80 protein-coding genes, 2 tRNA genes and 2 pseudogenes are annotated in these 82153 nt (G+C 37.3%); 26 read left to right on the plus strand and 58 right to left on the minus strand.

Annotated elements, in window-relative coordinates; all coding sequences use genetic code 11:
• Nucleotides 1–248 (plus strand): hypothetical protein (locus BZK16_RS14635; RefSeq protein WP_233145285.1); only part of this gene is annotated, 248 nt, incomplete at its 5' end.
• 13 nt (nt 249–261) lie between these two features.
• Here the strand turns inward: BZK16_RS14635 and brnQ are convergent.
• The 4 genes from brnQ to creB are packed head-to-tail and all read right to left on the minus strand — an operon-like array spanning nt 262 to nt 4172.
• Nucleotides 262–1608, minus strand: a complete 1347-nt coding sequence (brnQ, locus tag BZK16_RS11070) for a branched-chain amino acid transport system II carrier protein (RefSeq protein WP_077928961.1) — start codon at nt 1606–1608, stop codon at nt 262–264.
• Nucleotides 1609–1668: 60 nt separating this feature from the next.
• On the minus strand, nt 1669–2031 hold the full coding sequence (locus BZK16_RS11075) for a DMT family protein (protein ID WP_077929032.1): 363 nt from the start codon (nt 2029–2031) through the stop codon (nt 1669–1671).
• Between the two features lie 6 nt (nt 2032–2037).
• Nucleotides 2038–3477, minus strand: a complete 1440-nt coding sequence (gene creC / locus BZK16_RS11080; RefSeq protein ID WP_077928962.1) for a two-component system sensor histidine kinase CreC — start codon at nt 3475–3477, stop codon at nt 2038–2040.
• Nucleotides 3478–3479: 2 nt separating this feature from the next.
• Nucleotides 3480–4172 carry a two-component system response regulator CreB gene (gene creB / locus BZK16_RS11085; protein ID WP_077928963.1) on the minus strand — a complete coding sequence of 231 codons (693 nt, stop codon included), beginning with the start codon at nt 4170–4172 and terminating at the stop codon, nt 3480–3482.
• A 69-nt stretch (nt 4173–4241) separates the two neighbouring features.
• Here creB and BZK16_RS11090 point away from each other — a divergent pair, with 69 nt between their 5' ends.
• The 5 genes from BZK16_RS11090 (at nt 4242) to BZK16_RS11110 (ending at nt 10673) form a co-directional block, all read left to right on the plus strand.
• A complete protein-coding gene (locus BZK16_RS11090; protein ID WP_077928964.1) occupies nt 4242–4712 on the plus strand; it encodes a peroxiredoxin in 471 nt (156 codons plus the stop codon).
• Between the two features lie 237 nt (nt 4713–4949).
• Complete coding sequence (locus BZK16_RS11095) at nt 4950–5417, plus strand: CopY/TcrY family copper transport repressor (RefSeq protein WP_077928965.1); 468 nt, start codon at nt 4950–4952, stop codon at nt 5415–5417.
• Nucleotides 5414–5623 (plus strand): heavy-metal-associated domain-containing protein, encoded by a 210-nt coding sequence (locus BZK16_RS11100; protein ID WP_077928966.1) that lies wholly within the window; start codon nt 5414–5416, stop codon nt 5621–5623. The genes BZK16_RS11095 and BZK16_RS11100 overlap by 4 nt, the downstream gene beginning before the upstream one ends.
• Before the next feature lies 1 nt (nt 5624).
• Nucleotides 5625–7832 carry a heavy metal translocating P-type ATPase gene (locus tag BZK16_RS11105; protein WP_077928967.1) on the plus strand — a complete coding sequence of 736 codons (2208 nt, stop codon included), beginning with the start codon at nt 5625–5627 and terminating at the stop codon, nt 7830–7832.
• Between the two features lie 141 nt (nt 7833–7973).
• A complete protein-coding gene (locus BZK16_RS11110; protein ID WP_077928968.1) occupies nt 7974–10673 on the plus strand; it encodes a DUF2339 domain-containing protein in 2700 nt (899 codons plus the stop codon).
• A gap of 45 nt (nt 10674–10718) precedes the next feature.
• Here the strand turns inward: BZK16_RS11110 and BZK16_RS11115 are convergent, their stop codons facing one another.
• Together BZK16_RS11115 and BZK16_RS14155 are read right to left on the minus strand one after the other, a co-directional pair.
• The gene (locus tag BZK16_RS11115) at nt 10719–11273 is read right to left on the minus strand and encodes a hypothetical protein (RefSeq protein ID WP_143691170.1); all 555 of its coding nucleotides are present in this window, start codon (nt 11271–11273) and stop codon (nt 10719–10721) included.
• Nucleotides 11266–11454, minus strand: a complete 189-nt coding sequence (locus BZK16_RS14155) for a hypothetical protein (RefSeq protein ID WP_143691171.1) — start codon at nt 11452–11454, stop codon at nt 11266–11268. The genes BZK16_RS11115 and BZK16_RS14155 overlap by 8 nt, the downstream gene beginning before the upstream one ends.
• Before the next feature lie 243 nt (nt 11455–11697).
• Between BZK16_RS14155 and BZK16_RS14160 the strand changes: the two genes are divergently transcribed.
• From BZK16_RS14160 to BZK16_RS14715, 4 genes and pseudogenes are all read left to right on the plus strand, one after another.
• The gene (locus BZK16_RS14160) at nt 11698–11814 is read left to right on the plus strand and encodes a helix-turn-helix domain-containing protein (RefSeq protein WP_143691172.1); all 117 of its coding nucleotides are present in this window, start codon (nt 11698–11700) and stop codon (nt 11812–11814) included.
• An 87-nt stretch (nt 11815–11901) separates the two neighbouring features.
• A complete protein-coding gene (locus tag BZK16_RS11120; RefSeq protein WP_332881409.1) occupies nt 11902–12231 on the plus strand; it encodes a helix-turn-helix domain-containing protein in 330 nt (109 codons plus the stop codon).
• Entirely contained in the window at nt 12210–12710 is a 501-nt protein-coding gene (locus BZK16_RS14710; protein WP_269845027.1) for an IS3 family transposase, read from the plus strand. Before BZK16_RS11120 ends, BZK16_RS14710 begins: the two co-directional genes overlap by 22 nt.
• Nucleotides 12707–13189, plus strand: a pseudogene (locus BZK16_RS14715) (IS3 family transposase); the annotation flags it as partial. The gene BZK16_RS14710 and the pseudogene BZK16_RS14715, both read left to right, overlap by 4 nt.
• A gap of 73 nt (nt 13190–13262) precedes the next feature.
• On the opposite strand, the gene BZK16_RS11135 reads toward BZK16_RS14715, so the two are convergent.
• From BZK16_RS11135 to BZK16_RS11205, 13 genes are all read right to left on the minus strand, one after another.
• Complete coding sequence (locus tag BZK16_RS11135) at nt 13263–13712, minus strand: META domain-containing protein (protein ID WP_077928973.1); 450 nt, start codon at nt 13710–13712, stop codon at nt 13263–13265.
• A gap of 18 nt (nt 13713–13730) precedes the next feature.
• Entirely contained in the window at nt 13731–15896 is a 2166-nt protein-coding gene (locus BZK16_RS11140) for a RelA/SpoT family protein (protein WP_077928974.1), read from the minus strand.
• Between the two features lie 18 nt (nt 15897–15914).
• Nucleotides 15915–16805: a prephenate dehydrogenase gene (locus BZK16_RS11145; protein WP_077928975.1), complete on the minus strand. Its 891-nt coding sequence runs from the start codon at nt 16803–16805 to the stop codon at nt 15915–15917.
• A gap of 6 nt (nt 16806–16811) precedes the next feature.
• A complete protein-coding gene (fabV, locus tag BZK16_RS11150) occupies nt 16812–18011 on the minus strand; it encodes an enoyl-ACP reductase FabV (RefSeq protein ID WP_077928976.1) in 1200 nt (399 codons plus the stop codon).
• Nucleotides 18012–18026: 15 nt separating this feature from the next.
• Entirely contained in the window at nt 18027–19115 is a 1089-nt protein-coding gene (tal, locus tag BZK16_RS11155) for a transaldolase (protein ID WP_077928977.1), read from the minus strand.
• A gap of 30 nt (nt 19116–19145) precedes the next feature.
• Entirely contained in the window at nt 19146–20279 is a 1134-nt protein-coding gene (locus BZK16_RS11160) for a lytic transglycosylase domain-containing protein (protein WP_077928978.1), read from the minus strand.
• 28 nt (nt 20280–20307) lie between these two features.
• The gene (gene ftsY, locus BZK16_RS11165) at nt 20308–21930 is read right to left on the minus strand and encodes a signal recognition particle-docking protein FtsY (protein WP_077928979.1); all 1623 of its coding nucleotides are present in this window, start codon (nt 21928–21930) and stop codon (nt 20308–20310) included.
• A 164-nt stretch (nt 21931–22094) separates the two neighbouring features.
• Nucleotides 22095–22763: a DUF805 domain-containing protein gene (locus tag BZK16_RS11170; protein ID WP_077928980.1), complete on the minus strand. Its 669-nt coding sequence runs from the start codon at nt 22761–22763 to the stop codon at nt 22095–22097.
• An 869-nt stretch (nt 22764–23632) separates the two neighbouring features.
• Nucleotides 23633–23896 (minus strand): hypothetical protein, encoded by a 264-nt coding sequence (locus BZK16_RS11185; protein ID WP_077928983.1) that lies wholly within the window; start codon nt 23894–23896, stop codon nt 23633–23635.
• Nucleotides 23897–23962: 66 nt separating this feature from the next.
• On the minus strand, nt 23963–25939 hold the full coding sequence (locus BZK16_RS11190; RefSeq protein WP_143691173.1) for a hypothetical protein: 1977 nt from the start codon (nt 25937–25939) through the stop codon (nt 23963–23965).
• A complete protein-coding gene (mnmH, locus tag BZK16_RS11195; RefSeq protein WP_233145286.1) occupies nt 25912–26991 on the minus strand; it encodes a tRNA 2-selenouridine(34) synthase MnmH in 1080 nt (359 codons plus the stop codon). Before mnmH ends, BZK16_RS11190 begins: the two co-directional genes overlap by 28 nt.
• Entirely contained in the window at nt 26988–27647 is a 660-nt protein-coding gene (locus BZK16_RS11200; RefSeq protein WP_077928985.1) for a DUF4377 domain-containing protein, read from the minus strand. Before BZK16_RS11200 ends, mnmH begins: the two co-directional genes overlap by 4 nt.
• Nucleotides 27648–27706: 59 nt before the next feature.
• The gene (locus BZK16_RS11205) at nt 27707–28603 is read right to left on the minus strand and encodes an NAD-dependent epimerase/dehydratase family protein (protein ID WP_077928986.1); all 897 of its coding nucleotides are present in this window, start codon (nt 28601–28603) and stop codon (nt 27707–27709) included.
• Nucleotides 28604–28805: 202 nt separating this feature from the next.
• Here BZK16_RS11205 and BZK16_RS11210 point away from each other — a divergent pair.
• The 4 genes from BZK16_RS11210 to BZK16_RS11220 all read left to right on the plus strand — a co-directional run bounded on the left by BZK16_RS11210 (nt 28806) and on the right by BZK16_RS11220 (nt 30090).
• Nucleotides 28806–28882, plus strand: a tRNA-Asp gene (locus tag BZK16_RS11210).
• Nucleotides 28883–28907: 25 nt separating this feature from the next.
• Nucleotides 28908–28984: transfer RNA gene (locus tag BZK16_RS11215), tRNA-Asp, on the plus strand.
• Between the two features lie 109 nt (nt 28985–29093).
• Complete coding sequence (locus BZK16_RS14305) at nt 29094–29246, plus strand: hypothetical protein (protein ID WP_158076852.1); 153 nt, start codon at nt 29094–29096, stop codon at nt 29244–29246.
• Between the two features lie 82 nt (nt 29247–29328).
• Nucleotides 29329–30090, plus strand: coding sequence for a YaeF family permuted papain-like enzyme (locus tag BZK16_RS11220; RefSeq protein WP_077928987.1), 762 nt, complete (start codon nt 29329–29331; stop codon nt 30088–30090).
• A 73-nt stretch (nt 30091–30163) separates the two neighbouring features.
• Here the strand turns inward: BZK16_RS11220 and BZK16_RS11225 are convergent, their stop codons facing one another.
• The 4 genes from BZK16_RS11225 to fdrA form a co-directional block, all read right to left on the minus strand.
• Nucleotides 30164–31093 carry an HAD-IIA family hydrolase gene (locus tag BZK16_RS11225; RefSeq protein ID WP_077928988.1) on the minus strand — a complete coding sequence of 310 codons (930 nt, stop codon included), beginning with the start codon at nt 31091–31093 and terminating at the stop codon, nt 30164–30166.
• 9 nt (nt 31094–31102) lie between these two features.
• Nucleotides 31103–32038 carry an HTH-type transcriptional activator AllS gene (allS, locus tag BZK16_RS11230; protein ID WP_077928989.1) on the minus strand — a complete coding sequence of 312 codons (936 nt, stop codon included), beginning with the start codon at nt 32036–32038 and terminating at the stop codon, nt 31103–31105.
• Nucleotides 32039–32188: 150 nt separating this feature from the next.
• The gene (locus tag BZK16_RS11235; RefSeq protein ID WP_077928990.1) at nt 32189–33454 is read right to left on the minus strand and encodes a YlbE family protein; all 1266 of its coding nucleotides are present in this window, start codon (nt 33452–33454) and stop codon (nt 32189–32191) included.
• A gap of 12 nt (nt 33455–33466) precedes the next feature.
• Nucleotides 33467–35131, minus strand: a complete 1665-nt coding sequence (fdrA, locus tag BZK16_RS11240; protein ID WP_077929034.1) for an acyl-CoA synthetase FdrA — start codon at nt 35129–35131, stop codon at nt 33467–33469.
• A gap of 341 nt (nt 35132–35472) precedes the next feature.
• Here fdrA and BZK16_RS11245 point away from each other — a divergent pair, with 341 nt between their 5' ends.
• Nucleotides 35473–36771, plus strand: a complete 1299-nt coding sequence (locus tag BZK16_RS11245; protein ID WP_077928991.1) for an MFS transporter — start codon at nt 35473–35475, stop codon at nt 36769–36771.
• Between the two features lie 57 nt (nt 36772–36828).
• On the opposite strand, the gene BZK16_RS11250 is transcribed toward BZK16_RS11245, so the two are convergent.
• From BZK16_RS11250 to BZK16_RS11260, 3 genes are all read right to left on the minus strand, one after another.
• Nucleotides 36829–37218, minus strand: a complete 390-nt coding sequence (locus tag BZK16_RS11250; RefSeq protein WP_077928992.1) for a hypothetical protein — start codon at nt 37216–37218, stop codon at nt 36829–36831.
• 14 nt (nt 37219–37232) lie between these two features.
• Complete coding sequence (locus tag BZK16_RS11255; RefSeq protein WP_077928993.1) at nt 37233–38069, minus strand: hypothetical protein; 837 nt, start codon at nt 38067–38069, stop codon at nt 37233–37235.
• Between the two features lie 104 nt (nt 38070–38173).
• Entirely contained in the window at nt 38174–38638 is a 465-nt protein-coding gene (locus BZK16_RS11260) for a YbaK/EbsC family protein (RefSeq protein ID WP_077928994.1), read from the minus strand.
• A gap of 120 nt (nt 38639–38758) precedes the next feature.
• On the opposite strand from BZK16_RS11260, the gene BZK16_RS11265 reads away from it, so the two are divergent.
• Nucleotides 38759–40348: a peptide chain release factor 3 gene (locus BZK16_RS11265; RefSeq protein ID WP_077928995.1), complete on the plus strand. Its 1590-nt coding sequence runs from the start codon at nt 38759–38761 to the stop codon at nt 40346–40348.
• Between the two features lie 73 nt (nt 40349–40421).
• On the opposite strand, the pseudogene BZK16_RS11270 reads toward BZK16_RS11265, so the two are convergent.
• The 4 genes and pseudogenes from BZK16_RS11270 to BZK16_RS11285 form a co-directional block, all read right to left on the minus strand.
• Nucleotides 40422–40791: pseudogene (locus BZK16_RS11270) on the minus strand (cupin domain-containing protein).
• 153 nt (nt 40792–40944) lie between these two features.
• Nucleotides 40945–42882, minus strand: coding sequence for a DUF2207 domain-containing protein (locus BZK16_RS11275; protein ID WP_158076853.1), 1938 nt, complete (start codon nt 42880–42882; stop codon nt 40945–40947).
• A gap of 13 nt (nt 42883–42895) precedes the next feature.
• Complete coding sequence (locus BZK16_RS11280) at nt 42896–43462, minus strand: LemA family protein (protein WP_077928997.1); 567 nt, start codon at nt 43460–43462, stop codon at nt 42896–42898.
• 67 nt (nt 43463–43529) lie between these two features.
• Complete coding sequence (locus BZK16_RS11285) at nt 43530–44075, minus strand: cysteine hydrolase family protein (RefSeq protein WP_077928998.1); 546 nt, start codon at nt 44073–44075, stop codon at nt 43530–43532.
• Nucleotides 44076–44246: 171 nt separating this feature from the next.
• Between BZK16_RS11285 and BZK16_RS11290 the strand changes: the two genes are divergently transcribed.
• The gene (locus BZK16_RS11290; RefSeq protein WP_077928999.1) at nt 44247–44786 is read left to right on the plus strand and encodes a VUT family protein; all 540 of its coding nucleotides are present in this window, start codon (nt 44247–44249) and stop codon (nt 44784–44786) included.
• A gap of 28 nt (nt 44787–44814) precedes the next feature.
• The gene (locus BZK16_RS11295) at nt 44815–45204 is read left to right on the plus strand and encodes a hypothetical protein (protein ID WP_077929000.1); all 390 of its coding nucleotides are present in this window, start codon (nt 44815–44817) and stop codon (nt 45202–45204) included.
• A 67-nt stretch (nt 45205–45271) separates the two neighbouring features.
• Here the strand turns inward: BZK16_RS11295 and BZK16_RS11300 are convergent, their stop codons facing one another.
• The 17 genes from BZK16_RS11300 to BZK16_RS11380 all read right to left on the minus strand — a co-directional run bounded on the left by BZK16_RS11300 (nt 45272) and on the right by BZK16_RS11380 (nt 64628).
• A complete protein-coding gene (locus BZK16_RS11300) occupies nt 45272–47107 on the minus strand; it encodes a 3'-5' exonuclease (protein ID WP_077929001.1) in 1836 nt (611 codons plus the stop codon).
• Nucleotides 47108–47170: 63 nt separating this feature from the next.
• Nucleotides 47171–47449 carry a nuclease-related domain-containing protein gene (locus BZK16_RS11305; RefSeq protein WP_077929002.1) on the minus strand — a complete coding sequence of 93 codons (279 nt, stop codon included), beginning with the start codon at nt 47447–47449 and terminating at the stop codon, nt 47171–47173.
• Between the two features lie 133 nt (nt 47450–47582).
• Nucleotides 47583–48950, minus strand: a complete 1368-nt coding sequence (locus BZK16_RS11310; protein ID WP_077929003.1) for an L-serine ammonia-lyase — start codon at nt 48948–48950, stop codon at nt 47583–47585.
• Between the two features lie 88 nt (nt 48951–49038).
• Nucleotides 49039–50364, minus strand: a complete 1326-nt coding sequence (locus tag BZK16_RS11315; protein WP_077929004.1) for an SLC5/6 family protein — start codon at nt 50362–50364, stop codon at nt 49039–49041.
• A 67-nt stretch (nt 50365–50431) separates the two neighbouring features.
• Entirely contained in the window at nt 50432–51262 is an 831-nt protein-coding gene (locus BZK16_RS11320; protein WP_077929005.1) for a helix-turn-helix transcriptional regulator, read from the minus strand.
• Between the two features lie 254 nt (nt 51263–51516).
• A complete protein-coding gene (locus BZK16_RS11325; protein WP_077929006.1) occupies nt 51517–52122 on the minus strand; it encodes a NapC/NirT family cytochrome c in 606 nt (201 codons plus the stop codon).
• Nucleotides 52123–52137: 15 nt separating this feature from the next.
• Nucleotides 52138–52566, minus strand: a complete 429-nt coding sequence (locus tag BZK16_RS11330; RefSeq protein WP_077929007.1) for a nitrate reductase cytochrome c-type subunit — start codon at nt 52564–52566, stop codon at nt 52138–52140.
• A 2-nt stretch (nt 52567–52568) separates the two neighbouring features.
• Complete coding sequence (gene napH / locus BZK16_RS11335; RefSeq protein WP_077929008.1) at nt 52569–53606, minus strand: quinol dehydrogenase ferredoxin subunit NapH; 1038 nt, start codon at nt 53604–53606, stop codon at nt 52569–52571.
• Complete coding sequence (napG, locus tag BZK16_RS11340; protein WP_077929009.1) at nt 53603–54349, minus strand: ferredoxin-type protein NapG; 747 nt, start codon at nt 54347–54349, stop codon at nt 53603–53605. Before napG ends, napH begins: the two co-directional genes overlap by 4 nt.
• A 5-nt stretch (nt 54350–54354) precedes the next feature.
• A complete protein-coding gene (napA, locus tag BZK16_RS11345; protein WP_077929010.1) occupies nt 54355–56844 on the minus strand; it encodes a nitrate reductase catalytic subunit NapA in 2490 nt (829 codons plus the stop codon).
• A 149-nt stretch (nt 56845–56993) separates the two neighbouring features.
• A complete protein-coding gene (locus tag BZK16_RS11350) occupies nt 56994–57242 on the minus strand; it encodes a chaperone NapD (protein WP_077929011.1) in 249 nt (82 codons plus the stop codon).
• 168 nt (nt 57243–57410) lie between these two features.
• Nucleotides 57411–58340 (minus strand): c-type cytochrome, encoded by a 930-nt coding sequence (locus BZK16_RS11355; protein ID WP_077929012.1) that lies wholly within the window; start codon nt 58338–58340, stop codon nt 57411–57413.
• Nucleotides 58341–58342: 2 nt separating this feature from the next.
• Entirely contained in the window at nt 58343–58987 is a 645-nt protein-coding gene (locus tag BZK16_RS11360) for a c-type cytochrome (protein WP_077929013.1), read from the minus strand.
• 144 nt (nt 58988–59131) lie between these two features.
• Complete coding sequence (locus BZK16_RS11365; RefSeq protein WP_077929014.1) at nt 59132–60721, minus strand: phospholipase D family protein; 1590 nt, start codon at nt 60719–60721, stop codon at nt 59132–59134.
• A 91-nt stretch (nt 60722–60812) separates the two neighbouring features.
• Nucleotides 60813–63311: an ABC transporter permease gene (locus BZK16_RS11370; RefSeq protein WP_077929015.1), complete on the minus strand. Its 2499-nt coding sequence runs from the start codon at nt 63309–63311 to the stop codon at nt 60813–60815.
• The gene (locus tag BZK16_RS11375) at nt 63304–63990 is read right to left on the minus strand and encodes an ABC transporter ATP-binding protein (protein ID WP_077929016.1); all 687 of its coding nucleotides are present in this window, start codon (nt 63988–63990) and stop codon (nt 63304–63306) included. The genes BZK16_RS11370 and BZK16_RS11375 overlap by 8 nt, the downstream gene beginning before the upstream one ends.
• A 131-nt stretch (nt 63991–64121) precedes the next feature.
• On the minus strand, nt 64122–64628 hold the full coding sequence (locus BZK16_RS11380; protein WP_077929017.1) for a hypothetical protein: 507 nt from the start codon (nt 64626–64628) through the stop codon (nt 64122–64124).
• Between the two features lie 116 nt (nt 64629–64744).
• Here BZK16_RS11380 and BZK16_RS11385 point away from each other — a divergent pair, with 116 nt between their 5' ends.
• Complete coding sequence (locus BZK16_RS11385; protein WP_077929018.1) at nt 64745–65356, plus strand: arylesterase; 612 nt, start codon at nt 64745–64747, stop codon at nt 65354–65356.
• 42 nt (nt 65357–65398) lie between these two features.
• Here BZK16_RS11385 and BZK16_RS11390 read toward each other — a convergent pair whose 3' ends face one another.
• The 3 genes from BZK16_RS11390 to BZK16_RS11400 form a co-directional block, all read right to left on the minus strand.
• Nucleotides 65399–65890 carry a hypothetical protein gene (locus BZK16_RS11390; protein ID WP_077929019.1) on the minus strand — a complete coding sequence of 164 codons (492 nt, stop codon included), beginning with the start codon at nt 65888–65890 and terminating at the stop codon, nt 65399–65401.
• 101 nt (nt 65891–65991) lie between these two features.
• On the minus strand, nt 65992–67614 hold the full coding sequence (locus BZK16_RS11395; RefSeq protein WP_233145287.1) for an NAD(P)-binding protein: 1623 nt from the start codon (nt 67612–67614) through the stop codon (nt 65992–65994).
• A gap of 1 nt (nt 67615) precedes the next feature.
• Nucleotides 67616–69130, minus strand: a complete 1515-nt coding sequence (locus BZK16_RS11400) for a polyamine aminopropyltransferase (protein WP_077929020.1) — start codon at nt 69128–69130, stop codon at nt 67616–67618.
• Nucleotides 69131–69260: 130 nt separating this feature from the next.
• On the opposite strand from BZK16_RS11400, the gene BZK16_RS11405 reads away from it, so the two are divergent.
• From BZK16_RS11405 to speD, 5 genes are read left to right on the plus strand one after another with little or no spacing between them, the layout of a single operon-like run.
• Nucleotides 69261–69659: a DUF350 domain-containing protein gene (locus BZK16_RS11405; RefSeq protein ID WP_077929021.1), complete on the plus strand. Its 399-nt coding sequence runs from the start codon at nt 69261–69263 to the stop codon at nt 69657–69659.
• Nucleotides 69660–69686: 27 nt separating this feature from the next.
• Nucleotides 69687–70694, plus strand: a complete 1008-nt coding sequence (locus BZK16_RS11410) for an SPFH domain-containing protein (RefSeq protein ID WP_077929022.1) — start codon at nt 69687–69689, stop codon at nt 70692–70694.
• A gap of 9 nt (nt 70695–70703) precedes the next feature.
• Complete coding sequence (locus BZK16_RS11415) at nt 70704–72290, plus strand: DUF4178 domain-containing protein (RefSeq protein WP_077929023.1); 1587 nt, start codon at nt 70704–70706, stop codon at nt 72288–72290.
• A gap of 15 nt (nt 72291–72305) precedes the next feature.
• Nucleotides 72306–72446 (plus strand): hypothetical protein, encoded by a 141-nt coding sequence (locus tag BZK16_RS14475; protein ID WP_198932458.1) that lies wholly within the window; start codon nt 72306–72308, stop codon nt 72444–72446.
• Complete coding sequence (gene speD / locus BZK16_RS11420; RefSeq protein WP_077929024.1) at nt 72447–72806, plus strand: adenosylmethionine decarboxylase; 360 nt, start codon at nt 72447–72449, stop codon at nt 72804–72806. It abuts the gene before it with no gap.
• Between the two features lie 2 nt (nt 72807–72808).
• Here the strand turns inward: speD and pcnB are convergent, their stop codons facing one another.
• From pcnB to BZK16_RS11455, 7 genes are all read right to left on the minus strand, one after another.
• A complete protein-coding gene (gene pcnB / locus BZK16_RS11425; protein ID WP_077929025.1) occupies nt 72809–74047 on the minus strand; it encodes a polynucleotide adenylyltransferase PcnB in 1239 nt (412 codons plus the stop codon).
• 74 nt (nt 74048–74121) lie between these two features.
• The gene (gene rpsI, locus BZK16_RS11430) at nt 74122–74514 is read right to left on the minus strand and encodes a 30S ribosomal protein S9 (RefSeq protein ID WP_077926667.1); all 393 of its coding nucleotides are present in this window, start codon (nt 74512–74514) and stop codon (nt 74122–74124) included.
• Between the two features lie 17 nt (nt 74515–74531).
• Nucleotides 74532–74960: a 50S ribosomal protein L13 gene (gene rplM, locus BZK16_RS11435; protein ID WP_077929026.1), complete on the minus strand. Its 429-nt coding sequence runs from the start codon at nt 74958–74960 to the stop codon at nt 74532–74534.
• 180 nt (nt 74961–75140) lie between these two features.
• The gene (locus BZK16_RS11440; protein WP_077929027.1) at nt 75141–76811 is read right to left on the minus strand and encodes a glycerol-3-phosphate dehydrogenase/oxidase; all 1671 of its coding nucleotides are present in this window, start codon (nt 76809–76811) and stop codon (nt 75141–75143) included.
• Nucleotides 76812–76848: 37 nt separating this feature from the next.
• Nucleotides 76849–78348 carry a glycerol kinase GlpK gene (glpK, locus tag BZK16_RS11445; protein WP_077929028.1) on the minus strand — a complete coding sequence of 500 codons (1500 nt, stop codon included), beginning with the start codon at nt 78346–78348 and terminating at the stop codon, nt 76849–76851.
• 9 nt (nt 78349–78357) lie between these two features.
• On the minus strand, nt 78358–78960 hold the full coding sequence (locus BZK16_RS11450; RefSeq protein ID WP_233145288.1) for an MIP/aquaporin family protein: 603 nt from the start codon (nt 78958–78960) through the stop codon (nt 78358–78360).
• Nucleotides 78869–79702 carry an MIP/aquaporin family protein gene (locus BZK16_RS11455; protein ID WP_077929030.1) on the minus strand — a complete coding sequence of 278 codons (834 nt, stop codon included), beginning with the start codon at nt 79700–79702 and terminating at the stop codon, nt 78869–78871. Before BZK16_RS11455 ends, BZK16_RS11450 begins: the two co-directional genes overlap by 92 nt.
• Before the next feature lie 198 nt (nt 79703–79900).
• On the opposite strand from BZK16_RS11455, the gene BZK16_RS11460 reads away from it, so the two are divergent.
• Both BZK16_RS11460 and BZK16_RS11465 read left to right on the plus strand, forming a co-directional pair.
• Nucleotides 79901–80746 (plus strand): alpha/beta hydrolase, encoded by an 846-nt coding sequence (locus BZK16_RS11460; RefSeq protein WP_233145289.1) that lies wholly within the window; start codon nt 79901–79903, stop codon nt 80744–80746.
• Between the two features lie 2 nt (nt 80747–80748).
• The gene (locus tag BZK16_RS11465; protein WP_233145290.1) at nt 80749–81138 is read left to right on the plus strand and encodes a YchJ family protein; all 390 of its coding nucleotides are present in this window, start codon (nt 80749–80751) and stop codon (nt 81136–81138) included.
• Between the two features lie 7 nt (nt 81139–81145).
• Here the strand turns inward: BZK16_RS11465 and BZK16_RS11470 are convergent, their stop codons facing one another.
• Nucleotides 81146–81982 carry a DNA ligase gene (locus BZK16_RS11470; protein ID WP_077929031.1) on the minus strand — a complete coding sequence of 279 codons (837 nt, stop codon included), beginning with the start codon at nt 81980–81982 and terminating at the stop codon, nt 81146–81148.
• Nucleotides 81983–82153 lie beyond the last annotated feature (171 nt).

Below are 82153 nucleotides of genomic sequence, written 5' to 3' on the forward strand. Positions count from 1 at the left end.
TCATTTTTTTAGTTAAATCTTTGCATTTAATATTTAGTAATAAACATAAAGTACTGACTATTGCCAAAACACTAGGTAATACTAATAGATCAAATGCCCATATAGCGGTCACAATCATCCATATGCAAAGTATTATTGTAGGAATAACTTTGGGTTGCAGATTCACAAGAAATTCTCCTTTTATTTATTCAGAACATCTTACAACAAGAAAACAAAAAAGCTGGCTTAATCAAGCCTGCTTTTGGTAGTCTCTGTTAATATTTAATTTGGGGCTTGGTGCTTAAAACTCAAAGCCCAGCCAATCACAAGACCAATCAATGCTGGTGTAATCCAGCCCATATTGATATCTGAAAAAGGCAAAATGCCATCCACGTATGAGGTGATGTTCAATACGATTGGATTTTTACTAATCACATCTGTCGTTGCTTTTAATCCTTCAATGATCGCCGCAAGTAACGTAAAAATAGTCGTGCATTGATACACAATTCTTTTATGCTGAAACAATGGCGATAACAATGCCAATAGAATTAATGTAATCGCTAAAGGATATAAGAACATCAATACAGGCACAGAGATTTGAATGATAGAAGTTAAACCAACATTCGCAACTAACAATCCTGCGATACTAAATCCATGCACAAAATTACGATAAGAAATAGATGGAAACAATTCATGGAACATATCAGAACAAGCCGTGATTAAGCCTATCGCTGTTTTTAAGCAGGCAATCGTTACAATGATCGCCAATAAAATTGAACCTAAGAAACCAAAATAGTGCTGAGAAACTTGCGCCAATGCAATGCCGCCATTTGCGGATAATGAGAATACATTTAAGCTTGTTGCGCCAATATATGCCAAGCAACCATAAATCAATGCCATTAGAACAACGCTGATAAAGCCTGACTTCATCACATCTTTGGCAATATCTGTTGGATTGGTTACGCCAAAGCGTTTAATAGCACTCACAACAATGATACCGAAAGCCAAAGAAGCCAACGCATCCATTGTGTTATAGCCTTCTGTGAATCCTTTGAAGAAAGCATTTTGCTGATAACTTGGATGAACAGGCAATGTTTCAATTGCACCCATTGGCTTCACAAAAGCACTCACAATCAAAAATGCTAAAAACACTAGGAATAATGGATTCAATACTTTGCCAACCCAAACCATGATATTCGTTGGATTCAAAGATAATAACCAGCTCAATAAAAAGAAAACCAAGGAGAATGCTAATAATCCATAGCCCAACATATCCGCACTTAAAAATGGCGTAAAACCAATTTCAAAGGACACTGTTGCTGTTCTTGGTAATGCAAAAAATGGTCCGATCGTTAAATACAGCGCCATCGTGAAGAACAAACCATATTTCTGTGAAACGCGGCTTGATAAATCATACAAACCATTACTTTTAGAAAAGCCAATGGCAAGCACGCCTAAAAATGGCAAACCAACACCCGTTAAAATGAAGCCTAATGTTGCGATATAAGTGGAAGCACCTGCTTCTTGTCCCATATGAATTGGGAAAATGAGATTGCCTGCACCAAAAAAAAGCCCAAATAACATCGAGCCAATGGTTAAATATGCGGAGAAAGAAAGTTTACTGTTCATTTGAGTTGGATCTACGGTTGAATGCTATTCATAAAATAATGGGCAGAAATCCTACCATAATTACATCCATCCACTCATGATTTCTTTACGGAACATGAAAAATACGGCGCCCAATAAACATAATCCCGCCCAGATATAATCTAATCTAAAAGGTTCTTTCAATATGAATAGTGAAAATGGGATGAATACAGACAAGCTTAAAACTTCCTGAATGATTTTAAGCTGCCCTGCTGTTGCGACTTCATAACCAATTCGATTAGCTGGCACTTGCAACAAATATTCAAAGAGCGCAATTCCCCAACTCACTAAAGCCGCAATCACCCAAGCGCGAGAGTGCATATATTTCAAATGCCCATACCAAGCAAATGTCATAAATACATTGCTCAAGGTTAATAAACCAATGGTGATGAATAGAGGATGGATATTCATTTAGCGATGCCCTTCTGGAATATGGATGCAAACATTCACACCATTATCTTTGTTTTCGATGGAAATTTCACCTTTGTGTAAAGCAATAATCTCCTTCACAAAGTTTAAGCCTAAGCCTGTGCTTTTCTCGCCTGAATCTGGGCGCGGCAAAGAATAGAATCGTTCATATAAGCGTGACAATGCATAATCCGGAATGTGCACGCCTTCATTGTGAATGTTAATCTCAATGTGATGATTATGAGATTTGCCATCAATACTCAGTCGCCCTTGATTTGGCATAAAATCAATCGCATTACTGATGATATTGGATAATGCTTGTGTCATTAAAAAGTGATCACCAATGAATGTTAGATTCGGCTGTAGATTGCATTGCACATTAATCCCCTTTTGCTGAAGCAATGGTGCAAAGCCATCTAGAACTTCATTCATCAATATAGATAAATTTAAACTTTGGCTGGATTCCAGTGATTGCTTTTTCTCAACCATGCTGAGCTTTAATACGCGATCAATTAAATTCTGTAAACGAGCACTTTCTCGCTCAATGTTTCCTAAAAACTTACGCTGAGTTTCTTTATCCATGTCATTTTGCAATAACTCACTTGCGCCACGAATCGCCGCCAATGGGCTTTTTAGTTCATGAGTTAATGTATTCACATAATGCTCAACGTACTCTTTGCCATCCAACTCTTCACGTAGATTGGATAAAGTTGAAGCCAATACATTGAGGTCTTTACCATAAAATTGTGGCTGAACTTCCCGCTCGCCTTTCCCAAGCTTCTTCGCGTAATCAATCAATTTTCTGAATGAAAAACCTAGCCACCACGATAAAATCGCCCCAACCACAATACTTGTGCCAAATAGAATCAAAGCAAAAAATGTGAGCTCTGATTTTGCACTCGCAATATAAGCATCCGTTGTGCTATTCGGCTTAGAAACTGTTAATACACCAATGATTTCACCTTGATGATAAATCGGCGCACCCACATACATAATGGAAGAAACGCCTTTAATATCATATTTGGAAATCCCTTTAGAACTTCTCGCGCCATATTGCCCATGTAAAGTGAGATAAACATCGCGCCACTCAGAATAATCCTGCCCAACTGCACGATTTTCTGAATCAAACAGCACAATGCCATTTTTATCTGTGATGTAAACATTCAAGCTCACATCACTTTTCTCCACATCCCAAATCTTAGCTTTAGGATCACGCTGTTGATACGCGAGCATTCTTTGCTGTAAATATTCTGGCGTGATTTTTTCATCTTGTAGATCAAACGCCACAATTTCTGCTAAAAGATTTGCTGTATCTACTAATGTTTCTTCTGTCGTTTGGCGAACACTTGGATAAACTTGACGCGAAAATAGATGCACCATGAAATAACCACAGAGCGCCACAAAGAGAAAATAGAAGATAAATATTCGCTTGGAAATCGCCATATTTAATTATCCAGCTCAAAACTATAACCAAAACCACGATGTGTTTTAATGACATCCAATTCAGGATTAATCTCTCTCAATTTGGCACGAATAGCTTTAATGTGCGTATCAATCGTGCGCTCATAACTCGCATCAGCAGAAACACCCACAGCATTCAATAATTGATCTCGACTTAAAATTTGCTTAGGGTGATTCAATAAATGGGACAAAATCTGATATTCATGGCGCGTTAAAGATAATCGCTCGTTATCATAAGTAATCGCAAAGCATGTTTCATCTATTGAAAAACCTGTGCTTAAAATTGGTTCTTCCAATATCATTTTATTGTCAATTGGTTGAACACGTTTCAGTATCACTTTAACGCGGGCAACCAATTCCCTTGGGCTAAAAGGCTTACCAATGTAATCATCTGCACCAATTTCTAAACCCACAATGCGATCAATTTCATTATCACGCGCTGTTAAGAAAACCACTGGGATTTCTGAAAATTTACGCAGTTGCTTGCACACTTCAAAACCATTTAAATCAGGCAAACCTACATCTAGAACCCAGAAATCATAAGCATTGCTTTGCTGTTGTTCGAGCGCTTTTGTCCCCAAAGTCACCCAATCACATTCAAAACCTTCCTGCTGTAATGCGAACAATATTGTATCCGCAATGCTTTTTTCATCTTCAACGACTAAAATCTTGGTCATGCTTATTGGTCATCCATCAGTTATTTTCTGCTATTATCTCATAATATTTTACTCACTTAGGAGAGCATTATGTCAGAGTCTATTACGATCCAATCCCTTTGGAATGTCAAATTCCCAACGCAATCAGAAGAAAAATCTTTAAGTGATATTGTTGGCACTGCAAAGTATTTGGTTGTTTATTTTTATCCTAAAGATAATACGCCAGGATGCACCAATGAAGCAAAAGCATTCCAAGAACATTTGGCAACCTTGCAATCATTGGATACAGCAATTGTAGGTATTTCTCGTGATTCTGTAGGATCACATCAGAAATTTGTGGATAAATATAACCTTGAATTCCCACTGATTTCAGATAAAGAAAGCCAAGTTTGTAATGCTTTTAAAGTCATTAAAGAAAAAAGCATGTTTGGTAAATTGGGCTTTGGTATCGAGCGCAGCACTTTCTTATTGGATAATGAAGGCAATCTCTTGAAAGAATGGCGCAAAGTAAAAGTTGCAGAACATGCAGAAGCTGTAATTGAAGCGATTAAAGCACTTTGATTTCTAATTACAAAAAGAAAAGCCTAGCCTTCGCTAGGTTTTTTTATATCTAAAATATCTTTCCTCTTTATTAATAAAATTATCTACAATTGTAGATGACAATTTAATGAAAAATCATCATCTTAGTAAATTATATCACTCATAGACATCAAAAATGTTTGCATTATTCACAATCAAAGATTATTATCTCTACCAATAACGACTACAATTGTAGTCATTTAATTTTAGGATAGATGAATGTCACACATTAAAATTACGAAAACAGAATGGGAAGTGATGCGTATCCTTTGGACGCAAGGTGAATGCTATAGCAATGATGTCACCACATTACTGTCTGAAAAATTTGAATGGAAACCTTCAACCGTTAAAACCTTAATCGCACGTTTAGTGAATAAAGGTTATGTCGGTAAACATGCTGAAGGTAATCGCTATCGTTACTTCCCTACCATTTCAGAAAAAGAGTCGCTCCAACAAACTCGCGCTGAATTGGCTCACCATATTTGTTCCACGAAAATGGGTAAATATATTGCTGCATTACTAGAGGAAAACCCTCTTTCCCACAGCGATATTGCTTTAATTGCTCAAGCATTAGAGAAAAAATCATTGGTTGCACTCGATAAAGTTCCGTGTAACTGCATTAAAGGTCAATGTACATGCATTGATGATTGTTGTTCTGAGAGTATTAAAAAAGGAAAAATCGCATGAAAAAAGTAACATTTTCTGTACCAGAAATGAGTTGTGGCCATTGTACTTCTTCCATTGAAAAAGGATTAAGTGCTGTTGCTGGTGTTCATTCAGTAACATCTGATTTAGCAACAAAAACAACAACCATTGAGTTTGACGATGCAGTAACAACTGCTCAGTTAATCGAAACATTTGATGATATCGGTTTTGATGTAAAGGAAGCATAATATGAGTTCAAATGAAACAATTCGCCAAGAGACATTTGCCATCACAGGAATGACATGCACCAACTGTTCTGCACGTATTGAAAAAGCCTTAAATAAAAAGGAAGGCATTACAAATGCGTATGTGAATTTCGCGACAGAAAAAGCGGTTGTTTCATTTGATACAAATGTTATGACAACAGAAACAATCGAAGACATCGTTACTAAAGCTGGTTATGGTGCGATCCTAGATTTAGCAGAAAACCAAGAATCCTTGGAAAAAGCTCAAATTAAAGAGCTTAAAAAACTAAAAATAGAACTCATCATAAGTAGCTTATTATCTCTCCCAATGGTGATTGGTATGTTCGCCATGATGCTGAAAAGTGAAGCTGCATGGGTTCATTTTGTGCATACACCTTGGGTGCAATTACTATTAACAACACCTGTTCAATTTTATATTGGTGCACGTTTTTATAAAGGCACGTATCTATCTTTAAAAAATGGCTCAGCAACGATGGATGTTCTCGTTGCACTCGGCACAACAAGCGCATATTTATTAAGTATTTATAATGGTTTCTTTAGCAATCCTCAAGGGCACTTATACTTTGAAGCTAGTGCTGTAATCATCACATTAATTCTCTTAGGTAAATATCTAGAACATTTAGCAAAATCTCGTACAAACAGTGCGTTAAAACAATTATTAGATCTTCAACCTAAAACAGCACTAGTTTTAGATGAAAACAATCAACCCAAAGAAATTCCTGTAGAAGCAGTTAAAGTGGGCGATTTGATTTTAATCCAACCAGGGCGTTCTATCCCTGTGGATGCTGAAGTAGTTTCAGGCTATACATCCATTGATGAAAGCATGCTCACAGGCGAAAGCTTGCCTGTAGAAAAGAACATCGGCGATGTGATTTACAGTGGCACAATGAATAGCACAGGTACATTGACTGCAAAAGTATTGAAAGCAAGCAATGACAGCACATTATCTAAAATCATAAAAATGGTGGAAGATGCACAAGGTAGCCGTGCACCGATTCAAAAATTAGCCGACACAATTTCTGCAATCTTTGTGCCAACAGTGATTGCTATCGCAATTCTAACTTGGTTAATCACTTGGTACATCACGAAAGATTCAACCACAGCTATTATTCATGCCGTTTCAGTATTAGTAATCGCTTGCCCATGTGCTTTAGGTTTAGCAACGCCAACTGCAATTATGGTGGGTACAGGATTAGGTGCTCGCCATGGCATTTTAATCAAGAACGGTGAAGCACTAGAAACAGCTTCCATCATCAATGCTGTGATCGTAGATAAAACTGGCACATTAACAGAAGGCAAACCAGTTGTAACTGATTTCCAAGCTTTTTCTAATGATGATCAAACAATTCTAACGGTATTATCATCCCTCGAAACATTCTCGGAGCATCCTTTAGCGAAAGCCATTGTGAACTATGCCAATGATCAAGCAATCAAACCACAAACTGTTGATAATTTTACATCACACACAGGTTTTGGTATTTCGGGCGATTTGAATGGCAAAACATATTATGTGGGCGCAAAGCGTTTTATGGATCAACAAAACATCAATGTTGATGCACATATTGATGTGATCCAGCAATTAGAAAGTACTGGTAAAACTGTGATGTTATTGGGTTCGGATCAGCAGCTCGTTGGATTAATCGCCGTAGCGGATCAAGTGAAACCAACGACAGCAGAAGCAATTCAACGCTTACAAGCGAAAGGTATCGATGTTTATATGATGACAGGCGATAACAAGCGCACAGCCCTTCATATCGGCTCACAAGTTCATTTGGATGAATCACATATTTTTGCAGAAGTATTGCCACAAGATAAAGCAAACTATGTGAAAGAACTACAAAGCAAAGGTTTAAAAGTTGCCATGATTGGTGATGGCATGAATGATGCACCAGCATTGGCACAAGCGGATATTGGCATTGCAATGGGTACAGGCACAGATATCGCAATGGAAAGTGCAGACATCACAATCATGAATGGTGACTTAATTAATGTAGATCGTACTTTGCAGTTATCCAAAGAAACCATGAAAAAGATTCGCCAAAATCTCTTCTGGGCATTCTTATACAACACAGTTGGCATTCCATTCGCAGCCTTTGGTTTATTGAGCCCAATCATCGCAGGTGGCGCAATGGCATTCAGCTCTGTGAGCGTATTAACGAACTCATTATTGTTGAATAAGAAGAAACTGTGATTTCAATCGCTACTTTTTAAACTCAATCAAAGCAGATCTCATGATCTGCTTTTTTATTATTTATAAACTTGTAATTACATTTACCAAACAATAAAACAATGTATAATTATAAAAATAATAGTCCCTTAAAGGAAATCTACAATGGGTGAAATACTAATCTTCATCATCGGCGCGATAGGCTTATGGCTGATATTCATTCGCCAACCTAATCGAGAAAATAAAAATCGCATTGAAGAACTCACAAAAATTCTAGATCTCTTGCAGTATAAAGTGGATAGATTAGAAAAAGAGCTCAAAGAAAAACAACTTACTCAGCCTACAACTAAAAATTGTTATGATCAGCAAAGAAAATTGTTCTTACAACAATTATCTCCACCGACTGAAAACGTTGCTATACCTGATATTGAACAACCTATTACATCTCAAGAAGCCACTTTAGAGAGCTTCTTAGATCAGGAGACATTACAAGAAATTCAAATGCAGGTTGCTCAGGAATTAACGCCTCGACCAGCTGTGAAACAAATCGCCCCAACCGTTGATTTAAAACCTCAATCTAAAAGCTGGATTCAAAAAGGCATTGATTGGCTAAGTGATGGCAATGTGCCAGTCAAAGTAGGTATGTTGATTCTATTATTTGGCGTTGGAGCGTTATTAAAATACGCATTGGATCAATCATGGTTCACAATGACACACGCATTATTGCTCACAAGTGTTGCTGCATCTGGTGCTTTTGTTTTTGCTTATTACAAACGAGAATCTCACCGATTATTTTCCTTAACGGTACAAGGTGGCTCGATTGGTGTTCTTTTATTAACGTTATTCACCGCAGGAAAAATCGAGGAACTCATTTCCTTAAATACTGCATTTGCAGGATCATGTGCCTTAATTGTTTCAACGGCTGTTTTATCCGTGAGGCAAAATGCAATCGCCCTTGCCATCTTTGCAATATTTTCAGGATTCATGGCGCCTATTTGGTTATCATCAGGCAGCAATAACTACATTGCCCTATTCTCATATTACACATTATTGAATCTTGGAATCATTGCCATTGCATGGTTTAAGCCTTGGCAAAAACTTAATCTGCTTGGCTTTATTTTTACTTTTGGTGTTGGGATTACTTGGGGCGTTTTAAAATATACACCACAAAATTTCAGCACAACCGAGCCGTTTTTAATTCTATTCTTTGTGTTGTATCTCATCATTCCAATTTTCTATGCAAACCGAATGAAAGATCACAAAGAGAAAATTGTCGATGCATTTTTAGTCTTTGGAAATCCTTTAATTGCATTGTCTATTCAAGCGTATTTATTAGAGTATTCAAGATCTTCATTAACACTCAATGCTTTCGGACTTGCGCTAATTTATTGTGCCTTAGCTTATTCTATTCGTCGAATTACAGATTATCGTTTACTCAAAATTGCTTATACAGCTTTATTCTGGCTCTTTGTAATTTTGGCAATACCATTGGCATTTGCAGCGAAACAAACAGGCATCATCTACACATTATTTGGCACAATGCTCTTTTGGTGGGCTGAAAAATCTAATGATGCTTACACTAGAGCAATTGCGATTCTCTTCCATATCTTATCTGTATTCACTGTCATTTATGGCGTGATGGCTAGTTTTTCATTAATAGCTTATACAGCTAATTTCATTGCATTAGCTTTCTCTGCATTCTTCATCACATATCAATGTATCCGACATCAACGTCATGATTTAGAAAAAGCCATGTTGGCAAATGGTTTATTCTTTTGGCTATTGGCAGGGATTTTGCAAATTTTAGATAGCAATATTACTCATACAACAACTGCAATAAGTTTCTTCTTTGCTGGTACCGCTCTCATTATCGCGATGGTATATACACAATTTATCCAAAAATTAGCGCAGAGCATATTATATCCAGACCTTACATTCGGCATATTTATCGTAGGTACTGTGGTTTACATGTCACCATTATTAAGCCATTTGCCTTTAACATTAGATACTGCTCGATGGCTCAATGGTAGCTTCTTATTAGGATATCTATTCATCGGTTTATTCTGGCTAGCTTTCTGGGTTCTGCGCGAAGAACAATCGCCCATTATTCAATCTTCACAACTCTGTTTTTGGTGCATTAGCCTATTCATGCTTTGCTATGATTTCAATGGCTTTGCTCATGTGTTGGTCGATAATGCTAGCCAGATTCAATTATCGTGGGTATTTGTCGCATTACCTTTAATAGGTTTTTATTATATCTTAACATGCAAACCACAGTGGCTCATTGCCCCATTTGAAGATAATAGATTAATCCAAGGTCGAAGCTTTATCCTCTCACTCATCGCTATTATTTTCTTTATATGGATTGGGCTATTCCACACAGCAGGCAAAATGTTCTTATTGCCAATATGGTTACCAATTTTCAATGCTTATGACTTGGCACAAATCTTATTGATTGCTTGTGTTGTACATTTTTTCATTACTGCACGAATCAAACATTATATCTATTGGTCAGCAAGCCTTAGCTTAATCATGATCACACTCATGATTGTGCGTACATGTTATTTCTATCTTGGCTTAACTCATTGGTCAATCAGCTTATTGTTCGATAAAAATATCCAAATCGCTTTCACAATTATTTGGACATTATTGGGCTTTACCTTCTGGGTTTATGGCTCTAAAAAACGTTCTCATTTGATTTGGAATATTGGTGCTGCATTGATGGGCTTAGTTTTATTGAAACTATTACTCATTGACCGAAGCAATCTTGGCAATGTTACAGGTATTATTTCATTCATTGGCTATGGTTTATTCTGCTTAGTGATCGGTTATTTAGCACCACAACCACCGAAAGAGCAATCATAATTCACCAATAAAACAAAAGGCGCTTAAAGCGTCTTTTTATTATCCTCAAATTCTATACAAGATTTTACGAATCCATAATTGTGTTAAGAATGCCATCATTAATCCATTGATAAAAATCTGAATGATTAAATTAGCAATATATTTACCGCTATAAATTTGCACCAAGTAATTAGCAAATAAAATACTCACAAATAGTGATATCACTAATAGTATTACCACTATCACTAAACGCAATTTTATAAATTTATTTACCTCATAAATATCAGCATATTGAACGCGATCATATATTAAGCAAACTATTAATACAGCTAACGATATCTGTATTTTGAAAATAGAAAATTGCGCTAAAGATAATTGAAAAATTACAACCATCCAGTAAAACAAAAAGGCAACTGTACAAAATACTAGAAACAATTGCATACCATGACTCAATGGCATTACATCTTTGGCACGTTTAACAGGAAAACCTAAAGCAATTACTAACCATAAAAGTAATGGTGCAAATAAAGGTTCAATCAACATACCCAAAAAAGGTAGAAAATAAAATGATAGCCATCGTAAAATTTCGTACGATATTTTTCCTTCTAAGCCTTTAATCATGCCCAAAGATAGTCCCATCATCAATAAAGATAAAATTAATGACAGTGCACAGCTCAAAATAATTAATGTAACTAAGTTTTTCAGTGTGATTACTAATGGTTAATGCTGAAATATCAGCATTGCCATGACTAATGTTGGCAAGATAACTAACAACAATGTATAAAGATTTAATTGTTGCCACAGAAAACCACTTACCAATACTGTTTGTTCCGAATATATACCAAAACCAATGTACAAAATAATACGGGCAAAAAAGATGCCTAGTATTACAGAACTTGGCAAAATTAAAGGCTGTAACTTATTTATATATTTCATAGTATTTTTATTATGAATGATTCATAGAAATATCATACTACATAAGAAAAAAGCTCACTGTTTTTGAACTGCACCCCAAAAGTTGGACACAACTTTGGGGTGTTTTTATATGGCGAAGTATTCTTTTGACTTCAAATTGAAAGTCGTTAAGTTCTATCAAAAAGGTAATGGTTATCGCTCTACAGCTGATCATTTTAATATCGATCAATCCACTGTTAGAAAGTAGATTAAAGCCTATGGATATCATGGTAAAGCAGGGATTCAACCAAGAACAACAAAACGATCATATTCTGCTGCATTTAAACACCATGTATTGAGGTTTATGTCAGATCATTATTATTCTGTTCGTGAAGCTGCTGCATATTTCAATATTCCTGCGTTTACATCTGTATTAGAATGGCAATCTCTGTTTGAACAAGGTGGTTTAACAGCCCTTGAGCCACGTAAGAAAGGAATATCTCAAAAGATGAAGCGACCAAAGAAACCTGATAATCGTACAGAACAAGAAAAACTGATTGATAAGCTTCAAGCTGAATTAGCTTATCTTCGTGCGGAGTATGATGTCTTAAAAAAGTTTCAGGAGCTAGATGCGAAGGAAGAAGCGCTAAGGCGCAAACAATCATCGCAGAAGAACTTAAAGTAAAACATTCATTACCATCTTTGTTTAAAATCATGAAGCTTGCTAGAAGTACTTATTACTACCATAAACTAGCCCTTGCTCAGCCTGATTCTGATGAAAGTCTCAAAGAGCGAATTGCAGCTATTTTCCATGAGCATAAAGGCCGATATGGTTATCGTCGAATTACAGCAATCTTGCAAAAAGAGTTTGTGATTAATCATAAAAAGGTTCAACGAATCATGCAATTATTGAACCTTAAATCATTAGTTAGGATTAAAAAATATCGATCTTATAAAGGTCAAATTGGGAAAATAACAAGAAACATTTTAAAACGTAATTTCAAAGCCACAAAGCCGAATCAAAAATGGGTAACGGATGTAACAGAGTTTAAGGTAAATGGTGAAAAGCTGTATTTATCGCCTATTTTAGATCTATACAATCAGGAGATTATTAGCTATGAAGTTGCTAGGAATTCCAAATATGAATTAGTGGGCAAAANGTAACGGATGTAACAGAGTTTAAGGTAAATGGTGAAAAGCTGTATTTATCGCCTATTTTAGATCTATACAATCAGGAGATTATTAGCTATGAAGTTGCTAGGAATTCCAAATATGAATTAGTGGGCAAAATGTTGCGTAAAGCATTGAAACATTTAAAGCTGCAGAAGAAAAGTCGCAAGAAGCTGATTCTAAATTCTGATCAAGGTTGGCAATATCAAATGAAACCCTATCAACAATCCTTAAAAGATCATCAAATCAGACAAAGTATGCCTCGTAAAGGCAACTGCTATGACAATGCTGTGATTGAAAACTTCTTTGGTATTTTGAAGTCTGAGTGTTTTCATGTGAAAAAATTTGAATCAGTCGATCAACTAGAGAAAGAAATTCATGAGTACATCGATTATTACAATAATGATCGAATTAAACTCAAACTAAGAGGACTGAGTCCGATAGAATATCGAAATCAGTCCTTATCTTTATAATTTATAAACTGTCCAAGTTTATGGGGTCAGTTCATTTTGTGAGCTTTTTATCATTCATATTGAAAATATCTGATTACATATAATCTTTTAACCAGAATTTTAACGTTGTTTTATCATTGGATAAAATTAAGTTCTTACCATCATCTTCCAATGAAACTTTCGCACCATTTTCTAACAACTGGTTAATTTTTTGATCGAGTTGATTTAATGTTGCATCACTACAGAATTTACGAGTCATGCCAACGCCTTTAGCCATTAATACACCATTTTTCAACTCGCCTTGACCAAAATAGTTATTACACATTTCGCCAGAGATATTCATCTTTTCGCCAAACGCAATATTTGGGGACATTGCATTCTTGGCTGTACGATAAGCTTTGCCATCAATTTCCGTCAAAACATAATTATGATGCTGAAGATCTTTAGCTGTGACAACATGTGAGCCTTGATTCATTTCACTACCTTCACTTGCACATGCTGTTACTAATAGTAATGTTGCTGCTGACATTAAAATTTTCTTCATAATGACCTCTTTTGAGATTTATCGTCTGTGAGCTTCTATCACAAATGGTAACTGAATTAAGCGATCAATCAAACGACTTAATTGATTTAAATGATTCAATTCAACCGTAGCAAAGATTGTCGCAATGCCTGATTCATCATTTTTAATCGTAATATCAATGATTCGTAATTGTTCATTCGTGATTAAGTTATTCACTTCTTTCAATAAGTCATGATGCGGATGTGCTTTAATAATTAAATCAGATGTTGCTTTTTGATCAGCATCATAGCCCCAATCCACATCAATCTCACGCGCTGGCGATTGCTCCACCATATTGATGAAGTTTGAACAAGTTTTACGATGAATCACAACACCACGATTAATTGTTACAAATCCACCAATCACTTCAGGTGGCGCTGGTTTACAACATGGCGCCATTTGCACCAATAAATTACCAACACCTTGAACACGAACGCCGCCATCATTGCTCTTCGATTGCGTTTGTGGGCGAATCAAGGAATCTGGCGTAATGGCAGGTTCTGCCACATGCATATTCGGTACACGTGTTAAGAATTGGTTAATAGTGACTTCACCAGAACCTAATTGAGCATGTAATTCATTAACTGAATTACAGTTCAGTTTCTTCGCAATTTTTAATAATGCATCTGGCGATAAGTTTAAATTCAAACGTGAGAACTCACGATCCAATAACTGTTTACCTGCTGCAATATTTTTCTCTTGTGCCTGTTGCTTGAACCAACCACGAATTTTCGCACGGGTTCTGTTAGATTTAACATAAGCCAAATGTGGTGATAACCAATCTCGGCTTGGAGAGGCATTTTTCCCTGTTAAAATCTCAACTTCATCACCGTTATTCAACACATAAGTTAATGGCACAATTCGACCATTCACTTTTGCACCACGACAACGATGACCTAAATTTGTATGAATTTGATAAGCAAAATCCAACGGCGTTGCACCTGCCACTAATTCGATTGCTTCTCTATTCGGTGTTAATACATAAACATTTTCACCAAAAAGATCTTTGTCCAACAGCTCTTTAGTCGATTCGCTATTAGCTTCTTGGTCCAACAATTGGCGAACGCGATTCAATTTAGCTTGCTGACTTAAAGATGCATCACTCTCTTTATAATGCCAATGGGCAGCAACGCCCAACTCTGCATGTTCATGCATTTTTCGTGTACGAATTTGTACTTCAATCGCTTTATTATTCGGCCCTAAAACAGCGGTATGCAAAGATTGATAACCATTAGGTTTAGGGTTAGCGATATAGTCATCAAACTCTTTTGGCAAAGGTGGCCATTTTTCATGAACCATGCCTAAAACACGATAGCAATCTGATAAGTTTTTCACAATTACGCGTACAGCACGCACATCCAATAACTCTTCAAAAGATTTACCTTTTGTGGTCATCTTTTTCCAAATACTGTAAATGTGTTTCACTCGGCCTGAAATTTCAGCTTCAATATGCTCCGCAGCCACCATCATTTCTAATTCTTCAATGATTTGATGGATATAAACTTCACGATCCAATCGTTTCTCATTCAAGTTTTTAGAAATCATTTTGTAATCTTGCGGTCTTAAATAGTGAAGAACTTCATCTTCCAATTCCCATTTAANCTCATTCAAGTTTTTAGAAATCATTTTGTAATCTTGCGGTCTTAAATAGTGAAGAACTTCATCTTCCAATTCCCATTTAAAACGACTCAATCCCAAACGATTCGCTAATGGTGCAAAAACATCGCGCGTTTGCTCTGCCACTGCAATTTTAACTTCATCACTTTCAAATTTTAAGTGGCGCATTTTCACCACTTGATTTGCCAAAATGATCACCAATGTTTGAACGTCTTCAACAATGGCCAATAACATTTTTCGTAAAATTTCTTTCGTTTTTTCCTGCGCACCTGACAAATCACTCGTTTCTTTCAACAAGTTCAATTGGCGCAAGAAACTACGATAAGATTCTGGCACTTGATCGATTGGAATTTCCAACACAAAGAACATCGCCGTGACGCGCAGAGGAATACCAGAGACTTGACCCAATAAATAAGCAGTTTCCAATGCTCGTTTAAAGCGTTCATCATCTTGGTATTTCATTAAAAATTGATATTCTTCATCGGGCCAACAACCGTGGCACTCGGTGAACCAATCCCGCAATTTTTTCTCGTCAACGACTCTAGACATCCGTTCCTTCTTTATCAGTTAAGGTTCGTGATAAAAGTTATCTCTTGCGTGTTTTGCTCGACTAAAGACTTCTAATATTGTTTCGCGATCTTCTTTATCCAACGCTTCTTCCACCAATGCAATTTTCTTCAAATATGCACGGAGAACTTCAAGCACTGCTTCTCTATTCTCTAAGCAGATATCCGTCCACATTTCAGGATTAGATGTTGAGATTCGCGTAAAATCTCTGAATCCACCTGCTGCAAAACGGAAAATTTCAGCACGATCATCCAAGTTTGCCAATGTATCCACTGTGCTATAAGCCAATAGATGTGGAATGTGCGATGTTGCCGCCAAAACTTGGTCATGATGCACAACGCCCATCTCTTCCACAATTGATCCCACTGCTTCCCACATTTTTGTCAATGTCGTAACGGCTGTGTGATTATTATTAATGTGTGGAATGATCAATGTTCTGCGTTTTTCAAATAGCTCAGCAAAGGAGTTTTCTACACCGTGTTTTTCTGTCCCTGCAATCGGATGCGCTGGCACAAAACGTTTCGGTAAAAAACCCACTGCTTCAGTAATTGTACGAATGACGGAGCCTTTTGTAGAACCCACATCACTCACAATTGCATCTTCTTTCAGAAACGGCATCATCTCTTTCATGAGCTTGCCCATCACAGTGATCGGCGTTGCCATGATGATGATGTCCGAATCCTTCACAGCCGTTTCAAGATCAGTTGTTACAATGTCAGCAACGCCCAAATCTTTAGCTTTTGCCAAAGCATCTTCGTTGCTGTCATACGCGATGATTTGAGACACGGCATTGTTTTTCTTCAATGCACGCGCCAAAGAACCACCGATCAAACCAATCCCGATGATTGTGACTGTATTCACAAAAAACGGCTTACTTAATTCTATTTTCATAGGTGATTACACCATTTCGATCACATCAAACTCAACTTCTGGTGATACATCTGCTTCATAATCCACAGCTGCCAAACCAAAACCAAACAAGCGAGAGAAGTTTTCTTTATAGCCTTTGTAGTCTGTCAAATTGTCAACTGTTTCAGTTGTGACTTCTTTCAAGATTAATTCACAAGCAGTTTGTACTTCTGGCTTCAATTCCCAATCATCTAAACGGAAACGACCTTGTTCATCCACTTCGCCTGTATTGCCATACATGCAAGTTTCAAATAAACGTTGAATTTGTTCGATACAATCTTCGTGTAAGCCAGTTTCTTTCATAACACGGAATGCTGCTGAAATGTATAAAGGCATAACAGGAATCGCTGAAGAAGCTTGCGTTACAACTGATTTCAATACAGCAACAGCAGCTTTACCTTGGTATTTAGCATCTAACATTGCATTGATTTCACGTGAAGCACGCTCAACGTCTTCTTTTGCTTTACCCAAAGTGCCGTGCCAGTACATTGGCCATGTGATTGCTGTACCAATGTATGAATAAGCAACTGTTTGAACATTAGGTGCTAAAACGCCAGCTTCATCCAAAGCTTTCATCCATAATTCCCAATCTTGTCCGCCCATTACAGTGATTGTGTCTGCAATTTCTTGCTCTGTTGCTGGCTCTACTGTTGCTTCAATGATTTCATTTTTGTTGGTATCTAATGAAGGTGCACGATATGTATCACCGATTGTTTTCAACGCAGAACGCACAACTTCACCTGTTGCTGGCAATTTACGAACTGGCGAAGCCAATGAGTAAACTACACAATCTACAGTGCCTAAGTCAGCTTTGATCAACTCAATCACTTTTGCACGTACTTCATCAGAGAAAGCATCGCCATTGATGCTCTTAGAATATAAACCTGCTTCTTTTGCATATTTATCAAAAGCTGCTGAGTTATACCAACCTGCTGTACCTGTTTTCTTTTCTGTCCCTGGTTTCTCAAAAAATACACCGATTGTTGCAGCATCGCTACCGAATGCTGCTTCAATACGAGAAGCCAAACCATAACCTGTGGATGCGCCGATCACCAATACACGTTTTGGGCCATTCTCTAATTTACCCTTTGAACGAATATATTCAATCTGCGCTTTAACGTTTTCATCACAACCTGTCGGGTGTGCCGTTGTACAAATGAATCCACGAATTTTTGGTTGAATAATCATAATGTTCCACGCTTTCTATAAAGTTAATAATTTTTCGTTAATGGTGTTCATCATAGCATTAAACGCTGTTTGGAATTGCTCAATGCCTTCTCTTTCTAATTTTTTAGTCACATCTTCCAATGAAACACCCAATGAATCTAATTGCTCTAAAATTCCATCAACATCCGCTATATTATCCATGATGGTCAACTTAGCGGTACCATGATCACGGAAAGCATCATACGTTGCTGGTGGTACTGTATTCACAGTTTCAGTGCCAATTAATGAATCCATATATAAGACATCAGAATACGCAGGATTTTTTGTGCCTGTTGATGCCCATAATAAACGTTGTGGCTTTGCGCCTTTTGCTTGAAGGTCTTTGAATCTTCTTGCAGCATAATGCTCTAAAAAGTGTTGATACGCTTTCTGTGCATTCGCAATTGCAATTTTACCTTGCAATGCTTTGCCATTTTCAGCGAGTAAAGGATCAATTGCTGCATCAATGCGCGAAATAAAGAAACTCGCCACAGATGCAATATGATCCACAGATTTTCCTGCTGCTGCACGTTTTTCTAAACCTGCAATATAACCTTCAATCACACGCAAATAACGCTTCACAGAAAAGATCAAAGTCACGTTGATATTAATCCCTTCCGAGATCAAATGAGACATTGCTTCAACACCTTCAATCGTTGCAGGTACTTTGATCATCGCATTTTTACGATTGATCTTATTCCACAACAATTTAGCCTCTTGAATCGTGCCCACAACATCATGCGCAAGATCAGGTGAAACTTCTAAACTCACATAACCATCTAAGCCATCAGTTGCTTGATACACTGGCATGAATAAATCACATGCCATTTGAATATCTTTCACTGCTAATTCAAAAAAGATACTATTAGGTGAATTGAAGCTTTTTTGTAGTGCTTTAATATCCGTATCATAAGCTGAAGAACTGCGAATCGCTTTATCATAAATCGCGGGATTTGACGTAACACCACGCAAATCATCTTCTTTGATCAAGCGAATCAATTCACCATTTTCACTCAACATGCCACGTTCAATATTGTCATACCAAACACTTTGACCTAATTTGTTTAATTGTTGCAATGGATTCATACAAACCTCTTTCTTAATTTCTATATTATCCTAACGCTTCTCAATTCTTCTGCCAATATCAGATGGCAACTTTTTAGCACTACCTTTTGGCAACCAAACAGGAATATTTGCAGGGATTGCAACTTTGTTCAAACGCACATTCTGCAACCATGCAGGATTTAGCTCAATCAATGTCATTTCTGATACCATCAATGCATTTGCTAAATCTCTCACTTTGATTGGCTGAACCAATGTTACGCCATCCACTTTTCTGCGTGCTTTATGAACTAAATCAGGAAAGTAGCTACTACCATTTTCTGCAATTTTCTTAGCAGCTAAGAATTCTGCATAGAAGTTACGTGATGCAAAGCCAAATCGTGGACCTTGATATTCCCACACAATGCGACCGATATCAGGGCTGATTTCATTTTTAGCACGAACCATTCCGCCCACGCCATGATTATAGCCAGTCAATGCTAATGGCCATTCTCCAACACGATCATGCGCTTCACGTAAATAAACTGCCGCACCTTGTGCTGCCATGAATGGATCTAAACGACCATCAATCACATTACGCTGCATTGGTAAATAACCACGTGCTGTCGCTGGCATAAATTGCCACATGCCTGATGCGCCCACAGAAGAATAAGCATGGCCTTGGAACGATGATTCCACATGTGGCAAATATGCAATTTCTGTTGGCACATTATTCTTCTTCATGATTTTCTTGAATTCAGGCATGTAATAGCCACTGATCTCTAAACCACGACGAAAATTATTTTTTAGGCCTGTTTGATAACGTAATCTCTCTGGCGCTTCATAGATTGCTTTTTCGCCCCCTGCTTTTTTCAGCATTGCGACCCATTTTTTCTGCTCAGATGTTAGTGCTTTCTTTGTTTGATAACTATCAACCATCGTCGTTAAACGTTCGCGCAATACCGATTCATGGCTATTTAAAACACTTCTGCGATTCGCACTTGGAACATCTTTAATCTCATAAATAACATCTAAATAACGATTATCATGATAAACCGCTTGGTTTTCACTCCATTCGCTATAAACACGTTCCCAGAATGTTACCATCGATTTCATAGCCTTAGGTTCAGGAAACTGCTTGGATTCTGATGCACAACCAGCCAAAACAATGACGCTTAAAATCGTTAAACGTTGGATAATTTTCTTCATGGGGAGTTCTCTACAGTTGAGCTGTCATTTACTTTTGATTACTTGCTTGGTCAACAATTGCGGATACGAAACTTTCAGCTTCAAAAGGGCGTAAATCTTCAATTGCCTCACCAACACCAATAAAGCGTACTGGTACTTTTAATTTGTCAGCAATTGCAAAAATAATCCCACCTTTTGCTGTACCATCTAGCTTTGTAAATGTGATGCCAGATAATGGCACAATTTCATTGAATTGTGTGGCTTGATTTAATGCATTTTGTCCAGTCGATGCATCTACAACTAACATCACTTCATGTGGCGCGGTTTCATCCACACGTTTCATTACACGATGAATCTTAGCTAACTCTTGCATTAAACCTGCTTGAGTATGTAAACGCCCTGCTGTATCTGCAATCAACACATCCACTTTACGTGCTTTTGCTGATTCCATTGCATCAAAAATTACAGAGGCAGGATCGGATCCTTCTTTTTGTGCAACCACAGGCACATTATTGCGCTCTCCCCAAACTTTCAATTGATCTACAGCTGCCGCACGGAATGTATCACCAGCTGCCAACATCACGCTTTTACCTTCCATTTGGAATTTCTTAGCCAGCTTACCAATTGTGGTTGTTTTACCAACACCATTCACACCCACCATTAAGATCACATAAGTTTTATGTTCATCATTATTTGCAACTAATGGTTGTTCAACTGGCTTTAAAATTTCAACCATTTCACGATTCAACAATGCCAACAATTCATCAACATTGGATAGGTTCTTACGTGAAACTTCTTCTGTAATATTTTTGATTAACTTTTGCGTCACTTCAACGCCAACATCTGCCATCAATAAGCGCGTTTCTAATTCTTCTAGGATGTCATCATCAATTTGTTTTTTACCCACAAACAAATCAGCCAAACCTGATGTAATACCATCACGAGTTTTGCCTAAGCGCTCTTTTAATCGTGTAAAAAATCCCGTTTTAGGTTTTTCTTGATGAACTTCTGTAAATGCATGCTCTTCGATAATTGCTTCAATATTTTCTTCAACCGTTTTAACTTCGTCAATGGCTTCTGGTACTGAATCAACAATAGTTTCTTGTTGTTCTACTTTCTCTTCCACGACTGATTCAGCAACTGCTTCTAGAATTTCTTCTTTTTCAATCTCTGCAATTGTTTCTTTATGATCTTCTTGTAATTCAATTACAGGCTCTACAACAGCTTCTTCTAATGCAGCTGGTTGTTCTACGATTTCTTCTTTAAGCTCTACTGCTTTAGTTACTTCTTGTACTTCTTCAACTTCTACAGTTGGCGTTTTAACCAATAATTCTTCAATATCATCTTCAGTTTGCTTAACCTCAGCAATCGCTTCAGGCACAGATTCAACAACAGCTTCATGTTGTTCAACTTTCTCTTCCACAACAGATTCAGCAACTGCTTCTAGAATTTCTTCTTTTTCAATCTCAGCAATTGTTTCTTTATGATGTTCATGTTGCTCAATGACAGGTTTAACTGTCTCAGCCAATGCAGCTGAATCCACAGCAATGTCATCAGCAACCGCAGGCTCTTCAACAACGTTTTCTACAACTTCTTCAACTTTAGGTGTTTCTTCTACTTTTTTATCTGATTTAAAAAGACGAGAAAACCATGAGCCTTTCTTTTCTGACATGCCAATAACCTTCAACCAAAATTAGGGTAAATTAAATGACTGGCATTTTATCAAAAATTTAGTATTGGTGCTCAAGTACGATTTTTTTAAAAAAGCACATTGAATTAGTTTGATTATTTTTTGAAAAACTCTATAAATGGTTAATCTGCTACAAAGCAAGTTCATTACCTATTGTAAACAAGATTTCTAATTGCAACTGTAAGTATTGCAACTATTATATAAAGCACAATTACTATAACCATATTAAGTAATGATGGTTGCTTTGTTTGGGAACCATATCGATTAATCGATTTATCACCATCCGCAAACAATAAATAAAGCATAAAACATATATTTATAAATGGTACAAAAAATAATAATACAAATGAGCCTGGCCGATTCAGATCATGCAATCGTAATATTGCAGCACGCNTTATATAAAGCACAATTACTATAACCATATTAAGTAATGATGGTTGCTTTGTTTGGGAACCATATCGATTAATCGATTTATCACCATCCGCAAACAATAAATAAAGCATAAAACATATATTTATAAATGGTACAAAAAATAATAATACAAATGAGCCTGGCCGATTCAGATCATGCAATCGTAATATTGCAGCACGCAGATTCAAATATATATAAATGATAATTATTAGCGGAAACAACACCTGAAGTAAAACCCACATGTTTGTCATTCCGACAAGAAAAGTCAAAGCCAAGAAAACTAAAAAGGCTAAGATATTTAATAACAAAATAGATCTAAAATAACTTAGTCTTCCAAATCTTCCCTGCAAGCTTAGTCCTACAACTGAAATTGAATTTATAGTATCTTTGATTATATTTTCCATTTATTTTTATATCTTAAATTAGTCAACACTTAGTCTTTAGCAAACTACCCAAAAATCTACATAGAGTCAATATATCTAAATTTATCATGAAGAATTGCATTATCAACATAAGTGCCTATACTATTCACAGTAAAACTCTAATACGAGCATAATAAAGGGAAAAATGGTGATAGCAAAAATAGCAAAGCCTTTACTTATTTAGGTGCTATTTTTGCGAGATAATAAATATAATACATTCCTGTTGCACCTAACATAATGTATACCCATAAAAAAAAGCTACTATATTTTTTTACTATAGATAAATTAATAAGAATTCTAACTACGTTTAAAACTATCACAATCCCGCACCACAAAGCTAAAGAAAGAATATAAAAATCAATAGTAAAAGTTTTTTGTTCGTAATGAGTAATGAATATTCCATGGTCAAAAAAGTTTAAGATAAACCAATAAGACAAAGTAGTGGCTATAGAAGCCAAGAACATTATTATGATGCTAAATATAATCCAATACTGATAGACAGCTTTTCTAGGTATCCTTCTTTTCTTACTCATCATTAGGACTTAGACAAATATATTAAATAAAAGCCTACACTAAAGCAGCCGATAATAAATAACCATCCTAATAATTCACTAAGTTTTTTAAACTTTTCTGAGTTAGGAAGTATTACAGAGATCAAATATATAGAAGTAGCTAATAATGTAAATAAAAAAACATACAAACATATCTTTAAATTTATGAAATTTGTACTATAAAGTTTTATAGATAAACCATGTGCATGAATATTAACTCCTAGCCAAATAAAAGAAATTAAAACCATTGTTTCAATTAAAGAAATAACAAATGTCAATATTACCAAATTAAATAAATTTTTATTTTTCAATCTCTTTGCCCTTAGAAATAAACTGATTAATCGATTCTGTTGTTACATTACCTATTGCGTCGGCTCTTATCATAGCTTTAGCAAGAATTTTAGAATTGCTAAAAGTTGTATAATTGTGGACATAATTATATCCTCCATTACTATATAAATTATTTCGGTAACTCTGAGATAAATTATTCATAACGTATTGATTATTTATAGCTGAATAAGAAATGCCATATCCAAATGTACTAGCTGCCACATTTAATCCCACGGCGTATCCTNCATTGTTTCAATTAAAGAAATAACAAATGTCAATATTACCAAATTAAATAAATTTTTATTTTTCAATCTCTTTGCCCTTAGAAATAAACTGATTAATCGATTCTGTTGTTACATTACCTATTGCGTCGGCTCTTATCATAGCTTTAGCAAGAATTTTAGAATTGCTAAAAGTTGTATAATTGTGGACATAATTATATCCTCCATTACTATATAAATTATTTCGGTAACTCTGAGATAAATTATTCATAACGTATTGATTATTTATAGCTGAATAAGAAATGCCATATCCAAATGTACTAGCTGCCACATTTAATCCCACGGCGTATCCTGTATCAACTAAAGATTTATCATGAGTAATAGCATTATCGACATAGGTGCCTATGCTACTTACACCAATCAATCCCTTATATCCATATGCTGGTAACATAAATCCTGCTGTAGTTGCCACTATGGCAGACGCCATATCAATATCTCCATTGATAGCATATTGAATACCTGCATTAGTCACAAAGCCAACACCTGCACCAACCATATGAACTTTTAACGACACATCAGATACTGTCGCTAATGCTTTAGAATATGCACCTGCGCCCGCAGTCAATGTGAATGCAGCAGCAATACCTCCATTCAAATATTGAGCATTTTTCATCTCACTTTCTGAAATTTCTCCATCAGCGTGACGAACGGCAAGCATATCGTTTTCCTTAAGCGCTCCCCACGTTGCAAAGTTCCAAGCATTATAAAGCGCATTGTTGGCTGCAAGTTTTAATCCTATCCATTCAGCACTTTGCCCTTCTGCAAATTTTTCCTGAACATATTGATCTATTTGCCGCTCAGTTAAACCCAATGCACTGTAATTGCTATTCGCATTATCACCAATTCCAATTCTATTATCTACGGTAGTAAATGAATCATAAATACCATCTTTTGCTTGAACAAATGTATCTCCTATAGATTCCGTTACACTATCCCACACACCAACTTTATAATTATCTGGATTATCATCGAGCTTAATTGCCTTTGGCATATTTTCAGATAAATCATCCAATGTAGTTTGAACTTTCTCATAATCTCTTTCATTCAATACTAAATCAAATTCAGGATGATTATCTAAATAGGCTTGTTGTTCATCAGGCGTACGATCTAATATGTCATAAAGGCTTAATCTTTGTGAAAGTAATGAGTCGGCTCGATCATTATCTGCTTGGATGATCTCTTGAGATTGTTCCCAATAACCTTCCACTTGTCGTACTGTATTAATATCAGATAATTCTTGATTAACCTCATGAATGCGATTGACATAAATCTCTCTGATTTTATCAATCTTCTCTTGGCTGATTTCTAATTTTTCTTGTCGAGTGAGTTCACGATCATCTAAAGCCAATGTTGGATTTAAGTCTTCTTGTCTAGCATCTTGCTGTCTTTCATCAACGATTGGATGTTCTTCTATTGATTTTTCGAGTTGTGGTTCAATCTCCGGTTGTTTTGCAGTGCGTTCTAATTCATGTCCTGCAACCATTGTTGCTGTTTCAAGTTTAACTGTTTCTAGATGTTCTCTACTTTGTTCAACCACTCTGTCCAACTGTTCATTAATCTGCTGAGGATAGCGTTGCATTTCAGGTAACTGATTTTCTAGTAGCTGCTGAAAATGATCAGTTCTAACATCCGCAATCAATAAACTACGGGCTAAATCATCATGAGTTAACGGCTGCTCATACAAAGATGGATAAGGTTCAGGGATTTGCCCTGTAAGCTTATTCCATACACCCATTAAGCCTTGGCTTGCTTGTTCTATTTTAATTTCTCGCATTAGGATATCTCTATCCCTCTGATCAGTGGCAATGCGTACCATATCCTCTAAATGGCCTGTATCTTTCACTAAAACTTCATGTTTTTGTTCAAAATTTTGTAATTCACTCAATTTTTCACGAACTTCTATGGGCTTTTCAAAGCCTTCTTTATCTAACTCTATCTGTAAGGAACGCCCATTACAACGAGCCAAGACTAAATTACGATCAGGGTCATACTCCAACTCTTGAATATTTGCGGGGTTACCTGTTTTGATAANNNNTACTGATACATAGGATCATAATACTCAGTGAGTAAAATTGATAGCCAATCTATATGCAATCCGATTTTGCCTGTTGATAGTTGCATAGCTAATGCATCATCCAAAATTTGCTGTAAAACAGCATATCTACCTAATCCTAATCGTTTACGTAGAGCAAACAAGCCTTGTTTTAAATAATCACAATATTTTTTCCAACCCAACTCTTCGCCATAAGCATTACGATATTTTTCCACCATTTCTGCAAAATAGAGTTGAGAAATGCGCTGTAAGCGATTATCTAAAGGTTCTTCCACCACCACAACTGGCGCTAAAGCCATTGCAGCATGCAAAGTTTCAGGCACATGCACTTTGCCAATGTTACGACTTTCATCTTCCAACAGCCAAACAGGTAGATGTTTTTTTTGCACACAATTCACTGCCAAAGCATTTTCAAACGTTGCTTGAGCAGGCTGTGCTGTAATATTTTTTCCAAAAGCAGAGCCATGATGATTCGCTAAACCTTCCAAATCAATCATTGCATCAAAGTTTTGAAGAAGTTCTGTTTTGCCTGTGCCAGTATCACCACTCACAATTAACATGGGATGACTCCCAACACTTTCCAAAACAGACAATAAATAGTTTCTTAACCCTTTGTAACCCAAATGCACACGCGGTAATTCTATGCCAATTTCTTTGAGCCAACTTTGCGATAACTTTGAACGCATGCCGCCACGCGCACAATAAATCACAGCATCTGGATGATCCACATAAAACTGTTGCCATGCAGCAATCTTATGATCACGATTATCACCAGAAACTAATTGATAGCCCAATTCAATAGCTTTGTCACGACCTTTTTGTTTATAGCATGTTCCAACAGCAACTCGCTCTTCATCGGATAATATGGGGAAATTTTGAGATGTGGGCAAATGCCCAGTTGAAAACTCAATGGGCGCTCTAACATCTATTAGAGGCGCACCATTGAGTATGAGAGAATGATAATCCTCTAAGTCTTGTTTGGACGTTGTCATCATTGAACGATTTCTTGTTCCACTGCCATGTCATAAACCCAACGCTGATTTTCAGCACCTTTATTGTACTCTTTCAAGCGTAAGCGATATGCAATGCCATCTTCTGGTGAAAATCCTTCAATAGAACCTTCAAATGGTTGCCAAGCCTCGTTTTTGTCTGCGCGAATCTGCAAGCATTTAGCTTCAGGATTTGATGGGCAAGGTACTTTTTCATTGGATACATAAATGAAAATACGCTCATAAACTTCTGCTTTCACATCTTTATATTGACCTTGATCTAATACTACAGGCATATAAACACTTGCAGCTTCTTCGGCAATTGTACCTACTAAATATAAAGCATTGTCTTGACGAACCATTTTTGGTTGGCTCTCTAAAAATCCATTAATGCGAGCACTCATTTTCTCTAGTGGTTCGCTACATGCCATCAATGTACTTGCTAAATTACGAGAAGCCATAAACTCATCAAATTGATCAATTTCAAAGCCACCCATGATCGTATTACATCCACCTGTTACAGCAAAACGTTTCTCATCCATATTCAACGTTAATGACACTGAATTATCTTCAGCAATATTAGCGATGTTCAACTCTGCATATGTCGTAGTCATAGATGATGCAATCAACATTGTGCCAACCGCAAGAGATCTAATTTTCATGATGACTTCCTCTAGTTTTTCTTATCAATCGTGATTGCAGATTTTATCAGAAAACAAAGCTACTTTGACAAATTTACAACATAACTATCCGAAGGCTGCCATTTCAATAGTTTTTGAGCATATTGAGAAGAGACTTGATAATCGCCCCAGAAAGTATCAAAGAAAGCAGTTTTCCCTGTAAATTTCATCGCAGTTTTAGCCAATAACTTTGGCGCATAAAACAATTTAATAGGTACGACAGCCGCTACAGCAATCCCTTTCATCATTTCTGTAGTGGATAAACTGATATTATCAGAAATGATCATGGTTTCATTTCTAATCTCTGGCTGATGCAAAACCGCATTCAATGCTGATTCAAAATTACACAACGCCAATAGTGTGCGTTGATTATTGATTCGATCCAATGGCAATGGTCGATTCTCCTTCACCATTTGAACATATTGCCCAAATTCATTGACTGCATCAATATGATAAATCAAAGGCAAACGTAGAATAATTAAATTCATCTCACTATCTTTGCACAGTATTCTCAAAGCTTCTTCTGCTGCCAGCTTCGATTGAGCATAAGCACCTTTAGGCTTCAGTGGGCTTGCTTCAGTTAAAGGCAATTGGCTTTCTGTACCATGTACATCAGTTGTACTGATAAAAATGAAACGCTTCACATTTGATTCAATGGCAGCTTTAGCAACATTGATGGTATTCATTACATTAGCTTCATGAAATTCATCCTCACTACCCTTTTTATGCGAAGCCAATCCTGCGAAGTGAATCACAGTATCAACATTCGCAGTTAATTCTGCTGTTGCTTCTGATAAATCACGCACTAAATGATTAGGAAAGCTCTCTTGCTGACGACTTGTGGTCAATAAATAAGCATCGCTCGTTCTTTGCAAGAAACGCACAATGCGTTTACCTAAAAAACCTGATGCACCTGTGATTAAAATCGTTTCTGTCATGCCACAATGCCCAAAATACAAAAATAGTTAAATAAATAAAACAGTTAGAAAGATATTACCATGCTAAAATGGTCGGTTCAATGATAAACGCATAATGAATGAAACATATTTTTTGTACGATTATTGATCTATTGATAAAAAAGATGTGACAAGCAAATTTTATTATGTATAATGCAAATCCTTCTGAAGTTGAAGACACAACGGAGCGGTAGTTCAGCTGGTTAGAATACCTGCCTGTCACGCAGGGGGTCGCGGGTTCGAGTCCCGTCCGCTCCGCCACTTCTTCAATACTTCAAGATCTCTTGGAGCGGTAGTTCAGCTGGTTAGAATACCTGCCTGTCACGCAGGGGGTCGCGGGTTCGAGTCCCGTCCGCTCCGCCAGTTAATAAAAAAGCTTGTTATTGCAAAATAACAAGCTTTTTTATTGCCTAGAATATATCATCCAATCCTATATAATTAATTCTTTCGATGACCGAAATAGGATATTTACATGAATATTAAATTCCCCATTTTATTTTTAGCAATCATGACTCTATCTGCCTGCGCATCTGATATCCATGAAGCCAAGCGCTTAAAAACATGCATCATTGATGGCAATATTAACAATAACTGTGAACTCAAAACGTTAGAAAATGGTCAATAAACTCGCTGCACCAATAGAAAGCTAATCATTAAACTTAGCTTTCACCTATGATAAAAATAATAATTCAAGGCTAAATATAAAAATGAAGCTGCACTACTTGATCACTGTTTGTTTGAGCCTAATGCTCTTAATTGGCTGTTCGACACAGCTCAAAACCAATGAAGATACACAAAACTTAGAATTCACTGTGCAGAAATCTAGCACTGCCCCTATGAATCAATCATCTAAAGTCATCACCATTTCTGATCTTCTACCAGGGGATATTATTCTATCTTCCACAACAGGCATAACATCATGGAGCATTCGATTGGCAAGTTTAAGCAATGTCAGTCATGTTTCCATCTATTTAGGCGATAAAGAAGTCGCTGAATCCATAGGCAGTGGCACAAGAATCATTCCTATACAACAAGCCATTGATGAATCAAATAATATGGTTGTGTTGAGATTATTTGGATTAAATTCTGATCACGCAAAAAAACTACGTGAATTCTCTGAGCGCAATAACAATAGTGACTATAACTACAAAGGCATCATCATGCTCACGCCATGGATGGTCACTAAACGCATTTGTGAAATCCCTTTAGCACCTGAAACCATTCGCAACACTTGCTTAAAAACATTAGCCAAAGTGCAATTGGGCAAAAGTCAAACCAATGGCTTTTTCTGTTCGCAATTTGTTTTAGATGCATACAATTATGCTGGCATTCCATTATTTGATGGTGACTCATCTTGGATAACACCTGCTGATATTCTTCATATGCGCACCAATGATGTACCAACTTTTAAGGCAACACAGAGATTAAAATACATCGGGTACTTGAAGTTCTGGCGCCCTGCCAATTAAACATAATGCTTATAAATACAAAAAAGCTCATCCTAAACATAGGATGAGCTTTTTATTTCAATCTATATACATTTTAAAATGTACGATGACTCACAACAAAATCAGGTGCAATGCCAGATTCTTCAATGAACTCATAAGGATTGCGACCACGCAGGAAGCCATAATCAGCCATCAACGCTGTTTTCATACCAAAAGTATTGCCACCCAAAATATCTGTGTGCAATGTATCTCCCACCATCAATACGCGATCTGGCGTGATATTGCCCACAACTTCTAAAATCTTATTAAAACTCAATGCGTAGCACAATTGAAATGGCTTACCAAAGAAATGCACATCCACACCATCAATGGCTTTAATATCTAAAACATACGTGCCAGGCTCCACAGTAAATGCACTCATCAAGGGCGCACATACATCAGGGTTACCAATCAATACTGGACGCGGTCTTTTAGATAATGATTCTAATAACCAAGCCTGCTTTTCACTTGTCCATTCCATTGTGCCCAAGAAAATAATGCCATCGACAACATCTACATTTTCTTCTGTTAAGTGAATAGATTTCACTTTAAGTGTTGAAGCATCATAATCAGGTGATCCAATCACGCCCCAAGTTTTACCACGAGTACTTAAAGGATGAGATGGCACCGCATGCTCAACAGCACTGCGTGAAGAGATTACATTATCAGGTGAAATGCTGTAGCCCCATTTAGGATAACGCGCAGCATTCTTTGCCACAGGAAAAGTTGCACCATTCGTTAACACAAATGCTGATTTACCCTGCTCAACCAAACCATTAATAATTTCTGGCATGCCTTCAATAGTTTCAGCACCCACATTCAATACACCAAAACCATCCAATAACAACACATCAAATTCATCTGCAATATCTAATAATGATGAGACAAGTTGACTCGCTTTTTGAGGTTGCTTAACTTCTGGAAACAGAACATCGGGACGATAATGATTCAAATAAATATCCCAATTACGTTCAAAATCTGACATTACTTTTCCTTAATTTGTATGTCCAGCTGGCAAATCAATATTCTTCAATAAACCTTGTGCGATTGGGTGATTTTGCTCGAATAAATCAATCACTGCTTGCACTGTTTTACCACTGATCTCTGTATTCCAAGCCAACATCATTTTAGAAGGTACACGATGTGTTGCAATTTGCAGCTCAACCAAATCGCCTTTCTCAAGGTATGGCAAACAAATTGTACGTGGCAAAAAGCCAATACCCAAACCATTTAAATGGCACTTCAACTTTGTGGACATATTAGGCACTTTGATTTCTTTCTGCCCTTTCAATAACCACGCTGTACGTTTTTGTAAGTTACGCGCGGTATCTTCCACATTGATCGCTGGATATTTACGTAACATTGCATCCGTAATTGGGCCTTTATGTTGAGCCAACGGATGATTTTTAGAAACAATGAACGCCCAAGAAATAGAACCTAAATCTTTAGACTCAATGATATTTGTTAATGACTCAGATCCCGGCGCACCAATCGCAAGATGGTGATTGTCATACATTAAGCGATCCCAAACACCCATAAAAATTTGGCGTGAAATCGTAATTTGCGTTTGTGGGAACAGCCCATTTAAATAAACCAAAAGCTCAGTCACAGCATCCACATCATACAATAGGTTATTGATCGTAATATTCACGCTTGGCTCAATACCATCATTGATCTGCTGGAGCTCTTTTGGCATGTTTTCAAGCCACATAATCCACTCACGACACTGCTCTAACAAATGCTCGCCCGCAGCCGTTAATTCAACCGTACGTGTTGTTCGATTAAATAACTGCGCACCAACACTTTCCTCTAGCATTTTAATTCTGTAGCTAATAGTCGCAGAAGTTTTGTGCAAGTTGCTAGCAGCTTTGGAGAAACTCTTCATCTCCGCCACTTGAATGAATGAACGCATCATTTCTAAATCAAGCATGGATCTTCCTTCATAATTCATCAGTAATAACTAGCTAAAATACAATCTGCTACGTTTGTATGCAAGCCTCTCCATCAAACTTCATGTAAATAAAATTAAAAAAGCCAACTAGAATCACTAGCTGGCTCTTAAATGACCATTCAAAATCAGTTATTGGATACCATCTTTCTCGCCAAATGCTACCAATGCTTTTTCAAAGCAAGCCAATGGTGCACGAACTGTACCAGCACCCACTTGACCAACACCAGGATCTTTATGCGCGATACCTGTGTTGATTAGCGGTGTAATACCAGTTTCAACCACTAAGCGAAGATCCAAACCAACCAATGCACCTTGGAAATCCCATGTTGGAATTTGCAATGCCATATTGTGATCCACGTAGATTTCACTCATTTCTTCAGATGTTTCAACTGCTGAATCAAAGCCACCTGCACCAACAAAGCGAGTTACACCAGGCGCTGCAATCATTGCACAACCACCAACACCATAAGTTTCAGTAATTGCACTGTCACCGATATCTGGGTTTGCATCATCTTGCGTATAGCCTGTGAAGAATAGACCTTGCGGTGTATTTACTGGCGCTTCAAACCACTGATCACCTAAACCACTCACTTTGATACCAAAGTTACGACCATTACGGCTCATTACAGTAACAATAGTACCTGCTTTGATTTGTGCACCAGCATCCATTGCTGCTTTACAGTAAGCCATTGCTACGTTCAAGAAGAACTGATCTGTAATACTCATGAAGTTAATCACTTCAGTGATTTGTTCTTTTGGATAATCCAACGTAGAAATGATTGGTGATAATGTACGTGCTAATAATGCTGATGTTGCAATGTTACGTTGATGGAATTCATCACCCATTGTCACACCTTGTGCCATATGAGCTGTGATATCTAAACCATCTTCCATTTTTGCCAATGCATCACGTAAGATTGGGCGCAAAGTATCACGCATCCAACGATGACGAGCTTGAACTTCTTCACCAAATGCACCAAAGCGCATAACTTTACCGATGCCTTCGTTGATATTACAGTAAGCATAGTTATCATGTACTGCGTTATAAACAACGATCATTGGCATGTTTGCTGATGTAATACCGCCCATTGGACCAACTGCATTCACTGAATGACATGGAATGAATTCTACTTCGCCTGCATCCAATAATTTGCGTGCACTTGCTTCATCTGTAGCCCAACCTTCAAAGATTGCAGCACCAACGCAAGCACCTTGTGCAGGACCTGTCATTTCTTCCCATTTAATAGGAGGACCTGCGTGCAATAACTTCTTGCCTTCTGCCAATGTTGGTACAGCTTCCTGAGCCGGAATAACACTTACCCAACGTGGACGCGCCTCTTTGATGCGCTCAACGACTGCTTGGTTCGCTTCATCAATTGTTGCAAAAGTTGTCATAATTAGGTCCTCTTATTTCAAATGTTTAAGAATATTTGCTAATTTCTTATTACCGCCCGCAACAGGCGCCCATTGATACTGTACAACTGCTGTTTTTGCTGCTTGAAGATCTTCAGCAAAACCACGTAAACCTGCGTTGATTACTTTAACGCCATCTAATAATGGATAAGGTTTCAACTCACCCGTTTCTGCTCTTGGTGTAATCAATGCAAATGCCAACATTGCAGCTTCTGGTAAATTGTTCACAACTGTAATGCCTGCTTCTTTCAAAATCGCAATTTCGTTATCACGACCTTGTGGATCTTGATTTGTACCTGTCACTGTTGCAATGAAGTTAATTGGCTCTTGGCGTTTTTCCTTCAATTTTGTTACTGCTGTTGCTACGGATTCTGCTGGATTCTTCATAGAACCATAACCCAATACAACATCCAATAACACAACACCAATTTCAGGGCGCTTCGCAAGCTTCATGATCTCTTCTTGGCGAGATGATGGATCAATCATTGGATGAGGGCGACCAACTGTATAGAAGTCATCACCTAAATCCACAACCTTATGACCATCTACATCAAGCATCGTGCCTTTTTCATGCTTAGCATCAATCTCTGCATTCATGCCTTCAGCCAAGATCAATGCTGTTTCAGCTGCCAATGTACCACCTGTGTATAAACCTAAAATTTTGCTATTAGGCACAGGATTCATTGTTTCATAATCTTTTTCAACTTCTGATAATTCAGCTGCCAAACGCGCTGCTTTATCAATTGTATTGATCAAATAAACATTACCATCTTTTGGCTGATCAATTTTGCTGCCTAAGAACAATGCCACAACTGGCTTGTTAATAGATTTCATACGCTGAATAATTTTCTGGCGAACTTCTTCAGCAGGTGGCTTAGAAACAAATGCAATCACTTTAGTATTTGCATCATTGGCTAGCATATCCAATGCTGTCATTGCACTGATACCACCAACATCAACAGATAGATCACGACCGCCTAAACCAATTGCATGTGTAATGCCTTGACCTTCTAGTGCGATTTGTGAGCATAACTCTTGAATACCTGTACCTGATGCACCAACAACGCCGATATTGCCTTCAGGAATGATGTTAGCAAAAGCCAATGGTGAGCCTGCGATCATGGTTGTACCGCAATCTGGACCCATAACAATTAAGCCTTTATCTGCTGCTTTTTGCTTTAAACGAATCTCATCTTCTAATGTTACGTTGTCAGAGAAGATCATCACGTTCAAATCACGATCCAATGCTGAATCTGTTAAGTCTGCTGCATATTCACCTGCAATTGAGATTAACACTGTATTGGCATCTGGCATTCTCTGTACTGCTGAAGCTAAACGTCTTGCCTTTGGAATTCGCTTACCGCTACCGCCTTGGTTCTTAGCTAAATTCGCTAACTCTTCTTCCAATGCTGCAACAATCACATCCACAATGCTTGAATCTACTGTTTCTGCTTTAATTGCTATACAAATGTCATTTGGGGTTGCTTCATCAAAATCTGGGCTCCAAAAACCTGTTGCTTGTAACAAGTCTTTATTCGCGGGCGTTCCCATCATGACGGAAATTTCTTCGACATCAGGATGTTCACTTAGCTTACGTGAAATCAACATCAAGCTAACTGAGTCCTGAAAACTGCCTTTCTTCACAAAAGAATGGATCATAGTTTGAGTACCTCGTTTAAATGTACCTAAATTTAAGTGTGCCATATCACAATTAGGATGTGGCATTGCACAATCAAAAAGTAACATGCTTCTCGAATATAATAGTGATAAATGTCATGAAATTCAGGCTGTTTTAAAATTTCTGTCAATGCCAAAAGATTGGTTTAATTTTTTTGATGAGAATCGTTGGGAAGATAGATTTATTCTATCAATTGAGGGATATTAGCAACATTTTTAGTGCAATCCAAAAAAGGCAACATATGTCAAGATTTCTGATGCTATTTGCACTAAATTAGAGGGCAGTTATTCCACTTATAACTTTCTTCTAAGGAGAGCTTTCTATGAGTTCAACAACACAATCCCCAAACGTCAATAGTAAATACTGGATGGTGGCTGTCGCCGTCTTCTTCCTCGGCTGGGTCTTCATCTATGCAGGCCGTTCTCTACTCAGCCCAGTTATGGCTGAAATTGGTGCAACCTATGGCATTACTTTAGCTTCAGTCGGTGGTGTCGTCAGCCTATTCTTCCTTGCTTATACTGGTTTACAAGTTCCATCTGGCATTATCGGAGATAAAATTGGTCGTAAACGTGTATTAGTTATCGGCTTCATGATTTATGCACTCTTTGTTGGTTTAGTTTACTTTGCTAATACTTATGCGTTATTCGTCATCATTTGGATGATCGCAGGTGCTGCACAAGGTAGCTATTACGGTCCACAATATGCGTTGTCATCTGAAGCGATTCCGCCTAAACATTTGGCTGTGGGTAGTGCGATCATTGGTGCTGGTATGTCTTTTGGTATTGCATTAGGTTATGAAGTATCTAGTAGCTCTTTCAAAGCTGGTAATGATTGGCGTATGGCATTCGTTTATATGGCGATTCCTATTTTCATTACAGCATTATTGATTTTATTCTTCATTAAAGAAAAAGTGAATAATGGTAATGCAGTACAAGCAACAACTGAGCCAAAGAAAAGCGTCACAATGGCAGATTTCTTATCTCTCTTCAAACGTCGCAACCTTTTAATGGCTTATATCGCAATCTTCTGTTCAATTTATGGCTTCTTCGTAATCATCACATGGTTACCAACTTATCTTGAAACAGAGCGCGGTATGGATAAAGCAGTTGCAAGCCGTGTAGCTTCTATCGTTCCTTGGTTATCCATCATTGGTACAATCTTCTTTAGCTGGGTTTCTGACCGCTTAGGCAAGCGTAAAGCAGTTGCATTGTTCATGTTACCTTTATCTTTATTATCAATTTTCGGTATCGTTTACTCTGGTAACTTGGATAACAGCACAACTACATCAACAATCTTAGGCTTAGCAACTAACCCACAAAATATCTTATTGTTATGTGTATTAGTGCTTTATGGCTTCATTGGTAAAATCAGCTTGAACCCAGTTTTATTGGCATTAACAGCAGAAAATGTTCCTAAGTCATTGTTAAGTACAGCTTTCGGTTTATATAACTTCTTAGGTATGTGTGGTTCAATCTTAGCGCCCTGGATGACTGGCTTCATTGCAACTAAAACAGGCAACTTAAACGCGAGTTTCTATGTTGCAGCAGCAGTTACAGTGATTGGTATCATCGCTCTACTTTTTGTAGATGAATCTAAAAACTTAAATAAACGCGAAGCATAATTCAATAGTTAATTAGCTTAGCAAAAAAGCCATTTTGAATTTCAAAATGGCTTTTGTTTATTTGTTTTCCGAATATTTAGCCCTACAGTGTGACAAGATAAGCACAAGTAATTCGACAGAATTGCGATTTTCTTCATTCACATCTAATCCAAAAGATTCAATTGAATTAATTAGCAATTGTTTCAGCGCATCCAGATTTTGATGTTTATTTTTATATTCTTCAAGATGAACGGGCGCACTACTCACGCCAGATATTCCAAACAAACCTTTAGATACAATCTTAGATATATCTACCGTTGTTAAACAATATAAGTAGCCTTCCATATCATAAATAACATCATAGTCGCCATTAGCGACATCAATTACCTCTGCATATTGCTCTAGCTCTTCTTGTGAAGAATAAACTTGTGCGTAGCCATTGTCGTCTAATATTAATGGTAATTTCATAATCTCTTAAAAATCTATGATTGCTGTGCAATATAGTGATCAATCCTAGAACGAAATTCTTTACGATCTTTCTTATTCATCACAAAGCGATTTAAAGCATGATCCACAATTGTAAAATATCCAGTATTCAGATCTTTCACAACTAATACATAATCATCATCTGATGTTGTAATAAACAATGGTAAAACAGCTTCTTTCTTCTTCACGATTGCATACTTCAGCTCTTCTTTTTTACCATCAATATCCAATTGATAACGAATACACTTTTTCTTTTCCCATTCAGCTGCATCATATCGATATAAAGCCAACTGCATGCCACCATTATTATTTAATGCATTAATCACTTTGTTCATTCTTGGTGAATTTCTAAATAAAGCAACACATCCCAACCAGATCAATCCTATGCCTAATACAACAAAAATAGATGCAACAAAAATTCTTGAAGGAATCTTCTCAATCGCTAAATCAAGTGTAATTTTTGATAGATTTAAACGGCTTTGCAATGCAATAACCTCATAGTCTTTCGTGCCGAGATCTATAAAGCCAAATTGTTTCTCATATTTTTGCCCACCATAGCTAATCTTCACTTTGCAATCTGTGAAAATCACCACTTTAGATTTACATGTACCATCAATATTGGCATTAATTTCTGCGTAACTTCCCTTCCATTTGTAGTCATCATAAATGCTTTGCCCAACAAAATAGCTGAACACAAGAAATCCGAATGCTAGTAAGATTACACCAATCCCTGCCCAAGCACTTGAGCCATCGCTCAGCACTTTTTTAACTTTTAGTGAATCTGAGGGTAAAACTGTATTTAATAATGGATCTTGAATCGTTTGGCTGCTCATATTTTGCCTTGTTTGTGTTTAATAATATTTATTATTTTATGTATATGAAGCTAGATATTCTATAGAAAAATATAAATACTTCACAGTGGCATAATCAACTTAAATCAACAAACATCCACCCAAGTCAAAGCATTAGAATATTTTTCTAATTCATCCAAAGATAATTCAATGGCACTATTCGCACTGCCACAAGCAGGAAATACAGTTTCAAAAGCTTTCAAACTTATATCTAAATAAATCTCTACATCAGAATTCACAGCAAATGGACAAACACCGCCCGCAGCATGCCCAATAATTACTTCAACTTGATCAAATGCGATCATCTTGGCACGATCATCAAAATGCGCTTTAAACTTTTTATTATCCACTCGTGCATTGCCTGATGCCACAATGATGATATTTTTATCCTGCTTTTTCAGTGTAAATGATAACGATTTTGCGATTCTATTTGGCTCACAATTCAAAGCTTGCGCTGCTAATTCAACCGTTGCACTCGAAACTTCAAATTCCTGAATACGATTATCTATACCCTCTTTTGCAAAAAATGCTTTAACTTCTGCAATCCCCATAAAACTCACTCCTAATTTAAATATCTCACCACAAATTTTTATTTATTAATTTGTAACACTAAATCATGTAAAATGGTTGGTTTATCGAATTTTTATTTATATAAGTAGGCAACATATTTTATGGCAGGAATGATTCAAGAGATGGAACGCAGACGCACGTTTGCGATTATCGCTCACCCTGATGCTGGTAAAACCACAATGACCGAAAAGCTTTTGCTATTCGGAGGTGCGATCAGCTTAGCAGGCACAGTTAAAGGTCGTAAGGCAGCACGTCACGCAACATCTGACTGGATGGAAATGGAAAAACAACGTGGTATTTCTATCACATCTTCTGTCATGCAGTTCCCTTACAAAGAGAAAATGATCAATCTCTTAGATACACCAGGCCATGAAGACTTCTCGGAAGATACTTATCGTACATTAACAGCTGTTGACTCAGCTTTGATGCTGATTGACTGCGCGAAAGGTGTTGAAGAACGAACCATTAAATTGATGGAAGTTTGTCGCTTACGTGATACACCGATTATGACGTTCATCAACAAGTTAGATCGTGAAGGTAAAGACCCAATTGATCTACTCGATGAAGTTGAAGATGTATTGAAAATCCAATGTGCGCCTGTTACTTGGCCGATCGGCATGGGTAAAGAGCTTAAAGGTGTTTACCATTTGATCGATGATTATGTTGCCTTATATGAAGTACATAAAGATGGCAAAAAGCATGACAGCAAAATCATTCAAGGTTTAGATAACCCTGAATTGGATGAAATATTAGGTGCAAAAGCAGCTGAATTCCGCGAAGAATTAGAATTGGTTCGTGGGGCAAGTAATGAATTCAACTTAGAAGATTACTTAGCAGGCAAATTAACGCCTGTTTACTTTGGTTCTGCTGTTACAAACTTTGGTGTGCAAGAAATGTTGGATGGCTTTGTGAAAATTGCCCCACCACCCAAAGGTCACGCAACAACAACCCGTGAAGTTTCAGCAACTGAAGATAAATTCACAGGCTTTGTATTTAAAATCCAAGCTAACATGGATCCAAAGCACCGTGACAGAATCGCATTTATGCGTGTTTGTTCTGGTAAATATTCTCCTGGTATGTCTGCGCGTCATGTTCGCATCAATAAGAACATCAAAATTCCTGATGCATTGACATTCATGGCATCTGAACGTGAACACTTAACGGAGGCTTATGCTGGCGATATCATTGGTATTCATAACCACGGCACAATCCGCATTGGTGATACTTTCTCAGAAGGTGAAAATTTAGTATTCACAGGGATTCCTGACTTCGCACCTGAATTATTCCGCCGTGCACGTTTGCGTGATCCATTGAAAATGAAGCAATTGCAAAAAGGTTTAGAAGAATTGTGTGAAGAAGGCGCAACACAGCTGTTCAAACCATTAAACAGTAATGATTTAATCATTGGTGCAATTGGTATCCTTCAATTTGACGTTGTTCTCAATCGATTACAAACTGACTATAACGTTGATTGTATTTTTGAAGCTGTGAATGTAACAACGGCGCGTTGGGTTTCTTGCTCTGACTCTAAGAAATTCGAAACATTCATCAACAAATGTTACGACAATATGGCAATGGATCACTCAGGTGAATATGTTTATATCGCACCAACTCGCGTGAACTTAACATTGGCACAAGAGCGTTATCCTGAAGTGAAATTCACAGCAACTCGTGAACATGGCGTTGGCTAATTAGCACAATTACATAAATCAAAAAAGCGCTTCAGTCGGTTAGATTGAAGCGTTTTTTTAATGTGTGAAATATTTATTGCTCTGCAATGATATCCAAGAATATTAAAGGTTCTGTGCCTGTATTTTTCAAAGCATGTGAATCACCTTTTCTAGCAATTGTAATATCGCCAGCTTTTACAGCTTTTTCTTTCCCATCACTATCTGTAAATATACCCTCACCAGAAACAATAATATATGTATCCTCATTGGTAATATGTTGATGATAACCAATTGAATCACCTGGCTGCAATGTCATCCAACCTAATTTCTTTAATTGCATGATCTTTCGGCGCTTGATCTCGAGTAAATGCGAATTGACCATACAATGTTCCCTCACCACCTGCTGGTTTAACTTTATCTAGTGAGATTAACTCTTCCTTCGTATATACGTCTGCAATTGCCATACATATTAGATACAACAATAGAAATCACCATAATAGTGCTTGTAATTATTTTTCTCATCGCTAACATAAATCCTCCATGATTATTTATGCTTATTATTATCATATTTTTCACAAAACACACACAATACATTTAGTTAGCGATCTATAGGGATATTATCTTCCTCCACCTCCGCCGCCACCAGAACCTACGCCTGATGATCCGCCTCCACCAGAACCTGAACCACCTGAACCAAATCCACTACTACCATATCCACCTGATGTTGTAGATGAGCTTGCTGTAGAACTACTGCTGATAGAATTACCAAGAGAATTATGAGAAGTTTGCGCCATAGCAACCATCATACTTTGTTGAAATTCAGCAGGATAATATTTTTGATAACGTTTAATCCATGTGTTTTCAATGCCTAAAATAATTGAATATGGTAAATATTGTTCAAACAAATCTGGTGTAATAATCTTGTATTCTTCATATTTTGTGTATTGCAAGAAATGCTTAAACTCCAATGACTCTTGGTACATTGCACCATATTTTTTATTCAAAATATTAATCATGGCGTAAATCTTCATCAACACTTTTCTAATGGCTAAAACCGTTATGACAACTAAACAATAAATGATGAGCAAATCACGTGCACCGATGCTTTCTTGAGTTGCTAACATCATAAAAGTAAATGGCACTGTTACAAAAATCGAACCAAATAAGAAAAATGGTATGCTTCCCAATAATGCAGGGATATTTCTAATTAAGCCATTTTGCTGTTGTTTTTGATAAAGGCTATGAATATTAGGAATCAACAATAACTGCAAAGCAATGCCCATAAAAATCAATGAGAAAAATAGCTCAAAAGGAATAAAAAAGAAAACTATAGACAAAATAATCATGCCAATAATCAAGGGAAATACCGCATACCAATATCGATGCATTTTCGTGCTATAACAGCGTTGATTTAAACTGGATAATTCACGGCGAAGTAATGCTACTAACTCTATCCAAGGCTTACTTTCCTTCTCGAAAGATAAGGCTGATCTCTGTTTTTTAATAGCATTCACAATCTTCTGTTCAATTGAGCTTAATTTTTCTGAACGATTATTTCCTAATTGAATTGCTTTGGCTTCATGATTAATTTTAATAATATCTTTGGTATGTAGATCCAATAAAATTGCCAAAATAGCTCTATCTACATCATCATTATCTGGCTTTAAGATTGCAAACATCTCTGCCAATGAACCTGTTGGCGGATCAAAACGCACAGTAAATGCTCTCTTTGTTTGCGGTGATAAAGCATTGTGAACCTTTTTAACAATCCAATAATATCCTAACAGGACAAATAAAATCGCCCACAATGCTAAATTAAACGGATGAATATAACTCGGCAAACTGCCATATAAACGATCCACAACAATATCTAATTGATTAGCTTTAATACTCGGAACAATCCCTTGAGTGAACCCTGTTGCAACTGTAAAGCCTTTGCCATTGCCTAATATTTCAGGCGCTTTAAATTGAATTTTTTGTGGTGATTGTTGAATGGCGTTAATCTGATCTGTTCTGCCTTCAGCACCATAATAAGCAGTAGATTGAATAGCTTCCACTGATTTTGGCAAATTCAAAGTAACGATTGCATTATGAATGGGTAAACGCCAATTATGCCCAATCACATTGATGTATAACTCATCATAATTTTCAAAACTACGAATGTGATTTTTACTCTGCCAATGGATGATAAAAGTGTGTGGACCTTTATCCAAATAGTTATCCACAACGTTATCAACGAAACCTGTGAATATCTCAACATATCCATCATTATTTTGAGTCCAAAAGTTTTCTGGCTTGCCATCACGAGTAACACTAAAAACATTCACTGACGTTTTCACTTCTTTATTCATGAAATAATAATGAGTGGGAATATCTCGCGTAATGCCTAATTTAATCTCTTCATGATTAGTGGATATTTGAATAGTTTCCACGACATCAATTGTGCCATCTTCTAATACTGTGATATTAGAATCATAACGATCTATTTGATCCGCCCATATAATACGTACCGAGCAAATCAATAATAGAAATACGTGCTGTAAAACTGTTTTCATCATTATTTCCAATTTACAAAGAAACAGTCGGTGCATTACGCTCTGCCGATTCATTCACAGCAAAATATTCAATCATTGGGAACTTAAATATAGAAGCAACAAAAACATTTGGAAATTGTTGCTTATAAGTTAAATAATGACGAACCGTCGCATTGTAATAGCGCCTTGCTTTACTGATATCATCTTCGATTTGTACTAATGATTGATGCAATTGCTGAAAACTTTGATTCGCTTTAATGTCAGGATAGTTTTCTACCAATACCAATAACTGATTAATTCGATCACTGAGCTTTAATTCATTTTTCCCCAAATCACCCACAGATAAATTACCATTTAAGCCTTGCGAGCGCAGTTCCACAATCTCTTTTAATACATTGGCTTCATAATCCCGTGCACCTTTAGTGACAGAAACCAACATAGGAATTAAGTCATAACGCTTTTTTAAGAAAACATCCATACTCGCAAATGCTTCATTGGACATTTGGCGATGCTTAATGAGTTGATTATATGTAGAGATAATACCGATAATAATCAGTAATAAAATGACTGAAATAATGATGAAAATTGTTGTCATTGTCATAGTTAATCCATAGTTTTATTTTAAGTAATTATACATGATTAATTTTCATCACTATGTCATGGATTTTCTATACGATTTTTGCACCCAAAACATTTTTAAAATGTTTCATCGCCCATTCATGACCAACAGGATCAAAGCTTGCAACACCCTTTTCATGAATCACAATGTCGTAACATAAATTATAAGCATCAATCGCTGTGTGCAACACACAGATATCGGTACAAACGCCCACTAAGTGAATCTCTGTAATACCACGCTCACGTAAACGAATATCTAAATCTGTGCCACTGAATGCTGAATAATGGCGCTTATTCAACCAATAAACTTTTGGATCATGACGATTTTCTGTCACATATTCTGCAAGATCACCATACAATTCACGCCCTACAGTTCCCACGACATTATGCTCTGGAAATAATCTATTCTCAGGATGATATTGATCATAAGGTTCATGCCAATCAATGGCAAATACTACAAAATCCCCTGAATCTACAAAATGTCGTGTGAGCGCTAAAATATCATCATGTAATTTCTGCCCTGCTTCTGCCGTTGTTAACTTGCCTTCTGTTGCCACAAAATCAAATGTGTAATCAATATTAATTAATGCTTTCATTATTCCCCTCCACGGTTTTATAGTTGCGTACATAGTAACTGATCTCCGAGAGTTTAGTAAATCAAACAAATGCTTTTCCATCTAAGCCTTTTAATATAAATGAATTCGTGTAGAATTTACCGCTTGAATCACTTGGGTTCCCTCACCCCAATCTAAATAAAAAGGTTAGTTATGAAATATATCTATCTCATTGCCTATGTGGCAAGTGTGCTCGTTGCCAATTTATTATTGGATCATTTTATTGAGTTGCCCTTCTTTGGTATGCTCAGTTACGGCACAGTCTTCTTCGCTTTTGTTTTCACATTACGCGATCATCTTCATCGTTATAGTTTGAACTTTGCGCTATTTGGCATTGTACTTGCTTTGGTTGTGAATACCATCTGTGCATTCTATTTTGATATTCCATGGCGATTTTTATTGGCATCATTCCTAGCCATCTTGTTCAGTGAATTAATGAATACTGGTGTATTTGAGAAGCTTAAACAACATTCTTGGCATGTTCGTGTATTAGCAAGCAACGCGGCAAGCGTTCCTATTGATAGTACACTATTCACATTCATTGCATTTTATGGAATTTTTGAATTACCCATGATGGCTGAAATTATCTTTGCAGATATCATCGCAAAGTTCTTAATTGCTTCCACCATCATTAGCAAAGTATTCATCATTAAATCCAAAAATAACGATTCTACGACCTTATCCACTCATTAAATAACATTAACTGATTATGAAAAAACCTATGATTGATACTGTAGTTTTACAGTATGCTTCCACACACCATGATTTCCCCATTGATTTAATTCGCAACCAATATCCTGAATTAAAAACAGCAGTGAAACATGTGATTCAACTGCCAATTTTATGCCATGCAAGCCAAAATCCTAAAGCTGGCTCAACCATCAGCATTCACTATATTGCAGATCAAGTTTTGTTAGAGTTATTCTCTTTAGAGAAATACATCAAAGCATTCATTGGGCATAAAACTGTGCGAGATCTAGAATATTTCACACAAGCCATTGCCATTGAATGCCAAAATGCATTGAAAGTTGAAGTGACAGTTCAAGCAGATATTATTCTAGAAGGATTGAATCAATCTCAAGCAATTACAGTCACCGTGCCACAAATGTGATGTTTCACATGAATCCAAAAAAATACCGCATGAATTTTGATGCGGTATTTTATATTCAACCATTCAGTTATTGATCCATTGATGTGGTGTAATTCACCGCTGTGATTGCATCAGATAATTGAGGTGCAAATAATGATGAAGAGTGACAAGTCATGACTAAATTTTTTGTTGCTCTTGTCATAGCCACATATAAGAGCTGGGCTTCTTTATCAATATCCTCATAACAAACATTGCGATTACCTACTTCTGCAATACACACTAAAGCAAACTCCAAACCTTTACTTTTATGCATCGTCATCACATGAACACCAATGCCTTCGACCTCTTCGCCATGAACAGGAATACCATTAGCTTGCACTGCTTCTTGTACAACATTGATGGTTTTATTGTTACGACATAAAACAGCCATGTTATGCCAATCCATGCCATTACGCTGATGTTCATATAAAATTTCTATAATTTTACGAACCTCATGATGCATGCTAGGTAACTTAATCAATACTGGTACATCACCATTCAACCCTGCACCCACAGGTTCTAATAGTGGTATTGCATCTTCATCATTTTCTTTTCTTTCCACCAATAGTTGCTCAGCAAAGAACTTAGCAACTGTAAGAATTTCTTTAGTATTACGATAATTGAGCTTGAGAATAATTGTTCGCCCACGAGCATTGATGCCTACTTTAGAAAATACTAATTTACGCTTATCCTTACTATAAATAGATTGCGCATCATCATATAAAACTAGTAAACATGGATTATCAGGGTTCACCATTTGCACAATGAGTTTATACCATTCATCTGCAAAATCATGCCCTTCATCAATTAAAATTGCATCATATTGCCCTTTTGGAATAATGCCTGTTTCAGCGTGATCAATCACTTTTTGTACATTCTCTTCAAACATTGTATTGAGATCAGAATTACGAGAACGTGGAATGTTATAAGCTGATAATTGCTGGTTGCACCATTGATGAAATGTTCTCACATGCACTTTATGATTTAAATTATTTTGTACCATTTTATACTTTAACATATCGGCTAAAGGTCGATTAAAACACAGTACTAAAATAGGTTTTTGCATAAACTTAGCTAAGTGTTCTGCGCGATACCCTAAAATCATTGTTTTACCTGAACCTGCAACACCATGAATAATTCGATGACCATCACCTAAGCTTCTAGCCAATTGTTCTTGCTGAATATCCATGATCTTTAAAATATCTGGTAATTCTACTTTTGTTTCAGCAGGATCAAACATATCTCGCTGTTCGCCAATTCTTAGCTCAGGAAATATATGCCAACGTATTCTATCAATTTGCGGTACTGTCAATGGTCTAGCAGGCACATAAGGAAACATTCCCCATAAACGTTCTTGGAACATTTCTAATGCAGCAACGCCTGATAATTCATCTTTACAGATTACACAATGATCTGGAATCACATTACCCAATTCACCTTTATTGAATTCAGCGCGTGTGATATTGCTTAATACGACACCATAACCATAACTCAATAGAGGCTTAGTTTTTGAATCTTTCAGATGTAAATTTAACTGCGGATCTCGACTCAACATATTAATCAAAGCAATAATATAACCTCGAGATTGGCCAAATGGATTTGCAACTTCCTTTGCTTTACCTGAATCTTTATCTAAAATCGTCGCTTTATCTTTGTTAATGGATAATAACGTTGAAGCTTTCCAATCTTTCACTTCTAGAACAAGCAATCCTCGATAAGGATGCAGAATAATAAAATCGGGATGCAATGATTTTCCACCAATCGGAACATCGTACCAACAGTAGTAATCATCCTCTAATTGTGATTCCAAAATCTTCGCAAGATGCTTCTCTCCAGCTGTCATTCTTGGCAAACAAGCATTATATATTGGAATTAATGTAGCCATATTAATTAACCATTTATATTATAAAATATGGTAATTATACGTTTTATTAATTATTTATTCAGTTTAAACATAAAAAGCCCCATNTTTATCTAAAATCGTCGCTTTATCTTTGTTAATGGATAATAACGTTGAAGCTTTCCAATCTTTCACTTCTAGAACAAGCAATCCTCGATAAGGATGCAGAATAATAAAATCGGGATGCAATGATTTTCCACCAATCGGAACATCGTACCAACAGTAGTAATCATCCTCTAATTGTGATTCCAAAATCTTCGCAAGATGCTTCTCTCCAGCTGTCATTCTTGGCAAACAAGCATTATATATTGGAATTAATGTAGCCATATTAATTAACCATTTATATTATAAAATATGGTAATTATACGTTTTATTAATTATTTATTCAGTTTAAACATAAAAAGCCCCATCTTATGATGCGGCTTGCTGTTTCATGATTAATATTATCGGGGGAATGATATTAACCACATCTTGTGATCACAGAGGCTAAGCCACCCTGTGATGTTTCACGGTATTTACAATGCATGTCTTTACCTGTTTCATACATTGTTTGAATCACTTTATCCAAAGAAATGGTTGGTGTACTATTGCGGCGTAAAGCCATACGTGCTGCGTTGATTGCTTTGATTGCACCAATCGCATTGCGTTCGATACAAGGCACTTGCACTTGCCCACCGATTGGATCGCACGTTAAGCCTAAATTATGCTCCATGCCGATTTCTGCTGCCATACAAACTTGAGTTGAACTTGCGCCCATTAACTCCGCTAATCCTGCTGCTGCCATTGAGCAAGCAACGCCCACTTCGCCTTGGCAACCCACTTCCGCACCTGAAATAGAAGCATTGAGTTTATACAACATCGCAACGGCTGAGCTTGCGAGATAGAATTTTAAATAAGCATCAAATGTTAATGGCTCAATGAATTTATCGTAATAAGCCAATACCGCAGGAATGATCCCGCATGCGCCATTGGTTGGTGCTGTGACAACTCGGCCACCCGCTGCATTTTCTTCATTCACTGCAAAGGCAAACATATTCACCCAATCCATAGTTGCCATTGGATCATTGGATAATTTATCTTGTGCTTTAATTGCTCTATATAAATCTGGTGCTCTGCGTGGCACTTTAAAAGCACCTGGCAATAAACCTTCTGTTTTCATGCCACGAATGATGCCTTCGCGCATGACTTTCATTACATTTTCAAAATGCTCTTTAATCTCTTCCATTGAATGGATACACAATTCATTTTTAAGCATTAAAGCTGAAATGGACAATGCATTATCGATGCTGTGTTTTGTTAAGTCATCTGCACTTGTGAACGGATAAGGCACTTCAACTGTTGACGTTGCTTTTTGACCAAAGCTTTCTTCATCAACGATCGTACCACCGCCAATTGAATAATATGTTTTGCTTAGAATTAATTCTTCACCGCGATAAGCTCTGATTCGCATGCCATTTTCATGCAGTGGTAAAAATTCTGTATGGAAATTCATGCTCGTTTCTAATGAAAAATCTACACAGTATTGATTATCCATCATCGGTAATCTGCTAGTTCTTTCTAATCTCGCCATGAATTCAGGAATCTTTTCAATGTCTACTGTTGCAGGATTGTTACCTGCTAAACCTAAAATAATGGCTGTATCTGTTAAATGGCCTTTCCCCGTTAATGATAATGCACCATATAAATCCACAACAATGCTAGTCGTACTTTCAATGAGTGATTGATCAATCAATTCTGTTGTGAAGGATTTAGCTGCTTTCATTGGGCCAACTGTGTGTGAACTGGATGGGCCAATGCCGACTTTGTAGATTTCGAAGGTGCTGATCATAGGGGAATCTCCTATCTTTTTATTTGAGAGGCTAGTTTTATGGCCAGCCTCATTTTATTGATTTTACAGAAGTATCTTGAGTATCCGATTAACCTGCAATTGCCATGCTCACTAAGCTGAATACGATTGCTGAGATTGCAATTAAACCTAATACTGTTACGAAGATATTGCTGACTTGACCTTTATATTTCGCTAATGCTGGCACTCGGCTAATTGCATACATTGGTAATAAGAACAAGATAGATGCAATGATTGGGCCAACTAATGTTTCGATTAAATCTAATACGTTTGGAGAAAGGATCGCGATAACCCAACAAGTGATGAAAATGAATACAAATGTGATCTTGTTAACAGTTTTTACAGAAGGTGCTTTACCCATTGCTTTTGCGCCTCTTGTCACTAAGCCATCAAAGCCTTCTTTTGCACCTAAATAGTGACCAAAGAATGATTTAGACATTGCCACAAATGCTACGATTGGCGCTAAGATTGAGAAGAATGGTGTACCGAAATGGTTTGCAACGTAAGACAAAATCGGTAAGTTTTCTGACGCAGCTTGTGATAATTGTTCTGGTGATAATGCTAATGCACAGCTCACTACGAAGAACATTACTGTAACAACCATTAAGATGTTTGCATATTTGATAATGCGAGAACATTTTTGTTCAGCCATGCCTGCATCTTCTTTTTTCTTCGCAACTGCTAATGATGAGATGATTGGTGAATGGTTGAAGGCAAATACCATCACAGGAATAATCAACCAAATATTACCCAAAGTGCCCATCACTGTTTCTTCTGTTGACCAAGTTGAGAAAATTGATGTTGACCAATATTGAGACATCCAAAGAGCAATGAACATCAATACACAAATGAATGGATAAACTAAGTAAGACATCACTTTAAGCGTCATTTCTTGACCAAAATTGATAATCGCCATTAAGCCACTCACAATCACTAACGACACAATTGTTTTCAATGCTAGAGAGTTTGCAGCCGTTGCGCTGATTAAATGTAATTGGTTTTCCATAAAGCTCAGCGTGGTATTTGTTAAGCCTACGCTGTAGATTAATAAGATTGGGAAGATGATTAAGAAGTATAAGAACGTAATCACATTACCAGCCACCGGGCCAAAAAATTCTTCTGTTGTGACTGTAATATCACCATCTGCACTGCTACCTGCTAAAATGAATCGGCATAAACCACGATGTGCTAAATATGCCATTGGGAAAGAGAATAGCAATACAAATAATAATGGAATGAGACCGCCAGAACCTGCTTTGATTGGTAAGAATAAAACACCAGCACCAATTGCTGTGCCATAAAGGCTGAGCATCCAAGTTGTATCAGAATTTGTCCAGCTGGATCGAGATGTCGTTGTAGACTCTACTACTGCGGTTGGATTTAATGTGTCGCTCATAATGACTCCTTATTATTAAGGTTTATTTTTGATCGCTTATAAAGGATCTTTTTTCAAAAGTGTTGCTTCATTTTTGGAATTGTCGAATATTCTTATAAACCGCATGGCGCGTGATTTTTAATGCTTCTGCAACAATGATGGTTGCTTCTTTCAATTCAAAAATTCCGTTCTCATGGAGCACTCTAATAATATTTTTATTTCTATTTTTTAAACCAACTTGCATCGCATCCACTTCTTGCGCTGCATGGTCAATGGCTTTTTCAATCACTTCTTTTGCATTGGTACCAAAATTCTCTGCCTGATTTGTCGCAATTGCAGTGAGATCTTCCATTGGCATCAAAGTTTGGATCAATTCAGGAAATGGCACGGATAAATTAATGTTGATACAAAACATGCCAATCGCTTTATCTGAAGCATTCTTTAAAATGCACGTTGTGGATTTCATCAGCCCGCCACTTTTAGCATTTGTAAAGTAACTCTTAGAAACACATTTCCCTGTTTGCTCATAAAGGCGTAACATTTTCAGTCCCAAATCTGTAACTGGAGAATTCAATGTTCGACCTGTATGATGACCATTAATGATTTTAACAACGGATNCACTTTTAGCATTTGTAAAGTAACTCTTAGAAACACATTTCCCTGTTTGCTCATAAAGGCGTAACATTTTCAGTCCCAAATCTGTAACTGGAGAATTCAATGTTCGACCTGTATGATGACCATTAATGATTTTAACAACGGATTGATCAATATTTTCAAAGGAGTGAATTACCACTTCACAATGAGGACCAATCAAGTCTGCAACTGTTTCTGCTAAATTAAAATATGATTGCAAGCACTCGTGATCTTGTTTTGAGAACTTTGTTCTAAAGATGGCTGTTTTATCTTTTTGTGCTTTCATATTAAGTTCATCTCAGTATAAAAAATTTAACTTTATGAAGCGTATTTTATTTAACAAATCTTTACATGTAAATATAAAATTACATATATATAACTGTATATAGCTATTTTTATGAGCTATGTCATATTTAGGATATTTTAGTTAACTAAAAACACCCTGTTTACATCAAAAAACTGTAACTTTATCACCACAAATAAAAAAATCCCCAAATAATATTTGGGGATTTTCTTTAATTAAAACAGCTAACTTATGGATTATTTTGCAAAATTTAAATTCAACTGTTTTTCTAGTTCCATCCAATTAGCAGGCAGTTCATGAGCAATACCTTTATGGCAATCAATGCATGTTTTATTCTCATTTTTAGCTAATGTATGACCTGTTCTTGCTCGCAAGTTTTGATTCGATAAATCCATATTCATTTCTGTATGGCAGCTACGGCAACCTGCGGAATCGCTCTTCTTCATTCTTGTCCATTCTCGCATTGCAAGCAATCCACGACGCTCTTCTAGTTTTTCTCTAGTATCAATTGTTTTACCGATGAAATGCTGATAAACATCGTTCGCAGCTTGTGCTTTACGAATCATCAAATCCAGCCCTTGCTCTGGCACATGGCATTGTGAACATGTAGCTCGCACGCCTGTTTTACTAACATCATGCACCGTGCCTGTATATTCAGCTTGGTTAAACTGCATTGTGTGACAGCTGGTGCAGAATCCTTCACTGTTTGTCCATTCTAATGTTTTATGGGATGCAAAAACTGTAATCACACCGATGATGAAACCTGCTAATAACAAAGCACCTAGCGCCCATCTTTTAGATGGTGACCAAAACCATTGCCATACTCTTTTGATGAATTTCATATCAACCTCCTATTGCTATTGGCCCGAAGGTGAAAATGTATTATCAATTAATTCAGGAGCATTCGACTGTGGCACATGGCATTGTGTACAGAACCAACGACCTGCTGCAATATGATCTGTTCTTGTGCCAGATTGAGCATCAATAAAATGGCTCTCTGGTGCTGCGACTGTTTTAAAATCGCTATTGTATGGCCATGAATGACAACGTAAGCATTGATTAGCTTTTAAATTGATTTGATATTTTTCAATCTTATGTGGAATCAAAGGCGGCTGTTGGCGATAGTTTTTATACAATGTAATGCCCTCTTGCATTTGATAAGGCTCTACTTCGATATTTTCCTCATCCACAGGAACATCGCCACGTAATCCTTGCAACACTTCAGATTGCCCCAATCCGAATAGCGCCCCTATTAATACAATAGACATCAAGAATTTTATTTTCATAATCAGCTCACTTTTGCTTTTGGTTTACTTTGTTTGATCGGAGAATGTTGAGTGGAAATATCATAACTAAACACTCTTTCAGGGCAGACATCTATACATCTACCGCACCGTGTACAATCGCTGAATCCAACGCTTGGTATGATGGATTCTTCAATATATATTTTTTTATTTTGGATCAGGGGCTTCAATACATGAGATTCAGGACAAACTTTATAACAATCCATACAATCATCACATGCTGAGATTTTAGGTGCACTGATGTATAAAACTGTTTTCTTACCCAATAAGCTATAAAAAGCGCCGACTGGACACAAATGCCCACACCATAAATTTGCAGCGCCAATAATATCTGCAATGAAAATTACCAATGTCAGTGATACTGCAATATTCGTAATGGTAAAACCACCAAAAACCAACTCTCGGAAAATGCCTGTAATCGGGTTAATCAGTTCCCACGCAATCACTTGAAAGATCATAGAAACAAGTATCGCAATGCCCAAAATATAAAAGCGCGCACGTTTAGATAGTGATAATTGATTGGTTATTTTGAGCTGTCGTCTGACCCAAGCTGCTGCATCTGTGACAATATTGATGGGGCAAACAAAAGAACAATATGTTCTTCCGCCCACAATCATATAAAGTAAAACCACTAATCCAACACCTAATATGCCTGACAATGTATACAAATTGCCTGCAACTAATGATTGTACAAATACAAAGGGATCTCCCATTGGAACCGTAGAGAGTATTTCACTATTGGCCAATGTTCCTTTCATGATCCATAACTGATCATTACGTACATCATCTTCATTTTTTAAGTTATCTAAAAAAATGGCGGTTAAATCTGGTGATGCTTCTTCTTGATTAGAAACTAATACGCTATTCACACCACTAATTGGCAAGGCGAACAGTAAAATAATCGTAATCTGACACAATCTTCTTAAGATTAAAAATCGATGAGATTGCCACCAGCCTTTCTTTTCAACTGCTTCTTCGAAGTACAATGTGCTGTTATATTTCTTAGGATTCACCTGATTCATGGCTCAAATCCTTTCAAATTTTTAATATCATGGAATGGCAAAGTGAGATTCTCTTCAACCAAAGGTTTACCATCATTTTTTTCTTGCTCTTCCCAACCTTTTCGATAATGATCTGGCAGTTTTGAACGTGCAACATCTGTGGGCAATACTTTAATCGCAGAGGCATGTTCTAAAACGCATTTCTTTTCACACAATCCACAACCAGTACAATATTCAGCATGTACCACGGGAATAAAGTTTGCATGTGCACCTGTTCGAGTATTTTCTTGTAACTCTAATGTGATCGCTTGATCAATCACAGGACAAACTCGATAGCAAACTTCGCAGCGTAAACCCAAAAATGCCAAGCAGTTTTCTTCATCCACTAAAACTGCTGTACCCATTCTTATGTCTTCAGCTTCTGTGATTGTTTGATCCAATGCATTAGTTGGGCATGCTGCGATACAAGGTAAATCCTCACACATTTCACATGGAATCTCTCTTGGCACATAGTATGGCGTGCCAAATGTCGGCTGACTTAATTCAGATAGTTTCAATGTATCGTAAGGACAAGCTCGCACACATAATCCACAACGAGTGCAAGCACTCAGAAAATCTTGTTCATTGATTGCACCTGGCGGTCTTAACACATTCTGATTACTTGCTTTACTCTGTTTTGCCAACATAGCCAAAGGTAGAGTACCCAAACAGACTGCCCCTCCTACCTTAGTCATTGTTGCCAAAAACTGCCTACGATTTTTCATGCTAATCAAGCTCGTTCAATCTTAACTGCACATTTTTTATAGTCGGTCTCTTTAGATAGAGGACATGTCGCATCCAATGTGATCTTATTCACCAATCTAGCTTCATCAAAGAATGGCATAAATACCAAACCATCTGGTGGTGTATTACGTCCTTTAGTTTCAACAATTGTAATCACAGAGCCTCGGCGAGAACTTACTTTTGCTTTATCACCACGACGTAGTCCTAATTTTTTCGCATCATTAGCACTGATGAATAGTTGGGCATTCGGAACAGCTTTATGTAATTCAGGGACTCTACGTGTCATACTTCCTGTATGCCAATGCTCTAATACTCTGCCTGTACAGAACCAGAATGGATATTCTTGATCAGGACTCTCCGCAGGTGGTTCATATGGTAATGCGAAAATAACAGCACGACCATCTTTATGACCGTAAAAACTCACTTCTTCACCCGCTTTTACATAAGGGTCATAACCCTCACGATAACGCCATAAAGTTTCCTTGCCTTCTACAACAGGCCAACGTAAACCACGCGCTTTATGATACATTTCAAACGGCGCAAGATCATGCCCATGACCACGGCCAAACGTCGCATACTCTTCAAATAATCCCTTTTGAATATAGAAGCCAAATGTTTCCGCTTCTGTATTATCAAAACCTGCTTGTCGCTCTGATAATGGGAATTGGTCCACATTACCATTGCGATATAAAACATCGTATAAAGTTTTACCACGAACTTCAGGCTGCTTCGCAATCAAATCTTCCGGCCAAAAATCCTCAACTTTTAAGCGCTGAGATAATTCAACCAATTGGCGCATATCAGATCTTGCATCACCTAAAGGCTTTACTTGTTGGCGCCAAAACTGTGTTCTACGTTCTGCGTTACCATAAGCCCCTTCTTTTTCTACCCACATGGCTGTTGGCAAAATCAAATCAGCAGATAATGCAGAAACAGTTGGATAAGGATCAGAAACGATCACAAATGCCTCAGGATTACGCCATCCTGGATAGGTTTCTTCATTTAAATTTGGGCCAGCTTGCATGTTATTGTTACACATGGACCAATACACTTTGAGCTTACCATCTTTCAATGCACGACTTTGCGCCACCGCGTGTAAGCCCACTTTAGGATTCACCGTTCCTTCTGGCAACTTCCAAATTTTTTCAGCAGTTTGACGATGTTCAGGATTATTCACCACCATATCAGCAGGTAATCGATGAGCAAATGTTCCCACTTCCCTTGCTGTACCACAAGCCGAAGGTTGACCCGTTAATGAAAATGGTCCACAACCTGGTTTAGAGATTTTACCTGTCAATAAGTGAATATTATAAATGAGGTTATTTGCCCATGTACCGCGTGTATGCTGATTGAAACCCATCGTCCAAAATGACACAACTTTCTTATCAGGATCTGCATACATTTGTGCCATTCTTTCTAATTTATGTTTCGGCACATTCGATAATTCATGTGCTTTATCTAATGTATATTCCGAAACAAATTCAGCAAACTCATCAAAGCTGATCGGTGTTGCATCACCTGAATCAGGATTTTTAGCTTGTTGTTGCAAAGGATGCTCAGGGCGCAAGCCATAACCTATATCTGCTACACCTTTTTTGAAATTAGTGTGTTGATTAATAAAAGCTTGATCGTAAGCTTTATTCTGAATGATGTAATTAGCAATATAATTCAAAATCGCCAAATCAGTTTGCGGTGTAAATACCATGCCATTATCTGCCAACTCAAAAGAGCGATGCGTATAAGTAGATAATACATGCACTTCGCAATTAGGATGCGTTAAGCGTTGATTCGTAATACGTGACCATAAAATGGGGTGCATTTCTGCCATATTTGAACCCCATAATACAAACGCATCTGCATTTTCAATATCGTTATAGCAGCCCATTGGCTCATCCATACCAAATGTACGCATGAAACCAACAACCGCTGACGCCATGCAATGGCGAGCATTAGGATCTAAGTTATTACTTCTTAAGCCTGCTTTATGGAATTTAGATGCTGTATAGCCTTCAAAGATTGTCCACTGCCCTGAGCCAAACATGGCAACTTTATCTGGACCTGTAAGCTTATCTTGATAAGCTTCTTTATATTTTTGAGCCATTAACTCATAAGCTTGATCCCAAGTGATCTCTGTGAAATCACCATTTTTGTCATATTCACCATTAGTCATTCTTAACAATGGATTGGTTAAACGATCTTTACCGTACATAATTTTGGATAAGAAATATCCTTTAATACAGTTTAACCCTTTATTAACTGGTGCATCTGGATCGCCTTGAGTCGCAACAACCCGATTATTTTTTGTGCCGATCAATACTCCGCAACCAGTGCCACAGAATCGACAAGTACCTTTATCCCATCGAATACCATCACCGCCTGTTTGCTGTGCGACAGCTGGCGAATAAACTCCGTTTAAAGCACCAACAGCACCTGCTGCGGCTGCTAGCTTCATGAAATGACGACGGGATAAAGTCATGATTTTCTCCAGATGAATACTTATGATTCATTATTTATAGATATATATAAAATACATCTATTGGAGAAATTTACTTTGACTTACATCAACCAAGAAAATAATAAAATATTATTAATTATCAATACGTTATATCCAAACAGATACAGCGTCTATTCAAAAAAATGATTAATTAAAGTAATGGCTAAAACATGCTGATGGTTTTTAATTTCCTCCATAATGTCATACGCACTTTTATCCACTTGATCTTCGATGACTAAAGCAATTTTATTTTGATGATCATGATCCATGACGTCACAACCTTCTATCGCAATAAGATCTGCCAACAATGATTGAAAGTTTTCTGTATTAACATTCACTAGAACGCCACATACATTATATTTTTGCTTATCTGTGCTCATAATTACTCTCTTTTATTATTATCAAATCATAAGAAATGTAGCATATCCTAATTTTGTCTGAGTAAAACTATCAAGCTTATTGATGTGACTCACATATTTATATTGCCCAATAAAAAATTCCCAAATAATATTTGGGAATTCCTAAAACTCAACCGTATAAATTAAGGGTTATTTTACGCCTTGGCCTAAAATTTTACCGTTAACTTCTTTACCGTAAAGGTTAACACCATCGTTTGCATGGTATTTTTCATAAGTTTTCTCTACTGAACCATCCACTAAACGAGGATCTTGTGGGCGTTCATGGCTATTCATGAATGCCGCAACATCCCAAGCTTCTTGATCAGTCAAAGAGCCACCTTTACCCAAAGGCATGTTTGCCTTGATAAAGTCAGCTGCTGTATTGATACGGTGCATACCTGCGCCCCAGTTGAATGAGTCTTTACCCCATAATGGTGGGAATACATAGTTTTCTGCAACTTTCTGACCTAAACCATCTTGACCATGGCAATATGAACAGTTTTCAGCATAAACTTTTGCACCACGTTCGATACTGTAACCACCTTCAGGTTGTTTCACGGAAGGATAAGCACGACCTGGTAAAGAAACACCTGTTGGTGCATTTGTTGCTAACCAATAAGAATATGTCACTAATGCTGTCATTGTTTCACTGTCCGCTGGTGGCGGTGTACCATCCATACTGAATTGGAAACAACCTTGAATACGTTCAGCATAAGTATTCACTTTGTTATTCTTGCTACGGTAAGCAGGATACATTGGATATGCACCCCACAATGGTGCAGCATTCGCTAAACGACCTTGATCCATGTGACAGTTCACACAGTTCATACCATTACCAACATATTCTGGTGCTTGGTTTTTCGTATCAACGAAAATCGCATGGCCTTTACGCACCATTTCACCATAAGCATTGTCTGGTAGATCTTTTTCCAACGGTGGTTGATGATATTCTGATACTTCAGTCGTTTTTTCTGCAAGATCAGATAATTGTGATTGATCATCCATTTTAATTGGATTCTCAGCAACTGCTACAGAAGTGTAAAGAGCAGCCACAAGAGATGTCACTAAAATCTTTTTCATGATTATTCTCCCTGCTGGCCAATAGATTCAAAATACGCAGCCACTGCTTTTGCTTCTTCATCTGTTAAAGATTTTGCAATGTGCCCCATTAAATCAGCGTGGTCATTTTTACGTGTACCAGTTTTCCATGCTGTGATTTGGTTGATGATGTACATAGAGCTTTGACCCGCTAATTTCGGGAAAGACTCACCAACACCAATACCACCAGGACCATGACAAGCCACACATTCTGGAATATTACGGCTCCAATCACCACGTAAAGCTAACTGACTGCCAACATCTGTTGGTGTCGCTGCTCTTGTGATATGTGGTACTTCTTTAGGTTGCAATTCAGACATATAAAATGTCACTGCTTCAATTTCATCATCATTCAAATTACCTGCAATGCCATCCATAATTGGATGAGATCTCAAACCATCTTGGAAATCGTGCAATTGTTTAGCTAAATATTCAGGTGACATACCTGTAATATCAGGATAACCCGCTGCTGCTAAACCATGACCTTCTGCACCATGACATGTTACACATGCGAGTGCTTGTGGCTTTTCACCACCTTTTAGGTAAATCTTTTCCCCTTCATCAGCATAACTGACGAACGGCAACATCCCCAAAAGAGACAAATATCCAATCTTCTTGATATGTCTCATGTTCCCCTCCTCTGTAAAAATACTTTCTCTCGAACCGTTCATGCTATCACAAATAAAACAAAAAAAAACACCCCGATGAAAAATGGAGTATTTTTATTATTTATCAAATAGTTAAATTAGCACTAATGCACTACTATTTAACTACTATAATTGCGATTCTACAGGTAACCAAGAGACGATTTTAACGATTGCACGCTTAATCCAGCCTGTTTCAGGATCCTTATCCCACTCCTTAGATTCACCATTACTATCATCTAGCCAGATCATTTTTTGATCACGCAAAATTACTTCATAGCTCACATCTTTCGTGATCACGCTTTGATAACTTTTCATCAGTTCTTCAGTAATTTCAGGGCTTTCAAAAAATACACCCATTTCTGTATTTAAGCGCGCTGAACGGGGATCTAAATTGAACGAACCAATGAAGCCTTTTGATTCATCAATGATGAAAGCTTTAGTATGTAAACTTGCGCCACTTGCACCAATTTTCCAATCTTTCGATAATTTATAATTCACGTTGAATGGCATGAGTTCATATAATTTCACACCACTTTTTAATAAAGCTTCACGATAAGGTGCATAACCTGCATGAACCATTGGCACATCATTGGCTGCCAATGAATTTGTGAGAATCACCACATCCTTCCCTGCTTCACTCAATTGAGATAATCCCTTTGTGCCTTCTTCACCTGGGACAAAATAAGGGGAAATCAGATATAGAGATTGCTGTGCCATTTCCCATGTTTTTGGCAAAATATCCGTGATGAGCCACTTGTGCTCTTTCTCACCAAAGACTTTTTCAGGTGGATCAGATAATACATGCACATTATCGCTCCATACAAAACGCCCCTTTTTATTCATCACATCGTCAATCGTTAAATGTGTCAGCAGTGATTTTTTATAATCACTCAGCAATTGATGTTCTGTTTCATTCATTGATAATGGCGTTTCTCGCAATGTGGTTAAAGCATCTTTATGCCCGAACTTCACTTGTTTTGCGGGAATCGAAGCTTGGCTATCCCAAAAGGATTCAAAAATATCTTCAGCTTCTTTCACAGCTTTGCCCACTAAGAGTAAATCCACATCTAAGAAATTCGTATTGGGATCAGCATCAAAATATTCATTGCCAATGTTTCGCCCACCAATGATCGCCATCTGGCTATCTGCAACCATGGATTTATTGTGCATTCTGCGATTCAAACTCAAGCCACGGAATAACATTTCCACAGTTCTTGTCACAAAATTGCGGCGACTATAAATAGGGTTAAATAGACGGATTTCTACATAAGGATGTTGCGCTAAGCCTGACAATACAATGTCTTTTTCCACCGTATTCATATCATCTAATAAAATGCGAATGAACACACCACGATCCGCTGCTGCCAATAATTCTCGCCCAAGCATATTGTCTGTTAAATCATCGTGCCAAATATAATATTGTAAATCCAAGGTTCGCTCTGCACTGCGTGCTAGCAAAATCCGATCGGCATAAGCTTCGAGATTATCATCCAATAAATATAAACCTGTACCATTGGGATGCTCTAATAAATAAGGCTCAACCACTTCATCTAAATGGGTTTTCACATCACGATTAATCGGCGGGCGCTTTTTCCCCATATACATTTCATTGGGTTTGAAATCATTGAAAACCAATGTGATGATCGTTGTAATCACAGAGATTAAGATGAATAGCAAAAATAGCCACTTCAGCATTTGGATTATTTTAATTAACATTATTCCTCCCGCGGTCAATTGTCATAGAGTAACACAGACAAAAATAAACCCTCAACGTAGAGGGTTCATGATTTTACTTTGTAATATTGAGTTATCCACGCAGTACCAATAGCGGGCTAACTAAGACAACTTTTTTCGTGCCCAATATTCCCATGATCGCGATCAAAATTGCACCAATGATTGGCAATAACAACAACCAAGGATGCCATTGCCATTCCAAATTCAATACAGAGCGATAGAGCAAGAAACTAATGAATTCACTGCCGATCATAGCCAATAATCCTGCCAAACCGCCCATTAAAGCAAATTCGATCAATTGGCTTTTGAATAGCATTTTTCGATGTGCACCCAACACTCGCAAAATCGCCCCTTGGCGCAATCGATCACTCAATGTTGCTTGTAATCCTGCGATCAATACAATTAAACCTGCAATCAGAACTAGCGCTAAAATATATTCCACCGCTAAAGTCACTTGCTGCAAAATCTCATTCAATTGATTCACGATCGCCATTAAATCCAATAATGTAATCGTTGGGAATTCTCGCGCCAATGTGATCAGCTCTTTTTGCATATTTTCTGGCAAATAGAAGCTTGTTAAATAAGTCACAGGTGCATCTTGAATCGAATTAGGGTTAAAGATCACAAAGAAATTCGGTTGGACTGTATCCCAATTCACAGTACGAATGCTCGTAATTTTAGCTTTATAACTTTCGCCCGCGATTACAAATGTTACATCATCACCCAATTTAGCATTCAAGCCTTTGGCTAAATCATCCTCCATCGAAACACTAATGCCTGCATGATTTTCCTGCCACCATTGTCCTTCAATGAGTTTATTTTCATTCGGTAAATCTGCGCTCCAAGTTAAATTCAAATCACGATTAATAGAGTTTTTTGCGCGCTCATTATCCAACTTCATTTTACGGACAGAAACGCCATTCACTTCCGTCAATCGCCCCGCAACCATCGGATAGAATGGTGAAATATTTGGCGATAACGCTGCAACTTTATTTTTAAAGACATCCTTTTCATCTTCCGTGATGTTCATTGCGAAATAGTTCGGTGCATCCTGTGGCAATTGATCTCGCCATGTTTGCAACAATTCACCACGCAACATTAACACCAATGCCATCGTCATTAAGATGATACCAAAAGCTACAATTTGCCCCATAGATTTTACTGGGTAACGCAAAGTTTGCCCCAAAGCCATGCGCCATACAAAGGATGAACGCGATAATGCTCTACGTAAAAATTTCACAGAAACATAGAGCACAAAGCTGAGCACAGCCACCATTGCAATTGCGCCACCGAGCAATGCTAAGGTTAAGCTGATGTTTAAACTCAATTGCCACATGATTAAAAATAGCGCCACAATCGCAATGCCATAAACCACAAAGTTTTTGAGTGGCGTTGGTAATAGATCTTCACGTAATACACGCAATGGCGGTGTTCTACCTAACGCTGCCAATGGCGGCAATGCAAAACCGATCAATACTGTAAAGCCTGTTGCAATCCCTGCCAATGCTGGCATGATTCCGCCCGATGGTAGTTCAGCACTGATTAAATCCTGTAACAGTGCAAATAATCCCAACTGCGCCAACCAACCTAATAATGCACCAATGATTGCACCGATCGCGCTCACATATAGCAATTCAAAGCCATATAACCAAAGCACCTGCTTTTGTTGCATGCCTAAAGAGCGTAATAACGCACTCGCATCATAACGATTATTAGCAAACTGATTCGCAGATAATGCAATCGCAACGCTTGCGAGTAAAATCCCAACCAAGCTCGCAAGATTTAAGTAATTCTGTGCACGGTTCAATGCACCACTTACTTCTTTACTGCCATCTGAGATCGTTAATATCTTTTGATTCGGTTCTAGCGTTTTCTTTAATGCAGGTTGCAACTGTTTAATTGCATCCATTTCGCCTGACCATAAATTACGATAAGTCACGCGGCTGCCTTTTTGCACTGCGCCTGTTGCTTCTAAATCCGCTCGATTCATCAATGCGAAGGGATTAAAACTATAGAAATTTGCGGAGCGATCTGGCGCGTATGTAATGATTTTAGTGATCTTTAATGGCAATTTGCCAACATCCACAGAATCACCCACTTTCAGATTCAAGCTATACAATAAACGTGATTCCACCCAAACTTCGCCTTGCTTTGGCCCTTCGTTGGTTGCGTATTCAGGTGTTTCTAAATCATCCTGAATTTTCAGTTGCCCACGCAAAGGATAGTTGCTATCAGCTGCTTTCACTGCAACCAATTGCAGATCATCGCTATTTAAAATGACTGTGGAAAAATTCACAGTTTTGGCATGATTCAAACCTAGATCTTTTGCTAATTTTAGCTGTGCATCAGTTGCATCTTCATTGCTTCTGAGCACTAAATCCGCAGCTAAAAACTCGCCAGCTCGCGCTTCCATGGAAGCATGTAATCGTGTACTGAAATAACCTATTGCTGTGCTGATCATCACTGTGATCAACAGAGCCACGAGCAAAATTCGAAGTTCGCCTGCTCGTATTTCTCTGATCAATTGTTTAAAAGCTAATCCCGCTAATTGAATTGTGGATAACTTATTCATGATTGAAATCCTGCAATACTAATCGCCCTGCTTCAATCTGAATACGATGCTGGCAGCGCTCAGCCAATCGTGCTTCGTGCGTCACTAAAACTAATGTTGTTTTTTCCTCTACATTCAATTGGAAGAGTAATTCAATGATGGATTCGCCTGTTTTGGTATCTAAGTTGCCCGTTGGCTCATCCGCAAATAAGATTGTAGGATTCGATGCAAAGGCACGCGCAATTGCTACACGTTGCTGTTCACCGCCTGACAATTGCTTAGGATAATGATGTGTTCGCTCGCCTAAGCCAACGCGCTGTAACAGTTCCATTGCGCGTTCTCTTGCATTCTTTTTGCCTTCTAATTCCAAAGGCAACATGACGTTTTCAACAGCTGTTAAGGATTCTAATAATTGGAATGATTGGAATACAAAGCCAACATGCTCGGCTCTTAATGATGCACGTTGATCTTCACTCATTTGGCTTAATGGCTTACCTGCCAATAAAATCTCGCCTTCGGTTGGCACATCTAATCCTGCCAATAATCCCAATAATGTGGATTTACCTGAACCAGAACTACCAATAATGGCAAGGCTATCGCCTTCGTTTAATTGAAATGAAATATCCTGCAAGATTGTTAATTTTTCTGTTGTTTCTACAGCTTTTCCAACATGTTGGGCATCCAAAATTATAGTCGTCATGTATTGTCCAAATGAGTTAAAATTTCAAGGATCAATCATAACATTTTTTGATGCCCACAAAATGGCTGAGGCGAGTTCTATTATTTAAAGTATTATGGTTGATTATTTAGCAATTAAATTGTGTATAGAAGTTATAAATCTATCTTTTTTCGTTGTATCAATATCGAATACAAAGGGTTTCCAATAGCTAGAATGCATAAGCTAATAAACATAGATACAAATATATAATCAACAGAAAGCAAGTAAGATTTTGCTAAAATAATATTATTATCTCTAACAGAATATGTTGATCGTAATGTGTAATCTTCTGTTTTAAATTCTGTTTCTATTCGTAACTTATTATCTGTTCTAGATAAAATTTTATAACTATAACTTTGTTCTTCAATTTGGGTTTCTTGATTATTTTTAGTTGGTTCTAAAATGAAATTAGAGATATTAATATCATTGTTATAAATATTATAAAGTTCCCAATCTTTATTCGATGCATTAGTTAGCACTATATAAAACTCATTTTTGAAAGCTTTCTCTCCTGACATCAAATCTCTAGTACTCATTAAGGCAATAAAATGCATGCTTCCTATAGTAATGAGGAAAAAAACAACAATACGTAAAAGGATTGATAATAGTTTTCTCAACATTTTTTATATCCTACACATGATTCATTTTCTCGTAATTATTAGCCTGATGATTTGTTCTTATCTTAAGATGTCTGTATATTTTAGCGATAATCCACAACAATATAAGATGTAATTGTATGCTGATCAAACAACTCAAACTCATTCTTGTTTTATTCATCACTATTGGCTTTGCACAAGCACAATCCATTTTAGTTGTGGGCGATAGCATTGGCGCAGGCTTTGGTATTAATCCCAAAGATAGTTGGGTGAATTTATTGAATGAAAAATTGAAAGCCGAAGGTTATCAATATGAAATGGTCAATCGCTCTATTTCTGGTGATACAACAACCAATGGATTAAACCGTTTGCCAAGATTATTGGAACAAGTGAAACCTGAAATCACAATTATTGAATTAGGTGGCAATGATGGATTGCGTGCAACACCTGCAACAAGAATCGCCGAAAACTTATCTGCCATGATCGAATTAGTTAAAGCATCAAACAGCAAAGTTTTATTAGTGGGCATTCAATTGCCACCGAATTATGGTGATGCTTATTTAGAACGCTTTCTAGCAATTTATCCTGAATTGGGTGAAAAACACCAAATCGCAGTTTTGCCATCCATTGTAGAAAAAGTTGGTGGTAATAATGATCTCATGCAAGGCGATGGCATCCATCCTAATAAAGATGGACAACCATTAATGATGGAATCTGTTTGGGAAAAACTTAAGCCTTTGTTACTCAAATAATTAGTGCTGTGAGTTTATAAAGAAAAGTACCAGAATACCCATTTATTTGGCTTCACTCGCTGTTACTAAAGCTGACATTAAAGCTCCAAAATCAGCGGGTGTTACATCACTTATTTTAAAGTAAAATTTTCCCCCTTCTGGCCGCTGTATTTCATAATTTATTTTTATTTTTGATTGCCCTAAACCATCATGCACTATCATTACTAAATCTGCTGAACAAAAAGTCTGAATCCCATTTCTTCCTTCTTCTTTTATGTTAGCAATATTATATTTGGCAGTATTATATCCTCCCACTATCGGAGTAAATTTTACTTTTTCACCTGAAGATTCTGCCATTTTAGATGCCATGTCTGAAGAATATTTAGTAACTACATCAGCCCCACCAAACCTATCTACAATTTTGTTAATTGTCTTTACGTATTCATTTTTAACTATATTTACAGCATTTTTGTTTGCACAAATTTCTTCTTGTGCTTGCGCACAAGATGCTGAAAAAAATGAAACTAATAAAATTAATATTGTTTTTTTAATCATATTACAGAAAACCTATTTATATATTAATCAAATACTTATTTTTTTATCACTATAGAAAATTACATAATATTCAGATCCGATACGTTGCAAAACCTATCACATTAAACCTTTATTATCCCATTAGCCGCCTGAATTCCCCACCAGCTTGCTTCTTCAAAGATTGAATAGCCCGATAAATCACTGTGGGCAAATAGCAATCGTGAACGGTGATTACGTAAATTCAGCAGACCTTGATTGTGTAAAAAGCCTGGCATTGGGCTTGCCATTGCATGCCCGCGCACTGTTAAATCTGCATGCACAATACGATTCACAAATTCACGACCATAGAGCTTTTCTAAGTCTTCCGTTGCAAGCATCATCAATTCATCTTTTGTGACTTGATATTGCAACCAATCTCGCATTTCATTCGGCGTTTTCTTTTCCAATACTCGATAACTTGTGAATACTGTTTTCTCTGGCATTGCTACAGAAATATGTTGATGTGTGCTATTGATATAACCCAACGTTGGCCCTTGATAAACCACATTATCCCATGCCAATGGATAAGAAACATCTTCCGTAGGAAAGCCATTCAACACAAAATTACCAATCAACCACGGCGCATAATTAGGTAAATCTCGCTTCGCATCAAATCCATAACGCTCGAAATTTTTCACAATGTATTGCGTGATATAAATCGGTGCAGCACAGATCACATGTTTAGCTTTAATGCGATAACGCTGTTGATTTAGCAATACATCCACAATTACATGATCATCTTGTTCATCAATCGAAAGTGCACTGCCATCCATTTCATAGCGATAAGATTCTGCTAATTGATCAGGGAAACTTGTGAGTTTTTCAAAGCCAATCCAATCCCGTAATTTTTCAACTAACGTGCCTAAACCACCATCCCAAGTTAATAATTGATTACTATCTTGTGCGTGGGTTCGCGCCGCAAAATATTGAATGCCTGCCCAAGCAGAAACCTCTTCAATGCCTTGCCCATAATCATCCAAGCAACAGTAATTCAAATACCACAATAAAGATTCTGATTGATAACCTTGCTCTTTTAACCAAGTGGCAAAAGTGACTTGATCCAATTGTGTGAATGCTTCATCTTGCGATGATAATGCAATGGGGATTACAAAAGCACGTTTGCCATCCTTGCCATAGCTGTCTTGAAACACTTGGATTTGTGCGAAGAAGCGTTCGCCATCTTTATCCAATTCAGGTAATAGTTCTGGTTGCCATTTGTTATTTCTGAATAAACGCTCACTCGGTGCATGAACAATCGCCATTTCATCATATTGCCCATCTTTCAATAAATCTAAATCCTGCAACATTTCATGAATGTGTGTGGATTCTTTCGTTGGCTCTGCCAAGTAATGAGCACCTGTAGGATAATTTAAAAATTCATAATGACCACTTCTACTATTGCCGCTTCTTTCAGGGCCATTCAACAATAAGAATCGTGAATGCCCTTGCTTTTTCAATTGCCAAGCCGCAGAAATCGCCGCAACGCCACTGCCCACAATTAATGTATCTATCTCAATGGGTACGATATTTGGCTCATCTTTTGAAAAAGCATGTTCACGAATTGCATGCCCTAATTCCATTCCTGCAAAATTTACATTAATCGTAGGCTTTGCAGGTGTTCGTGAAAAATAAGTATAACTACCTAAACTAATCGTCGCGGTTAAGCCAATGCCATTAATGATGAATTGTCGTCGATTCCAGCTCATATTATGGTGTTGCCTTGCGCCAATCTTGCTCAAAGTATTTTACAAGGATTTGTGTATTCAAGTGATTTGCTTCTAGATCTGTTCTAACTGACATATCGAGTGGAAACTTAAACATTTGTGCTGTAGTTTCTTTATCCAAATAGCGCGTATTTACCTGATAACTTTCTGGGATCATAAAATTCCCATCACGATTGGCAAGAATATAACCCCATTCACCAAATGAAGGTACATAAGCATGATATGGCAATGTTTGCAGATCCGCTGCCTGTAACGTTTTATTGATGCTACCAAAAGCATGAGGCGCAAAATATGGTGAAGTGGATTGCACAACCATCACGCCATTCGGGGTTAAATGCTGTTTCACTAAACGATACATCGGCACAGAATAGAGTTTACCCAATGAGAAGTTGGAAGGGTCAGGTAGATCAATGATGATCACATCATATTGTTCTGTTTGCCTTTCCAACCACTTCGCGGCATCTTCATTCACAATTGTGACTTTATCGTTATTCAAAGCATTATCATTGAGAATAGTTAATTGAGCAGATGTTTTAAATAACTCCGTCATTTTGGGATCTAAATCCACTAATACGATAGATTTCACATCAGGATATTTCAATACTTCGCGCGTTGCTAAACCATCGCCACCGCCAAGAATCAATACTTTTTCTGCTTTGGGAACATTTTCCATTGCAGGTAAAACTAAAGCTTCATGATAACGAGCTTCATCCATCGAGGAGAATTGCAAATTTCCATTGATGAATAAACGCGTATCATCTTTATATTTTGTCAATACTAAGCGCTGATATGGCGAATTGTATTGGTACACAATCGGATCACCAAAGTAATGCTGTTCCGCTTTTTCTGTTAAATCATTCGCAAAGAAAAATGCTGTTAACAGTGCCACTAATACGATATTACCTTTGATCATCAGCATTTTATACTTTGGTAATTGCTCACGGAAAACATGGCAGGTAAAAATTGCCACCAATGTATTTAAAATACCGAATAACAGCGCACTTCTTGCCATGCCTAATTTGGGTGCCAATACTAATGGAAACAATAATGAAACTGCTAAAGCACCCATATAATCGAAGGTTAATACTTTACTCACCAACTCTTTAAAGTCTGTTTTGTATTGATTCATCACTCGCATTACAAGCGGAATTTCCATGCCCACAATCGTGCCAATGATGAAAACCAATGAATAAACAATCACACGAAATGGTGCAGAAGATAATCCAAATAGAATAAACAGCAGTAACGCACAAACGCCACCAATTAATCCCACAAGCAATTCAATATCAATGAATCGTGTTAATGCATCTTCATCTTTGATGTAGCGCGTTAAATGTGCACCAATCCCCATTGCAAAGAGATAACCACCAATGATCGTGGAAAATTGCAAAATAGAATCACCCAATAAATAACTGGCCAGAGCAGCAATGATGAGTTCATAAGCAAGCCCGCAGCTTGCCACCACAAAAACTGAGATGATGAGAGTACGATTAAACATTATTTAGAGCTGTATAATTATGATCATTAAAGGCTGAGATATTAGCATGTTCTCATGTTTTCAAGTGGGATAAAGTCAGAAAATATAGTAAAATCCAGTGATTACAATACCAAACTTCAAAGGCAACCTCATGAACGAATTAGTATCACAATATATTTTATACCTACAATACATTGCGCTTGCCGTCGTTATGACTGGTTGCTTCGCATTCATTTACCTCATCATTACGCCGTTGAAAGAGATCAAACTCATCAAAGAAGGTAACATTGCTTGTGCCATTTCATTTGGTGGCGCATTGATTGGTTTCTGTATCACAATCACATCCAGCATGAGCACATCATTATCATTACTTGGCTTCTTGATTTGGTCATTGTTAGCAACGATTATCCAATTATTAGTGTATTTCGTTGCCACTCGCATTGTGAAAAATGCCAGTGTGGAATTAGCTAACAACAACATCGCTGTGGGTTGTTTATTCGCGGCGTTTTCTATCGCTATCGGTTTAATCAACGGTGCAGCATTAAGTTAATCACTGCCAATCATTAAGGAGTAATGTATGGGCTTAGGTCGTTTTATTAAAAAGCAATTCATAGATGTTATTCAATGGCCAGATCCAAATCCTGAGCTATTGATGTGGCGCTTCCCGATTGCAGATGAAGAGATTCAAAATGGCGCAGCATTGATTGTGCGTGAATCGCAAGTGGCTTTGTTTGTGAATGAAGGCAAATTAGCAGATGAATTCACAGCGGGTTCTTATAAATTAACAACCAATAACTTGCCAGTTTTAACGAACTTAAAAAACTGGGACAAGCTATTTGAATCACCTTTTAAATCTGATGTTTATTTCTTCAACACGCGCCAACAATTAGCTTCTGGCTGGGGAACAGCACAACCGATCACAATTCGTGACAATGAATTTGGTTTAATCTCTGTGCGCGGTTTTGGTAACTATAGTTATCGTGTGATTGATTCTCGTAAATTCTTCACTGAAGTTGCGGGCATTACAGAAGAGTTTTATAAATCTCAATTGGATGATCAATTGCGTAATTTATGTGTGACAACATTGTCCACAATTTTAGGTAATAAAAATATCCCATTCATTGATATGGCTGCGAACTTAACGGAATTATCTAAATTAGTTCAGCAATCATTGCAAGAGCATTTTGGCAACTTAGGTTTGCAGTTGGAAAGCTTCTTAATCGAAAGCATCACATTGCCACCTGCATTGCAAAAGACATTGGATGATCGCATTTCTATGGGCATCATTGGTGATCTCTCTGCTTATACACAATACCAAATGGCGAACAGCATTCCATTAGCAGCGCAAAATGAAGGCGGTGCAGCAGGTGTTGGCATGAGCATGGGCGCAGGTTTAACGATGGGGCAAATGATGGCTGAAGCAATGCAGCAAAAGCCAGCCGCAGCTCAAGCAACAGCACCTACTAATGCCAATGATCACACTGCAAAATTATCTCAACTTAATGAGCTGCTACAAAAAGGCTTAATTACAGCAGAAGATTACGATACAGCTAAAGCTGAAGTTTTGCGTCAACTCATAGGATAATCATTCAATATGGCAACATTTTTCTCAGCATCATGCCCAAGTTGTGGGGCGAAAATTGACATTCAATCACAGACAACTTTGATGGTTGCCTGCCCGAAATGTCAATCTAACCTATTATTCAACAACAATAGCTTGGCATTATCTGGGGAACATTCTGCCATTTTGGAAGACTTCAGCGCCATTCAAATTGGTTCATCAGGCACGATTAAAAAAGAAATTTTCCAAGTAATTGGGCGATTACAAGTTCAATATCATGATAAAGATGACAAGCAAAAAGTCGGTGGCACTTGGAATGAATGGTACATCCAATTCAATTCAGGCAAAACTGGCTGGTTATCTGATAGCAATGGTAATTACGTTTATCTCGATCAATTAACATTAGAAGAAGATAAACCTCTGCCATTGCCTGCATTTCATGACATTACTGTCGGCAAAGAGCTTAAATTATCTCGCACTGGCTATTCATTTTATGCTTGTGATATTCGCAATGCAGTATTGTTACAAAATGCTGTGCAAGGTGAATTGCCTTTCATTCCTAAAAAAGATTTAGATATCCGTGTGGTGGATGCACGCGCTGAAGAGCGTTTCATCACTTTGGATTACACAGATCCCAAAAACTTAGAAGTTTTTATGGGATTTGCAGTTAATTTCCATCAGCTTTCTTGGCAAAACTTACGATCTGAACGAGATATCCAAGAAACTGCAGGTGAATTAAAAGGTGCAACACAAGAGAGTAAATGCCCAAATTGTGGCGGTAATATCCAATGGATCACAGGCGTTACTGAAAATGTGAACTGCCGTTATTGTGGTTCTGAAATTGCCATTAATTATAATGTTGCTGAATTAATTAAAGCTCATAATTTACGTGCTATTCAACGTGAAGCCATGGCTTTAGAGATTGGGCAAAAAGCTAAAATTGATGGCAAAGAATGGATTGTATTGGGCATGATGTGCCAATCTGAATTGGAAGGTGATCAAACACAACTCGCAATACAAAATAAAATGAAAAAAGATTTTGTGACATTCAGTGGCGATCAATGGCATGAATATCTGCTCTTCTCTTTTCCTGATCAATTCATGTGGCTTGTACAAAGCGGGCCAAATGATTGGGCTGTTTCTAATACACAAAATATTTGGCCGAAAATCGGACATAATCTTCGCCCGATTCATCCATCAGGACAACAATTGCCACGATTATATGATTATGGTGGCCGAGTAAAATTTGCTATTGGCTCATTCTATTATCAAGTGAGCCCAGGTGATATGACTTATTACATTGATTATGGCCGTGAAGATCAAAAGCTATCATTGGAAATGACAGACAATGAAATGAGCTGGAGCCGAGCAACGAGCGTTTCAATGAAGCGTTTGAATGAATGGTTTAAAGATTCTGGTGGATTGAAACAGATTTCCCCAAAGGCACAATCATCCTTGCTCACACATTCCAGTGATTATCATCCTAGATCCAACTCAGCAGCACTATTTCTTATTATATTTTTAGTGATCAACATTCCTATTTTTTTGATGGATTTTAGTCAGTTTATCATTTCAGCAATCATTGTCGGTGTATTACTGAATTCTATTTCAAATAACTAATCGGACATCATAACAATGAGAACTTTTTATACTTGGTATGCAATTATTATCATCACAATCGCAACAATTGTTAACTATACAACTGTAGATAATAACCGAAGTTATTCTTCAGGTAGAACTAGCAGTTATGGATCATCAAGTGGATGGCATAAATAAATGAATACACAATTCCATGCTCATGGACAACATGTCATCTTAGATTTATATGGCATCAATCACGCTCGATTAACCAATCCTAAGTTAATTGAATCAATAATGCAGAACGTCGCAACAGAACTTAAAGCAACGGTTCTACAATCGCATTTGCATCATTTTGGTGAGGATTTGGGCGTGACTGGCGTTTTGCTACTAGCAGAATCTCACATGAGTATTCATACATGGCCAGAAGCAGGCTTTGCTGCCATTGATATATTTATGTGCGGCAATAAAGATATGAATCAAGCCATTCAATTATTCATTCAAGCGTTTGCCCCAACTCAGCATGATGTCAAAATCATCCAGCGAGGCAAACCTTAACATTACTGTCTCTCTTGAGAATCAGCGTTTCTTTCCCAAGTCTTTTTCCAGAAATTTGCAGCATCTATAATCTCTTCAGATTCATAAGCATCTTTGCGTAATAATAAAAAATCATACGCAGCTTTGAATCTTGGATGATGCAGAATTTTACCAATGCCACCTTTCTGCTTTCTTGCCTTCACATTCGTTAAACGGAACTGATATTTCCATAAATCCGTAATTTGTGAAGAAATGCGCTTAGGAATCATTGTGTAATCTTGTTGTTTACGCAAGATTTTATCCGCAGCAATCGTACTCGCTTCATTCGACGCAACATTGTCTGAAATCAACACATGATATTCATCGAAGAATGGTTCCCATAATAATGCTGCATACAAGAAGTATGACGAAGCACCAAAACCATCATTGATACGATTATCAGAGTTATTCAACGCTGCGATCAATAAGTGTTCTTTAGGGTTATCCAATTCAATCAAAGCACGCTCTGTTTGCGGGAAAATTTGCCCAAACAAATGATAATGACGCAAACGATGATAAATCGCATTGCCCTGCCCATTCAATAAAAGTTTAATCACTTCATCAAACATTCTCGCTGGGGAAACCGTTTGCAACAAATAGCTCATTTGATGGATCGCTTCCACCAAATCTTTTGGCAATGCAAAACCCAATTTCACTTCAAAGCGCACGGCACGTAACATACGAACAGGATCTTCACGGAAACGCACATCAGGTTTACCTATCAACTTCAAAGAGCCTGATTTGAGATCCTCAAAGCCATTGGTATAATCAATGATGATATTATGAATTGGATCATAATAGAGCGCATTGAGCGTAAAGTCGCGGCGCACAGCATCATCTTCGATCGAGCCATACACATTATCACGCACCAAGAAACCATCATCATCCACTTTACGATCTTGCTTCGCATTATCGTCATTGGACTCTGCTCTAAATGTTGCAACTTCGATCACATCTCTGCCAAATAAAATGTGCGCTAAACGAAATCGTCTGCCCACTAAACGGCAGTTTCTGAATAAACGCTTGATCTGTTCTGGATGTGCATTCGTTGCAATATCAAAATCTTTCGGGGATTTATTCAATAATAAATCACGCACAGCACCACCCACAATGTAGGCTTCATAACCTGCATTGGTCAATGTAGTGATCACTTGTAACGCATTTTTGGAGATCTGTCTTGAGATTAAGCCATGATCTTCTGAGGTATATATTTTCTTATTCACACTGAATACTAAATAATAAAAAGAAAGCCTTTCTGCAATAGAAAGGCTTGTATTGTTGTAGAACTGTAAAACGATTAACGTTTTGAGAACTGAGTTGCACGACGAGCTTTACGTAAGCCAACTTTCTTACGTTCAACTTCACGAGCATCACGAGTTACATAACCAGCTTTACGTAATGGTGAGCGATTCACTTCATCATATTCGATCAACGCACGAGTTAAACCGTGACGAATTGCACCAGCTTGGCCAGATTGACCACCGCCAGAAACAGTTACGTATACGTCGAATTGCTCTGTTGCTTCCAACAACTCTAATGGTTGACGAACAACCATACATGCTGTTTTACGGCCGAAGTATTCGTCTAATGGTTTACCATTGATAACGATGCTTCCTGTACCTTTACGCAAGAAAACGCGAGCTGCTGAGGTCTTTCTACGACCTGTACCATAATTTTGGTTCACTGCCATGATTTATCTTCCTTAAATTAAAAGTCTAAAACTTTAGGTTGCTGTGCAGCATGAGTATGTTCAGGACCTACAACGATCTTCAATTTACGGAACATATCTCTACCCAAAACGTTCTTCGGCAACATACCTTTAACAGCGAGTTCTAAAACACGCGCAGGCTGGCTTTCTAACATTTTTTCTAAAGAAGTTTGTCTTAAGTGACCAACGTAACCTGTATGCTTGTAATAAATTTTTTGCTTCATTTTATTACCAGTTACACGTACTTTTTCAGCATTCACAATAATAATATAATCGCCTGTATCCACATGCGGTGTATATTCTGCTTTATGTTTGCCACGTAAACGTTTTGCAACTTCTGTTGCTAAACGACCAAGTGTTTTGCCTTCTGCATCAATCACATACCATTCGCGAACAACGTCAGCAGGTTTTGCACTAAATGTTTTCATTGAAAACTCCAAAAAATAAATAATCTCTAACTAAAAGCTATCTTATTGTTGCCCCAAGATGAAAGAGCCGAAGCTCTCATCCCGTTCACCTCAAAGCTTTTCTAAAAGACAACCACCGTTAGGGGTCGCTGGTAAACGATCGCACTATTCTACTTAAATTGAGGGATATTTCAAGCCTTATTACTGTTTTTCATCAGGAAAATCTGTCGCAAACTTAAAGGCTTGCTCTACATCGGCTCTCATGCGAGCGATTGTCTCTTCATCCCAATTAAAATATTTTGCCATATAACTAATCACACCTTCTTTTTCTTGCATTGCTTCTGCAATATTGAAAAATAAATGCCCAGTACGGCGAATCAAAAAGTCACATGGTGTCATCACACATTCGTGATTCAGTGCATACCATAATCTCAGTTGTGTTAAACGGCTCAAAGCTTCTGTATTTTCAATGGGATTGGCTTTAAATTCATCAAAGATGACATTAGAATTTGTGCCATAAAACTGAGCTAAAAATGCACTACCTGATTGAGATAAGCCTAATGATTCACCCAATTTTGCTTGCGCTTGAATGAACACAAAAAATTTAGATGAACCACCTATATCGCCCCCTGAAATCGGCTGATTTTTTGTCATGCAAGGCTTAAATTCTAAACTGAAATCACGCTGTAAAATACCTGCCAATTTATCCACAATCTCTTCTGCCATATGGCGATAACCTGTTAATTTACCACCTGCAATTGTCAATAACCCTGTTTCTGATTCCCAAATTTCATCTTTACGAGAAATTTCAGAAGGACTTTTACCTTCTTCCCAAATGAGCGGGCGAATTCCTGCCCAAGAAGATTCCACTTTATCTGCAGTTAATTGCACAGTTGGGAACATATAGTTCACTGCTGCAATGATATAATCACGATCAGTTTTTGTGGCAACTGGATTTTCTTTATTTGCTTCATACACAGTATCTGTTGTGCCAATATATGTTTTGCCATTGCGTGGCACAGCAAAGATCATGCGTTTATCTTTTTCAGTATCAAAATACACAGCTTGCTTCAATGGAAAATGCGTTTGATCCACTACTAAATGAATGCCTTTCGTTAAACGTAGATGCTTATTATTCGGTGTTGCTTTATCTTTTTTACGATTATCATCCACCCAAGGACCCGTCGCATTGATAACCTTTTTAGCTTGAATTGCAAATTCTGAATGACCAAACAGATCTTTCACATTCATGCCTGTAATCTGGTTTTGACCGTTATAGATGAAAGTTTCACCTTTCACATAATTTAGAACAGTTGCACCAAATTCCACTGCTTTTTTCATCACTTCGATGGTTAAACGCGCATCATCAGTGCGATATTCCACATAATAGCCTGCCCCCACCAATCCATCTTGACGAACCAATGGTGCTTTTTGGATGGTTTGCTGACGACTGAGCATACTTTTTTGTTCATCACGTTTCACGCCTGCCAATAAATCATAAACACGCAAGCCAATGGATGTGGATAATGGTCCAAAAGTACCGCCACGATGCATAGGTAAAAGCATCCATTCTGGTGTTGTGACATGTGGTCCATTTTCATATACAACAGCACGTTCACGTCCTGAATGCATTACAACACCAACTTGTAGCTGCTTCAAATATCGTAAGCCACCATGAATTAATTTGGTGGAACGGCTACTTGTACCCGCTGCAAAATCTTGCATTTCCACCAAGGCAACTTTCATGCCACGCTTAGAAGCATCCAGAGCAATTCCTGCACCAGTAATACCGCCACCAATGACCAAAACATCATAAGTTTCGTTCTGAAGTTTTTGAATAGTATTTTGACGATTCATACCTGAAAATGCCATGAATTGCTCCTTATCTTAAAATAACCAATACGATCTATTATATATTCGGTTTAAATGCCTGTGTTGCTTTAATTGCACATTCCCAACCATGATATAGCTTAGCACGTTCATCTTCTGCCATTTTTGGCATATATTTTTGATCCAACGACCAGTTTTGCTGGATTTCTTCTTGAGATGACCAATAGCCTGTCGCTAATCCTGCTAAATAGGCAGCGCCCAATGCTGTGGTTTCATTGATCTTAGGTCGATCCACTTCCACGCCTAAAATGTCTGATTGGAATTGCATTAAGAAATTATTCATAGCAGCGCCACCATCGACTCTCAATGCAGTCAATGTTAAGCCTGAATCCTTTTCCATCGCTTGCAATACATCTCGTGATTGATAAGCAATCGCTTCCAAAGTTGCACGGACAAAATGTTCCTTTTGTGTGCCACGCGTTAAGCCCAAAATTGCTCCACGCGCTTCAGAATCCCAATATGGCGTACCTAATCCAACAAAAGCAGGCACAACATAAACACCTTCAGCCGATGCAACTCGGCTTGCATAGTCTTCAGATAATTTTGCATGTTGGAACATACGTAAACCATCGCGCAACCATTGGATCGCAGAACCTGCCACAAAAATAGAACCTTCCAATGCGTATTCTACTTTGCCGTTGATACCCCAAGCCAAAGTCGTTAATAAGCCACTTTTTGACTTTACTTGCTTCTCACCAGTATTCATCAGCATGAAGCAACCAGTACCATAAGTATTTTTTGCCATGCCTTCTTTAAAGCAAGCCTGCCCAAATAATGCTGCTTGTTGATCACCTGCTGCACCTGAAATGGTAATTTCTTGCCCCAAAAAATTTTGCGCCAATGTTTTGCCATAGACTTCGGAAGATGAACAAACCTTCGGTAACATTGCAGCAGGGATTTTTAAAATATTTAAGAGTTCTTCATCCCATTTCAAATCATAGATGTTGTACATCAACGTGCGGCTAGCATTGGAATAATCGGTAACATGGGCAGCACCGCCTGTTAATTTCCAAATGAGCCAAGTGTCAATCGTGCCAAATAATAGCTCGCCTTTTTCAGCACGACTGCGTGCACCTTCCACATGATCCAAAATCCAAGCAACTTTTGTGCCAGAGAAATATGGATCTAACAATAAGCCTGTTTTTTCTTTAAATAATGGTTCATGGCCTGCTGATTTCAATTCATTACAAATTTTATCTGTTTGTCTGGATTGCCAAACTAACGCATTATAAATTGGCAAACCTGTTTCTTTATCCCAAATGACAGTAGTTTCACGCTGATTAGTAATACCAATTGTTGCAATTTGTTCAGGACTTAAATTATTTTCTGTGAGAACTTCGGTCACGACAGACAATACTGATGACCAAATTTCTGTAGGATCATGCTCAACCCAACCTGGATGCGGAAATATCTGACGGAATTCTTTTTGGGCAATGCCTTTAATATTGCCTGCTTTATCAAAAATAATTGCTCGTGTACTCGTTGTACCTTGATCAATGGCCATTACAAACTTTTGCATAATCACTCCTTATATCTCAGAACTTAATTCTACAATATGTTTTTCTGCTTGTTTTCGTTTTCCATATCGCAATAAATAAAAACACAGTACACTGCCAATCACCAACCAAACTAAGCTACCAAAGAAACTCATCGTATTAGAAGCACCTGTTCGGTAAAAAATCCCATAGAGCGCAGTCCCAATAATTGTACCAACAATTGGTCCTAAAACTGGCACAAATGCATAACACCAATTTGAATCTGTTTTACCTGCAATCGGCATTAATGCATGCATCAATCTTGGCCCAAAGTCACGGGCAGGGTTTATTGCATAACCTGTTGTACCACCTAAACTTAAACCAATAGCCATGATTAAGAACCCCACAACAACAGGTTGTAATCCACCTGTGAATTCATTGATCCCAATGAATAAGATCGCAAAAATCAAAATGGCTGTACCGATAATTTCAGAAACTAGATTAGATGGATAATCCTCAATTGCTGGTGTTGTGCAAAAAATATCACGCTTTGCAATTGCATTTTCAGTCACTGCAAAATGAGGTTTGAAATGCATCCAAACCAAAAAAGCTCCCAACATTGCACCTAAAACTTGCGCAATAATGTAACCTAGCACATGAACCCATGGAAATTNTCGTATTAGAAGCACCTGTTCGGTAAAAAATCCCATAGAGCGCAGTCCCAATAATTGTACCAACAATTGGTCCTAAAACTGGCACAAATGCATAACACCAATTTGAATCTGTTTTACCTGCAATCGGCATTAATGCATGCATCAATCTTGGCCCAAAGTCACGGGCAGGGTTTATTGCATAACCTGTTGTACCACCTAAACTTAAACCAATAGCCATGATTAAGAACCCCACAACAACAGGTTGTAATCCACCTGTGAATTCATTGATCCCAATGAATAAGATCGCAAAAATCAAAATGGCTGTACCGATAATTTCAGAAACTAGATTAGATGGATAATCCTCAATTGCTGGTGTTGTGCAAAAAATATCACGCTTTGCAATTGCATTTTCAGTCACTGCAAAATGAGGTTTGAAATGCATCCAAACCAAAAAAGCTCCCAACATTGCACCTAAAACTTGCGCAATAATGTAACCTAGCACATGAACCCATGGAAATTTATTCGCAATAGCTAATCCTACCGTAACTGCTGGATTAAAATGCCCACCACTATATTTCCCAACAGCATAGATGGCCAACATCACAGCAAACCCCCATCCCATGATAATTACAATCCAACCGCCACCAGCGGCTTTAGATTTATTCAACACGACATTTGCAACAACACCGCCACCAAAAAGAATCATAATGGCTGTGCCGATCAGTTCAGCAATATAACTTGGCATACATCCTCCATTGATTTAGAGTAAATATTATTTTTATGAATAAATTATGTTTATAGCATGTTAAAAACAAACTCATAATATCTGTTAGATGAAATATTTAAATGAAATTTGATCATTAACAAAGAATGATAGATAGCCTTTATTATTGAAAGCATCTTAATTATTATTGAAATCTTTAGATATGATGGATCCAACAAAGTGAGTGCTATTTATACTTATGCTGTTATTGAAGACATTGAGCTCAAAGCAGAATTCAAGCCAGCCAAAAACCCTTCTGATAAGCCAACCTTAATCTATATTCATGGTGGCGGATTTATCTTAGGTGAACGTGCTGACCTGCCAGAGCTATACATCAATATGCTCAATGACGCGGGCTATAATCTATTATTATTAGATTATCCTTTAGCGCCTGAAGCTGATCTTGCAATAATTCATCATTATTTAGCACAGGCTTTAGAATGGTTTCATGTGAATCATCAAGCTATTTTGGGGTTAAATTCCCCAAATTATTATTTATTTGGCAGATCCGCAGGCGCATATTTAGCATTGTTATTATCTGTTAAAAATCCATCCAAATATCAAAAAGGCATCATTGCATTTTATGGCTACTATTCAATGCTATCTGATGCATTCATAAAACCTAGTGATTATTACTTGCAGTTCCCTAAACATAGTTTTATGGATTTATATGACTTGACTGATCAAGGTATTTTAACTGAAGCCTCTGTTAAATCTCGCTATGTTTTATACATCGATTATAGACAGACAGGCGAATGGTTATCTAAGATTTTACCTGATCGTTCACAATGGGAATATTACAGTTTATCGGATCAAGAGCTATCCAAATTACCACGAACATTTTTAACTGCGAGCAATACAGATAAAGATGTCCCTTATGATTCCTCTGTACATTTATCTAACACAATCCCAAATAATGAGTTCCATCCCGTTGAAAACCAGTATCATGATTTTGATCGTGATTTTAATAATCCAATTTCTATTAATATCTATCAATCATTATTGAAATGGTTAAATGAAGCCTAATTATGAAAAAAACACCTTGCCCATGTAATCCTACAGCTGAGTATCACAACTGCTGCGAGCCTTATCATTTAGGTAAAACATATCCTACGCGACAAGAAACATTAATGCGCAGCAGGTATAGTGCTTATGTATTACATAATATCGATTATTTAAAATTAACTTGGCATAGCACAACATGCCCTAATGATTTTGATGATATGGATGCCACTAAATGGCTAGGCTTAAAAATCAATAAAATTCATGAAAATTCAGATAATCAAGAGTATTTTGTAGAATTTATCGCAAGATATAAAGATAGTAATCAAAATGGCAAAGCAGATAAGATCCATGAATTAAGCCGATTCATTTATGAAAATGAGCGACTTGTTTATATTGATGGAGAGTTTTTGTAATTACCCATTACTCCATTGCAGATAACCTCATTCGCTTATAGCGAGCGAATCGAGGCTTGCCATGTTTAGTTAGACCATTATAGATAAAGGCAACCATTTCACCTTTTTTGGGTGGATTTTTTCTCATTTCATCTGATAATCCTGAGCCAATATTCACAATCATACCATCTTCTAGCTTAAGAACTAACGCACCAACCATTCCTTTATACTTGCCTTTACCTGGTTTATAAGCAATGACTTGACCTTTGCTTTCATCATATTTCTTCACTTTCAATAAGTGATTCACTCGACCAGATCCGTAGAAAGCATCTTCATGATGCAACATCAATCCTTCACCCTTTTGTACGACTACATTATCTAATACTTTCTTTAATTCATTGATACTAGCTACACGATTTTGTGGGATCATTTGAACATAAGGCAACTTCAATGAAGGAATATACTCCTCCATATACTTAACGCGCTCTTTAAAAATCATATCTTCAGCTGGCATATCAAAAATCATATAATTCACTTTATGCCAGTCTTCTACATTGTTTGTGCCATTTAAAATTGGAATAATCTCTTCAAATTTATCTCTGCCTATCCACAGTTCACCATCTAAAGGTTTATCGCCTAACTTTTCAGTGAACCATTTAGGTGGGTTATAAGGATAACCTGTTTTACTATGTAGCTCTTTCCCATTCCAATAACCACGAAAGCCATCCAATTTTTCACTTACATAGTATTTAGTGAGATCAATATCCATATCTTCATGGAAGTATTTACCATGTTGTAAAGAATCTGCAAAAACAGGATATAAAAACATCAAACATAAAAGCATTTTTTGTAGAAAATATCTCATAAGTATCAAGCTTATATAGTAATAAATGAGATTTTATCTTACATAACTATACATTTAAGTTTGATTTATATTTTATATCCAGTGACTTTATAAGTATCTTATTCTAGGTCTCTAAGACTATTAGAATCAGTTTCTATTATTATAATATTCCAAACAACAAAAAGCCCACTC

This window comes from Wohlfahrtiimonas populi (assembly GCF_002006795.1).
GTDB classification, from domain to species: Bacteria; Pseudomonadota; Gammaproteobacteria; order Cardiobacteriales; family Wohlfahrtiimonadaceae; genus Wohlfahrtiimonas; species Wohlfahrtiimonas populi.

Coding starts and splice junctions, on each gene's coding strand:
- brnQ (WP_077928961.1), bottom strand. CDS start 1,608: ATGAACAGTAAACTTTCTTTCTCCGCATATTTAACCATTGGCTCGATG.
- creC (WP_077928962.1), bottom strand. CDS start 3,477: ATGGCGATTTCCAAGCGAATATTTATCTTCTATTTTCTCTTTGTGGCG.
- creB (WP_077928963.1), bottom strand. CDS start 4,172: ATGACCAAGATTTTAGTCGTTGAAGATGAAAAAAGCATTGCGGATACA.
- BZK16_RS11090 (WP_077928964.1), top strand. CDS start 4,242: ATGTCAGAGTCTATTACGATCCAATCCCTTTGGAATGTCAAATTCCCA.
- BZK16_RS11095 (WP_077928965.1), top strand. CDS start 4,950: ATGTCACACATTAAAATTACGAAAACAGAATGGGAAGTGATGCGTATC.
- BZK16_RS11100 (WP_077928966.1), top strand. CDS start 5,414: ATGAAAAAAGTAACATTTTCTGTACCAGAAATGAGTTGTGGCCATTGT.
- BZK16_RS11105 (WP_077928967.1), top strand. CDS start 5,625: ATGAGTTCAAATGAAACAATTCGCCAAGAGACATTTGCCATCACAGGA.
- BZK16_RS11110 (WP_077928968.1), top strand. CDS start 7,974: ATGGGTGAAATACTAATCTTCATCATCGGCGCGATAGGCTTATGGCTG.
- BZK16_RS11115 (WP_143691170.1), bottom strand. CDS start 11,273: ATGATTAAAGGCTTAGAAGGAAAAATATCGTACGAAATTTTACGATGG.
- BZK16_RS14160 (WP_143691172.1), top strand. CDS start 11,698: ATGGCGAAGTATTCTTTTGACTTCAAATTGAAAGTCGTTAAGTTCTAT.
- BZK16_RS11135 (WP_077928973.1), bottom strand. CDS start 13,712: ATGAAGAAAATTTTAATGTCAGCAGCAACATTACTATTAGTAACAGCA.
- BZK16_RS11145 (WP_077928975.1), bottom strand. CDS start 16,805: ATGAAAATAGAATTAAGTAAGCCGTTTTTTGTGAATACAGTCACAATC.
- fabV (WP_077928976.1), bottom strand. CDS start 18,011: ATGATTATTCAACCAAAAATTCGTGGATTCATTTGTACAACGGCACAC.
- tal (WP_077928977.1), bottom strand. CDS start 19,115: ATGAATCCATTGCAACAATTAAACAAATTAGGTCAAAGTGTTTGGTAT.
- BZK16_RS11160 (WP_077928978.1), bottom strand. CDS start 20,279: ATGAAGAAAATTATCCAACGTTTAACGATTTTAAGCGTCATTGTTTTG.
- ftsY (WP_077928979.1), bottom strand. CDS start 21,930: ATGTCAGAAAAGAAAGGCTCATGGTTTTCTCGTCTTTTTAAATCAGAT.
- BZK16_RS11200 (WP_077928985.1), bottom strand. CDS start 27,647: ATGAAAATTAGATCTCTTGCGGTTGGCACAATGTTGATTGCATCATCT.
- BZK16_RS11205 (WP_077928986.1), bottom strand. CDS start 28,603: ATGACAGAAACGATTTTAATCACAGGTGCATCAGGTTTTTTAGGTAAA.
- BZK16_RS14305 (WP_158076852.1), top strand. CDS start 29,094: ATGAATATTAAATTCCCCATTTTATTTTTAGCAATCATGACTCTATCT.
- BZK16_RS11220 (WP_077928987.1), top strand. CDS start 29,329: ATGAAGCTGCACTACTTGATCACTGTTTGTTTGAGCCTAATGCTCTTA.
- BZK16_RS11225 (WP_077928988.1), bottom strand. CDS start 31,093: ATGTCAGATTTTGAACGTAATTGGGATATTTATTTGAATCATTATCGT.
- allS (WP_077928989.1), bottom strand. CDS start 32,038: ATGCTTGATTTAGAAATGATGCGTTCATTCATTCAAGTGGCGGAGATG.
- BZK16_RS11235 (WP_077928990.1), bottom strand. CDS start 33,454: ATGACAACTTTTGCAACAATTGATGAAGCGAACCAAGCAGTCGTTGAG.
- fdrA (WP_077929034.1), bottom strand. CDS start 35,131: ATGATCCATTCTTTTGTGAAGAAAGGCAGTTTTCAGGACTCAGTTAGC.
- BZK16_RS11245 (WP_077928991.1), top strand. CDS start 35,473: ATGAGTTCAACAACACAATCCCCAAACGTCAATAGTAAATACTGGATG.
- BZK16_RS11250 (WP_077928992.1), bottom strand. CDS start 37,218: ATGAAATTACCATTAATATTAGACGACAATGGCTACGCACAAGTTTAT.
- BZK16_RS11255 (WP_077928993.1), bottom strand. CDS start 38,069: ATGAGCAGCCAAACGATTCAAGATCCATTATTAAATACAGTTTTACCC.
- BZK16_RS11260 (WP_077928994.1), bottom strand. CDS start 38,638: ATGGGGATTGCAGAAGTTAAAGCATTTTTTGCAAAAGAGGGTATAGAT.
- BZK16_RS11265 (WP_077928995.1), top strand. CDS start 38,759: ATGGCAGGAATGATTCAAGAGATGGAACGCAGACGCACGTTTGCGATT.
- BZK16_RS11275 (WP_158076853.1), bottom strand. CDS start 42,882: ATGAAAACAGTTTTACAGCACGTATTTCTATTATTGATTTGCTCGGTA.
- BZK16_RS11280 (WP_077928997.1), bottom strand. CDS start 43,462: ATGACAATGACAACAATTTTCATCATTATTTCAGTCATTTTATTACTG.
- BZK16_RS11285 (WP_077928998.1), bottom strand. CDS start 44,075: ATGAAAGCATTAATTAATATTGATTACACATTTGATTTTGTGGCAACA.
- BZK16_RS11290 (WP_077928999.1), top strand. CDS start 44,247: ATGAAATATATCTATCTCATTGCCTATGTGGCAAGTGTGCTCGTTGCC.
- BZK16_RS11295 (WP_077929000.1), top strand. CDS start 44,815: ATGATTGATACTGTAGTTTTACAGTATGCTTCCACACACCATGATTTC.
- BZK16_RS11300 (WP_077929001.1), bottom strand. CDS start 47,107: ATGGCTACATTAATTCCAATATATAATGCTTGTTTGCCAAGAATGACA.
- BZK16_RS11310 (WP_077929003.1), bottom strand. CDS start 48,950: ATGATCAGCACCTTCGAAATCTACAAAGTCGGCATTGGCCCATCCAGT.
- BZK16_RS11315 (WP_077929004.1), bottom strand. CDS start 50,364: ATGAGCGACACATTAAATCCAACCGCAGTAGTAGAGTCTACAACGACA.
- BZK16_RS11325 (WP_077929006.1), bottom strand. CDS start 52,122: ATGAAATTCATCAAAAGAGTATGGCAATGGTTTTGGTCACCATCTAAA.
- BZK16_RS11330 (WP_077929007.1), bottom strand. CDS start 52,566: ATGAAAATAAAATTCTTGATGTCTATTGTATTAATAGGGGCGCTATTC.
- napH (WP_077929008.1), bottom strand. CDS start 53,606: ATGAATCAGGTGAATCCTAAGAAATATAACAGCACATTGTACTTCGAA.
- napG (WP_077929009.1), bottom strand. CDS start 54,349: ATGAAAAATCGTAGGCAGTTTTTGGCAACAATGACTAAGGTAGGAGGG.
- napA (WP_077929010.1), bottom strand. CDS start 56,844: ATGACTTTATCCCGTCGTCATTTCATGAAGCTAGCAGCCGCAGCAGGT.
- BZK16_RS11350 (WP_077929011.1), bottom strand. CDS start 57,242: ATGAGCACAGATAAGCAAAAATATAATGTATGTGGCGTTCTAGTGAAT.
- BZK16_RS11355 (WP_077929012.1), bottom strand. CDS start 58,340: ATGAAAAAGATTTTAGTGACATCTCTTGTGGCTGCTCTTTACACTTCT.
- BZK16_RS11360 (WP_077929013.1), bottom strand. CDS start 58,987: ATGAGACATATCAAGAAGATTGGATATTTGTCTCTTTTGGGGATGTTG.
- BZK16_RS11365 (WP_077929014.1), bottom strand. CDS start 60,721: ATGTTAATTAAAATAATCCAAATGCTGAAGTGGCTATTTTTGCTATTC.
- BZK16_RS11370 (WP_077929015.1), bottom strand. CDS start 63,311: ATGAATAAGTTATCCACAATTCAATTAGCGGGATTAGCTTTTAAACAA.
- BZK16_RS11375 (WP_077929016.1), bottom strand. CDS start 63,990: ATGACGACTATAATTTTGGATGCCCAACATGTTGGAAAAGCTGTAGAA.
- BZK16_RS11380 (WP_077929017.1), bottom strand. CDS start 64,628: ATGTTGAGAAAACTATTATCAATCCTTTTACGTATTGTTGTTTTTTTC.
- BZK16_RS11385 (WP_077929018.1), top strand. CDS start 64,745: ATGCTGATCAAACAACTCAAACTCATTCTTGTTTTATTCATCACTATT.
- BZK16_RS11390 (WP_077929019.1), bottom strand. CDS start 65,890: ATGATTAAAAAAACAATATTAATTTTATTAGTTTCATTTTTTTCAGCA.
- BZK16_RS11395 (WP_233145287.1), bottom strand. CDS start 67,614: ATGAGCTGGAATCGACGACAATTCATCATTAATGGCATTGGCTTAACC.
- BZK16_RS11400 (WP_077929020.1), bottom strand. CDS start 69,130: ATGTTTAATCGTACTCTCATCATCTCAGTTTTTGTGGTGGCAAGCTGC.
- BZK16_RS11405 (WP_077929021.1), top strand. CDS start 69,261: ATGAACGAATTAGTATCACAATATATTTTATACCTACAATACATTGCG.
- BZK16_RS11410 (WP_077929022.1), top strand. CDS start 69,687: ATGGGCTTAGGTCGTTTTATTAAAAAGCAATTCATAGATGTTATTCAA.
- BZK16_RS11415 (WP_077929023.1), top strand. CDS start 70,704: ATGGCAACATTTTTCTCAGCATCATGCCCAAGTTGTGGGGCGAAAATT.
- BZK16_RS14475 (WP_198932458.1), top strand. CDS start 72,306: ATGAGAACTTTTTATACTTGGTATGCAATTATTATCATCACAATCGCA.
- speD (WP_077929024.1), top strand. CDS start 72,447: ATGAATACACAATTCCATGCTCATGGACAACATGTCATCTTAGATTTA.
- rpsI (WP_077926667.1), bottom strand. CDS start 74,514: ATGGCAGTGAACCAAAATTATGGTACAGGTCGTAGAAAGACCTCAGCA.
- rplM (WP_077929026.1), bottom strand. CDS start 74,960: ATGAAAACATTTAGTGCAAAACCTGCTGACGTTGTTCGCGAATGGTAT.
- BZK16_RS11440 (WP_077929027.1), bottom strand. CDS start 76,811: ATGGCATTTTCAGGTATGAATCGTCAAAATACTATTCAAAAACTTCAG.
- glpK (WP_077929028.1), bottom strand. CDS start 78,348: ATGCAAAAGTTTGTAATGGCCATTGATCAAGGTACAACGAGTACACGA.
- BZK16_RS11465 (WP_233145290.1), top strand. CDS start 80,749: ATGAAAAAAACACCTTGCCCATGTAATCCTACAGCTGAGTATCACAAC.
- BZK16_RS11470 (WP_077929031.1), bottom strand. CDS start 81,982: ATGAGATATTTTCTACAAAAAATGCTTTTATGTTTGATGTTTTTATAT.